Genomic DNA, 89,271 nt, shown 5'->3' on the forward strand with positions numbered 1-89,271 from the left:
TCGCTGGACCGGCCGCCCCACCACGTGCACACCGGTTCCATCGCGGCGGTGATGGAACCGGGGGCGGCCACCGTCCTCGGTGCCGTGGAGTCGCTGCGGGCGTCCGCGACCGTCAGCTACGACCCCAATGTGCGGCCCGAGCTGATGGGGGACCACGAGTCGGCCGTCCGCAGGGTCGAGCGGTGCGTCGCGCTCAGCGATGTGGTCAAGGCCAGCGACGAGGACCTGGAATGGCTGTACCCGGGCCAGGATCCGGAGCGGGTCGCCGAGCGGTGGCTGGCCACCGGCCCGGCACTCGTCCTCGTCACCCGGGGCGGCGACGGCGCGCTGGCCGTACTGCCCGGCGGGCGGGTGACGGTCGACGCGCTGCCCACCGAAGTCGTCGACACGGTGGGGGCGGGCGACGCCTTCATGTCGGGCACCCTGCACGCCCTCGCCGGACACGGGCTGCTCGGCGCGGACGGACGGGAGCGGCTCCGCTCGCTGGACCGGGCCCGGACGGCCGATGTCCTGCGGCACGCGGCGGCCTGTGCCGCGGTGACGGTGGCCCGGGCCGGCGCCAACCCGCCGGACGGGGCGGAGCTGAAGGCGGCACTCGACCGGAGCTGAACACGCCCCGGCCGGGGAACGGGGTGCCCGGAAGCCTTCATCCCCCGGGCACCGCCAGATGCGGGCTGCTGTCGTCGTCGAGGAACTCGACGACGGCGAGGACGAACAGCGCACAGAGCGCGATCCACACCGTGACCAGGCCCGTCGGCCGGTCCCATGCCACCAGGACCGCGGCGGCCACCACGACGACCGTCCAGTTCAGCGGGCGCCTGGCGCGGTGCACCCACCGGCCGACCGGGCCGCCGGTGAACCCGGCCGCGTCCCGTACGGCACCGATGCCGCCGCCCCACATCGCCATGACACGGCCGGCGGCGCGGCCGTCACCGGTGAGCCAGGCGGCGAGGGCCACCACGACGCCGAGCGTGACGACCATGCGGACCAGGGCACGCATCTGACCGACCAGGGCGTCGAAGACCGAACCGGCCGCCGGCTGCGACACCCCGGACGGCAGACTGTCGAGATAGAACGCCCGGCCCACCCACAACACCAGGCCGAGCACCGCGGCACCGGCCGCGACCACGAGCGCCGCCGTGACCAGGGCGCGACGGCGGCGCACCGCGAGGAGCACCCCGCCCGCGGCCAGCACCAGAGTGACCAAGGGCAGCCAGAACCCGATGATCTGGAGGGCCCGGAACCACCTCTGGGCCTTGCCCACCGAATCGGAGGTGAGCACCGTGAAATCGGTGTGGACCTCGGGGATCTCCGCCGCGACGCCCAGCCCCCGGTCGACGAGACGCTGTTTCACCCGGTCGATGACCGGTGCGAGGTCGATGGTGACGGTGTCGTCGGTGAGCTTCACGGCCCCGCCGCCGCTCCCGGACAGCGCCTTCACCGCGGCGGACTGGGCCGCCCGGTTGAGGTCGGTCCAGATCGTCGCGAAGGCGTCACTGGCGACGAACTTCTCCACGGTCCCGTGCACGAAGTTCGAAATGCCCGTGGTGATGGGGCCGTTCAGCTTCGACAGCGCCTTGTCGAGCACCGGCCGGTCCGCGGGGGAGACCTCGGACAGCAGGGCCTTCACATCCAGGTGCTGCATGACGGCACCGGTGACGCGATCGCTCACCGCGGCCTGCACATCGGGGTCGGAGGCGAGCGGCGCCATCATCGCCACATAGTTGTCGGTGTCGCTGATCTGGTTCTTCGCCCAGGACGACACGATGCTGAGCGGAGTGAGAACGGCCGCGACCAGGACGAGCAGCACGGCCAGGAACGAAAGGGCGCGCGGACGGTGCCGGGCCGGGGCACGGTCCTCCAGCACAGCCACCCTGGCACGCAGCTCCTCCAGCTCGGCACCGTCCTGCGGGTGCTTCGGATGATCGTGGTCCGCTTCCATCCCCCCAGGGGACGGCCTGCCACCGCACACGGCACGGCGGGCTGGTCCGGACGGGTGAGGACGGTCACCGTGGCGTGCGGCACCGTTCGGCCCGCCGGAGGCATCGGTGACCCTTTCGGCTCATTGAGCGCATCCTTGCCGGGGCTACGGCCGTTCGACAACCAGTAGGCGTGATCGATTACGGAGGAGGGGGCGGACATGACGAGGGCTGACGTAGGCGTCGCGGTGACCGGGATGGGGCTGGTGACATCGGCGGGCGCGGACGAGCACACCTTCTGGGAGGGGCTGTGCGCCGGTGTGTCCACGGCCCGTGGCTGCGAGGAACTGGCCGGACTGCCGGTCGACTTCGGCTGTCCGGTGGACGGGATCGACCTGGACGCGGCGGTCGGCGGGCGTTCGGTGTGGCGGATGGCACGGTTCGTGAAGATGGCGCTGGTCGCCGCCCGCCAGGCCGTGGCGGACGCCGGTCTGTCGCCCGAGCGGTGGGACGGCGACCGGGTCGCCGTGGTGCTCGGCGTCGGGGTGGGCGGGGTGTCCGTGCTCGTCGACAACGTGCGCAGGCTCGACGACGGCGGAGCGGATGCGGTGTCACCGCTGCTGGTCCCGATGATGATGCCCAACGCGGCCGCCGGGGAGGTGGCCATCGCCCTGCGGGCCCACGGCCCCAGCCTGGCCCCGGCGACCGCCTGCGCGTCAGGGGCGACGGCCGTCGCCGTCGCCCGCGACCTGCTGCTGAACGACCGGTGCGACGTGGTGGTGGCGGGCGGCGCGGAGGCCGTGCTCACCCCGCTGGTGGTGAGCGCCTTCGCGGGAATGGGCGCGCTCTCGCTGCGCACCGGCGATCCGGCGGGGGCGTCGCGGCCGTTCGCCGCGGACCGGGACGGGTTCGTGATCGGCGAGGGCGCCGCCGTGCTCGTACTGGAACGGACGGCCGACGCGTACGCCCGGGGCGGACGGCCGCGGGCACTGCTGACCGGTACGGGCTCCAGCACCGACGCCCACCACCCCACGGCCCCGGACCCGGAGGGCGGCGGCGCGCGCAAGGCCGTCGAGGCCGCGCTGCGCGAGGCGGGCTGGGCGGCCCACGAGGTCGACCACATCAACGCGCACGGCACGTCCACGCAGCTCAACGACGCGATGGAGACCGCTCTGATCTCCGAGCTCTTCCCGCACCGGCCGTCGGTGACCGCACCGAAGGGCGTCCTCGGGCACACCCTCGCGGCGTCCGGGGCGATCGAGGCGGTCGCCACCGTACTGACCCTGGAGCACGGCCTCGTCCCGCCGATCGCCAACCTGGACTCGCTGCCGGACGGGTTCGACCTCGACTGCGTGGTCAAGGAACCCCGGATCCAGCCGGTCGAGCGGGCGCTGAGCCACTCCTTCGGCTTCGGCGGACACAATGTCGTACTCGCCTTCCAGCGCGCCGACGCGGACGGCCCGTCACGGACGGACCCGGGTGTCCTCGCCGTTGCTTGATCGTTTTATTTTCCATGACCGCAACGATCGACAGCCCCTCCGCACAACGATCCACGGAGCTCCTCACCGGTGTGCTCCTCGGCGGCAACTTCCGCCGGGAGCACGGCTTCTGGCAGCGGCTGATCAGCACCGAGCCCTTCCGCCGCCCGGACCGCCGAACCGCCGAGGAGCGCCTGGCTCTCGTGTACGAGCGGCTGCGCGTCCTCAACGACTGCCTGGACAGCGGCGCCCGGCTGGCCGCCGACCCCCGCGCCCTCGCGGCGCTGCACGAATGGCTCGGCCCGGTGGACCCGGCACTCACCACGGTGGCGGGCATCCACTACAACCTCTTTCTCGGCAGCCTCCTCGACCACGGGGGCGACGGCCACCGCGACCTGTCGGACTTCCTGCGGCTTCGGCGCATCGGCACCTTCCTCTGTACGGAGGTGGCACACGGCAACGATGCCGCGGCCGTCGAGACCACGGCCGAGTACGACCGCGAGCGCGACGGCTTCGTGCTGCGCACACCGCACGCCGGTGCGCAGAAATTCATGCCCAACACCAGCCCGGCCGGCGGTCCCAAGACCGGGCTGGTGGCCGCCCGCCTGCTCGTCGACGGCGCCGACCACGGGGTCTTCCTCTTCCTCGTGCATCTCACCGACGCCGAACAGGCCCTGCCCGGGGTACGCGTCCGCACGCTCCCCACCCGCACGGGCAGCCCGGTGGACCACTGCCTGACCTCCTTCGACCGGGTCTTCGTGGGCCGTGCCGCGCTGCTCGACGGGGACCACGGACGGATCGGTGCGGACGGGGAGTTCAGCAGCGCCCTCGACAACCGCAGGCGCCGCTTCCTCGCGTCGATCGGGCGGGTCACCTCCGGCAAGATCTCGATGACGGCCTGCGCTGTCGGCTGTGCGCGCGCGACGCTCGCCGTCGCCGTCCGCTACGGCGGCCACCGGTACATCTCGGGCCCCCGGGGCTCGAACCGGGTGCCGGTGATCGCCCACCGCAGTCACCACGGACCGCTCGCCTCGGCCATGGCCACCGTCTTCGCGATGAGCCTGCTGCACCGCAGGGCCCTGGACCGCTGGGAACGCGGCGAGCGAAGGGAGGAGGCCGAGCGGCTGGTCGCCGTCGCCAAGGGATGGATCACCTGGCAGGCCAGGTCCGTGATCGTGGAATCCCGGGAACGCTGCGGTGCCCAGGCACTCCTGGAGCACAACGGCATGAGTGAACTCCTCACCGGGGTGGAGGGCGCCATCACCGCCGAGGGCGACAATCTGGCCATCCACGCCAAGGCGGCGGCGGAAATGCTCTTCGCCGCCGCACCGGCCGGTCCCGGCTCTTCCTCCGGCGGCGGCCCCGGTGATCTCGACGACCCCGGGTTCCTCGGCGGGCTGCTCGCGGAGCTGGAGCGGATCTGGTTCGGCCGGGCCCGGGAGCGGATCGGCCTCGCACCGCACGGCGACCCGCTGGCGCGGTGGAACGCGGCGTCCGGGCCCGCGCTGCGCGGCGTCGAGGCACACGCCCAGCGGCAGGCGGCCGAGGCGTACGCGGAGGCGGTGGCCGCGCTGCCCGAGGGACCCGCCCGAGACCGGCTCGGCGAGCTGCAGCGGCTCTTCGCGCTGGACCGGATCGCCCGCAACGCCGGTGATCTGCTGGCCACGGGGCTGCTGACCGCCGACCAGGTCAACCGCCTGCCGGACAGGGTGGAGGAGCTCATCACCACGGTCGCCGCCCATCTGCCCGAACTCGTCGAGTCCTTCGCGCTGCCGCCACAACTGCTCGCCGACTGGCCGATCGCCGGAGCCGACTACGTGGACGCCTACGACGATCCGGGAGCTTTCTGGCAGAACGGCGGGGGCCTGGAAGCGGCTCGGGACGAGCGGTGAGGACCATGACGATGAAGGGAACAGCTGTGCGGAGTCGTCGGATCAGAGAGGCGGCCGGGGTCCTCGGGGTACGCGTTGTCCTGCTGGCTTTCTGGGGTACGGCGTCCGTCCTGGCCCGGTGGTGCGGGGAGCGCGGGGAGGTCGGTGGCGAATCGGTTCGGCACAAGGCGTAACTGGAGGCATTCCTCCTAGTTGATTCGGCGTCGGGGCGGTTTCACCGCCGGCCCCGACAGCCGGACCGAATGATGGAGAGAAAGCTGATGAGCGCGATTCACCCCAAGATCACCGAGGTTCTGACACACACCTTCAAAGTCCCCGCAGCGGAGATCCACCCGGGCTCCACGATGGACAGCCTGGAGATGGACTCCCTCGCCGTCGCCGAGTTCGCCGTCCTCATCAGGGAGACGGCCGGCGGCGACCGGGACTTCGACCAGTTCCCCAAGAACGCCACGCTGGCCGACATCACACGGTTCATCGACGCGGCGGACGGCAGCGGCGCGCGGGTGGGCGGCGGGGCAGCGATGAGCAACGCCCGATGAACAGGCCGGCCGTCGCCGTCACCGGCCTGGGCATGATCACCCCGGTCGGCAACGACACGGAATCCACCTGGCAGGGTGTGTGCGCGGGAGTGTCACCGGCCCGTACCGTCGCCGAACTCGAAGGCTGCGCGATCGACTTCGCCTGCATGGTCGACGGCATCGACCTGGACGCCGCGATCGGCGGCCGGGCGTCCTTCCGCATGGGGAAGTACGTGAAACTCGCCGTGCTCGCCGCCCGGGAGGCGGTCGCCGACGCCGGGCTCGACCCGGCCCGGTGGGAGGGCAGCCGGGTCGCGGTGGTCGTCGGCACCAGCAGCGGCGGTTCCGCCTCGCTGACCGAGCAGGCCGTCGTGCTCGACCGGCTCGGCGCCGGGGCCACCTCGCCGTCGGGCATCCTGCTCACCATCCCGAACATGCCCGCCGCCGAGATCGCGATCCAGCTGCGGGCCACCGGCCCCAGCATGGCGCCGTGCACCGCCTGCTCGTCCGGCGCCACCGCGCTGTCCGTCGCCCGCGACCTGCTGGTCACCGGGCAGTGCGACATCGCGATCGCCGGAGCCACCGAGTCGATCGTCTACCCGGCCGCCATGGCCGCGTTCGCCAGGTCCGGAGCCGGGGCCCGGCGGGACGGCGACCCGGCCGGACTGTGCCGGCCCTTCGCCGCCGACCGGGCCGGCCTGGTCATGGGCGAGGGCGCGGCCGTCATGGTGCTGGAACGGACGGACGACGCGCGGGCCCGGGACGCGGCCCCACGGGCGCTGCTCGCAGGCACCGGCGCCACCACCGACGCCCACCACCCCATCAGCCCGCGCCCCTCCGGCAGGGTCGCCCAGGCAGCGGTGGAGGCCGCACTGCGCGACGCGGGCTGGGCGGCCGAGGACGTCGAGCACGTCAACGCGCACGGCACGGCCACCCCGGTCAACGACGCCGTCGAGGCCGCCCTCATCGCCCGGGTCTACCCGCACCGGCCACCCGTCACCGCACCCAAGGGCGTACTGGGGCACTGCATGGGGGCGGCCGGAGCGATCGAGGCCGGACTGACCGTCCTCACGCTCCAGCGCGGAGTCGTACCTCCGATCGCCAACCTGGACGCCCCGGCGCCCGAGTTCGACATCGACTGCGTCACCAAGCAACCTCTGCGGCGGCCCATCAGGCGCGCCGTCAGCCATTCCTTCGGATTCGGCGGCCACAACGCCGTCATCGCCCTTCAGCGTCCCTGAGGACCGTTCCGCAGGCAGCAGGCAGGTGGTGCGACGGGAAGACGGCCCGGCGTACCACCGGCCACCACTGCCCGTGAGCCGCACAACCGCCCGTGACCTGCACAGAGGCACGTGATAGCTTGCCGGGGCCAGTCAAACTCCACGTAGGGGTCAGGGAATCCGGTGCGAATCCGGAACTGACGCGCAGCGGTGAGGGGGACGGGCGGGGCCACGGCCACTGGGACCACCCTCGGGTGCCCGGGAAGGCGCCCCGTCCGAAAGAACCCGAGTCCGAAGACCTGCTGGCATCCGCGGTCCGGTGCCGGACCGCGGGACTCCGTACAACGGGCTCCGCGCATGGGCCCAGAGACGCAGAGGGACTCCGTGACGTCCATAGCCAGCTCCGTCCGCACCATCGCCCTGTTCTCGGCGGGACTCGTCCTGCTGACCGCCTGCGGAGGCGGAGCCGGTGAACCCGGCGCGAAACCGGGCCCCGCGGACGGATATCCGGTGACGCTGAAGAACTGCGGACGCACCGTCACCGTCGAGGCCGCGCCGCGCCGCGCCGTACCGGTGGACCAGGGATCGGCCGAGATTCTGCTCTCCCTCGGTCTCGCCGACAGGATGGCCGCCACCGCCACCTGGACCGACCCGGTGATGAAGGGCCTGGAGAAGGCCAACGCCCAGGTACCCAGGATCTCGGACAACCGGCCGTCCTCGGAGAAGGTCCTCGACCGGGAACCCGACTTCGTCAGCGCCTCGTTCGCATCGACCCTCGCCAAGGGCGGCGTCGCCCCCCGCGAACAGTTCGAATCGCTCGGCGTGCCCACCTATGTCTCGCCCGCCGACTGCACCGGCAAGGACAACAGCGGCGGCGGCGACGGAGCCCGTACCGCGCCGCTCACCATGGAGAGCGTCTACGGCGAAGTGCACGACCTGGCCCGGGTGTTCGGCGTACCGGAGCGCGGCGACGCGCTCGTGGCGCGGCTGCGGGACCGGGTGAAGAAGGCGACCGAGGGCATCGACGCCTCCGGCACCACCCTCCTGTACTGGTTCTCCGACTCCAAGGCCCCGTACCTGGCCGGCTGCTGCGGAGCACCCGGCGTCATCACCGAAGCGCTCGGCGCGAAGAACGTCTTCGACGACACCCACGAGGAATGGCCCCAGATCAGCTGGGAGACCGTCGCCGACCGCAACCCCGACGTCCTGGTCATCGGCGACCTGACCCGCAGGGCCCAGACCGCCGAGAGCGCCGCGAAGAAGATCGAGTTCCTGGAGTCCAACCCCGTCACGAAGAACATGGACGCCGTCAGGCACAAGCGGTACGTCCTGCTCAGCGGCCAGTCCATGAACCCGTCCATCCGCACGGTCGAGGGCGTCGAACGCGTCGCCGCCGGGCTGCGCCGGTTCGGGCTCGCGGGGTGACGCCGACCGAACCCGGCACGGCGGTGGCCGCTCCGGCGGCCCCCACCGCGTCGGCGCGCACCACGAGTCGCGTACGGCGGCTGCGCGGCGGGGCCCTGTGGGCCGGCGGCATCGCGTTGCTCGTCGGCTCCGTCGCGGTCGCCGTCACCATCGGACCCGCCCGCATCTCGGTGGCCGACGTCTGGTCCGCGGTCGCCGCCCACCTCGGCTGGGGGCGGTCACAGCTCTCCCCGATCCGGGACGGCATCATCTGGAACCTGCGCATGCCGCGCACCCTGCTGGCCGCGGTGTGCGGCGCCGGGCTCGCGGTGTGCGGCACCGTCATGCAGTCGCTGCTGCGCAACCCGCTCGCCGACCCGTTCGTCCTCGGTGTCTCCTCCGGCGCGTCCACCGGCGCGGTCGTGGTCGTCGTCCTCGGTGTCGGCGGGGGAGCGGTGTCGATCTCGGCCGGCGCGTTCGTCGGGGCGCTCGGCTCGTTCGCCCTCGTGCTGCTGCTCAGCCACACCCTGGGCGGCACCACCGACCGGGTGGTGCTCTCCGGTGTCGCGGCCATGCAGTTGTTCTCCGCGCTCACCTCCTTCGTCGTGATGACCGCCGCCGACGCCGAGCAGACCCGCGGGGTGCTGTTCTGGCTGCTCGGCTCGCTCAGCGGGGTCGGCTGGACCGATGTGTGGGTCTGCGCCGCCGTTCTCGCCGTGACCCTGCTGATCTGCCTGGGCCATGCCCGTACGCTCGACGCCTTCGCGTTCGGGCAGGACGCCGCCGCCACGCTCGGCGTCCATGTCGCGCGTACCCGGATCGTGCTGCTGTGCACGACCGCGCTGCTGACCGCCGCACTCGTCAGCTCGGCCGGCGCCATCGGTTTCGTCGGTCTGGTACTGCCGCACGCCGCCCGTGCCCTCGCCGGTTCCGGGCACCGGCGGCTGCTGCCGGTCACGGCGCTGGCCGGGGCCGTGTTCCTGGTCTGGGTCGACACCCTCGCCAGGACGGTCCTCGACCCGCAGGAGGTGCCCGTGGGCGTGGTCACCGCGCTGATCGGTGTGCCCGCGTTCGTCCTGGTCCTGTACCGCACCCGGCGGACCACATGACGGACGCGGCGGCCGCCGGGCTGCGTGCCGAACGGGTCAGCCGGGCGGCAGGCGGCCGCCTCATACTCGACGGGGTCGACCTCGCCCCGCAGCCGGGCGCCACGGTGGGGCTGATCGGACCGAACGGTTCCGGCAAGTCGACCCTGCTGCGCGTGCTGGCGGGAGTCCTCGCCCCGGAGACCGGCATGGTCACCCTCGACGGACTGCGGCTCGCCGATATCGGCCGCCGCACCGTCGCCCGGCGGGTCGCGGTGGTCGACCAGCATGCCGTCACCCAGGTCGAGCTGAGCGTGCTCGACGTGGTACGGCTCGGGCGCATCCCGCACCGCAGGGCCTGGTCGGCGCCGGACCGGGCGGACGACGAGGCGGTACGCGAAGCACTCGCGCGGACCGGCCTGGCCAACCGCGCCGACCAGTCCTGGCACACCCTGTCCGGGGGCGAGCGCCAGCGCGTCCAGATCGCGCGTGCGCTGGCCCAGCAGCCGCGCGAGCTGCTGCTCGACGAGCCGACGAACCACCTCGACATCCAGCACCAGCTGGAACTCCTCGCGTTGATCGCCTCGCTGCCGCTGACCGGTGTGATCGCGCTGCACGACCTCAACCTGGCCGCGATGTTCTGCGACCGGATCGCGGTACTGAAGCAGGGGCGGGTGGTGGCCGCCGGTACCCCCACGGAAGTGATCACCGAGGAGCTGATCGCCGACGTGTACCGGGTCGCCGCCCGCGTCACGCCGGAAGGCCCGGACGGACGGCCCTCGGTGCGCTTCCTGCCGGGGCGGCCTGCGGGGACGTAGCGTCCGGCGCGGGCACCACGGGAGCGATCGGGTGCCACGAAAGCCGTTGGGTGCCTGAAGAGCGGTCGGGTGCCACGAGAGCGGGCGGCTGCCTCGAACGCGGTCGGGCGGACCCCGGCACTGCGCGGGTCCGCCCTGAGAGCTGTCCGGGTGCGGCCGTTCACCGCGGTGTGCGGTACGGGGTCAGCGGCGGCGCCCCCGGCCGAATTCGCCGCCCGTGTCCTTGCCGCCGATGTCGGAGCCGTCCGCGTAGTCGATCTGCTCCTTGCGGAGTTCGGCGGAGACCTCCTTCTGCTCGGTCACCTTCTTGGTCTCCATCCGCACCCGCTCGACGGGCACGGTCTCCTTGCGTGTGGTCGGACGTTCCGCGTGCAGGGTTACCTCGACGTCCTGCTCGCGGATCGCGGCCCGTTCCGCCGTCTTCTCGCCGGGCTGGAGGGGTTCACGGATCAGGCGCACCTCTTCGTGCGTCACCGGCACGGTCCTGGTGACGTTCTCGGTGACGACGTACTTGTGCAGCCGGGCCTTTCCGCTCTCGTACTCCTCGGTGCCGACGTGGAGTTGCTCCTCGGAGCGGATCATCTCCTCCTTGCCGCCCAGGTCGGCGGCGGACCGTTCGGAGCCCGCCCCGGCGCCGACGAGGGGACGCGAGGTGCCGGCCGCCCCGGTGCCGCGGTGCCCGCCCTGGCCCGGACCGGAACCGGCGCCGGCCATGCCGGACGAGGTGGTCCGGGCCGTGCCCGTACCGGAGGCGGTGGTGCCGGTCATGGCCGACTTGTCGGACCCGGTGGTGCGTCCGGCGCCGGCCGCGCCCATGGCCCCGGCCGCCCCGGCGGCTCCCGCCGCTCCCATGGCCGTGGTGCCCGTCCCGGACACCGTCGTGTTGCCCGTGCCCGGCCGGTCGCCGAGCTTCGCGGTGGTGTTCCTGGCGAGGCCGTAGTGCTTGTAGAGCTCTTCCTCCTCCGCCACGGACAGATGCGCGTCCGCGTCCACCCGGGGAGCGTCCTTGACGCGGTCCTTCGGGTGCGAGATGTGCAGATCGGATCCGACGCGGCGGGCTCCGGCAAGCGGAACGAAACTCTCCTTCATGCCGAACAGGCCGGTCTTCACCGTTATCCAGTCCGGTCGGCCGGTGTTGTCGTCGACGTACACCCGGCCCACACTGCCGACCTTCTCGCCGTCGGTGTCGTACACCGTCAGGCCGTCGAGCTCTCCGGAATCCGTGAAACCGTCAGCGGCTGCCATGACCGATTCCTCCTCGTCCGGGCGCGTCCTGTGGCTTGAAGCCATCAGAGGAGGCGCGTCCGCCTTCCATCGCGCCTCACCCGGATGGACGCTGCAACCGCCCGGTCCGCAACGGCCGCCTGCCGCATGCTCGGCGGTTGGGCGGTGACCGCCTGCCACGGCGGTGGGCACCCCGTCCACGGATTAGGCCATTCGGGTGAAGCGGGCGGAAGGTGCGGCCGGGCGGTCCCCGACGCGCGGCACGGCCTGCACGGTCGTACCGGGAGCATGATCGGCGACCGGCGAGGAGGGAGTCGTCACCGAGCGGTACCCGCACCAACTCCTCGTCGTGCGGAAGGCGTTGTGAACTCCGGCAACCCGCCCTCCCGCCGGTGCCGCCGACCGTAGGATCGGCACCGTTCGAACAGGCTGCCACCCACCTCGCCCGTCGGCCACGGCCACCGGCCCACCAGCGTCTGGAGACCTCGATGACAGGCACCCCGCACCGCCTGGACCCGGCCGGCGGCTGCCCGCACGAGGACAACGCCATGCTGCTGGCCCGGGGGACCGTGGCATCCGTCGTGCTCCCCGGCGACGTGGCCGGGGCGGTGGTGCTCGGGCACGACGCGCTCCGGGAATTCCTCGCACACCCCGACGTGGCCAAGGGCGCCCACCACTTCACCGAACTCGCCGAGGGGCGCATCCCGGACGGCTGGCCGCTCAGGACCTTCGCCACCGTGCAGGGCATGACCACCGCGGACGGCGACGACCACCGACGGCTGCGCTCACTGGTCACCAACGCGTTCACCGCACGGCGGGTGGAAGAACTGCGGCCCCGCATCGCGACGGTGACCGCGGAACTGCTCGACCGCGTCGACCGTTCCGCCGCCGAGGGCGACGGAACGGTGGATCTGCGCTCCCGGTTCGCCCTGCCGCTGCCGATGGGCGTCATCTGCGAGCTGCTCGGCGTCGAGGCCGAGCACCAGGACCGGCTGCACCACCTGTCCGGCCGGGTGGTCGCGACCGATACCGGCCCGGAGGAAGCGATGGCCGCCAACCGGGAGCTGGTGGCCCTGCTCGGAGCGGTCGCCGCCGCCCGTGCCGAGCGGCCCGGCGCCGACCTGACCAGCGCGCTGATCGCCGCCCGCGACGAGGGCGGCGGCCGGCTCGGACAGCACGAACTCATCGGCACCCTGCTTCTGTTGATCATCGCGGGGCACGAGACCACGCTGAACCTCATCACCAACGCCGTACGGGCGCTGTGCACCCATCCCGAACAGCTCCGGCTCGTCACAACCGGGCGGGCGGGCTGGGCGGACGTGGTGGAGGAGACGCTGCGCTGGGACAGCCCGGTCAGCTACTTCCCGTTCCGCTACCTGACCCGGGACCTCACCCTCGACGGCACCGTCATTCCGCAGGGCACCCCCGTGCTCGCCGGCTACTCCGCGGCCGGACGGGACAAGGCCGCGCACGGACCCGACGCCGACCGCTTCGATGTGACCAGGCCCGCCCGCCGGACCGCCGCCCGGCACCTCTCGCTCGGCCACGGCCCGCACTACTGCCTCGGGGCGCCTCTCGCCCGCATGGAGGCCGCCATCGCGCTGGAGCAGCTGTTCGGCCGCTTCCCGGAACTGGAACTCGCCGTCCCGGAGACCGAGCTGCCCCGCCACCCGGGCTTCGTCGGCAACAGTACGGGACGGCTCCCCGTGCGGCTCCGCCCGTAGAGCCGGAACCCCGGCGCATTCACGTCGGCACATATGATCGACGGGCCAAGAACCGACCGTCTTCCTGCCGCGCCACCGGGGGTGCCCCATCAGTTCCGTACGCATCCGGCTGCCCGAACAGCGCGGCGAACTGCTGGCCCGGCAGGAGGACGGTGAACAACTGCACCACCTGGTGTGGCGGCTCGGGCCGGGGTGGCGGGTGTGCGGCAGCGCCGTGCTCGGCGGCGGCATCGGCCCGCGCGACTGGATACTCAACGCCCAGGTGCCCGGCGGCTACCCGCGTCTGGACCCCGACCGGCACCTCGCCGAGATCGCCGCCGCCGAACACCTCACCGGACCCGGCGCCGGGCTGATGACTGCCGCCGACGTCACCGCGTACACGGTCGCGGCCCAAGAGGGCGTGACCGCGACCGCCACCTGCGGACTCGGCGTACGCGGCTGGGCCGCCGCCCCGGCAGAGGGCACAGAAGGGCCGCCGCGACCGGGCACGATCAACATCGTCGTCACGCTCCCTGTGCCGCTCTCCGACGCCGCACTCGTCAACGCCGTCGCCACCGCCACCGAGGCCAAGGTCCAGGCTCTCCTGGACGCGGGCCTGGACTGCTCGGGCACCCCCACGGACGCCGTCTGCATCGCCGCCCCCACCCCGGGACCCGCCCCCGCCGAACCCTTCGCGGGGCCGCGCTCCCTGTGGGGCGCGCGACTCGCCAGGGCGGTGCACGCTGCCGTCCTCGAAGGCGCACTGCGGCAATCCTGAGAATCCACAGCGCCGCGAGCCGACCCCGGGCCCGGCCGACGAAGGGAGCCCCCTCATGACATCGAGCACTGCGGACGCCACCGGGGGACGGCCGGTCGTCGCCGTCCTCGGCACCGGAATCATGGGTTCGGGAATGGCCCGGAGTCTGCTGCGGGCCGGACTCGACGTCCGCGCCTGGAACCGTACGCAGTTCAGGGCCGCCCCGCTCGCCGCCGACGGCGCCGTGGTCACGGAGACGGCCGAGGAAGCCGTACGCGGCGCGGATGTCGTCGTCACCATGCTCAGCGACGGCCCCTCCGTCGCCGCCGCGCTCGCCGCCGCGTCCGGGGGAGTGCACGAGGGCCAGATCCTGCTCCAGAGCTCGACGGTCGGGCTCGACGCCACCGTCGATCTCGCCCGGCGCGCCGCCGACCTGGGCCTGGTATATCTCGACGCGCCGGTCTCCGGTACCAAACAGCCCGCGGAACAAGGGGCGTTGACGGTCTTCGTCGCCGGCCCGTCCGCCGCCCGTGCCGCGGTCGACCCGGTGCTGGACGCGATCGGGCAGCGTACGGTCTGGGTCGGCGAGGCCCCGGGAGCGGCCTCACGGCTGAAGCTCGTGGTCAACACCTGGGTGCTCACCATGGTCAACAACATCGCGGAATGCCTCAACCTCGCGGAAGGGCTGGGCATCGACCCGCAGACGTTCCTCGACGTCATGAAGGGCGGCCCGCTGGACTCCGCCTATCTGCAGGGCAAGTCCGCCGCCGTGCTCTCCGGCGACCTCACCCCGAGCTTCACCCTGTCCACCGCGCTCAAGGACACCCGCCTCATCCTGGACGCGGCGCAGGCGTCGGGGGTGCGGCTGGACCTCGTCGCGGCGTCGGCCGACCGTTTCGTACGGGCCGAGGAGGCGGGACACGGCGGCGAGGACCTGATCGCCACCTACTACGCGGGCCGGGCCGAGGAGCGGGACAGCGACTGAGCCGCCCCACGACGGGCTGCACGGGCGGCGCCGCTCCCCGGAGCCGTCAGACGACCCGCACCTCGTGCCGGACCACGGCATCGAAGAGGTAGCCCTGTGTGTTGTGGACGGCGGCCTCGGGCTGGGTACGGCCCGTCCGGTCCGTCGCCCGCGCCAGCAGGACGGCCGGCCCCGGGGCCCCCGGCACCCAGTCGGCCGACCAGCGGACCCAGCTCCCGCTCCTCGGCTGGTCACGCAGGCGGGCGCGCCGCCACCGGACACCCCCGTCGGTGCTGACCTCGACCGTGCGCACGGGTGCTCCGCCCGACCACGAGCGCCCCGTCAGCACCTGGCGACGGCCCACCGGGAACGACGCCCCCGGCGCCACCTCGAACGCGCTCTTCAGCGTCTGCCGGGTCAGCGGCGCGCTGCCCTCCGGCGGATACCCGGCGCCGAACAGCCGGTAGAGCCCGGTGTTCCAGGGCGAGACCAGGGGCTCCGCGCTCACCTCGATGTCACCGACCCACTTGATGTTGGCGATGCCCACCCAGGACGGCACGATCAGCCGCACCGGATGGCCGTGGTCGGGCGGCAGCGGCCGGCCGTTCATCTCGTACGCGAGCAGCACGTCGTCCAGAGCCTTCGCCACCGGCAGCGGTCTGCGCACCCGCCCCAGCCGGATCCCGTCGCCGACCACCTCGTCGTCCAGGCCGCGCGGCAGCACATCGACCGCGTCCCGGCCGATGCCGGCCCGCCGCAGCACATCGGAGAGCCGCGCCCCGCGCCAGCGGGCCGTCCCGATCGCGCCCAGGGTCCAGGCGGTGCCGCTCACCTGCTGGTTCTGCTGGGTCGCGTAGAAGCTCCGGGCGTTGCCCGCGCACTCGACGAACGCGGTGCGGGTGACCGCGGGCAGGGCACGCAGCTCGTCGTACGTGAACTCCACGGCGGGGCCCGTCAGCCCACTGCCCCACACGGTCAGCCTCCAGGCCGCCGCGTCGATCCGCGGGGTGACGGTGTGATTGCGTACGAAGAAGCGGTCCGCCGGGGTGAGCAGCCCGGTCCGGCGCAGCGCCGCGAAGTTCGTCTCGGCGTTGGTGCCGCGCACGGTGAACACCTCGGGCGGCAGCGGTTTCACGATCCCGGGCGCGGACGGCGCACCGGCGGCGGGCGCCGCGTACGCGGGAGCGGCGAGCCCGGCCAGGGGCCCGGCCGCCGAAGCGGCCGCCAGCAGCCTCAGCAGATCCCGCCGGTCGATCCCGGCGGACCGCGCGGCACCTCGTGACCACTGACGCAGGCGCAGCCCGTCGTAGGCGGCCTCGGACGGCGGAACGGATCTCATGGGCAACTCCGGGGGAGGAGAGCGAGGACGAGCGGACGGCCGGACGACGACGGGGCGTCAGCGGCCCCGGGCAATCGCCGCTGCGGCTCAGCTGCTGTTCAACGGAGCGGTGCACGGCAGGAGTTGCGACGACACGCGGAGGACGCGAGGCGTCCCGGATCGACGTGGCGCCGCGAGACGAGGGCCGAAGTCGCGGGCATGGCGGTGAGCGTGTCAGCGGCTCCCGCCGGCGTCAACCGCGCTTCCGTACGGGCACCGTGGCCGCCACGGCCGCGCGGAACGGGCGGCATCACCGCACCCCGCCCCTCGATTCCGCCGCCGAACCGCCTCCGACCTGGGCACGGGCGTTTCTCGCCCAGTGGTACGCAGGCCGGTGGGGACGGGGCCGAGCGGCCCTGTGCCGGCAGCGGAATTCATTCGGCCGCAACGTACGGCCAGAGCCGCCGCGACGCACCGGCATGCGCCGACGGCTCCGCCCGGTGATCCCGCACGGCGACGGCCACGGGCAGTGACGTCCGGGGTCACTCCTCGACGAGCATCCCGTTGCGGAGCTTCCGCAGGATTCTGCTGATCAGTCGCGACACATGCATCTGGGAGATGCCGAGTTCCGCGCCGATCCGGGCCTGGGTCATCTCCTGGCCGAAACGCATGTCGATGATGCGACGCTCGCGTTCGTCGAGACAGCCCAGCAGTGGCGCGAGCGCGTGCAGATTCTCGACTGTCTCCAGGGCGGGATCCGGACCGCCCAGGACATCGGCGAAGGTGCGCCCCGGGGCATGGCGCCGCCCCGCTTCCGACGGATCGGCCGGCATGTCCAGCGAACCCGCCGCGTACCCGTTGGCGGCCACGATGCCCTCGGTGACCTCGTCCTCGCTCAGCCCCAGCTGTTCGGCGAGCTCCGGGACGGTGGGGTCGCGGTCGAGCTCCGTGACGAGCGACTCCTTGGTCCTGGCGATGTCGACCCGCAACTCCTGGAGCCGGCGCGGGACATGTACGGCCCAGGTGGTGTCACGGAAGAATCGTTTGATCTCCCCGGTGATGTACGGGACCGCGAAGGAGGTGAACTCGACCTCGCGGGAGAGCTCGAACCGGTCGATGGCCTTGATCAGCCCGATGGTGCCGACCTGGACGATGTCCTCCATGTCGCCACCGCCGCCCCGGTTGCGGAACCGTCCCGCGGCGAACCGCACGAGGGAGAGGTTCATCTCGATGAGGGTGTTGCGCGCGTACTGGTGGGTGGGGGTTCCCTCCTCCAGGGCCTGGAGACGGCCGAAGAACAGCCTGGACAGTTCGCGCGCGTCGCAAGGGGCGACCTTTCCCGCGTCCTCGATCCACGGCAGCCCACCGAGGTCCCCGGCCGGCACGTCCGCCGGTGTCGGGCCAGGGCCCTCCGCCTTCTTGGTACCGGCGGTCCGCGCAGTGTGCGCCGTCATCCCGTCACGCTCCCCAGGTCGTATCCCATGAGGTTGATGCGCCTGCCCCAGGAGGGAATTCCCATGCGCGACTGCGGAAGTCGATCACGTCACACGGCAGCGAATGGCCGGGATTCGCCGTGCTTCCCGTGATTCCCCGTCATGTTCCGGCACCCACACGGACCGGGCCCGCGAGAAAAGCGGAACCGCCCCACCGGTACGGGGGAGCCCGGTGGGGCGGTCGCTGTCCAGACTGCCACAGCCGAGGGGCAATGAGGACCGACCGGCGCATATCCAGCGGTAGTTGAGTCGAAATCGACGGTGTTCCGATGCCGATGTCGGAAGTTCGGGAGAAAGACGGCAACTTCGACCAGGAGACGGCTTCATCGCACCGAACCGGAGCCCGAACCCGCACCTCGGCCCGCACCCGAACCCGTACCTCGACCCGGATTCGAACTCGTACCCCGGCCCGAGCCCGTACCCGCATCCGCGCCCCCGACGACGGCCCCGCCACCGAGGCGTGGGGCCGCGATCGGCCGGCTGCGCGCCGCAGTGACGGCCCCCACCACCGGCATCGCCAGCACGGCCACGATGACGGGCCCGTAACCGCCTTCGGACGACACATCCATCACCACCACCTCACCGGCGGCCGACGCGGTCCCCACCACGAAGCAGACCAGGCCACGCACGAGGGCGGAACCGAGCAGGCGTGAAGGCGCGGCCGCCAGTACGGCGCCCGTCACCAGGCCCAGTGCCGCCCCCACGGCGAGGGAACCCAGCACGGCCACGAGTCCTGCCACGGGCTTCTCGAAGGTGCTGTCCAGCGGCTCCCCGGACAGCCCCGCCAGTGCGATCGCAGCCCACAGCACCGCGCAGATCCCGGCCGGAATCGCCCCGGCCCGGATGCCGAACAGCAGCCCACGACGCATCACGGCGCCCGACGCGCTCATCTGTTTCCCCCCGCCCGCGCATCGCGCGTCCACTGTCACCCGAAGCCCGGCCCCAGGCGACGCGCAGCAGTGGGGCCGCGACATCTTCGCAGGTCCGCGGATGCGGTCGGACGGCGCGTCCGAACAGACGGCGAACCGCTCCCGCAGCCCTCTCGCGTCCCGCTGCGGTCCTGTGGGCCATCATGTGGTGGACGGATGGCTCTGCCGAGGGGGGCACAGGTGATTTCCGAGCCGGAGATGGTGGACGAGTTCGGTGCGGTCGGGACGGGCGAGGTGGTGGGCGAGTTCGACCGGAACCGCGCCCGGGAACCCCGGCCGCGCCGCCCGTGGTGGTGGGCGGTGAGCGGAGCCGCGGTGGCTTCGGCCGTGTGGGCGGGCGCGTTGTACCTGCATCCGGTCGGTGACCGGAAGCCGGACATGCACGGTTACCGGCTGGACGCGAACCCGTGCCCGACCGCGCAGCTGAAGGCACTGGGCGCGGCGCTCGCACCGAAGGAGGACACCTCGGTGCTCGCACCGGAGCTCCTGAACGATCCGGTCCTGGACCGGGTGAAGTGCTTCATCCCCCTTCGTCCACTGGCCGCGAAGAAGCCGATCAGTAGTCGTTGGTACACCGACTACTCCGTCGCGATCACCGTGGCACTGCACAAGAAGTCCGACCCCGCAGCCGAATTCGAGGCGATGCGCGGGGTGAGCGATTCCGGTCCTGATGCCGGCACGAAGGTCGAGAAGGTTCCGAACCTCGGCGACAGCGCGTACGTGCTGACGCAGGACGACGGCTACGCGGAACTGCGGGTGCGAGAGGGCGGCGCGGTCCTCTCGCTGGGTCTCTCCGCCTCCGCGAATTACAACAGCGACGCGGGCGAACCGCCGTCCGATGACGGGCCGGACATCTCCGATCTCTCCCCGTACCGGTCGGCGATGATCAGCGACATGCGCGACCTGATGAAGAGCCTCAGGAGCTGACCTCGGAATCACCGACCCGTGAACGATTCAGGATCGTTGCGGCCCGATGAACGCGCTCCGCCCCGGGGAATACGTTGCCCGGACCAGCGCATTCCTGCTGCTGTGAGACCGGCGGCCACCCGGCCGCCGGTGCCGTGCAGCAGGAGAGAGGGAGCTCATGCCCAAGGCTTACGTGTTCACCCGCCACGGCGGACCGGAGGTGGAGGCCCTCATCGAGCAGGACGTGCCGGTGCCCGGCCCGGGTGAGCTGCTCGTCGCGGTTCGGGCGGCCGGGGTCAACCCGGTCGACTGGAAGCTGCGCACGGGGTACATCAGGCCCGGCAGCGAGCTGCAGCCCTTCCCCACCGTGTTCGGTAGCGAGGCCGCCGGGGTCGTCGAGGGCGTCGGCCCGGACGTCGAAGGGTTCGCGATCGGGGACGAGGTCTTCGGCAACCCGGTGACCGGCGGGTACGCCGAGTACACGCTGCTGCCCGTCGCCGTGACCGCGCACAAGCCGGCCGGGCTGTCGTTCACCGACGCGGCGGTACTGCCGGTCGCGGCGGCCACCGCGTACGACGGTGTGCGCCAGCTCGGCCTCGCCCCCGGCTCGGCCCTGCTGGTCACCGGCGCCGGGGGCGGGGTGGGCGCCGCGGCGGTGCAGATCGCCCGGCACGCGGGCATCCAGGTCGTCGGCGTCGCCGGTGCGGCCAAGAAGAAGTTCGTCGAGTCACTCGGCGCGGTGCACGTCGAATCCGGCCCCGGGCTCGCGGACCGGGTACGGGCGGCGGCCCCCGACGGTGTGAACGCGGTCTTCGACCTGGTCGGCGGCGACACCCTGCGGGCCGCGGCCACACTGCTCGGGGACCCGACGGCGCTGATCAGCGCCGGGGACAAGCCGCTGGCCGCGGAGCTCGGCGGTGCGGCCGTAGAACGGGCCCGCACCGCGGCGGTCCTCGACGAGGTGGCGGACCTCGTCGTCGATGGCGCCCTGCGTCCCCATGTGAACCGGGCCTTCCCGCTCGCCGGGGCGGGAGACGCGCTGCGGGCCGTGGAGAGCGGCCACACCCTCGGCAAGATCGTGATCGAGGTGGTCGCGTGAGCACGCCGGACGCCGTCGGCAGGCCGCACCCGCTGGACAGCCCGGTCCACGCCGCGCTGACCGGCCCGCACGCCCATTTCGCCGAGCGCCGCGGCCGCATCCTGCGGTACCGGCCGGACGTGGCCCCGTGGGCCGCGATCCCGGACACCCCGACGGCCGAGGACTGGGACGACGCGGCGGCGCTCGTCGGGCCCGGTGGCGCCGTCACCATCACGGCCTTCCGCGAGCCCCCGCCGGACGACTGGGAGACCGTCTTCCGGGCCGACGGCGTCCAGCTCGTCGACGCCGGGGTCGAGACGGCGCCCTTCTCCGGGGCCGTACGGCTCGGACCCGCCGATGTGCCCGAGATGCTCGAACTGGTCGAGCGCACCCGGCCGGGACCGTTCCTGCCCCGCACCGTCGAGCTCGGCACGTACCTCGGGGTGCGGCGCGACGGCGTGCTCGTCGCGATGGCCGGGGAACGGCTGCACCTGCCGGGCTGGTCCGAGATCAGCGCCGTCTGCACGGACGAGTCCGTACGCGGCCAGGGACTCGGCACCGGGCTGGTGCGTGCCGTCACCCACGAGATCAGGCAGCGCGGTGAGACGCCGTTCCTGCACGCCGCCTCCTCCAACACCAATGCCGTCCGGCTCTACGAATCCCTGGGATTCGTGCTCCGCCGCCGGACGTCCTTCCTCTCGGCGCTCGCACCGCAGCGGCCGCCGGCCCGCCTGCCGGGTCCGGGCGGCGTCCGCAGCGAGCGTGAGGCCCGCGCGGCAGCCGCGCGCTGAGCCACGGTGCGGGACCTTCGGCCCGGCGGCTCCGGGCCGAAGGGCACTGGCGGCCGCCCAGGTCGGGACCTTCGGCGCTGCCCGAGAGGCCGTAAGCCACGTGCGCCGCGCCTCGGAACCGGGTGCACTGGGAGGGAACGCCGGCACCGTGCCGGCAGGTCCCGGGAGGAGTCGGCCGTGATGATCCGGCCTCAGTGCCAGGCTGCGACATGTGGAGCGGCGCTCCCAGGGACGGACGCGGGGGAGGCGGCCGTTCTCGCGCCACGGGTCGGGAACCCGGCGCTGTTCGCGGGGCTGGCACTGCTGACCGTCCTGGTCGTCCTCCTGGACTTCCGGACCGGCAAGGACCTGCACCTCGTACCACTGCTGGTGGTCGTCCCCGCCCTCGTCTCCGTCTTCGGAACGGTCCGGCAGACCATGGGCGTGGCCACCTGGATCACGGCCGTCGTCGTGTGCTCACGCCTGGTGGCCGGCGGAACGTTCTGGGACACCGTCAGCAGCGTCGCCTTCACCGTGCTGGCCTGTTTCCTGGGGGTCGGTTCGTGCGTGCTGCGGATCCGCCACGCCACCGAGATCGCCAGGCTGCGCTCCGCCGCCGGGGCGCTCCAGCGCCAGATCCTGCGCCCGCTGCCCATCCTGACCGACCAGGTCCTCGCCCACGGCATCTACACACCGATCGAGGAGGACCGGCTGGTCGGCGGCGACATCTACGAGGTCGTCGAGTCGCCCTACGGAACCCGGGCGATCATCGGGGACGTCCAGGGCAAGGGGCTCGCCGCGATCGGGGTGGGCTTCGCCGTGCTCGGAGCGTTCCGGGAAGCGGCCATCCGGGAGCCCGACCTGACCGGGGTGGTCGACGCCCTGGAGGACGCGGTCGCCCGGCACAACGCGTTCACCGCACAGACCGGTGAGACCGAGCGCTTCGTCACGGCACTGGTGCTGGGCTTCGACGGGAGCGACCGGGTCCAGGCCGTCAACTGCGGCCACCTGCCGCCCCGGCTGCTGGACCAGGACGTGGTCCGCGCGCTCCCGCTGGACCACACGTTCGTCCCGCTGGGCATGGCGGAACTCGGCCACGAGGCGCGGGTCGCGGAACCTCTGGACCTCCCGGCCGGTGCCACGCTCCTGCTCTGCACCGACGGAGTGACCGAGGCCCGTGACCCGTCCGGCGCCTTCTACCCGCTGGACGCCCGGCTGAGCCGCTGGACGGAGCTGGAGCCGTTCGAGCTCCTGCGCGCGCTCCACGCGGACCTGGAGGCGTTCTCCGGCGGCGTACGACGTGACGACGTCGCCGTGATCGCGCTGCGCCGGGCACCGGACGGCACCCCGCACCGGACCAGGACGGCGGACCACGGCGCCCGCCGGGAAGCCTTCGCGTCCAGCGGCCGGTAACCGGCCGGGAAGGACAACCCGGTACGATCAAATGTCCCGACGAGACTTGTGTCGCGTCGGGACATTTTTAGGTGTACGGTGCACTTATGAATCCGGAACGGAAGACCCCGGAGCGACGGAGCCGCAAGGCCCGCAGAACCCGGGACGCACTGGCACAGGCCGCGTTCGAGCTCGTGCTCGACCGGGGTCTGAAGAATGTGACGGTCGAGGAGATCGCGGAACGCGCGGACGTCGACCGGCGCACCTTCAGCCGGTACTTCACCAGCAAGGAAGCCGCGGTCCTGGACTCGCTCCGGGGCGACGGCGACCGGATCAACGACGCCCTGCGGGCCCGCCCCGCCGACGAGCCCCCGCTCACCGCCTACCGCCGGGCCGTCCAGGACTGGCTCGAAGCCCCCGGAGCGCAGGCCTGGCACCGGCGCGAGCGGATCTTCGACCTGCTGGTCCTCGCCGAGCAGGAACCGACCCTCTACGCGGCGTTCCACCACATCCGGGTGGACGCCCAGGAGGACTCGGTCGCCATCGTCGCGGACCGGCTCGGGGTCGACCCGCGACGGGACATCCGCCCCGCCGTCACGGTCGCCGCGGGCGCCGGGGCACTCCTCGCGGCCCAGGCCGCCTGGGCACGCGCCGGGCAACCGGACGACCTGCCCCGACTGATCGGGCAGGCCTTCGACGCCCTCGCCGGCGAACTGCTCGCACAGCCCCCCGCCGGGCAGGCGCAGCACAGCACCACGGAAGGAAGCACAGAATCATGAGCACCACCCCCACCCCCGCCGACCAGGAATTCACCGGCAAGACCGCCCTCATCACCGGCGGAGCCTCCGGCATCGGACTGGCCCTGGCCCACCGGCTGGCCACGGGCGGAGCGTCCGTCGTAGTCGCCGACTACGACGAGGCCGGTGCCCGCAAGGCGGTCGCCGAACTGGAGAGCGCCGGCGCCAAGGCCGCCGCGGTCGCCATGGACGTGACCGACCCCGCCTCCGTCGAAGCTGGCGTCCGGTTCGCCGTGGACTCCTTCGGCGCCCTGCACCTCGCGGTCAACAACGCCGGCATCGGCGGCCCCAGCAACCCCACCGGTGAGTACGGGATCGAGGACTGGGACCGGGTCGTCGCCACCAACCTCAGCGGTGTCTTCTACTCGATGCGCTACGAGCTTCCCGCCATCGTCGCGGCCGGCGGCGGCGCCGTCGTGAACATGTCGTCGATCCTCGGCACCAACGGCTTCGCCGGATCGCCCGCCTACGTGGCCGCCAAGCACGGCGTCGTCGGCCTCACCAAGACGGCGGCCCTCGAATACGCGGACCGGAACGTCCGGGTCAACGCCGTCGGCCCCGGCTTCATCGACACGCCGCTGCTGCGCAACACCGACAGCGCGGCCCGCGACCACCTGATCTCGCTGCACCCGGCCGGACGCCTCGGCAAGGCGGAGGAAGTCGCCGAACTCGCCGCCTTCCTGCTCTCCGACCGCGCTTCCTTCATCCACGGCAGCTACCACCTCGTGGACGGCGGCTACTCCGCCTCGTGAGTGGCGGACAGGGGGAACGGGGGCGACTGGCGGACGGGGGCACGGGGGTGACCAATGGAGCAGAGAACGTGAGGAGAATTCCATGAAGGCCGTTCAGTACCGCACCGTGGGTGCAGCACCCGAGGTCGTCACCGTGCCCGACCCCGAGCCCGGCCCCGGCCAGGTGATGCTGAAGGTCACCGCCGCGGGTGTCTGCCACTCCGACATCGCCGTGATGAGCCGGCCCGCGGACCAGATCCCCTTCCCGCTGCCGCTCACCCTCGGCCACGAGGGCGTGGGCACCGTCGCCGCCCTGGGCGACGGCGTGAGCGGGCTCACGGTCGGCGAGTCCGTCGCGGTCTACGGCCCCTGGGGCTGCGGCACCTGCGTCAAGTGCGCCGAGGGCAAGGAGAACTACTGCCTGCGCGCCAAGGAGCTCGGCATCGCCCCGCCCGGACTCGGTGCGCCCGGCGCCATGGCCGAGTACATGATCGTCGACGACCCGCGCCACCTGGCGCCCCTCGGCGACCTCGACCCGGTCCAGGCCGTGCCGCTCACCGACGCGGGCCTGACCCCGTACCACGCGATCAAGCGCTCGCTGCCCAAGCTGGTGCCGGGCGCCACCGCCGTGGTCATCGGCACCGGCGGCCTGGGCCACGTCGCGATCCAGCTGCTGCGAGCCATGACGGCCGTCCGGGTCATCGCCCTCGACGTCACCGAGGACAAGCTCGCTCTCGCCCGCGCCGTCGGTGCGCACGAGACCGTGCTGTCCGACAAGGGCGCCGCGGCGAAGGTCCGGGAACTCACCGGCGGCATCGGCGCACAGGTCATCCTCGACTTCGTGGGCGCGCCGCCCACCGTCGCCACCGCCGGGGCCGCGGCCGCCATCGACTCCGACGTCACGATCGTGGGTCTCGGCGGCGGCGCGCTGCCGGTCGGCTTCGGCTCGCTGCCGTACAACACGACGGTGACCTCCCCGTACTGGGGATCGCGCTCCGAACTCGCCGAGGTGCTCGACCTCGCCCGCGCCGGATCGATCGAGGTCCACGTGGAGACGTACTCCCTGGACGAGGCGCCGCTGGCGTACGAGCGGCTGCACCACGGCAAGATCAACGGCCGCGCGGTCATCCTCCCCAACGGCTGACCGGCCGGGAAGCCCTCCTCGCTCACGGTCGTGCGGGCCGTCGCGGATTGCGGCGGCCCGCATCGTCATACTCGCGACCGATGCGCGGCGCGCCGCCCGAGGGGGAGACTCGGCGGATGGAATTCGTCGCGCTGATGACCCTGCCCGGACTCGTGATCGGGCTGACAGCGGTCGCCTTTCTCGATCAGCTGATGCTGCGCGCGGGCCGGGCGGGCCTGCTGCCGTGGCGCAACAGCGCGCGGCAGGGGCAGGTGTCGGCGACGGGGTTCGAGCAGCTGCACGCGAGCTTCTCGCCCGGCAAGCAGAGCGAGCTCAAGGAGCGCCGGAGCGCCCTGCTGATGCGCGACGACGAGGAGGACGGCGCTCCGCCCCACCGCTCCACCGTCGACCTGGACGGTGGCCGTGCCGTCATCCGCCTGCCCGACGGCGCCTCCCGGTAGCGGGCACCGGCCCCGGAGCGTCCCGGCTCACCGCGTCGCCACCAGGGGGCGCAGCGCGGTGCCGCGCAGCAGGACCACCGCCGGGGCGCAGCGCCGCGCCGCCGTCGTCAGCAGCCAGGCGGCGAGCGCGCCGGTCACCAGCCCGATCAGCACATCGTGCGGGTAGTGCACACCGATCCACACCCGGGACGCGGCCATCAGCACGGCGGCGGGCACCGCGATCGCCGCGAGCCTGCGGTCGGCCAGCCGGATCGCCGTCGCCGCGGCCGCCGCGATGGCGGCGTGGTTGCTGGGGAAGGACCAGTCACCGAGCGCCGGGCACGCCTCCACCGTCACGACATGGAGGGTCTGGCACGGCCGCTGCTCGTGGAAGAGCGACTTCACCAGGTCGTTGGCGAGATACGCGGCCACCACGACGAGCGGGGCGCAGAGCGCCATGGCGGTCCGCGCGGGATCGGTGGAGCGGGAGCGCCACCAGGACGCGAGCATCAGCAGGGCGAACAGGACGAGCCCGTAGTCCGACCAGATCCGGATGGCGGAGTCCACGACGGCGGGGGTGCGCTGGGCCAGCTCGCTGATCCAGGTGTACAGGCCGCCGTCGGTCGAGGTGGCGATGGAGGCGGTGGGCATCAGCTGTTCTCTCCTTCGGGGGTGCGCCGGCCCCGGGAGCGGAGCAGTTCGGCGGCGAGCGGGACGAGGGAGACCACGACCACGAGGGCGACGATCGGCAGCAGATAGCGGTCGACGTTCGGCACCGAGGACCCCAGCGCGTACCCCGCAAGGACGAGCCCGGCGGTCCAGACCACCCCGCCGACGGCCTGCCACAGGGCGAACACCCGGGCCGGGACGCCGAGTGCCCCGGCCAGCGGGTTGAGCACCGTACGCACGACAGGTACGAAGCGGGCCAGCACGATCGCCCGCGCGTGGCCGTATCTGCCGAGCAGTTCCTCGGCGCGGGCGGCGCCCTCGTGCAGCCGTTCGGAGCGGCTGCGGGCGAGCAGGGCCCGGCCGCCCCGGCCACCGATCCAGTAACCCGTCTGGGCGCCCAGCAGCGCGCCGGCCACCGCGGCGATCAGGACCTGCGGCCACGACAGGTGCACCGGCCCATGGGCGCCGGACACACAGAGCAGGCCCGCCGTGAACAGCAGGGAATCGCCGGGGAGGAAGAAACCGACGAGCAGTCTCGTCTCGGCGAAGAGGACGACGGCGACGCCGAGCGCGCCGAACGCCCCGAGCAGTGACCCCGCGTCCAGCAGGTTCACCGCCTGTGGCGCGGACACCAGTGACAATACGGACACGGTGGAGGGTCTCCCATAATGGTGAGCGGGCGACCCGACGGAGCGCCCGGACTGACTACAGTGATGTAGACGGTCTACATCGCTGTAGACGCCCGAAGGGCGAGGAGAGTTCCCATGTCCCAGGTGAAGGGGATATCGAGCGGCGAACCCGGCCCCCACGCACACGGCGAACCGGCATCGGGACCGGCATCGCACCCCGCCACTGCCGAACGGCGCCCCGCCGGCGAGCTGGAGTCCACGATCCTGGCGGCGCTGTGGGCCGCGGGAACACCGCTCACCCCGGGCCAGGTCCAGGGCGCGATCGGCGCGGAACTCGCCCGTACCACCGTCACCACGATCCTGTCGCGCCTGTACGAGAAGGGCGCGGTAGACCGCACCCGGGCCGGCCGCGGATTCGCCTACACGCCCACCGAGGACGAGCCCGGACTGACCGCCCGCCGCATGCACAGCGAACTGCGGAAGCAGGAGGACCGCAGCACCGTCCTGGCCCGCTTCGTCTCACAGCTCACCGACGAGGACGAGCAGCTGCTCCGGGACCTGCTCGACGGGGGGACCTCATGATCCGGGCCTTGACCGGGGAGCCCTCGTGATCCGCGCCGCCACCGCCATGACCGCCGCGAGCGCCTTGTCCGGGGAGGCCCAGTGATCTACGCCGTGTGGGTGCCACTGCTGATGCCGTTCCTGGCGGTGCCCGCCGCCCGCCGTCTGGCGGACGCGCTCTCGCCGGTGCGCGCCGTACGGCTGCTCGCCGCGACGGGCGTCGGCCTCGCCCTGTGCAGCGTCCTCGCCCTGGTCCTGCTCGTGGTGCCCGGCGCGACCCGGTTCTCCGCGGTCTTCGCCCTGGGCGAGCTGGTCAGACCGCTCTCCGACGCCGTCCCGGCGGCCACCGTGCCGCTGGCCGCCGCCGCACTGGCTCTCCTCGTGGGCTGCACCGCCGCCGTCGCCCGCGCCGCCCGCCGTCACTGGGCGGAGCTGCGCCGGGCCGGAGGGCTCGACGGGCGCGCCGACGGCGAGCTGGCCGTCCTGCGGGACAGCCGCCCCGACGCCTACGCACTGCCCGGCCGCCCCGGCACTCCCGGCCGCATCGTCGTCACCACGGGAATGCTGCGCGCCCTCGACCCCGCCGAGCGCGATGCCCTGCTGGCGCACGAACGCGCCCATCTCGCGGGCCGTCACCACCTCTTCGTCGCCGCGGTCGAAGCCGCCGCGCTCTGCCACCCGGCGCTGCGCTCCCTGAGGGCCCCCATGGGCTACGCCCTGGAACGCTGCGCCGACGAGGCGGCCGCCACCGCGGTCGGCGACCGGCGGATCGCCGCCCGCGCCATCGGCCGGGCCGCCCTCGCCGCACGCGCCGCCGAAGACGCCCCGCAGCCCCGCCCACGGGTGGCGCTCGCCGCCGCGGCCGGGCCCGTACCGCGCCGCGTCGCCGCACTCCTCGGCCGGAACACCGCACGCTCCCGCGTCGGCCGTGCCGCGGCCGCGGTGCTGCTGGCCTGCCTGGTCGCCTCCGGAGCCGCCGCGCTCGACGCGGCGAACGATCTGCACAGCAGCATCGAGGTGGCACAGGGCGAGGGCGCGCACCACTGACACGCTGATCCCCGCCGCCCGGTCGTCCGGCGGGCTCGCTCAGGCCCCCTCCTGATCGGGCGTCCCCCGCCCGTCCGCCAGGTGTTCCCGCAGCCGGTCGAGGAAGACCCGCTGTCCCGCGACCAGCCGCTCGGCCGCCTCCCGGGGCGTGCACCAGGCGAACCGGTCGACCTCCGGGAACTCCCGCCGCACGCCCGACCCCCTCGGCCACTCCATGGTGAACGTCCCCGGGACGGCCGTCGCGGCATCGAGATCCGCCTCCAGCGCCCACACCGTCACGGTCTTGCCGCCCGACTGACGCGCCTCGCCCAGCGCCACCCACTCACCGTCCGGCACCGGATGCCCGAACTCCTCCGCGAACTCACGCCGGGCGGCGGCCGCCGGTTCCTCCTCGGATTCGTACTCCCCCTTGGGGACCGACCAGGCCGCACTCTCGCGACCCGCCCAGAACGGGCCGCCCATGTGCCCGATGAGCACCTCGAATCCGGCCTCGCCCGAGCGTCGGAACAGGAGAAGGCCCGCACTGCGCCTGGCGCGCTTCCGGTTCGGCATGCCGTCAAGTCTGCGTCCCGACCTGGGCGGAGTGCCGTCGGCGACACCCCCTTCGTGCTGATCACTGCCGTCATCGAGCCGACGCGTCCTGTTCGCCGCGAGGTTCCCGATGCCCCCTGGTGCGCCGTTGCGCACCCGGCCATGCTGTCCGCCGACAGCGCCCGCGCCCGGACCGGGCCGCGCAACCATCAGGAATCCAGGAGGACTTGTGGGCCTTGGCATAGTCGGCAGGACAACCGGACCGCGCGGGAGGGCGGCGCGAGGGCACAGGACTCTCGCGCGCCCGGCCGTGCTGCTCGCGACGGTGTCCGCCCTGACCGTCGGCGCGATCTCTCCCGCGCTCGCCGATTCGAACCCCGATCCACGACCCCGCACCTCCGCCGAGATCCTCAGACCGGTCGCCCCGCCACCCGCGAGCAACCCGGCGGGGGCGCCCCGCTCGGTCGCGGACGGCGACGGCATCGAGACCGCACGCACCTCCCGCCCGATCGCCCCGGGGGTCCGCCTCAGCTCGTACGACCGGCTCGAGTCCGACAAGTGGCTGCGCGTCGACAACCTCTCGGTCGACCTCGCGGGCAGCGGCGTACGCGCCGACTACCTCTCCTCCGGCAAGGTCTCCGAACGGCACAGCGTCTCCGAACTCGCCTCCGGGCACGACGCGGGCCGCGGCCGCCGCACCGTCGCCGCGATCAACGCCGACTTCTTCGACATCAACCAGACCGGCGCGCCCGAGGGCATCGGCATCAAGGACGGGGCCACCGTCCAGTCGCCCGCCCCCGGCATCAACCGGGCCGTCGGCATCGGCCCCGACAGCGCGGGCCGCATCCTGAACCTGTACTTCGAGGGCACGCTCACCCTGCCCGCCGGACAGCGTCCGCTCGCCGCCTACAACGCGGCCAACGTGCCGGCCGGCCAGGTCGGCGCGTACACCTCCGCCTGGGGAACCGCCGACCGCGCCCTGACCGTGGACAGCGCGACGCCGGTCGCCGAAGCGGTCGTACGGGACGGCAAGGTCGTCTCCGTCTCGCCCGCACCCGGCTCCGGGGCCGTACCCGAAGGCACCACCGTCCTGGTCGGCCGTGAGGCCGGCGCCGTGGCACTCGGCGCACTGAAGCCCGGTGACCCGGTGTCCCTGACCTACCGGGCCCGGACCGACAGCGGGGCCGTGCCCCGTACCGCCGTCGGCGGCCGGGAACTCCTCGTCGTCGACGGAGTCGCGCAGGACCACGACGGCGAGGGCAACAACACTGCCGCACCCCGCACCGCCGTCGGCTTCTCCGAGGACGGCCGGACCATGCAGATCCTCACCGTGGACGGGCGGCAGGCCGACAGCGGCGGCGTCACCCTCACCGAACTCGGCCTGATGATGAAGCGCGCCGGATCGTACAGCGCGCTCAACCTGGACGGCGGCGGATCGTCGACCCTCGTCGCCCGCGAACCCGGCAGCGACGCGCTGCGGGTGGAGAACAGCCCGTCCGACGGCAGCGAGCGCACCGTCCCCAACGGCCTCGCCCTCACCGCCCCCGACGGCAGCGGCCGGCTCAAGGGCTACTGGGTCGAGCCCCGCACCCCCGCCGGTGCCGCGCCGGGCGCCGACCCCGTCAAGGGCGGCCACCCCGACCGGGTCTTCCCCGGCCTCACCCGTCGCCTCACCGCGACCGGGTACGACGAGACCTACGGCCCCGCGAAGGGCGCCCCGCGCTGGCGCACCGCACACGGATCGGTCGGCACGGTAGACGGCGACGGGCTCTTCACCGCACGTCGCAGCGGCACCACCGACGTACGCGCCGAACACGGACCGGCGCGCGGGAGCACCTCCCTGACCGTCCTCGACGAGCTGGCCCGGACCGAACCCACCACCCGGCGGGTGGGCCTCGCCGACGCCGGGGCGACCGGCACGTTCGGCATCGTCGGATTCGACGCCCACGGCACCAGCGCCCCCGTCGAACCGCGCGACATCGAACTCGACTACGACCACGCCCTCTTCGACATCCGCGACGACGGGCAGGGCTCGTTCACCGTCGCCTCACGCACCGGCTCCGGCGCGGGGCAGATCAAGGCGAGCGTCGCGGGGACCACCACCGTCCTCGCCGTCAGCGTCGGCCTCACCGAGCAGGCCGTCTCCTCCTTCGACGACGCCGGGTCCTGGAAGTTCAGCCAGGCGCGCGCGGACGGATCGCTGGCGGCCACCCCGGACGGCCACACCGGCACCGGACTGAAGCTCACCTACGACTTCACCCGCTCCACCGCCACCCGCGCCGCCTACGCCGCCCCGCCCCAGCCGGTCACCGTGCCCGGCCAGCCCCAGTCGTTCAAGCTGTGGATCAAGGGCGACGGCCGGGGCGCCTGGCCGACCCTGCACCTCAAGGACGCCGCCGGCTCCGACCAGCTGCTGCGCGGACCGTACGTCACCTGGAACGGCTGGCGGCAGGTCACCTTCGCCGTGCCGCCGGGAGCCGCCATGCCGCTCTCCGTGTCCCGCTTCTACCTCGCGGAGACCGCGGCGGCCAAGCAGTACACCGGTGAGATCGTGATCGACGAACTCACCGCCCAGGTCCCGCCCACCGTCGACCTGCCCGAACAGGCCGCTCCCGCCGACCCGCTGATCGACCCGGCGGCCGTGACCGGGCGCCGGGACTGGCGGTTCGCGGTGATGTCCGACGCCCAATTCGTCGCCCGCGACCCGGACAGCGCGATCGTCGCCCAGGCCCGGCGCACCCTGCGCGAGATCAAGGCGGCGGCCCCGGACTTCCTGGTCGTCAACGGGGACCTCGTCGACGAGGGATCGCCCGCGGACCTGGCCTTCGCCCGCCGCATCCTCACCGAGGAACTCGGCGACACGCTGCCCTGGTACTACGTACCGGGCAACCATGAGGTGATGGGCGGCAGGATCGACAACTTCATCACCGAGTTCGGGCCCGCCCAGCGGACGTTCGACCACAAGGGCACCCGCGTCGTCACCCTCGACACCTCCAGCCTCAGCCTGCGCGGCGGCGGCTTCGCCCAGATCAAGCAGCTCCGCGCCCAGCTGGACGCGGCGGCCGGGGACCGGACCGTCGATTCGCTGATGGTCATCGAACACGTGCCGCCGCGCGATCCGACCGTGCAGAAGGGCAGCCAGCTCGGGGACCGCAAGGAGGCCGCCCTGGTCGAACAGTGGCTCGCCGACTTCCGCCGTACGACGGGCAAGGGCGCGGCCCTCATCGGCAGCCACGTCGGCGTCTTCCACGCCTCGCACGTCGACGGAGTGCCGTATCTGATCAACGGCAACTCCGGCAAGGCACCGGCCGGACCCGCGGACGACGGCGGTTTCACCGGCTGGTCGCTGGTCGGCGCCGACCGCATCGGCCAGGGAGCCCAGGCCGCGGCACGGCAACGGCCGTGGCAGGGCGGGCCCGACTGGATCTCCGTACAGACCCGCGCACATGTGGACGCGCTGAGGATCGACGCCCCGTCGGTACTCGCCACCGGAAGCCGTACGAAGGTCACCGCGACGGTCACCCAGGGGACCCGGAGCGTCCCGGTCGGCTTCCCGCTGGCCGCCGACTGGACCGGCTCGCCGAACGTGCACATCGGTGACCGCAGTGGCGTCCGCCCCCGCCACACGGCGGTCCTCGATCCGTCCACCGGCACCCTCACCGCGCTCCGGCCGGGCACGATCACCCTCGCCGTGACGGTCAACGGCACGACACAGCAGGTGCGGATCACCGTCGCCGCAGCCGGGTCCGCTCCGGCCGCCTGATCGACCGGGAGCCGGACCGGACGGAAGCCGCCCGCACCCCGACACGGGTGCGGGCGGCCCCGCCCGGCTACAGCTTGCGGTACCCGTACGCCTCCGACGCCGCGGCCTCCACCGCCGCGATGTCGCCACCCGCCGACGCGGTGACCACGGCCGCCACGGCACCCTCCACGAACGGCGCGTCCACCAGCCGCGAGCCGTCCGGCAGTTCGTCCCCCTCGGCCAGCATCGACTTGACCGTGAGCACCGCGCTGCCCAGATCGACCAGCAGCGCGACGCCCGCGCCGGAGTCCACCGACCTGGCGGCAGCGGCGATCAGTTCCGCGCTCGTCCCGAGGCCACCCGCGGGGGTGCCTCCGGCGGCAGCCACCGGCGCCGTGGCGCCGCCCGCCGCGAGCCCCCGGGCCAGCTCGGCCACGGACTCGGCGACCGGGCCGCTGTGCGAGACCAGCACGATCCCGACCTGATTCCCGTCGCTCATGCGCCGCCCCCGTCCGCCGCCGTATCGGCCAGCGCGGCGATCAGCAGCGCCGAGGACGTCGCCCCGGGGTCCTGATGACCGATGCTGCGCTCACCCAGATAACTTGCCCTGCCCTTGCGGGCCTGCATCGGAACCGTCGCCAGCGCCCCGGCCTCGGCCGCCTCCCGGGCCGCCCCGAACGAGGTGCCGAGCGCCTCGGCGGCAGGCAGCAGCGCGTCGAGCATCGTCTTGTCCCCGGCCTGCGCCCCACCGAGCTGCGCCACAGCCGCGACGCCCACTCCGAGCGCCTCCGCCAACTGCTCCGGCGTCACGGCGGGAGCATCGCCCAGGGCCTTGCCCGTGCGCCGCAGCAGCGTCCCGTACAGCGGGCCCGACGCACCGCCGACCGTCGAGATCAGCTGCCTTCCGGCCAGCATCAGTAGGGCCCCCGGAGTCTGCGGCGACTCCTCGCCGAGGACCGCGGTCACCGCCGCGAACCCGCGCTGCATGTTGCGGCCGTGATCGGCGTCCCCGATCGCGGAGTCGAGGTCGGTGAGATGGTCCGCCTCACGGCTCACCTCGGCCGCGGCGGAGGTCATCCAACGGTGGAAGAAGTCGGCGTCGAGCACATGATCTCCTTGTCGCTCCAGCATGACGGGTGCGGTACGGGCGGGTCATCGGCCCCAGCGCAGCGCCGGGGTCTCCACCGGTGCGTCCCAGAGCCGCAGCAGCTCCTCGTCCACCTGGCAGACCGTCACCGAACAGCCCGCCATGTCGAGCGAGGTCACATAGTTCCCCACGAGCGTACGAGCCGCGACGACACTCCGCTCGGACAGCACCCGCTGGACCTCGGCGGCGAATCCGTACAGCTCCAGCAGCGGCGTCGCGCCCATGCCGTTGACCAGCACGATCACCGGCCCGGTCGGCCGCAGGTCGTCGAGCACCGCGTGCACCGCGAAGTCAGCGATCTCGTGCGAGGTCATCATGGGCCGGCGTTCCCGCCCCGGCTCGCCGTGAATGCCGATCCCGAGCTCCAGCTCACCCGCCGGCAGATCGAACGTGGGGGAGCCCTTGGCCGGTGTGGTGACGGCGCCGAGCGCGACCCCGAAACTCCGCGACGCCTCGTTCACCTGCCGGGCGACGGCCTCCACCCTTTCCAGCGGGGCGCCCTCGTCGGCCGCCGCCCCGGCGATCTTCTCGACGAACAGGGTGGCGCCCGTGCCGCGCCGCCCCGCCGTGAAAAGACTGTCGGTCACGGCCACGTCGTCGTTGACCAGTACCTGGGCGACCTGGATGCCCTCGTCCTCGGCGAGCTCCGCGGCCATCTCGAAGTTCAGTACGTCACCCGTGTAGTTCTTGACTACGAACAGCACCCCGGCACCGCTGTCGACCGCGGCGGCGGCCCGCACCATCTGGTCCGGCACGGGAGAGGTGAACACCTCTCCGGGGCAGGCCGCCGAGAGCATCCCGGGCCCGACGAACCCCGCGTGCAACGGTTCGTGCCCGGACCCGCCGCCGGAGACGAGCGCCACCTTCCCGGCCACGGGCGCGTCACTCCGCACGACGACGCGGTTCTCGACGTCCACGGTCAGCTCGGGGTGGGCGGCGGCCATACCGCGCAGTGCGTCCGCGACAACGGTTTCGGGGACGTTGATCAGCATCCTCAACGGTATCTCCTGGGAGTTGGGAGGTGTGGCGCCGAGCGGGGTCCGCAGCCCGGCCGGGGCCGCCACCTCGTCGGACTCCGGGGCTCCGGCCGAGCTGTCGCCGGGTCGCTGCCGACTCTACTGATGGGGTATCACGTTGTGTCGGAGACAGCCGAACCGATGACCGGCCGGGTCCGGGAGTCCGCTTGTTCGGCGGATCGCCCGAGCCGGGGCGCACGCCGTCCCCATTCCGCACGAGGACCGGGCGGCCGGCCGCGGTGAGCCACCGCTCCTCGATCTCGACGAGCGGCGTGTGCTGGTACCAGCTGCAGATGACCGGGATCTCGCGGTCGTCCCGGGTGAAGGTCACCCGGATCCACTGCTCCGTCTTCCACATCTGCATCTGCCAGCCCGATCCGGGAGTCGCCGAGACCAGCTCCGCGTCGGCCCGCTCGATGCCGAAGACGACCCTGCCGCCGTCGACGGTGTAGCCCTTCACCTTCACGGCCTCGCCGGAGGGCTCGCGGCCGGGCTCGGCGTGCCGGCCGGAGCGGAACCTCGCGGGGCGCCGGCCGAGGGCTTCGGGGCCGTGTCGTTCTCGCCGTTCCTGTTCTCGGTGGACGGAGAGGTGCCGGGTTCCGGGGACTTTCCGGAGCGGTACGTGAGGGAGGGCCGCGGCTTCGCCTTCTCGGCCTCGGCGCGTGCCGCGTCCGCGATCGGGAGGGCGCGGGGCGGTTCGTAGGCGCTCCCCGACAGCACCGTGTGGACACCCCACCAGGACAGCGTGACCGCGGCCCCCGTGGAGAGCACCCAGGCCATGCCGTGCATCAGTCCTCGTCGCATCGCGGACCATGGTGCACCATGCGCTTCGCCGCCCCACCCGACCCCCCGCGTCGTACCCGGTCAGACGCCTGCTGCCCGCGCCGCCTCGTACACCTCGCCGGCCACGTCGATCAGCTCCGAGGCGTCGCGCGTCGTGCCCTGGAGGTCCAGCAGGATCTCCGGGACCCCCGTCTCGGCATGGGCCACCAGGTCCTCGACGATCTGGGCCACATTGCCGTGGAAGGGGGTGCGGCCCGCACCGGCGGCCGGTTCGGCGGTGTACCGGGCATTGGCGCGGGCGCAGACGTCGACCGGACGCTCCCGGCCCCGCTCGGCCGCCAGGTCCTGGACCCGCTTCCACTGCTCGGCCAGCTGTGCGGCGCCCATGGCCACCGGCATCCAGCCGTCGGCCCGGTCGACCAGGCGGCGGGTGGCCCGGGGGCTGTTCGCCGGCAGATAGACCGGGATGGGGCGCACCGGCTTCGGACCGACCACCGACGGGGCGATGGTGGTCAGCTCGCCCCGGTACGAGACCGGGTCCGGGCCCCAGACGGCCGCGCACACGTCGAGCAGCTCGTCCAGCACCGCGCCGCGCTTCTCGAAGGGGGCGACCGAGGCGGCGGCGTACTCGTCGAGGGACCAGCCGGTGCCGAGGCCCGCGACCACCCGGCCGCCGCTCGCCACGTCGAGCGAGGCCAGCGAACGGGCCAGCTGGAACGGCACGTGCAGCGGCGCGACCAGGACGCTGGTGCCCAGCCTGGCCCGGTCCGTCGCCCCGGCGGCCAGCGCGAGCGTGATCAGCGGGTCGGCGACGCTGCGGTACTGCTCGGGCCACGGCAGCCCCGGAACGCCGTACAGCCCCTGTGTGGCGGGCTCGGGGAAGATGATCCGCTCGAAGACCCACAGGCTCTCGTAGCCGGTCTCCTCCGCCGCGCGTGCCACGGCGGCCACATCGCGGCCGATGTCGTACTGCTTCATCTGCGGAAGACCGAGACCCAGCGAGACCGGCATGTGCGTACTCCTTCTGGTGAGCAGCGGGACAACCACCGTATGACACTTGCCCGTTGTTCGTGCGGCTCTCTTCGCGGAGGGGTGCCGGGTGCGGCCGCGGCCCGTGGGGCGGGTGCGATCCGTACGCGGTGACCGGGGCGTACGCCGACGGGCGGCCGCCGGACCCGGGCGGGGCGCATGCGCGGTGCGCGGCCGTGGTGACACGGTTCGGCGCCGGTGAACGCGGGGCCCTGTCGAGGCCGGGGCGATCACGAGATATCTTGATGTCAAGCAATGTTGCAGACGTGGAGCGGAGCACAGGGTGACTGACTCGACCATCATCTATACACACACCGACGAGGCCCCGGCCCTGGCGACGTATTCGTTCTTGCCCGTGATCCAGGCGTACGCCTCGACGGCGGGGGTCAATGTCGAGAGCCGTGACATCTCGCTGGCCGGACGCATCATCGCCAGCTTCCCCGAGCGTCTCCAGGAGGGCCAGCGCATCGACGACGCGCTCGCCGAGCTCGGTGAGCTGGCCAAGCGCCCCGAGGCCAACATCATCAAGCTTCCCAACATCTCGGCCTCGATCCCGCAGCTCAAGGCGGCCATCGCCGAGCTGCAGGCGCAGGGCTACGCGCTGCCGGACTACCCGGACGACCCGCAGACCGACGAGGACAAGGACGTCCGCGCGCGCTACGACAAGGTCAAGGGCAGCGCGGTGAACCCCGTGCTGCGCGAGGGCAACTCCGACCGCCGCGCCCCCGCCTCGGTCAAGAACTACGCCAAGGCGCACCCGCACCGCATGGGCAAGTGGACCGCCGACTCGAAGACGAACGTCGCCACCATGGGCGTCGACGACTTCCGCTCCACCGAGAAGTCCACGGTCATCGCCGAGGACGGTGCGCTGCGCATCGAGCTCGCGGGCGACGACGGCAGCACCACCGTGCTGCGCGAGTCGGTGCCGGTGCTCGCGGGCGAGGTCGTCGACGCGGCGGTCATGCGCGTCGCGGCCCTGCGGGAGTTCTTCACCGCGCAGGTCGCCCGCGCCAAGGCCGAGAACGTGCTGTTCTCCGTCCACCTCAAGGCCACCATGATGAAGGTCTCCGACCCGATCATCTTCGGCCACGTGGTCCGCGCCTTCTTCCCGAACACCTTCGCCAAGTACGGCGAGGCGCTCGTGGCCGCCGGCCTGTCCCCGAACGACGGCCTCGGCGCCATCCTCAAGGGCCTGGACTCGGTGCCGCACGTCGGCGCCGAGATCAAGGCGTCCTTCGAGGCCGAGCTCGCCGACGGCCCCGCGCTGGCCATGGTCGACTCGGACAAGGGCATCACCAACCTGCACGTGCCGAGCGACGTCATCGTCGACGCCTCCATGCCGGCCATGATCCGCACCTCCGGCCACATGTGGGGCCCCGACGGCGAGGAGGCCGACACCCTTGCCGTCCTGCCGGACAGCAGCTACGCGGGTGTCTACCAGGTCGTCATCGACGACTGCCGCGCCAACGGCGCCTTCGACCCGTCGACCATGGGATCGGTGCCCAACGTCGGCCTGATGGCGCAGAAGGCCGAGGAGTACGGCAGCCACGACAAGACCTTCGAGATCCCCACCACCGGCACGGTGCGGGTCGTCGACGGCAACGGCGAGGTCGTCCTGGAGCAGGCCGTCGGCGCCGGCGACATCTTCCGCATGTGCCAGGCCAAGGACCTGCCGATCCAGGACTGGGTCAAGCTCGCCGTCACCCGCGCCCGCGCCACCGGCGTCCCGGCCGTGTTCTGGCTGGACGAGGACCGCGCCCACGACGCGCAGCTGATCACCAAGGTCAAGAAGTACCTCGCCGACCACGACACGGACGGCCTGCAGATCGAGATCATGTCGCCGGTCGAGGCGACCGCGTTCTCGCTGGAGCGCATCCGCCGCGGTGAGGACACCATCTCGGTCACCGGCAACGTGCTGCGTGACTACCTGACCGACCTGTTCCCGATCCTGGAGCTGGGCACGAGCGCGAAGATGCTCTCCGTCGTCCCGCTCATGAACGGCGGCGGTCTGTTCGAGACGGGCGCGGGCGGCTCCGCACCCAAGCACGTCCAGCAGCTGGTCAAGGAGAACTACCTGCGCTGGGACAGCCTGGGCGAGTTCTTCGCGCTCGCGGCCAGCTTCGAGCACCTGGCGACGACCACGGGCAACGCACGCGCCCAGATCCTCGCCGACACCCTCGACCGCGCGACCGGCACCTTCCTCAACGAGGACAAGTCGCCGAGCCGCAAGCTGGGCGGCATCGACAACCGCGGCAGCCACTTCTACCTGGCCCTGTACTGGGCCCAGGAGCTGGCGCAGCAGACCGACGACGCGCAGCTCGCGCAGGCGTTCGCCGCGCTCGCGAAGACGCTGGGTGAGCAGGAGCAGACCATCGTCGACGAGCTGATCGCGGTGCAGGGCTCGCCGGCCGACATCGGTGGCTACTACCAGCCCGACCCGGCCAAGGCCTCCGCCGTCATGCGTCCGTCGCAGACCTTCGTCCAGGCCATCGCCTCCATCGGCTGACACGACACCGCGCAGAGGGGGCGCGACCAGGCGCCCCCGCCCCTCCCGCCCCGGCCGGCACCATGCCCGGCCGGGGCGGTTCCATGTCCAGGAGCGGCACCGGAGCCGGGCCGCCGGATCGAGGAGTTTCCGCGCAACCGGCCCCGTGGAGCCCTTCCACCGGTAGGTTCGTACGCCCGGACCAACCGTGCCATGGAAGGGGAGAGGCCGTGCTGACAGGCAGGAACGCCGTGGTCACCGGTGGATCACGGGGCATCGGCCGCGCGATCGTCGAGCGACTGTGCCGCGACGGGGCGCACGTGGTCTTCAACTACGCCACCGACGACGACGCCGCGGCCGAGGTCGTCCGCACCGTGCGGGGCGACGGCGGCACGGTCCGGGCGGTCCGGCTGGACCTCGCGGAGCCCGACGGCCCCGAGCGCCTGATGTCGGTCGCCGAGGAAGAGCTCGACGGGCTGGACATCCTGGTGAACAACGCCGCACTGTGCCCCGCCCCCTCGCTGCTCACGGACACCGATCCCGCGGTCTTCGACCAGGTCCTGGCGGTCAACACCAGAGCGGTCTTCATGACGGTCCGCCACGCGGCGCTGAGGATGCGCGACGGCGGCCGCATCGTGAACATCTCCACGGCCAACACCGTGCGGCCGGGCCCCGGCATCTCCGCCTACGCCGCGAGCAAGGGCGCCGTCGAGCAGCTCACCGCAGTCGCCGCCCATGAACTCGGTACCCGCGGGATCACGGTCAACACCGTCTCGCCCGGCGCCACCGACACCGAGCTGCTGCGCGGCAACAACCAGCCGCAGGCACTGGAGGCAGTCGTCGGCATGACCCCGCTGCGCCGGCTGGGGCAGCCCGCCGACGTGGCCGATGTGGTCGCCTTCCTCGCCGGTCACGACGGCCGGTGGATCACGGGGCAGAACATCCGCGCGACGGGCGGGCTGGCCTGAGCGGCGCCGGGAAAGCCCGCCGCCGGCCCCCGGCCCCGGGCGCGTCCACCGGACCGCCCGGCAACCGCACCGCACAGCAGAGGAGTTCGGCCGGCGGCGGCCCGGTCCACGGCGGACCGGCGGCACGAAACCCGTCCCCGACCTGTGGGCGCCCTGACGGGTGAATGTCGTACGACGGCGGGCGGCGGGCCACGCACAGTGGCCCCGCGGCTGATTTGCTGCTCCTGGAATCTGGCGTGACGCGCGCGGGACCGGTCTGCCGGCCGTCCCGGTGGAAACGGCTCCCCTGCCGGGTGCTCGGTCCACCCGCGAACGACGATCGAAGGAGCGTCCCAGTGACGACGACGGGCACAACAGGGCCAGCCGACGCGGAGGAGGGGTACGCGAACGAGCTCCCGGTCCACGCGAAGGAACCGGGAAACGTCGTCATCAAGTGGCTGACCACCACCGACCACAAGACGATCGGCACGCTCTACCTCGTCACCTCGTTCGCCTTCTTCGTCGTGGGCGGTGTGCTGGCCCTCGTCATGCGCGCCGAACTGGCGCGTCCGGGGATGCAGATCGTCTCGCCCGAGCAGTTCAACCAGGCGTTCACGATCCACGGCACGATCATGCTGCTGATGTTCGCGACGCCGCTGTTCGCCGGATTCACCAACTGGATCATGCCGCTGCAGATCGGCGCGCCCGACGTGGCGTTCCCTCGGCTGAACATGTTCGCGTACTGGCTCTACCTCTTCGGCTCGGTCATCGTCGTGGCCGGCTTCCTCACCCCGAACGGGGCGGCGGACTTCGGCTGGTTCGCCTACTCCCCGCTGACCGACGCGGTCCGCTCACCGGGCATCGGCAGCGACATGTGGATCATGGGGCTGGCCTTCTCCGGCTTCGGCACGATCCTCGGCTCGGTCAACTTCATCACCACGATCATCTGCCTGCGTGGCCCCGGCATGACGATGTTCCGCATGCCGATCTTCGTCTGGAACGTCCTGCTGACCGCTGTGCTGGTCCTGCTGGCCTTCCCGGTCCTCGCGGCGGCCCTCCTGGTGCTGGAGGCGGACCGCAAGTTCGGCGCGCACGTCTTCGACCCGGCCAACGGAGGGGCACTGCTCTGGCAGCACCTCTTCTGGTTCTTCGGCCACCCGGAGGTGTACATCATCGCCCTGCCGTTCTTCGGCATCGTCAGCGAGATCATCCCGGTCTTCAGCCGGAAGCCGATCTTCGGCTACATCGGCCTGATCAGCGCGACGATCGCCATCGCGGGCCTCTCCGCGACCGTGTGGGCGCACCACATGTTCGTGACGGGCGGCGTGCTGTTGCCGTTCTTCTCGTTCATGACCTTCCTCATCGCGGTACCGACCGGTGTGAAGTTCTTCAACTGGATCGGCACGATGTGGCACGGGTCGCTGTCCTTCGAGACACCGATGCTCTGGTCGATCGGCTTCCTGGTCACCTTCCTGTTCGGTGGTCTGACCGGCGTGATCCTGGCGTCGCCCCCGATGGACTTCCACGTCTCGGACTCGTACTTCGTCGTCGCGCACTTCCACTACGTCGTCTTCGGCACCGTGGTCTTCGCGATGTTCGCCGGATTCCACTTCTGGTGGCCGAAGTTCACCGGCAAGATGCTGGACGAGCGGCTCGGCAAGATCACGTTCTGGACGCTGTTCGTGGGCTTCCACGGCACGTTCCTGGTGCAGCACTGGCTGGGCGCGGAAGGCATGCCGCGTCGTTACGCGGACTACCTCGCCGCGGACGGCTTCACCGCGCTGAACACGATCTCGACGATCTCCTCGTTCCTGCTCGGCCTGTCGATGCTGCCGTTCTTCTACAACGTCTGGAAGACCGCCAAGTACGGCCGGAACGTCGGGGCCGACGACCCGTGGGGCTACGGCCGCTCGCTGGAGTGGGCGACCTCCTGCCCGCCGCCGCGGCACAACTTCCTCACCCTGCCCCGGATCCGTTCCGAATCCCCGGCCTTCGACCTGCACCACCCCTCGGTCCGCGCGCTCGACGAGGCCCTCAACCGTCCGGTCACGGAACTGCCCCGGACCCAGGGGGACGAGCGGGACTGAGCACGACGGCCCGGCGGAAGGAGGAACGAGTGGACCCCGACAAGGACAGCGCCCGCGGCCTGGCACAGCTGCAGGGCTACCTGCTGTGGAGCGCCGAGGTCGAGGAGGCCCGCCGCCGCGCGGGCCGCTTCACCGACGAGCTGCCCTGGCTCACCACCGCCCAGCGCGAGGACGTCGAACGCGTCTACACCGCCGACCGGCTCGCCGCGTCACGGGCGACGCTCTGCCGTATCTCGGCCCGCGCCACCGCGCTGCGCGGCGAGTACGAGGCGCGCTACCGCAGGCTCAGGGCACGCTGCGTGGCAGCCGGTGTCGTGGCCGTCGGTGCCGTCGGTGGCACCTGCACCGCGGTCACCCTGCTCACCCGCTGACCGGTTGCGTCGTCCGTTCCGCCGCCCTCAGCAGGCGAACTCGTCCCGGGCTCGTGAAGATGAGGGTGGACGGGCGCGTGCGACGTGGCAGGCGAACGGATGAACGTACAGGCCCGAGAAGGGACGAACACCGTGGCACGACCCAGGATCCTCGTTGTCGGCGCCGGATTCGCCGGAGTGGAGTGCGTGCGGCGTCTGGAGCGCGGTCTCATCCCCGGCGAGGCGGAGATCGCACTCGTCGCCCCGTTCTCGTACCAGCTCTACCTCCCCCTGCTGCCACAGGTCGCGGCGGGCGTGCTCACCCCCCAGTCGATCGCCATCTCGCTGCGCCGCAGCCGCAAGCACCGCACCCGGATCATCCCGGGCGGGGCCATCGGCGTGGATCCCAAGGCGAAGATCTGCGTCATCCGCAAGATCACCGACGAGATCGTCTACGAGCCCTACGACTACATCGTGCTCAGCGCCGGGAGCGTCACCCGCACCTTCGACATCCCCGGCCTGCTGGACAACGCCCGGGGCATGAAGACACTGGCCGAGGCCGCCTACGTACGGGACCATGTGATCGCCCAGCTCGACCTCGCCGACGCCAGCCACGACGAGAACGAACGGGCCTCGCGCCTACAGTTCGTGGTGGTCGGCGGTGGCTACGCGGGCACCGAGACCGCGGCCTGCCTGCAGCGCCTCACCACCAGCGCGCTCCGGCAGTACCCGCGGCTCGACCCGAAGCTGATCAAGTGGCACCTCATCGACATCGCCCCGAAGCTGATGCCCGAACTGGGCGACAAGCTGGGCCGAAGCGCCCTTCAGATGCTGCGGGCACGCGGCATCGAGGTCTCGCTCGGCGTCTCGATCGCCGAGGCCGCCCCGGAGAAGGTCACCTTCACCGACGGCCGGGTGCTGCCCTGCCGGACCCTGATCTGGACGGCGGGCGTCGCCGCCAGCCCGCTGGTCAGCACGTTCGACGCGGAGACGGTACGCGGCCGGCTGGCCGTCACCCCCGAGATGAGCCTGCCGGGCTTCGACGGCGTCTTCGCCCTCGGCGACTGCGCGGCCGTGCCGGACCTGCACAAGGGCGACGGAGCGGTCTGCCCGCCCACCGCACAGCACGCCATGCGCCAGGGCCGCAGGCTCGCCGACAACCTCATCGCGACCCTGCGCAACCAGCCGCTGAAGCCGTACGTCCACAAGGACCTCGGTCTGGTCGTGGACCTCGGCGGCAAGGACGCGGTCTCCAAGCCGCTCGGCATCGAGCTGCACGGGATTCCCGCACAGGCCGTCGCCCGCGGCTACCACTGGTCGGCGCTGCGCACCAATGTCGCCAAGGCCCGGGTCGCGACCAACTGGATCCTCAACGCCGTCGCGGGCGACGACTTCGTACGCACCGGCTTCCTGTCCCGGCAGCCGGCCAGGCTGCGCGACTTCGAGCACACGAACGCCTACCTCACACCGGAACAGGTCCGCGAGCACACCGCCTCGCTGCACACCGGCACCTGATCCCGCAGCGCACGGCCCCGGCCCCGCACAAGGCCGGGCCGGGGCCGTGCGGCCGGATCAGCTGTTGCCCGCGTGCCCGGCCGTCAGCCCGGGATCCCGTTCGACCACCGGGTCCAGGATCTCGTCGATCCGCTTCAGCAGCTCCGCGTCGAGCGTCACGCCGGCCGCCGCGGCGTTCTCCGCCACCTGCTCCGGCCGGGAGGCGCCGATGATCGCGGCCGAGACGTTGGAGTTCTGCAGCACCCACGCGACCGCGAGCTGGGCCAGGCTGAGACCGGCGCCGTCGGCGAGCGGCCGCAGCCGCTGGACGCGCTCCAGCACGTCGTCGCGCAGCCAGTCGGCGATCATGTTCGCGCCGCCCTTGTCGTCGGTCGCGCGCGAACCGGCCGGGAGCGGCGCACCCGGCTTGTACTTGCCGGTGAGCGCGCCCTGGGCGATCGGGGACCAGACGATCTGGCCGATGCCCAGTTCCTCGGAGGCGGGCACCACGTCGCTCTCGACGACCCGCCACAGCGCCGAGTACTGAGGCTGGTTGGAGATCAGCGGCACCCGCAGCTCGCGGGCCAGCCCGTGCGCGGCGCGGAGCTGGGCGGCCGTCCACTCCGAGACGCCGATGTAGAGGGCCTTGCCGGAGCGGACGACGTCGGCGAACGCCTCCATCGTCTCCTCCAGCGGTGTCGAGTGGTCGTAGCGGTGGGCCTGGTACAGGTCCACGTAATCCGTCTGCAGACGGCGCAGCGAGTTGTCGATGGACTCCATGATGTGCTTGCGGCCGAGCCCCCGGTCGTTGTGTCCGGGGCCGGTCGGGAAGTAGACCTTGGTGAACACCTCCAGGCCCTCGCGGCGTTCGCCCTTGAGCGCCCGGCCCAGGACGGCTTCGGCCCGGGTCTCGGCGTAGACGTCCGCGGTGTCGAAGGTGGTGATCCCGGCGTCCAGAGCGGCCCGGATGCAGGCCGCAGCCGCGTCCTCCTCCACCTGGGAACCGTGGGTGAGCCAGTTCCCGTAAGCGATCTCACTGATGGTCAGGCCGCTGCGGCCGAGTCGGCGGAACTCCATGTGGCTGCTCTCCCTGTGCTCGTCAGGCGCGGATCACGCAATCGCCGGGCCATGCTATGCGTCCGCGCCGGTGCCGTCCGGACAGGCTCGGGCCCGTGGGACGGTGCCGTGGACGGCGCGGAGGAACGAGGCGTTGTCCGGGGTGCGGCGGAGCCGGTCCAGCAGGGTTTCCAGCGCGGTCTGCGGGTCTCTGGTGTGCAGCGCGCGCCGCAGCCCGCGCACCACCCGCAATTCGCTCTCCGGTACGAGGAGTTCCTCGCGCCGGGTGCCGGAAGACGGGATGTTCACGGCCGGGTGGACGCGTCGTTGGGCGAGTGTGCGGTCGAGCCGGAGTTCCATGTTGCCGGTGCTCTTCAGCTCCTCGAAGAAGTAGTCGTCGGCACGGGAGCCCGTCTCCACCAGTGCGGTGGCCAGGATGGTGAGGGAGCCGCCCTCCTCGGCGAGCCGTGCGGCGCCGAAGAGCTGCTTGGGGCCGAGCAGGGCGGCCGCGTCGACACCGCCGCTGAGGGTGCGTCCGCCCGCGGCGGAGGCGTTGTTGTGGGCGCGGCACAGGCGGGTGAGGGAGTCGAGCAGGACGACGACGTCCTGGCCTTGTTCGACCAGCCGCTTGGCACGTTCCACCGCGAGTTCGGCGAGCGCGATGTGTTCCTTCGCGGGCCGGTCGAACGTCGAGGCGAGCACCTCGCCCCGGACCGACCGGCGCATGTCGGTGACCTCTTCGGGACGTTCGTCGACCAGCACCACCATGAGGTGGCACTCGGGGTGGTTGGCGGCGACGGCCGCGGCGATCTGCTGGAGCAGCACCGTCTTGCCGGTCCTGGGCGGCGCGACGACGAGCCCGCGCTGTCCCTTGCCGACCGGTGCGAGCAGGTCGACGAGCCGCATCGCGGCACCGCCGGACGGCGTCTCCAGCCGCAGCCGCTGCCGGGGGTGGAGCGGGGTGAGGTCACGGAAGTGGGGCCGGCCCCGGAGCGCCTGCGGGGAACGGCCGTTGACCAGCTCCACGACGGACAGGGTGCGGGGCCGGTCGCAGAGTCCGGTCACGGCGTCGCCCCTGCGCAGGCCGTGGCGGCGGATCAGGGCGGCCGGGACCACCACGTCGCCGGGGGAGGGGAGGCCGTTCCGTACGCGCAGTACGCCGTTCCCCTGGTGTGTGAGGTCGAGTACGCCGGCGGCCTCGGTGATGTTCGTGGCATCGGCGGTCAACTGCCTTTGTTGAAGCGGGTGTTCGAGAGAGATGGTCATGTCGGGTGGGTCCTTTCGCGGACATGGCGAATAAGGGGCCGGACGGCGCGGGGCGGCAGAGAACACGCCCCCGACGACGGGCGGGAAAGTCCGAACGGGCAGAGCCCGGCCCGGACTGGATGAGGTGATGCGGAGAGCTGGATCGCCGGTCGGAGAAGGACGGGCGCGGCAGCTTCGGAGAGATGAATCGGCACCGGCGCCTCGGAGCGAGGCGGACACTGGTACCACAAAAACGATAGCACGGCCCTGCGGGAGCGGGACCGTGCCGGGGACGGGCAGGACTGCCAGGGCCCCGAAATCCGGTTGCCGAGGCTCTCGCGGAGTGATGTGGTTCTCCGGGCCCCCCGCCCGCTCACCCGTTCCGACCGGCGCCCCGGGCGCACAGGAGTCACTTTGTCGATACGCATCACCGCGCTGGCCGACCCCGACCGGCCCGCCGGGAGCCACCGTCTGGCCTGGCTCGCCTCCGGCCCCGACGGCAGTCCCCTCGGCTCGGCGTTCCTGCGCGTCATCACCCGCGAGGGCCAGGACCACCTCGCCGAACTGGAACTCGCCGTCCACCCCGCGGAGCGCCGCAACGGCGTCGGCTCATTGCTGTTCGACGCCGCGGTCGCCGCCGCCCGCGAGGAGGACCGGCGCAGCGTCATCGCGCAGACCGGGACCGGATCGGCGGGAGACCACTTCCTGCGGGCCAAGGGACTGCGCAGGGTCCTGACCCTGACGTACGTACGGCTCCCGCTGGCGAAGGCCGACACCGAGGCCCTGCACCGGGCCGTCGGACGGCCGCACCCGGGCTACCGGCTGATCTCCTGGGACGGCACCGTCCCGGACGAACTCGCGCCGACGTTCGCCGCCTCCCGCCGGGCCATGGACGACATGCCCATGGACGACACCGACTTCGGCACGGTCGTCTGGGACGTGGACCGGGTCCGCTCCGCGGCGGCGGCCGTCGCGGCCCGCGGCGACCTGCTCCACACCGTCGCGGCGGTCGAGGAGTCCACCACCAGGATCGTGGGCTTCACGGAACTCGTCGTCCCGGGCGACGGAAAGGGCGACGCCCAGCACTACGGCACCGGAGTCCTTCCCGAGCACCGGGGACACGGCCTCGGAGCGTGGATGAAGGCAGACTCCATCCTCCACGCCCGCGAGACCCACCCCGGCCTGGAGGGGCTGCTGACGGACACCGCCGACAGCAATACGCACATGCGGCGCATCAACGACGCACTCGGCTACGAGCCGACACACAGCTCGGTCGAGTACCAGCTCGATCTGTAGGTGCCACGAACGTCCGGCGGCCCGGGAGTTCCGGACCGCCGGACGCAGACATCGCGTACCCGGACCGTCAGGCCACCGGGTCACCGGCCTCCGCGACCGCCGCCGAGCCCCGGAACGCGGACAGGATCTGCTCGGCCGCCAGCGTGGCCGTCAACTCCCCGTCCCGCACCCGCTGTTCCAGCCCCGGCGTGAGGGCGCGCACCTCGGGATGGCCGCGCAGACTCTCCAGCAGCTCGTCCCGCACCATCGTCCACGTCCAGTCGACCTGCTGGTCACGCCGCTTCGCGGCGAGCCGCCCGGTCGACTCCAGCAGCGCCCGGTGCTGCTCAAGACGCTCCCACAGGGTGTCGAGACCGGCGGACTCCCGGGCGCTGCAGGTGAGCACCGGAGGTGTCCACGCCGCGTCCACCGGGTGCATCAGCCGCAGCGCGCCCGCCAGTTCACGCGCGGCCGCGCGGGCGTCGCGCTCGTGCGGGCCGTCCGCCTTGTTGACGGCGATCGCGTCCGCCAGCTCCAGTACACCCTTCTTGATGCCCTGGAGCTGATCGCCGGTCCGGGCCAGCGTCAGCAGCAGAAACGTGTCGACCATATTGGCCACCGCCGTCTCCGACTGCCCGACGCCGACCGTCTCCACCAGCACCACGTCGTACCCCGCGGCCTCCATCACCACGATGGACTCCCGGGTCGCCTTGGCCACCCCGCCGAGCGTTCCGGCGGTGGGGGACGGGCGCACGAACGCCGCCGGGTCCACCGCCAGCCGCTCCATCCTGGTCTTGTCGCCCAGGATGGAGCCGCCCGTACGGCTGGAGGAGGGGTCGACGGCCAGCACCGCGACCCGGTGCCCGAGCCCGGTGAGCATCGTGCCGAGCGCGTCGATGAAGGTGGACTTCCCGACCCCGGGCACGCCGCTGATGCCGATCCGCCGGGCGGCTCCGGAGTGCGGCAGCAGCTCGCGCAGCAACCGCTGGGCCAGCGCCCGGTGATCGGGGCGGGTGGACTCGACGAGAGTGATGGCGCGCGCGATGTGCGCCCTCTTCCCGTCGAGCACCCCCTTCACATAGCTGTCGATGTCGATCCTGGGAGCCATCGGGTCAGCGGCTCACAGCTCGTGGCCGAGCGCGGCGCCGAGCCGCGTCACCAGGTCGTACGCGGCATCCGGGATCACCGTGCCGGGCGGGAACACGGCCGTCGCGCCCGCCTCGTGCAGCGCCTCGATGTCCTGCGGCGGAATCACCCCGCCCACCACGATCATGATGTCCTCCCGCCCCTCGGCCGCCAGCTCCTCGCGGAGCGCCGGTACCAGTGTGAGGTGCCCGGCGGCCAGCGAGGAGACGCCCACGATGTGCACGTCCGCCTCCACCGCCTGCCGCGCCACCTCGGCCGGCGTCTGGAACAGCGGGCCGACGTCCACGTCGAAGCCCAGGTCGGCGAAGGCGGTCGAGATCACCTTCTGGCCGCGGTCGTGGCCGTCCTGTCCCATCTTGGCGACCAGGATGCGCGGACGGCGCCCCTCGGCCTCCTCGAACGTGTCCACCAGCGCCCGGGTACGGTCCACGGAAGGGGATTCACCTGCCTCGTTGCGGTACACACCGGAGATCGTACGGATCTGGCCCGCGTGCCTCCCGTACACCTTCTCCAGGGCGTCCGAGATCTCGCCCACGGTCGCCATCGCGCGCGCCGCGTCGACGGCCAGTGCCAGCAGATTGCCTTCGAGGCCGGGGCCGGGATCACGTTCGGCAGCGGCCGTCAGTGACCGCAGCGCCGCCTGGCAGGCGGCCTCGTCGCGTTCCTCGCGCAGCCGGCGCAGCTTCTCGATCTGCTGGGCGCGCACCGAGGAGTTGTCGACCTTCAGCACATCGATCTGCTCGTCGCTCTCCACCCGGTACTTGTTGACCCCGATCACCGGCTGGCGTCCGGAGTCGATCCGCGCCTGGGTGCGGGCCGCGGCCTCCTCCACCCGGAGCTTGGGGATGCCCGCGTCGATGGCCTGCGCCATGCCGCCCGCGGCCTCGACCTCCTCGATGTGCTGCCAGGCCCGGCGCGCCAGGTCGTACGTCAGCTTCTCCACGTACGCGCTGCCGCCCCACGGGTCGATCACCCGGCCGGTGCCCGACTCCTGCTGGAGCAGCAGCTGGGTGTTCCGGGCGATCCGGGCGGAGAAGTCGGTCGGCAGGGCGAGCGCCTCGTCGAGCGCGTTGGTGTGCAGCGACTGGGTGTGCCCCTGGGTGGCGGCCATGGCCTCCACACAGGTCCGGGTGACGTTGTTGAACACGTCCTGCGCGGTCAGCGACCACCCCGAGGTCTGCGAATGGGTGCGCAGCGAGAGCGACTTGGCGTTCTTCGGCTCGAACTCCTTGACCAGCTTGGCCCAGAGCAGCCGGGCCGCCCGCAGCTTCGCGATCTCCATGAAGAAGTTCATGCCGATCGCCCAGAAGAACGACAGCCGCGGCGCGAACGCGTCCACGTCGAGACCGGCGTCCCGGCCGGCCCGCAGATACTCCACCCCGTCCGCGAGGGTGTACGCCAGCTCCAGATCGGCCGTCGCACCCGCCTCCTGGATGTGATAGCCGGAGATGGAGATCGAGTTGTAGCGCGGCATCTTCTGCGAGGTGTACGCGAAGATGTCGGAGATGATCCGCATCGAGGGCTTCGGCGGATAGATGTAGGTGTTGCGGACCATGAACTCCTTCAGAATGTCGTTCTGAATGGTCCCGGCCAGCTTCTCGGGCGGTACGCCCTGTTCCTCCGCGGCGACGATGTACAGGGCGAGGACGGGGAGCACCGCGCCGTTCATCGTCATCGACACGGTCATCCTGTCCAGCGGGATGCCGTCGAAGAGCTGCCGCATGTCATAGATCGAGTCGATCGCCACGCCGGCCATGCCGACGTCACCGGTCACCCGCGGGTGGTCGCTGTCGTAGCCGCGGTGGGTCGGCAGGTCGAAGGCGACGGAGAGACCCTTCTGCCCGGCCGCGAGGTTGCGGCGGTAGAAGGCGTTGGACTCCTCGGCCGTGGAGAACCCGGCGTACTGCCGGATCGTCCAGGGCTGGTTGACGTACATCGTCGGGTACGGGCCCCGCAGATACGGGGCGATGCCCGGGTACGTACCGAGGAAGTCGAGCCCTTCGAGGTCGTGCCCGGTGTACAGCGGCTTGACCGCGATGCCTTCCGGGGTCTCCCACAGCAGATCGCCGTCGGAACTGCCGGAGGACTCCTTCACCGAGGCACGCCACTGGTCCTCGGACACCTCGGCGGCGCCGCCCGGACCGAGCTCGATGCCGGAGAAGTCGGGGATACGCATTACGCCACATCCATACGGTCGAGAAGGGAGGAGAGCACGGCCACCACATCGGAGCCCGCGAAGACGTACTCGTCGACGCCGGCGTACTCGCCGGGCCGCCCGGCCAGGAACACCCGCTCGGCGCCCGCCGACCGCAGTGCCCCGGCGACCGCCTCGGCCTGCTCGGCGTAGAGCGCGTCGCTGGAGCAGAGGCACGCCACGGTGGCCCCGCCGGCCCTGAAGGCGTCGGCGGCCGTGGTCGCGTCGACCGAGACCGGGTCGTGGACCGGTTCGATGCCGCCGGCCTGGAACAGATTGGCGGCGAACGACGCCCGCGCGGTGTGCGCCGCGGCGGGGCCGAGCGCGGCGAGGAAGACCTTCGGCCGCTGCCCGGTCGCCACGAGATGCGCGTCCGACCGGGCGCGCAGCGCCTCGAACGCCTCGTCCCGGCGGACCCTGGGCAGACCGCCCGGCGCGGCCGGTACGGCGGGGGACGGCTCACGCTCCACAGGCCGCTCCGCGAGCTGCGGGAACTCGCTGACCCCGGTGATCGGCTCCTTGCGCCGCGCCAGATCCTTGCTGCGTGCCGCCCAGGTGGCCGCCAGACGCTCGCCGATCATCCCCGAGCGGAGCGCGGCGGCCTGACCGCCGGAGCGTTCGATCTCCTGGAAGAACGACCAGGCGGCATCGGAGAGTTCGGCGGTGAGCCGCTCCACGTACCAGGAACCGCCCGCCGGGTCGATCACCCGGGCCAGGTGCGACTCCTCCAGCAGGATCGTCGAGGTGTTACGGGCGATGCGCCGGGCGAACGCGTCCGGCAGGCCCAGCGCGTGATCGAACGGCAGCACGGTGACGGAGTCGGCGCCGCCGACCCCCGCCCCCAGACACGCCAGCGTCGTGCGCAGCATGTTCACCCACGGATCGCGCCGCGTCATCATCACCGACGACGTCACCGCGTGCTGACGCTGCGCACCGGCACCGGCGGCCCCGCACACCTCGGCCACCCGGGACCACAGCCGGCGCGCGGCCCGCAGCTTGGCGATGGTCAGGAACTGGTCGGCGGTCGCCGCGTACCGGAACTCCAACTGCCCGCAGGCGTCCTCGACCGGCAGTCCGGCGTCGGTCAGCGCCCGCAGCAGGGCGACACCGGTCGCCAGCGAAGCGCCCAGCTCCTCGGCCGCCGAACCGCCGGCCTCGTGGTACGGCAGCGCGTCGACGGTCAGCGCCCGCAGCCCGGGAAACTCCCGTGCGCACCGCTGTGCCCAGTGCACGGCGTCCGGCAGATCGGGCTCGGCGCCGCTGCGGGCGGCCTGCCCGAACGGGTCCGCGCCGAGGTTCCCGCGCAGGCTCCCCAGGTCGATGCCCCGCTCCGCGCAGATCCGCAGCAGCTCCCTCGCCGCGGCGTCGGTCTCGTCGCCGGCGTCGAGCACGACGGGAGCCAGATCCAGGTAGACCCCGTCCAGGGCCCCCGCCAGCGCGGACACCGGCACACCCGCGGCACCGCCCACGGTCAGCCACAACGAGGTGACGCCGTTCTCCAGATCGGCGAGCACCGCCTCGTTGAGACGCGCGGGATCCGGCAGGGTGTGCCGCTGCCGTACGTCCCAGCCGCCCGCCGCGCTGCCCTCGGCCTTGCTGCCGCGGGTGAAGGGGGCGAAGCCCGGATATCCGGCATCGGGCGCGCTGTCGCGCGAGGTGTAGAGGGGACGGGTGATGAGCCCGTCCTCCACCGTGGTGGACAGTGCTTCCTCGGCGGCCGGACCCGCAGCCTCCTTGCCCGACTTGCGCAGCACACCCTCGACGAGGTGTTGCCAGTGCTCATGGGCGGGGGCGGGGAATTCGGCGGCCAACGAAAACCCGTCGGCAGGCAGGACCGTCATGCCCAGATGCTAGGTCAGGGGGCTTGAGGGCAGCATGGGTTCCGCTTGTGACCTTGCCCTCTCCGGAGCGCACTTGATCCTTCACCCACCGTCGCGTAGCCGGCCCCGGCCCGGCCCTGACCCGGTGATCGGTGGTTCCTCCAACACATCTGGCGTCTGCTCCACAGGTCACTCGGATGGATTGCAGCTGCCATGACAGCTCGAATATCTTGTCGCACATGCAGTCCTACACAATCGGCCAGGCGGCACGCCTGCTGGGGGTCAGCCCCGACACGGCCCGCCGCTGGGCGGATGCCGGGAGGGTCGCCACCCACCGCGACGAGAGCGGCCGCAGGCTCATCGACGGCCGCGACCTGGCCGCCTTCTCCATCGAGGTCGGTCAGGGCGCGGGCAGCGAGGACGACGCCCCGTACACCTCGGCCCGCAACGCCTTCCCGGGCATCGTCACCGCCGTGAAGCTCGGCGACGTCGCGGCCCAGGTGGAGATCCAGGCGGGCCCGCACCGGCTGGTGTCACTGCTCACCCGCGAGGCCGTCGAGGAACTGGGGCTGGAGGTCGGCATGCAGGCCACCGCCCGCGTGAAGTCCACCAGCGTGCATATCGACCGCGTCTGACCGCGCGTCACCCACGGCACGCATCGACTTCAAGGAGTCACCGAGCTGCCGACCGCCCCTCACCGGGCGGCGTCGCCCGCGCGGAGGCCCGGCGCGAGGCGCAGCAATGGTTCGACCGGCTGGGCGTCGGCCACCTCGCCCACCCCGGGCCCGCCCAGCTCTCCGGCGGCCGGGCCAGGCCCGGCGCGTGGCCCTGGCCGGGGCGCTCGCCGCCCCCCCCCGAAGCGGCGGCCGAGCCGGGGCCCGTCGAGGGGGCCGCCATATGGGCGAGCGTCAAGGCGAACGAAGTTACTGTCGTCGTGCTCTGAGCGCGAGGATTCCCCGGAGCGGCCGGCGCGGCGCGGCGTGATCCGTTCCGTTCTGTTGCGTTCCCTGGTCGGAATTCAAGGGCCGTCGTGGCGGTCCGTGCGCCGACCGGCGCCGCCCTTCGAGCCGGGATTCACAGAACACACCGCTATTGGTGTGGTGTGCCCCCTGACCTGGGTGGGGGCGGTGTCGATTTCACATTTCCTTTATCTCTGCGAGTGCCACCGATCGATTGTCCTCCGGCGTTTTACTTTGTCGATTTCCCGGCTGCGTGCGACGTTTGATCCGGCAAAACCGAATGAATTCGGATACGCGTCGGGAAAAAAGGGGAAGTTCATCGTGCAGACCGCCAGGGCCGTCCCGGCATCCACCGTCCTCAATCTGCGCGACCTGGGTGGCATCGCCCTGGGCCCGGACCACCGGGTCCGGGCCGGCGTCGTGCTGCGGTCCGGTCAGCTCAGTGGGCTCGACGCGGCGCAGGACTCGCAGGTGGCCGCACTCGGCATCCGTACCGTCGTCGATCTGCGGACCGCCGACGAGCGTGCCGCGGCCCCCGACCGGCTGCCGCCTGGCGCGCGGCTGTTCGTCGCCGATGTGCTCGGGGGCAACCCGGGTGTGGCGCCCGCCCGGCTGCGCGCACTGCTTGCCGACCCCGTCGCGGCCGAGCGGCTGCTGGGCGGCGGAAAGGCGGAGGGGCTCTTCGCGGACACCTACCGGCAGATGGTGCTCTCGCCGGGTGCGTCCGCCGCCTACCGGGCCTTCGTCGAGACGGTCGCCGACGACCGGGCCCGCCCGGTGCTGTTCCACTGCACGGCGGGCAAGGACCGTACCGGCTGGGCCGCCGCCCTGCTCCTGATGATGCTCGGGGCGTCCCGCGAGGTCGTGCGCGCCGAGTTCCTCGCGGTTAATCCGGTGGTACGGGTCGCCTTCGCGCCGTACGTGCAGGACTTCCTGGACGCGAACGGCGACCCGGGGATCGCCTCCGCGATCACCGAGGTCCGCCCCCGTTACCTCGACACGGCGCTGGACGCGATGGATGAGCGCTGGGGCGGACTCGACGGGTATGCGCGCGACGGCCTGCGCATTCCCGAAGCGGCGCTGGAGCGGCTGCGTGCCGGGCTGGTGGTGCCTGCCTGAGTCGGAGTGATCGGTGCGCTCCGGGGTTGACTTGATACCCCTAGGGGGTATGTTGTGAGGCGTCGGGAAGCGCTGCCTCCCGGTCGACCCGATGGAGGGACCTGTCATGAACAACGCACTGAAGATCACCGCCTTCGCCACCGCGCTCGCCGCGACCTTCGGAACCGCGTACGGAGTGGGCAAGGGCGTCGACCCGCTGGTGGCCGCGGAGGACCGCCCCGCGCAGCAGCACGGTGGCCACGCCGGGGGAGAGGAGGGCGGGGCGAAGGCCGCGGTGGCGGACCACGCGCCCGGCGGGCTGCAGATCTCCGAGGGCGGCTACACGCTGGACCTGGAGACGCCGGTGGTCCGGGCCGGCGACCGAAGTGAGATCCGGTTCGCCGTCAAGGACGACAGCGGACGCAAGGTCACCGCCTACCAGCGTGAGCACGGCAAGGAGTTGCATTTCATACTCGCCTCCACCGACCTCACCCAGTACCGGCACCTGCACCCCGTCCGGGCGGCCGACGGCACCTGGTCGACCCCCGTCGACCTTCCCGAAGCGGGTGGCTACCGGGTGTTCGCCGACTTCACCCCGGCGGCCGCGGGCGCCGAGAACCTCACGCTGGGCGCGGATCTGGCCGTCTCCGGGGCCTACCGCCCCGCCGCTCTCCCGGCCCAGGGCGCCACCGCCGAGGTGGACGGCTACCGCGTCGCGCTCGGTGGCGACCTCCGGGCCGGCCGGAGCGGCGAACTGAAGCTGACCGTCAGCAGGAACGGCCGTCCCGTCACCGATCTCCAGCCCTACCTCGGTGCGTACGGGCACCTCGTCGCCCTGCGCTCGGGCGACCTGGCCTATCTGCACGTCCACCCGAACGAGGGCGGCCCCGGTCCGGTGGTGTCCTTCACCGCGACGGCTCCCAGTGCCGGGGCGTACCGGCTCTTCCTCGACTTCAAGCACGAGGGCAAGGTGCGCACCGCGGCCTTCACCGTCCGGGTGGCGGAACCGGGCAACGACGGCGACGGGCACCAGGGGAGCGGGTCCGAGGAGTCTGCCGGACACGCCCACTGAGGCGGGTGTCCGGTCCCCGGAACGGCGTTGTGCCGAAGGGGGTTGCGATGCGGGTCCGTGCGGGCGCCGAGCCTCACGAGGGCCCCTGGGTATCGTGGAGGGACCGGATTACGAATCTCCGAGAGGGGCGTACGTTGACCGAGCGCAAGCCTGCGGGCGTCAGCTTCGAGTCATGGGTCGACAAGCAGATCCGGGAGTCCGAGCAGCGCGGCGACATCTCGCAGTTGCCAGGGTTCGGCAAGCCGCTCGACGCCATCGGGGCTCCCTACGACGAGAACTGGTGGATCAAGCAGAAACTTCAGCGCGAAGGGGTCTCGGTGCTCCCGCCGGCCCTGGCCCTGCGCAAGCAGGCGGAGGACGTGGCCGAATCCGTGTCCAAGGCACGGACGGAGGCCGAGGTGCGGCGCATGCTGTCCGAGGTCAACGAGAAGATCGCGGCGGCCATCAGGCGGCCGCCGCCGGGCCCGCCGCTGAACCTCAAGCCGTTCGACATCGACGCCGTGGTCGACGAATGGCGCACGGCGCGCGATCGGCCGTAGCGCCCGGCGGGCCGGTGGCCGGCTCGCGAGTGGGTGTCCAGCAGCCGGATGCGTAATACTCCATCCATGAAATCGAGCATTACGCGCCGGGGTGGCGAGGCGCTGCGGGAGACCGTAGGCATCAGGCGTGCCACCGTCCGGGACGCGAAGCGGCTCACCCGGCTGGTCAGGACCTCCCGCGCCTACGAGGGCCACTACGCCGCCATGGTCGCCGGATACAGGGTGGGTCCCGACTACATCGAGACCCATCGGGTCTTCGTGGCGGTGGAGGCCGGCTCCGAGCGGGTGCTGGGTTTCTACGCGCTCGTTCTCGAGCCGCCGGAGCTCGACCTCATGTTCGTCGCCGACGACGCGCAGGGGCGAGGCATCGGGCGGCTCCTCGTCGGGCATCTGCGCGCGGAGGCGGAGAGCGCCGGCCTCACCGGGGTCCGTGTCGTCTCGCACCCGCCCGCCGAAGGCTTCTACCGGAGTGTGGGCGCCCGGCGGACCGGCACCCTGGCGGCCACCCCGCCCGCGGTGATGTGGGACCGGCCCGAGCTGCTGCTGCCGGTCACCTGATCCGGGGCGACAGGGGGCCCGGCCGGGACGCGTGCACGAGCCCCGGCCGAACTCCCTTGTCAGGACGCCGTGTTACGAGGGGAAGCCGCCGTACGGGCGCGTGATGATCTCCATGGCGTGACCGGCGGGATCGAGGAAGTACACGCCTCGGCCGCCGTCGTTGTGGTTGATCTCGCCCGGCTGCTTCTGGTGCGGATCCGCGAAGTACGCGACCCCGAGCTCCTTGATGCGGGCGTACGCGGTGTCGAACTCCGCCTCCGAGATGAGGAAGGCGTAGTGCTGCACGGTGATCGAGGCCTCGGGAATGGTCGCGAAGTCCAGCGTGACCCCGTTCGCGGTGGTGACCGGGATGAACGGGCCCCATTCCTCGCCGATTTCGAGCCCCAGTATGTCCGCCAGGAACTCGGCGGACTTCCGGTTGTCCCGGGAGTGGATGATGGTGTGATTCAACTCGACTGACACTGTGGAATGCCTCCAACGGGCATCTCACGGGCACCTCCACGCCTCACCCGGCCGGTGACCGACGCGCGATGCCGTACCAAAAGCCTAGGTGAGGTCGAACTGATCGTCGAGGTCCGGGCGAACAGATCCGGCCACCGCCACGGCCCCGATGACCGGCTACGGTGGGGGAGGGGAGAAGGTGAAGTACTCCGGGTATTCGGACGGAGGCTCCCGGTGACCTCGACAGCACGTCTTCCCGACGCCCAGGGCCGTGGCGGCCGCGACGAGACGCCCGAGGAACGGGCGGACCGGCGGTGGACCGACCTGCTCCAGGAACTGCGCGTGGCCCAGACCGGCGTCCAGATCCTGTTCGGCTTCCTGCTCGCCGTCGTCTTCCAGCCGCGCTTCGGCGAACTCTCGGACACCGACCGCACCATCTACGTGGTCACGGTGATGCTGGGATCGGCCACCGCCGCCGCCCTGATCGGGCCTGTTTCGTACCACCGGCTGCTCACCGGGCGGCGGCTCAAACCGCAGACGGTCGCCTGGGCGTCACGGATGACCGTGCTCGGGCTCGTCCTGCTGTTCTGCACCATGTGCTCCGCCCTGCTGCTCATCCTGCGGGTGGCCCTGCACAACTCCGTCGCGCTGTGGCTGGTCGGTGCGATGGCGCTGTGGTTCCTGATCTGCTGGTTCGTCTTCCCGGCCTGGGCGCTGGCCCGCTCCTCGTCCGTACGCGGGAAATGACCGGCAGCAGACGAGGGGCCGACCGGGTCAGCCGGGACCGTCCGCCGCGAGCCCCCGGACGTCCGTGACCGTGAAGAGGCCGCCGTCCGGATCCAGCAGGGTCGCCTCCGAGCCCTGCGCCAGCGCCCGCTGCTCGACCAGGCTGCCGCCGTGCTCCCGCGCCGTCGCGACCGTGGCCACCACATCGGTGACCGGGAAGTGCACCTGCCAGTGCGGGCGGACCAGGGGATCGGGCGCCGCCTCCACCGCGCCGGAGCTGATCCGGAACAGCCGTCGCCCGTCGCACTCGACGATGACCTCGTCCCCCTCGTACGACACCTCGCAGTCTCCCGGGCGCCCGCTCGCCCAGTCGAGCACCTGCCCGTAGAAGATCGCGGCGTCGAAGGCGTTCCTGGTGTGCAGACGGAGCCAGGCGTGCGAATGGCCGTCCGGCGCGGGCGGCGAGGTCGCGGGCTCGGTCCGCTCCCAGATCCCGAACACCGCACCGTCCCGGTCCGCCGCGATCGCCCCGCGCCCCTTGCCGAGAGCCATCGGTCCCACGGCGACGGTGCCGCTGCGCTCACGGATGCGCGAGGCCGCCGCGTCGGCGTCGGGGACGGAGAAGTAGGGCGTCCAGGCCACGGCCACCCGGTAGGCGGTCGCCACCGCGCCGATGCCGGCGACCGGTACGTCGCCCCGGCGGGCGACCGAGAACTCCTGTCCCAGCTTGCCCGGACGGAAGGTCCAGCCCAGCACCGTGCCGTAGAACTCCTGCGCCGCTCCCAGGTCACGGGTCATGAGGTTGACCCAGCAGGGCGCTGCGGATCCGGTCAGCGGCGCCGGTGTCGGCGCCTTCCCCGGGTGGCTTCCGGTCATGGTCCTAACTGCCTTCATCGGTTCCGAGGTCTGGGTACGCCTGTGGCCGGCGGACCCCCACCAGCCTCACCGCTGGCAGTCACCCCCGCAACACGCGACGCTCCCACCGCGGACCGGCGCCGGGAGGTCCGCGGGGTCAGTCGCGCCGCTCGTCGGTCTCGCGGGGGATGGGCTCGTTCCCGTGGTCGCCGAGTTCGTACGGCGAAAGGCCCCGGCGGTCCGGCGGGAAGTGGTCGTCGCCGTGCACATCGTGTTCCTCGATGTGGCTGCGGTGGTCCGGCCGCGGTGGCTGCTCGTCGGGGCTGGGCGGTGGCAGTTCCTGGTCGCGGCGCCGCTGTCCGAGCCAGAAGGCGCCGATCAGTACGGCCACCAGAGCCACTCCGACAATGCCCATCACCACCCCGGTGGCGCCTCGCCCGTCGGCGAAGGTGACGGCCAGCGAACTCAGGTCTGCGTTCGAAACGTCCATGCTTGCCGGATACCCCGAGGCAGAGCCCTCACTCAATAATTCATATGAATTCATGTTTTAAGTGGATATAGCCTGAAAAGTGTTTCGCCTCGGGCTTCGCGCCGCAGGGCCGTGATCCGTTCGAATTCCGGTGGCCTCGTGTCGCCGTCGCCCTGCCACGGGGTGAGCCTGGAGACATCCCCGAATCGCCCCAGGGGCATGGAGCGGAAGGAACCGCGGTGAACACCATCAAGGAGAAGCAGACGGAGGACAGCGGGTACACCGAGGAGGTGTCGGTCGTCATCAGCGGATGCGAGAAGGCCGACGCGCGGACGGTCTTCGATGTGCTGCGGGCCGCGTTCACCACCGACCGGGCCTCGGTCGACGTACCGCAGGACCTCGCGGGCAAGCGCCCCACCGCATGGGTGGTGACCGTCGACGTCACGGAGGCCCGGGTGGTCTCCGGCCCGGTCGCGCTGGGCGCGCCCGTGAGCGTCGACGTGCAGGGCGGCTACTGGGCGGTGGAGAGGCTGAGGCAGAGCCTGGCGCACGCCTTCGACGTGACCGTCGTCGGGACCGTCTCCGGCGACCAGGAGGAAGAGGTGCGGCTGCGTCTGTCGAGCCGGTAGACCGATGGGACGACCGGCCGACGGGTCAGGGCCCGGTGGCGGAGCAATGAAGCGGGAAGCCGTCGCACGTCTGGTAGAAAACGGTCAAAAGGCCACCCCTGAAAGGTGCGAGTGCGTGGACCCCTCTCGCGGGCGGGACGACGGTGCGCAGCAGCCGGGAGCAACCGGTCACCGTTCCACCCTGACACTGCAGATCAATGGAACCGAGCGGACGCTCACGCTCGATCACCGCACCACCGTCCTGGACGCCCTGCGCGAGCACCTCGGCCTCACCGGCGCGAAGAAGGGCTGCGACCACGGACAGTGCGGGGCGTGCACGGTCATCGTCGACGGCCGGCGGGCCAACAGCTGCCTGCTGCTCGCCGTCGCCCACGACGGCGCCACCGTCACCACAGTCGAGGGCCTCGCCGACGGCGACCGGCTCCACCCCCTCCAGGAAGCCTTCCTGGACCGCGACGCCCTGCAGTGCGGCTACTGCACCCCCGGCCAGATCTGCTCCGCGGTCGGCATGCTCGGCGAGGCGGCCGACGGCTTCCCGTCCCATGCCACCGCCCGCAGGGCACCGGTATCGGCCCCGGCGCCGCTCGACGCCGACGAGATCCGCGAGCGGATGAGCGGCAACCTGTGCCGCTGCGGCGCCTACCCCCGCATCGTCGAGGCGATCGAGGACGTGGCGCTGTGAAACCGTTCGCCTATTTCCGCGCCCGGTCCGCCGAGGAAGCGGTCCGTGAGCGCGCCGCCCACCCCGGCGCCGTGTTCCTCGGCGGTGGCACCAACCTCGTCGACCTGATGAAGCTCGGCGTCGCGGCCCCGGACCGGCTCATCGACATCAGCCGGCTGCCGCTGGACCACGTGGCCGACACCGAGGACGGCGGCCTGCGGATCGGCGCGACCGTGCGCAACAGCGACCTGGCCGCCCATCCCGCGGTACGCACCCGCTACCCCGCCCTGTCCCAGGCGCTGCTGTCCGGCGCCTCCGGGCAGCTCCGCAACACCGCCACGACCGGCGGCAACCTGCTCCAGCGCACCCGCTGCCCGTACTTCCAGGACACCTCCAAGCCGTGCAACAAACGGGAACCCGGCACCGGCTGCCCCGCCCACGACAGCGCCCAGCGCGACCTCGCGGTACTAGGCCACTCCGCGCACTGCGCCGCCACCCACCCGTCCGACATGGCCGTGGCGCTGTCCGCCCTCGACGCCACCGTCCAGCTGTACGGACCGGACGGCGGACGGACCCTGCCCGCCACCGGATTCCACCGCCTGCCGGGCGACACTCCCGAACAGGACACCGAGATCCTGCCGGGCGAACTCATCACCGAGCTGGTCCTGCCACCGCGCCCGGAAAGCGCCGCCTCCCTCTACCGCAAGGCCCGCGACCGCGCCTCCTTCGCCTTCGCCCTCGCGTCCGTCGCCGCCGTACTGAGCGTCCGCGGCGGCCGGATCGAGCATGCCGCGCTGGCCTTCGGCGGGCTCGCCCACCGGCCCTGGCGCGCACACACCGCCGAGGACCTGCTGCGGGGAGCACCGGCCACCGACGAGACGTTCGAGCGCGCGGTCGACGCCGAACTCGCCGCCGCCCGGCCGCTGCGCGAGAACGCGTTCAAGGTGGGCCTCGCCCGCAACCTGGCCGTCGACGCACTCGCCGAACTCGCCGCCGAGACCTGAGCGACCGGCCCCGGCACCGCCCCGCCGGCAGCCGGACAACCGCCTCTCTGCTGCCCCGCCGGCAGCTGAGCAACCGCATCCAACGCAGCCCCCGCCGTGAGGACCCCGTCATGAGCCAGGCCCCGTCACCACTGGGCACCCCCGTCGTCCGCCGTGAGGGCAGGGACAAGGTCACGGGCACCGCCCGCTACGCCGCCGAGCACACCCCGCCGGGGTGTCTGTACGGGTGGCCCGTCCCCGCCACGATCGCCCGCGGCCGCGTCGACGCGATCCACGCGGACGAGGCGCTGGCCCTGCCGGGTGTGCACGCCGTGCTCACCCACCACGACGCGCCCCGGCTGAAGGAGCCCGACGACCCGATCCTCGCCGTCCTCCAGAACGACCGGGTCCCGCACCGGGGCTGGCCCGTCGCGCTCGTGGTGGCCGACACCCCGGAGGGCGCCCGCGCAGGGGCCGAGGCGCTGAGGATCACGTACGAGACCGACGGGCACGATGTCCTGCTGACCGAGGAGCACCCCGGCCTGTACACCCCGCAGATCGTCAATGGCGACTACCCCGCCGTCCGGGAGCGCGGCGACACCGGCCGGGCCTTCGACGCGGCACCCGTACAGGTCGATGCCACCTACACCATCGGCGCCCTGCACAACCACCCCATGGAACCGCACGCCACGACGGCGCAGTGGGACGACGACGGACATCTGACGGTCCACGACTCCAGCCAGGGCTCCACCACGGTCCGCGACAGCCTCGCCACCGCCTTCGGACTGAGGCCGCAGCAGATCACCGCCGTCTCGGAGCACGTCGGCGGCGGCTTCGGATCCAAGGGCACACCGCGCCCGCAGACCGTCCTGGCAGCCATGGCAGCACGCCACACCGGCCGCCCCGTCAAGATCGCGCTGCCCCGCCGCCAGCTGGCCGCATTGGTCGGCCATCGTGCCCCCACCATCCAGCACATCAGGCTCGGCGCCGAACTCGACGGCACCCTCACCGCGGTCGACCACGAGTGCATCACCCACACCTCCACCATCAAGGAGTTCGTGGAGCAGGCGGCCGTGCCGACCCGGATCATGTACGGCTCCGCCACCAGCCGCACCACCCACCGGGTCGTCGCCCTGGACGTGCCGAGCCCCTCCTGGATGCGCGCACCGGGCGAGGCGCCGGGCATGTACGCCCTCGAATCCGCCATGGACGAACTCGCCTCGGCGCTCGGCATGGACCCCGTCGAGCTGCGCATCCTCAACGATCCGGCGAACGAACCGGACTCCGGACGCGCGTTCAGCAGCCGCGGCCTGGCCGCCTGTCTGGAGAAGGGCGCCGCGCGCTTCGGCTGGTACGACCGCGATCCGCGCCCCGCGATCCGCGAGGAGGGGCCGCTGCTGCTCGGCACGGGTGTCGCCGCCGCCACCTACCCCGTGTACATCGCCGCCTCCAGCGCCTCGGCGCACGCGGCCGCCGACGGCTCGTTCCGCATCCGGGTCAACGCCACCGACATCGGCACCGGCGCCCGCACCGTGCTCGCGCAGATCGCCGCCGACGTCCTGGCCACGCCCGTGGAGAACGTCAGGGTCGACATCGGCAGCAGCGAACTGCCCGACGCCCCACTGGCGGGCGGATCGTCGGGCACCGCCTCCTGGGGCTGGTCCGTGCACAAGGCAGCCACCCTGCTGCTGCGCCAGTTGCGCGAGCGCAGCGGACCGGTCCCCGCCGACGGGCTCACCGTCACCGCCGACACCCATGAGGAGACCGCCGGGCAATCCCCGTATGCACGCCACGCGTTCGGCGCCCACTTCGCCGAAGTCGCGGTGCACACACGGACGGGAGAGGCGCGGCTGCGCCGGATGCTCGGCGTATTCGCCGCCGGACGCATCCTCAACTCCCTTACCGCGCGCTCCCAGTTCATCGGCGGGATGACCATGGGGGTCGGCATGGCGCTGACCGAGGCAGCCACCATGGACCCCGTCTTCGGTGACTACACCGAGAGCGATCTCGCCACCTATCACGTGCCGGCCTGCGCCGACGTGCCGGAGATCGAGGCGCACTGGATCGACGAGGAGGATCCGCATCTCAACCCGATGGGCAGCAAGGGCATCGGCGAGATCGGCATCGTCGGCGCCGCGGCGGCCGTCGGCAACGCCGTCCGGCACGCCACCGGCATCAGGCTGCGCAGTCTCCCGCTCACCCCGGACACACTGCTGCCGTATCTGCTGTGACCCGGACGGACGCACCCCGGGGCCTCTCGGCGAGAGCCCACGTGTTGCACGAGCGGTGCCGGCGGGTCACCCTGTGGAGTGACCTAGAAGTGACATCTGCTCACTCTTCGTGTTCGGGGGTGCGTTGGTTCAACGGGGCGAAGCCAGTGGGCCTCGATGTGAGGAGCCTCGACGATGACCGTTCCACTCGACCGGCACTACCTGGTCGAATTCCAGGTTTCGGCAGAGCGTGTGTGCCAGCTGCGACGAATAATCGCGGCGCACCTCCGCCACTGGAGTCTCGAACTCCATATCCGGCCGGTATGCCGGGGTGTGGAGGAGCTGCTGACCAATGTCCACCAGCATGTCGGTGACGACAACAACTGCGTCGTCGAACTCCGCTGGTCCGGGCGGCACCTCACGGTCTCCGTCGCCGACAACGGCTCCGAGATGCCGCGACTGCTCAGCAACGGCGGTGGTGGCCTGAGCCGGGTCATGGCCCTGAGCGACAGCTGGGGCACCTGCCGCACGGCCGAGGGCAAGGTCGTCTGGTTCACCCGGTACGCCAAGGAGCCGGACAGCGTGGACCTGGTGCGGTTCCCGCCGCTGCCCGGGGTGCGCGAGTCCCGGCGCCCGCCCGTGGCGGCCGCCGCCCCCGTCATCGAGCCCGCGACGGCATCCGACCCCGCTCTCGTCTGAGCCGGGCCACCGGGACCGGCACCGCCGCCATTCGTACCCGCTGGACGTTTCCCCCTCCCGGCGCGGACGGCGTGCACACCGCACGCACGGACCGCGCCGGACGGGGTGTCCGCCCGGCGGGGCCCGCGTTGCGGCGCGGCGTACGGCACGGCACGGTCGAAGGAACGAGGCAAGGAGGACACGGCCATGCCCATCGCGACGGTCAATCCCGCGAACGGCGAGACCCTCAGAACATTCGACGCGCTCGACGAGGCGGGCATCGAGCAGCGGCTCGACGCCGCCGCCACCGCGTACCGGCAGTACCGGACCACCGGGTTCGCCGAGCGGGCCCGCCTGCTGAACCAGGCCGCCGTCCTGCTCGACGAGGACCAGCGGGACATCGCGCGCACCATGACCATCGAAATGGGCAAACCCGTCGTGGCGGCCCGCGCCGAGGCCGCCAAATGCGCCAAGGCGATGCGCTGGTACGCGGCCAACGCCGAGGAACTCCTCGCGGACCAGCACCCGTCCCCGGACGATGTGCGGGACTCCGGTGCCTCCCGGGCCTACGTCCATTACCGGCCGCTCGGTCCCGTGCTCGCCGTGATGCCGTGGAACTTCCCGCTCTGGCAGGTCATACGATTCGCCGCCCCGGCCCTCATGGCGGGCAACGTCGGCCTGCTCAAGCACGCCTCCAACGTCCCGCAGACGGCGATGTACCTGGAGGGCCTGTTCCGCCGGGCCGGATTCCCGGCGGGCTGCTTCCAGAGCCTGCTGGTGGGATCGGGGGCGGTCGAGGCGATCCTGCGTGACCGCCGGGTCGTCGCCGCCACCCTCACCGGCAGCGAACCGGCAGGCCGCTCGGTCGCGTCGGTCGCCGGCGACGAGGTGAAGCACACCGTCCTGGAGCTCGGCGGCAGCGACCCGTATCTCGTCATGCCGTCCGCCGACGTGGCCAGGGCCGCCCGCACCGCCGTGACCGCACGGGCGCAGAACAACGGGCAGTCCTGCATCGCCGCCAAACGGTTCATCGTGCACACCGAGGTGTACGAGGAGTTCGCCGAACGATTCACCGTGGGCATGAGCAACCTGACGGTCGGCGACCCGATGCAGGAATCCACCGACGTCGGACCGCTCGCCAGCGAACAGGGCCGCACCGACCTGGAGGAGCTGGTGGACGACGCCGTACAGCAGGGCGCGCGAGCGCTGTGCGGAGGCGGCAGGCCCGAGGGCCTGGCCCCGGAACTGGAGCGGGGCTGGTTCTACGCCCCCACGGTCCTCGCCGGGATCACCCCCGCCATGCGCATCCACCACGAGGAGACCTTCGGCCCCGTCGCCTCCCTCTACCGCGTCGACGAGCTGGACGAGGCCGTGGCGATCGCCAACGACAGCCCCTTCGGCCTCAGCTCCAACGTATGGACCCGCGACGCGGACGAGGCACGCCGCTGTGTGCGCGACCTGGAGGCCGGCGGTGTCTTCTTCAACGGCATGACGGCGTCCCACCCCGCACTGCCCTTCGGCGGTGTGAAGCGCTCCGGCTACGGACGTGAGCTCGCCGGGCAGGGCATCCGCGCGTTCTGCAACGCCACCACGGTCTGGTACGGCCCCGAGCCCGTCGGCCCCTAGGGCCCCGGTTGGAGACACCATGAGCAACGCCCCCGGCCCGGTAGCCACGTCCGGCCAGACCGGCCCGACCGGCCCTTCCGACGAGGAGATCGCGGCACTCGACGCCCACTGGCGGGCCGCCAACTACCTCACCGTCGGCCAGATCTACCTGATGGACAACCCGCTCCTGACCCGGCCGCTCGCCCGGGACGACATCAAGCCGCGGCTGCTCGGCCACTGGGGCACCTCACCCGGGCTGAACCTGGTCCACACCCACCTCAACCGCGTCATCAAGTCCCGTGGGATCCAGGGCCTCTGCGTCTGGGGCCCCGGCCACGGCGGGCCCGCCGTCCTCGCCAACTCCTGGCTGGAGGGCAGCTACTCGCAGACGTACCCCGACGTCACCCGGGACGCCGAAGGCATGGGGAAGCTGTTCAAGCAGTTCTCCTTCCCCGGCGGGGTGCCCAGCCATGTGGCACCGGAGACACCCGGCTCCATCCACGAGGGCGGCGAACTCGGCTACGCCCTCACCCACGCCTACGGGGCCGCCCTGGACCACCCCGGCCTGCTCGTCACCTGCGTCATCGGCGACGGCGAGGCCGAGACCGGACCGCTCGCCGCGTCCTGGCACTCCAACAAGTTCCTCGACCCGGTGCACGACGGCGCCGTCCTCCCGGTCCTCCACCTCAACGGGTACAAGATCGCCAACCCCACCGTGCTCGCCCGCCTCCCCGAGACGGAGCTCGACGCCCTGCTGCGCGGCTACGGGCACGACCCCCTGTACGTCGGCGGCGACGACCCGGTCGGCGTGCACCGGGCGATGGCCGCCGCGATGGACCGGGCCGTCGACCGGATCCGGGAAATCCAGGCCGCCGCCCGCACCGGCGGCGACACCGGACGCCCGCACTGGCCGATGATCGTGCTGCGCACCCCCAAGGGCTGGACCGGGCCGGTGGCGGTCGACGGGGTGCCCGTCGAAGGCACCTGGCGCGCCCATCAGGTCCCGCTGCCCGGGGTCCGGGACAACGAGCAGCACCTGCGGCAGCTGGAGGAGTGGATGCGCTCCTACCGGCCCGAGGAACTCTTCGACGCGTCGGGACGGCCCGGCCCCCAGGTGCTCGCCTGTGTGCCCGAGGGCGACGCCAGGCTCGGCTCGACCCCGTACGCCAACGGCGGTCTGCTCCTGCGCGACCTGCCGATCCCGCCGCTGGACGACCACGCCGTCGAGGTCGACAAGCCCGGCACCGTGCTGCACGAGCCGACCCGGGTGCTCGGCGGTCTGCTGGAGGCCGTCATGGCCGCCACCGCCGAGCGCCGCGACTTCCGCGTCGTGGGCCCCGACGAAACCGCCTCGAACCGGCTGGACGCCCTCTACGGCGCCACCACCAAGGCCTGGCAGGAACGGATACTGCCGACCGACGAGCACCTCGCCCGCGACGGACGCGTCATGGAGGTGCTCTCCGAGCACCTGTGCCAGGGCTGGCTGGAGGGCTACCTCCTCACCGGCCGGCACGGCCTCTTCTCCTGCTACGAGGCGTTCGCCCACATCGTCGACTCGATGGTCAACCAGCACATCAAATGGCTCAGGACCTCCCGCCGGCTCGCCTGGCGCCGCCCCATCGCCTCGCTCAACTACCTGCTCACGTCGCACGTCTGGCGCCAGGACCACAACGGCTTCTCCCACCAGGACCCGGGCTTCGTCGACCACATCCTCGACAAGAGCCCCGAGGTCGTACGGGTCTACCTGCCGCCGGACGCCAACACCCTGCTCTCGGTCGCCGACCACGCGCTGCGCAGCCGCGACTACGTCAATGTGATCGTGGCCGGAAAGCAGCCCTCCTTCGACTGGCTCACCCTCGACCAGGCCCGCGCGCACTGTGCCCGCGGCGCCGGGGTCTGGGAATGGGCGGGCACGGAGGACGGCAGCCGCGCACCCGACGTGGTGCTCGCCTGCGCCGGTGACGTACCCACGCTGGAGACCCTGGCCGCCGCCGACCTGCTGCGCAGGCATCTGCCGGAACTGGCGGTACGGGTGGTCAACGTGGTCGACATGACGCGGCTGCTGCCCCGCGAGGCGCATCCGCACGGGATGCCGGACTCCGAGTACGACGCGGTGTTCACCAGGGACACCCCCGTGATCTTCGCCTACCACGGCTACCCGTGGCTGATCCACCGGCTCGCCTACCGGCGCGCGGGCCACGGGCACTTGCATGTGCGGGGCTACAAGGAGGAGGGCACCACCACGACGCCCTTCGACATGGTGGTCCGCAACGACCTGGACCGCTACCGGCTGGTCATGGACGTCATCGACCGGGTGCCCGGCCTCGGTGTCCGCGCCGTGGCGGTGCGCCAGGCGATGGCGGATGTCCGCACCCGCCACCACGCCTGGATCCGTGAACACGGCACGGACCTGCCGGAGGTCACCGACTGGACCTGGAGCGGATGACACCGTCCCGGTTCACGCGGCACCGGCTCGCTGCCACCGCTCCGGCTCCCACGGCACCGGCGCAGCGGCCGACGGCCCGTGCACCGGCTCAGCGGCCCACGGCCCGCGCCAACTCGGCCTTCGTCATGCTCGACCGCCCGAGGATGTTCTTCTTCTTCGCCTCTTCGTAGAGCTGGTCGCGGGTCGGCCCTTCCGCTCCGCTGTGGGAACGCAGGCCGCCGCGCCGCGAGGACGACATGTCCTCGATGGAGGTACGGCTCGCCGTCCTGGACTCACCGGCGCGGGCGCGCGCTTTGTTGACCGTACGGGCCGCGATCTCCTCGGCCCGTTCCTCGCTGACCCCGCGCTCCTGCGCGCTCTCCTTGATGTGCTCGTACTGCCGTTCCCGCTTGGCGTTGGATCCGCGTGGCATGGTGGGGTCACCCCTTTCTCCGGGACCTGCCCCGGGGCCCGGCGGCCCCTCCTCAGTCTCCCAGCGCGCCCCTGGGCCCGCACGCCTGAGGCATGCGGGCCCAGGGGAGGGGGTCCGGCGTCGCGCCGGTCCTGTTCAGTAGCGCAGGGCCGTTGCGATCCGCCCGTGCTCCGCGAGCGAGCCGTCCGGGAGGAAGACCACGTCGGCGCCGCTGTCCAGGGCCGCCTCGACGAGCTCGTCCACGATGTCCTCGCGGACCGCGACGTCCGTGAGATCCACGGCTGTGCCGCTCACCGGCTCCAGGTGCTCGTCCGTCACCCGTACCGTCTGCTGGAAGTGCTCCTCCACCGCGACCAGCCCGGCACGGCCCTCCCGAACGGCGGCCCACACCTCGTCGAGACCCCCGGCGAAGGCACGACGGCCGCGGGCCTCGTCCAGTCTGCCGTCGATCTCCGCCGCGAACCGCTGCTGCCGCTCGTCGAGCGCCGGCCGCAGTTCCTTGAGCAGCTCGCTCGCCGACATGTCGGCGGGCGCACCCTTGGTGACCCGGCCGACGGCCGACTTGGCGCTCTCTCCGACCTCGTCGAGCAGGGCGAGCGCGGGGGCGAGACCCATGAGGTAGAGCGGGCGCGGCTCCTCGGCGAGCACTGAGCGCAGCTTCTCGTCGACCGTGCGCAGGAAGTTGCGCGTCTCCTCGTCGCTGAAGGTGCTAGGGGTGTCGCCGACCCGCTCCTCGCGCTGCGGATCGGGCGGCTCCTGCGGAGCCGTGAGCGGGAACCCGCCGGTCCGCTCCTCCCGCACGGCGTCCGCCGTGCCGCTCCACAGGACGGCCCGGTCGGCCGACACGGTGAGCACCCAGAACGGCTGGGACTGCGCCTTCGCGGCGACCAGGTTGCGGGTCAGATAGGTGTCACTGAGCACCACCCGTTCGGGCGCGGTGCGCGGAAGCCGCCAGATCCGGTACTCGTCGGGGGTGACGAGGAGGACCAGGGCGTCCAGGGCCCGGCGGGGGTCCACCTCGGTGACCGCCCGGTCGAGCTGCTCCTTGATCGCGGTCCGCACCTCGCGGGTGACCGCGGGGTCCGCCTCCAGCCGATCGGCGGCCTCGGCCACCAGATTGCGCAGCCGAACGGCGTCCTGGGCGTTGTCCGGAGCGCGGCGGTGCGTCGGCATGGTCAGGGACAGGGCCGGATAGGGCTTGACCGTCCGTAGTTCCCGCAGCAGGCCGGCGGTCAGGGCGTCCGTATCCATCGTTCTCTCCCAGGGTTTCGGCCGGTAGTCCGCTCCCGAGTGAAGCGGGTGAATTCGACGAGTCAATTCATATCTTTTGTTCCTAATATGGGCGAGTTCTTCATTGTCTTCCCAGGCGGTGCCGAACAGCGGTTCCCCCGACTTCCACTTACGCCCTTCCGGGCAGACGGAGCTTCCGTGAACCCGATCAGTCCTTCGCGAAACGCCCTTGGCGGCCGCGCAGCGCGCAATCTGGCCCCGGCCGTACTGGCCGCGGCGATCATCACCGGTACCGCCGCCTGCGGCGGCTCGGACACCAACTCGACGGGTACGGCCAGGAGCACCCGAACGGTCTCGCCCGAACCGGCCCTGACCCGGTCCGCGAGTCCCTCCGGGCGTACCCAGCAGGAGTTCGCCGCCTCCGTCTCCGCCGCCGCCGAGCGCAACCGGCAGCAGGCGACGAAGCTGCTCGCAGGTGTGCAGGGCCGGGGCAACGCGGTCGAGGACGTGTCGGTGACCGGGCTGCCCCTCGCCAAGACCGAGCAGTTCCGCAGCGCCGTCGTCCGCGTCACCAACCGCACGGACAAGGCCGCCTTCTACGCCGTCAAGGTGGAATTCGTCGATGCCTCGGGGCAGGTGCTCGACTCCGTGGTGCTCGGCTTCCCGGACGCTCCGCCCGGACGGACCGTCACCCAGAACGCCAACAGCCGGAAGGCGGCCGGTGTCAAGACGTTCCCCCGGATCGCCCAGGCCGAGCGCGGCTGACGGCCGGGCCGGGTGAGCGCCGCCGACGCCGTCACCGAAGCCCTGAGCGAACTGCACACGCGGTTCACCGGACTGCGGGACGGCCGACCGGCCGACTACATCCCGCAGTTGGCGCGGACCGACCCGGACGCGTTCGGGCTGGCACTGATCAGCATGGACGGTCACCGCTACAGCGCGGGCGACGCCGGCGCCCCGTTCACCATGCAGTCCGTGTCGAAACCGTTCGTCTACGCGCTCGCGCTGTCCGTCCTCGGGCTCGACGAGGTGTGCCGCTGGGTCAACGCCGAGCCCAGCGGGGAGGCGTACAACGCCATCAGCCTGGAACCGGACACCGGGCGGCCCGACAACGCCATGGTCAACGCGGGGGCCATCATCACCACCGCGCTGATCCCGGACGTCCCCGACGCCCCGAGGTTCGACCGCATCCTCGACTGCCTGAGCCGGTTCGCCGGCCGACGGCTGGACGTGGACGAGCAGGTGTACGCCTCGGAGGCCGCCACCGGCGACCGCAACCGCGCCCTGGCCTATCTGATCCGGAGCGCCGGCCCGCTGCCCGTCGACCCGGTCGCGGCGGTCGAGACGTACTTCAGACAGTGCGCGGTACGGGTCACCGCGCTGGACCTGGCCGCGATGGCCGCCACCCTCGCGCACGGCGGCGTGAACCCGCTCACCGGCGAGGCGGTGGTCCCCGAGCCGGTCGCCGCGCAGGTGCTGGCGGTGATGGCGACCTGCGGCATGTACGACGCCTCCGGCGACTGGCTGCTGCGCGTGGGACTGCCGGCGAAGAGCGGTGTGTCCGGCGGGCTGATCGCCGCGGGCCCCGCACGGTTCGGGCTGGCGACGTACAGCCCCCGGCTGGACCCGAGCGGCACCTCGGTACGCGGACGCGCCGCGCTCGTTGCCCTGTCGGAGCGGCTCGGCCTGCACCTGATGCACAATCCGGCACTGGCCGCCTCCACCGTCACGCTCGTCACCACCGCGGGCGATCTGCCCGCCGCCGGGGCCGCCCCTCGGGACAGCGCCCCGCGCGAACGGGTCGCGGTCGTGGCGGCCCAAGGCGCCATCGACTTCACCGCGGCCGAGCGGGTGCTGTACGCGCTGGACGAGTCGCGCCCCCGGGGGACGGGGCCGGTCGTGCTGGACCTGCTGCAGGTCACCGGTGTGGACCGGGTGGCCCGCGCGATGCTGCGCGGCGGGCTCGGCCGGATCGCGGCGGACGGCACGCGCACCGCCGTCGCCGACCCGGCCGGGCAGCTCGCCCCGCCCGGCACCGGACAGCGGGGCGCGCCGATGGCCCTCAGGTGCTTCGCGACCCGAGAACAGGCCGTGGCCTGGTGCACCGGCGGCACCGCCGGCTGAGCACCCCGGCCGGTCCGGCGGATGCCCGCCGGACCTCCGGATCGGTCGGGCCTACCAGATGGATTCGACCCACTCGGGGTGATCGATGAACGGGTTCCGGTTGTGCTGGTACTTGTCGAATATGACGTCGTTGCGCCGCTTCTCGAAGCTGTCCGGCGGGTCCTCCTGGCTCCACGCCTTCAGTACCGACAGCCGGCCGATGTTCGGTGCGGAACCGTTGGACACCTTCTCGTTGGGCTCCAGGTCGGCGAAGGCGTCGTCGCCCTCGTAGCGCACCGCCATGTAGAGGATCATGCGGGCCACGTCACCCTTGACGGCGTCGCGCGGCTCGAAGGAGTCGCTGTCGGTGTAGTTGCCCGGTGCGCCGCTGACCGCGCTGCCCCCGTTGTCGAAGTCCTTGTTGCCGCGGATCGAGTTGACGGTGACGTCCTCCGGGCGCAGGTGGTGGATGTCGGTGCCGGGGCCGGTGGCGGTGCCGAAGTCGCCGTGCGACTTGGCCCAGACGTGCTCGCGGTTCCAGTCCCCGACCGAGCCGCCGTTGGAGTTCTTGGACTGGGAACGCCCGGTGTAGAGGAGGATCACGTTCGAGCTGTTGGCGGGGTCCTGGTCGGTGTCCTTGAGGGCTTCCCAGACCTGGCTGTAGGAGATCTTGGTCTGGTTCTTGATGATCCCGTGCAGAGCGCTCTTGAGCTGGGTGCCGGTCTTGCCGAGCGCGTCCTGGTAGTAGGTGTCGTCTAGTACCCGGAGCGGTGCCGCGGTGGTGGGCGCGGCCTCGGGTACGGCGGCCGGTGCGGCGGCGGCGGTACCGCCGAGCACCGCGAAGGCGGCAAGGGTCGCCAGCAGCGGGCGCCGGTAACGAAGGTGACGACGGGACATGTGGGGTGTCCTCTCCGAAAATGCGTGCGCCACGACACCGTCAAAAGGTGGGGACGGCGCCGCGGCGGTCGTGTGGTATGTGGTACGCGGGAGCCTTCCACACGCACCGTGACCATGGTGTGAACAGCGTGTACCTATCATGTGCAGGTCAAGTGATGGCTTGATCTTGCCCCCGGGAGAGGTCCGGGAGGCCTCGGATGCGGCGGGCCGGGCGCGGGGCGAGAATGACCGAAAGGACGAGGAGGCGGCATGAGCGACGAGCCCGAATCCGTATCCGTATCCGTGACCCGGGGAGTGACTCCCGACAGCCTCTTGCACACCGGCGGCAGCGACAATCCGTCGGCGGAGGACCTGGTGCTCGCCTCCGGGCGGGACCTGACCCCGAAGAATCTCCAGTGGGCGGAGCGCAGGCTGGCCCGGGAGGGCCGGTCGGCTATCGACAAGGCGCTGCCGTAGCGGCACGCGGCGGCCCGGCGGCCGGCGCGCGGGGAGTGTGCGGGCGCTCCCCGCGGCTCGGCTAGCCTGGGTGGACAATGAACCGTTTGACGACGTCAGGGGCCGGGTTCGATCTCGCCCGCTACCCCGAGGATCCGCGCGACCCGTTCCGAGCGTGGGACGCTGCCGACGAGTACCTGCTGCGGCGGTTGGAAGGGGCCGACGGTACGGACCCGGTCGATCTGTCGGGCGCCGTGGTCGTGGTGGGCGACCGCTGGGGCGCGCTGAGCACCGTACTGGCCGCGCACCGGCCCGTACAGATCACCGACTCCTATCTGGCGCAGCGCGCGACCCTGGCGAACCTGGACCGCAACGGCGTGGACGCGGACGCGGTGCGTCTGCTGTCGGCGAGGGACACTCCGCCGGACCGCATCGATGTCCTGCTGGTACGTGTCCCGAAGAGCCTCGCGCTCCTGGAGGACCAGCTGCACCGGCTCGCGCCGGCCGTCCACCCCGGCACGGTCGTCATCGGCACCGGGATGGTCAAGGAGATCCACACCTCCACCCTCAAGCTCTTCGAGCGGATCATCGGCCCCACCCGCACCTCCCTCGCGGTCAAGAAGGCCCGGCTGATCTTCTCCACCCCGGCCCCGGGAACGGCCCGCACACCCAGCCCCTGGCCGTACCGGTACGAGCTGCCCCAGGGGGTCGGACCGGTCTCCGGCCGGACCGTCACCAACCACGCCGGGATCTTCTGCGCCGAGCGCCTCGACATCGGCACCCGGTTCTTCCTCGGCCACCTCCCCGCGCGCAGCGGCCCCGACCGGGTCGTCGACCTCGGCTGCGGGAACGGCGTCGTCGGGCTGTCCGCGGCGCTCGCCAACCCCGAGGCGACGGTCACCTTCATCGACGAGTCGTACCAGGCGGTCGCCTCCGCCGAGGAAACGTTCCGAGCCAACACCGGACCGGACGCCAAGGCCGAGTTCGTCGTCGGCGACGGGCCGGCGGAACTGCCGCCCGCCGGCGTCGACCTGGTGCTCAACAACCCGCCGTTCCACTCCCACCAGGCCACCACCGACGCGACGGCCCGCACCATGTTCCTCGGGGCGCGCGACGCACTGCGGCCAGGCGGCGAACTGTGGGTCGTCGGCAACCGGCACCTCGGCTACCACACCAGGCTCCGCCGCATCTTCGGCAACTGCGTCACCGTCGCGGGCGACCCGAAGTTCGTCGTCCTGCGAGCAGTCAAGCGCTGACCCGGCCGGAGCCGTCCCGGCCCTTCCGGATTCTTGCAACACGTTCTACTGTGTGCGCCGCCGCACAAGGACGACGCGACCGCGAGACTCCCGGAGGGGCCGTGCACCTCGAATACACGCCTGAACAACAGCAGTTGCGCGCCGAGCTGCGCACCTACTTCGCCGCACTGGTCCCCGACGACGCGTACGCGCGCTACGCCGCCCCCGCGGCCCAGAAGGCCTTCTACCGGGAGACGATCCGCCGTCTCGGCACCGACGGCTGGCTCGGCGTCGGCTGGCCGGTGGAGTACGGCGGACGCGGACTGTCGCCGATGGAGCAGTTCATCTTCTTCGACGAGGCCGCGCAGGCGGGCGTACCGCTGCCGCTGATGGCCCTCAACACAGTTGGCCCGACGATCATGCGGTACGGCACCGACGAGCAGAAGGCGTACTTCCTGCCGAAGATCCTGTCCGGCGAGATCGACTTCGCGATCGGCTACAGCGAGCCCGACGCGGGCACCGACCTCGCCGCCCTCAGGACCAGGGCCGTGCGTGAGGGCGACGAGTATGTCGTCAACGGGCAGAAGATCTGGACGACCAACGGCGACACCGCGGACTGGGTCTGGCTCGCCGTCCGCACCGACCCGGACGCGGCACCGCACAAGGGCATCACCATGCTGCTCGTCCCGACCACGGACCCCGGCTACTCCTGCACCCTGATCAACACCCTCGCCTCGCACGACACCACCGCCAGCTACTACGAGAACATCCGCGTCCCCGTCTCCCGCCGCGTCGGCGAGGAGAACCAGGGCTGGCGGCTCATCACCAACCAGCTCAACCACGAACGCGTCACCCTCGCCGCCCACGGCACCATGGCCGTCCGCGCCCTCCACAACGTCCAGCGCTGGGCCGCGGACACCCGGCTCACCGACGGCCGCCGCGTGATCGACCTCGGCTGGGTCCGCGCCCTGCTGGCACGCACCCACACCAGGCTCGACGCCATGAAGCTCCTCAACTGGCAGATGGTCTCCGCCGTGCAGAACGCCACCCTCACCCCGCAGGACGCCTCCGCCGTCAAGGTCTACGGCTCCGAGGCGCGCCGCGACGCCTACGCCTGGCTGATGGAGATCGTCGGCTCGGCGGGACCGCTCAAGGAGGGCTCGGCGGGTGCCGTGCTGCACGGCGAACTCGAACGCGGATACCGCTCCGCCGTCATCTTCACCTTCGGCGGCGGCAACAACGAGATCCAGCGGGAGATCATCTCGTGGATCGGCCTGGGTATGCCGCGCGTACGGCGGTGAGTCACCGTGTGACGAGGATTCATGGTTGGCACAGGAGAGGCATGGCCGGCACTGGCTGCAGCCCGCGGTCATCGGGCGGGCCACTGCCCTCACCTGCTGGGAGAAGCCCGTAGCACTCGCCCCAGCTGATCAGCACGGAACTGCCCGCGCGTCAGCTCTTGAGGCTTCCGGCGGACAGCCCCGAGCGCCAGAACCGCTGGAGGGCGAGGAAGGCGATACAGAGGGGGACCACCGACACCAGGGAGCCCGTGACGACGATGTCGTACCAGGGCTGGTCCCGAAGCTGGCTGTTCCAGAAGTAGAGACCCAGGGTGAGCGGCCAGCGTGAGTCGTCGGCGAGCATCATCAGTGGCAGGAAGAAGTTGTTCCAGATCCCCACGAACTGGAACAGGCAGATGGTGACCAGCGCGGGCGACATCAGCCGCAGGGCGATGGTGAAGAAGATCCGGAGTTCTCCCGCGCCGTCGACCCGGGCGGCGTCGGTGAGTTCGTCGGGCACGGAGGCTTCGGCGTAGACGCGGGCGAGGTAGACCCCGAAGGGGGTGACGGCGCTCGGGATCAGCACCGACCAGTACGTGTTGACGAGGCCGGTCGACGAGGCGAGCAGATACAGCGGGAGGGCGAGGAGCGGCGGGGGGATGAGCACCGCGCCGAGGATCACGGCGAAGACACCCTCCCGGCCTTTGAAGGGATATTTGGCCAGGGCGTATCCGGCCATCGCGGCGAACAGCGTGGCCACCAGGGCCCCGGCCACGCAGTACAGAAGGCTGTTGAGGAGCCAGCGGCCGAAGATGCCGTCGCTGTGCCGGAAGACCTTCGTGAGGTTGTCGGCGAGGTGGAAGTGCGAGCCGAACCAGAAGCCGTTGCTGCCGAACAGGTCGCCGTTGGATTTCGTCGCCGAGACGATCAGCCACCAGATCGGCAGCAGGAAGTAGCCCGCGATCGCGAACAGCAGCACGGTGGTGCTCAGTCGGGCGGCCGGGGTGCCGCGACGGCGGGCGGGCGGTGCCGCCCGCCCGGGGTCGGAACTGCGGTGTCGGGCTGTGGGCTGCGTGCTCATCGCGATCCTCGTGTGCTCAGGCGCAGGAAGCCGTAGGACAGGGCGAATGTGGCAAGGGCAAGGACCACCGCGACAGCCGCGGCGAAGTTGTAGTCGTTGAGGCCGAAGGCGGCCTGGTAGGAGAGCATCACCGGGGTGTAGTTGCTGCTGATCGCGGCGGTCATGGGGCGCAGCACCATCGGTTCGCCGAACAGCTGCAGCGTGCCGATGATGGAGAAGACGCCGGTCAGGGTGAGGGCCGGGCGCACCAGCGGCACCTTGATGTGCCAGGCGATCCGGAATCCGGAGCATCCGTCCAGCTCGGCGGCCTCGTACAGCTCCTTGGGGACGGACTGCAGCGAGGTGTAGATGATCAGCATGTTGTAGCCGGTCCAGGACCAGGTGACGATGTTGCCGATCGAGAAGAGGATCACGTCGTGGGAGAGGAACTCGACGTCTGCGCCGATGCTCCTGCCGACGTCGTTCAACGGACTGATGCCGGGCATGTAGAGGAAGGCCCACAGCACCGCCGCGATCACACCGGGGATCGCGAACGGCAGGAAGTACGCCACGCGGAAGAAGCGCTTGAACCGTGCCACTTGGGAGTCGAGGAGCAGGGCGAGGAGCAGGGCGAGACCCAGCATCACCGGCACCTGGACGAGGCCGAAGACCAGGACCCGGCCCACGCCCTTCAGGAACGTGCTGTCGGTGAGCACCCGCGTGTAGTTGTCCAGGCCGGCGAAGACGGTGCGCGGTGCCCCGAAGCCGAGCCCGGAGCGCTCCACCCGGAACAGGCTCTGATGGACGGCGTAGCCGATCGGGATGACGAACACGGCCAGGAACAGGACGCCGAACGGGGCGAGCAGCACGGCGGCGGAGCGGTTGCGCCGGGCGGTGAGACTGCTGCCGGAGCGGCGGCGCGACGGCCGCCGCTTCCGGCCCGGGGCACCGGCGAGCCGGTCCGGACCGTGATCGCCCGACGGTGCCGGCCGGTTCGCGACCGGCACCGGAGGGGATTCCGCATCGCGGGTCATCTGACCTTCACGCCCTTTGACTTGATCGCCGCGAGCGTCTTCTTCTGTACGTTGTCGAACGCGTCGAACAGCGTGCCGGAACCGGCGTAGGCGTTGGCGGTCGCCTCGTCCAGATCTACACCGAACTGCGACTGCGTGGGACCCCACTGCCAGCCTGTGTCCGTGTGCCGGGCGGCTTCGCCGAACACCTTGTAGATGTTCTGGCCGCCGTAGTAGTCCACGCCCTTGTTCACTTCGGGCAGTTCGAGTCCGGCGGTGGCGGCCGGGTAGATGCCGGTCTTCGTGATCAGGTTCTTCAGGCTCTCGGGGTCGGTGCTCATCCAGGTGGCGAACTCGACTGCCTCGTCCTTGTGCTGACAGCCCTTGAGCACGGCCGTGCTGCCGCCGCCGTCATTGCCGAACTTCTTCTCCCCGGCGGTCCACTGCGGCATCGGGGCGACGGCGAACTTGCCCTTGGCCTTGGGGGCGTTCTGGGCGATCAGCGGGTTCAGCCAGACCGCGCCGATCGCCGTGGCTACCTTGCCGGACTGCAGGCCGCTCCACCACGCGGGGCTGTAGCCCTGGTCCGTTGCCACCAGCTTCTTGTCCACCAACTGCTGCCAGTAGTCGGCGATTTGCCGGGACCGGTCGTCGTTGACGCCGACGTGCCACGCGTCGCCCTCGGTGCCGAACCACTTGGCGCCCTTCTGCCAGGCCAGGCCGGACAGGGTGATCGCCCGCAGGTTCACGATGTGGGCCTCGGGGTCGGCCTTGTGCAGCTTCTCGGCCGCCTTGGCGTACTCGTCCCAGGTTGTCGGCACCGCGATGCCGTACTTCTTGAAGATGTCCTTGCGGTAGTACATGGCCATCGGGCCCGTGTCGACCGGGACGCCGTAGGTCCTGCCCGCGACGGTGACCTGGTTCCACGTCCACGGAACGAACTTGTCCTTCGAGGCCCCGGCCTCCTGGGAGACGTCCTCCAGGGCGCCCTCGAGCAGGAACGTGGGTATCGACTCGAAGCCGATCTGCGCCAGGCAGGGGGCATTGCCCGCCTTCACCGCCGAGAGCATCTTGTCGTAGCCGCCCTGGCCACCGGACGGCAGCTTCTTGAAGGTGACCTCGATGTTCTTGTGGGTGGCGTTGAACAGCTCGGCCGACTTGTCGTAGCCGGGGGCCCAGCCCCAGAACTCCAGGCGAACGGGGCCGTCGGCGGCCTTGTCGTCGCCGCTCCCTCCGCACGCCGCCGCTGTCAGGACCAGGGCGGCCGCGGACAAACTCCCTAGTACGGCCCGCCTTCTGGAGCGCGCGGCCAACTTAGCAAGCATTTATGTGCACCTTCCCGTTGCGAAGAACTGGCAATTACTCAGATTCTTGGGCACGTTGAACGTGAGGAGCCTGGTGCTGCCCCCGAAGGTCGAGGGATGGGGCTGTAGTTTCCCGAGGCGCTGAGGTCCGGTACTTGTATCCACCGCGAGGCGAAGCTCAGTATTTGTGGGGCGCTCCGTGACGTCAAGACCATAGATCGGATACATTCCATCCGTAGAGATTCGTAGCTCAGAAATATCGGATGGGCATTGAACCGGCTGCGAGGCTGCCTTCATCGCTGCGTCGGCCTTGATCCCGCCGTCGGACACCAGGCCGGCACCGGACCAGCGGCTGGAGCGTCATGGGGAGCCTGAGCAGACCGCAGGGCGACGGCGCCCCGGTCCCCGTCGCCCCCGACCGTCCCGACCATGGCGCGGCCGGCGCCTGCGCCGCCTGGCCCGGCGTCACGCCGAGGGCGGTGCTCCCGGCCCTCGTGGCAGGAACGGCCTGAGCCGCACGATCAGCAAGCCCTACCGAAAGACAGAAAGGCTGACACCGTCATGTCGGAAGTTCGCGGCTATGAAGCCGAACCGTGTTACAGCATCTCCGCAGAGGTGGGCGCCGGGTACCGGGAGGCGGTCGCCGGACTCGCCCCGGGTCTTGTCCTCGCCGTCGACGGCCCGGTGGCCGTGGACTGGGAGGCGGTTGCCGCCGGGATCCGCGAGGCGCTGGCCGCCCGCGCCGTCGCGACCAAACAGACGGACCTGCGCGAGCACTTCGCGCCCTGGCCGGACGTCCTCGCCCTGACCGCCTCCGCGGTACTGGAGGACGACCCGGACTTCGCCCCGCTGTCCCGGGCCGGGCTCGCCGACTTCTTCACCGGGCTGCCGGAGCCCGAGGCCGCCGACGACACCGTGACGGTCGTCCTCGGACCGGGCGCGGCCCTGGTGCCGCACGACCGGCTCTGGTACGCGGACCTGCCCAAGCGGTACGCCGAGGCCCAGATCACCGGCAAGACCGGCCGCAACCTGGGGCAGCCCGCCGGTACCGGGGCGGGCACGACCCGTCGGCTCTTCTACATCGACTGGCCCGTCCTCGACCGGCACCGCGACACCCTCGTCTCCGGCGTCGACCTGTGGCTGGATACCCAGGACGCGCAGGCTCCGTCCTGGCTGGAGGGCGCCGCCCTGCGCGCTGCCCTCGCAGATCTGGCCGGGCGGCCCTTCCGTCCCCGCCCCACCTTCAACACCACGTCCTGGGGCGGACATTGGGCCCAGGAGCAGCTCGGATTCAACCAGGAGGCGGCCAACACCGCGCTGGGCTACGAGCTCATCGCTCCCGAGAGCGGGATTCTGGTGGGTACGCCGGACGGTCCGCGGGTCGAGGTGCCCCTGCAGGCACTGGTCGCCTCGCACCCCGAGGCGATCCTCGGCGACGACGTGCACGCGAGGTTCGGCACCTCGTTCCCGATCCGCTTCGACTACCTCGACACCGTCGGCGGCGGCAATCTCTCCGTCCACTGCCACCCGCAGTCGGACTACATGCGCCGCGTATTCGGATGGCCGTACACCCAGCACGAGACCTACTACATGATGCTCGGCGGGCCCGGCCGGCAGGTGTTCCTGGGGCTGCGCCAGGACGCCGACCTCGCGGCCTTCCGGCACGAGGCGGACCGGGCGTTCCACGACGGCGTGCCGTTCGACATCGAGCAGTACGTCCAGACCTTCCCGGCCGATCCGCACCAGATCTTCCTCATCCCGGGCGGCACCCCGCACGGCAGCGGCGAGGGCAATGTCGTACTCGAGATCAGCGCGACGCCGTACCTGTACAGCCTTCGCCTCTACGACTGGCTGCGCAAGGACAGCGAAGGCAGGCAGCGGCCGGTCCACGTCGGCCACGCGTTCGAGAACCTGGACCCGGACCGGTCGGGGGAAGCCGTGGCCAAGGACCTGGTCCCCACCCCGCGCACCCTGCGCTCGGGCGACGGCTGGCACGAGGACGTCATCGGCCGCCTCCCGGAGATGTTCTTCGAGGTCCGGCGGATCGCACTGGCGCCGGACACCGTCGCGGACGACGACACGGACCACCGCTTCCACGTCCTCAACGTCGTGGAGGGCGACGGAATCCTCCTGGAGACCAGTGGCGGCCACCGTCATGTGCTGGCGTACGCCGAGACACTGACCGTGCCCGCCGCGGTCGGCGCCTACCGGGTGCGGGCCCTCGGCGGGGGACCGGTGCGCTATGTGAAGGCGCTGGTGCGGTGAGCCCCACCGACGAGGCCACCGTCTCGGTCCTCGAGGTCGGCGGCACCCATGTCACCGCGGCCGGGGTGGACATCCGCGCCCGCAGCCTCCGGTCCGGCCGCTCGTACCGTGAGGCGGTGGACAGCGACGGCAGTGCCGAGGAGATCCTGTCGGCCCTCGTCCGCTGCGCCGACCGGCTGTCCGGCCTCGGCTCGTGCCCATGGGCCGTGGCACTGCCCGGTCCGTTCGACTACGAGCGCGGGATCGGGCGGTTCGAAGGGATCGGCAAGTTCGAAGCCCTGCGGGGGGTCGATTTACGGGCCGCCCTGACGTCGTCACTGCCCGGCGCCACCGCGCTCAGCTTCTGCAACGACGCGGAGGCGTTCGTGCTCGGCGAGTGGTGGGCCGGGGCGGCGCGCGGACACCGCACCGTCGCCGGTATCACCCTCGGGACCGGTGTGGGCTCCTGCTTCCTGCGCGACGGCCGGATACTGCGGCACGGCCCCGGGGTCCCTCCCGAAGGCTGGGTCCACAACCTGCGGTACGCGGACGGGCCCCTGGAGGAGACGGTGTCCCGGCGTGCCCTGCGGCGGGCCTACGCACGGGCGACCGGCGCGGCGCCGCCCGACGTCCGGGAGATCGCCCGGCGGGCACGGCAGGGGGACCGGACCGCGGCGGAGGTGTTCACCGAGACGTTCCGTGCCCTGGGATGGGTGCTCGGGCCACTGCTCGCCGCCTTCGAACCGACGGTTCTGGTGGTCGGGGGCGCCATCGCGGGGGCCTGGGACCTCCTGGCCGAACCGCTGCGCTCAGGGCTCACCGAGGCCGATCCGGTCCGCAACCGACGCTTCGTCATCACCCCGGCGCACCGGCCGGACGAGGCCCCGCTGCTCGGCGCGGCCTACCTGGCCGGGGTGTGCGGCCGGCCGGGCGACCGTACCGCGCCGCTCGGAGACTCCCGCTGACACCGGCCCGGCACGTGCGACGAGGCCTCCTCCATCCACACCCCCGACCCCCTGGGAGCAGCTGTGACCCCTCCCCGTCCCACCGCCGAACTGACCGTGACCGAGCGCGGCTTCCTGCGCGCCGGACGCCCCCACCAGATCGTCTCCGCCGCCATCCACTACTTCCGTGTCCACCCCGAACTGTGGGAGGACCGGCTGCTGCGGCTGCGCGCCATGGGCGTCAACACCGTCGAGACCTACATCGCCTGGAATCTGCACCAGCCGGCTCCCGGGCAGACCGACTTCTCCGGACAGGCCGATGTCGCCCGCTTCCTGCGCACCGCTGCCCGGCTCGACCTGGACGTGATCGTGCGACCCGGCCCCTACATCTGCGCCGAGTGGGAGTTCGGCGGCCTCCCCGCATGGCTGCTGGCCGACCCCGGTATGCGGCTGCGCCGCACCGACGACCGCTATCTGGCCGCCGTGGACGCGTGGTTCGACCAGCTGATCCCAGTCCTGCGCCCCCTGCTCGCCGGCCGGGGCGGGCCGGTGATCGCCGTCCAGGTCGAGAACGAGTACGGCAGTTACGGCCATGACACCCCCTACCTCGACCATCTGCGGCAGGGCCTGATCCGACGCGGCGTGGACTGCCCGCTGTTCACCGCCGACGGAGCCACTGACGGCGTACTGCGCGGAGGCATGCTGCCCGGCACCCTGGCGACCGCGACCTTCGGCTCACAGCCCGAGGAGTCACTGGCGACCTTGCGCCGCCATCAGCCGACCGGCCCGCTGATGTGCTCCGAGTACTGGCACGGCTGGTTCGACCACTGGGGCGAGCACCACCACGTACGGAACGCCGACGAGGCCGCCGGGGAGCTGGACCGGATGCTGGCTCAGGGCGCCTCGGTCAACCTCTACATGGGCCACGGCGGCACGAACTTCGGATGGTGGAACGGAGCCAACCACAACGAGACCGACTACCAGCCCACCTGCACCAGCTACGACTACGACGCTCCGGTCGGTGAGGCCGGAGAGCTGACCGAGAAGTTCCACGCGTTCCGCGCGGTGATCGAGCGGCACCGAGGCCCGATCCCTTACGCGATACCCGCGACACCGGACCGGCTCGTCCCGCAGACGGTACGGCCGAACGGTGCGGTGGCGCTGGCGGACTGCCTCGACGTGCTCTCCACTCCTCGGCAGCGGCTCTCGCCGGAACCGATGGAGGTGCTGGGCCAGTCACTGGGGCTGATCCACTACCGCACGTGGCTCCGTGGTTCCTTCCCCGACTCGACCCTGCGCGTGCACGGCCTCGCTGACCGGGCCCAGGTGTTCCTCGACGGAGTGCCGCTGGGAGTCCTGGAGCGGACAGGGTCGCTCGACGCGCTGCCGATCAACGTCCCCGACAGCGGTGCCGAACTCGACCTGCTGGTGGAGAACATGGGACGGATCAACTACGGCCCCTTGCTGGAGGATCGCAAGGGCATCAGCGGCGGCGTCCGGATCGACGGCCAGTACCAGTTCGACTGGGAGATCCGCCCCCTCCCGCTGACCGATCTGGCAGGTCTGCGGTTCGGTGCCGCCGAACAGATCCAGGGCCCGGCCTTTCACCGTGCGACGCTGGAGGTACCGGAGCCGGCCGACGGTTTCCTGGCTCTGCCGGGCTGGACCAAGGGCCAGGTGTGGCTGAACGGCTTCGCCCTCGGCCGTTACTGGGACCGCGGACCCCAGCGCACCCTGTACGCCCCCGCCCCGGTGTGGCGGGCCGGCCGAAATGAACTCGTGATCCTGGAACTGCACCGGCCGGGCGAGCGGATCGAGCTCTGCGACGTCCCGGATCTGGGCCCGACCGACTGACCTGGCGGACTGCCGAGTGGCTCCGGTCCGTATTCCTTCCGGACCGGAGCCACCTGAAGCGAGTCCCGGAGCGCCGACGGAATTCCCCCGGATTCCGCCTGCCTGAATCAGCTCTGGCCGTGCCCGAAGTACGCGGCCAACTCCCGGTCCGGGGCCGCGACCTCGACGGCGCGGCCGCCGTCCCGCAACGACATGGTGGCCGCGTAGCCGGCGGCCACCGCTTCGCGGGCCGCGACGGGCGAGGTGACGGTGGCTCCGCCGTCCCGTGCGAACCGCAGGAACTCCGCCATCAGCACGGGATCGGCGCCACCGTGCGTGCCGGTCGGAGTGTGCACGGGCACCACCAGATCGGCCTCGGCGCGGCCGTCGGAGCGGCGGTTCCACACGTGGACCTCCGCTCCCTCCGAGTCGCCGATGTTCTCCAGCCGCCCCTCGGTGCCGATCACCGTGTAGTTGCGCCAGTAGTCGGGGGTGTAGTGACACTGCTGGTAGCTCGCGAAGACTCCGTTGTCCAGCTGCATCTGCATCATGCTCAGGTCCTCCACGTCCACCACCGGGTGGAGGCCGGTCTGGCTGAGCGGCGGCCAGTTCTCCGTCGACAGCCACTCGGTCATCCGCTCCCCGCTGCGGTCGCGGTGCGAGTCGATGTCCCCGTAGACCGTCAGCCCGCCCATGGCGTTCACCCGCCGGGTGTAGCCGCCGGCCAGCCAATGGATGACATCAATGTCGTGCGCGCCCTTCTGCAGCAGCAGGCCGGTGGTGAGGCGTCGGTCCGCGTGCCAGTCCTTGAAGTAGAAGTCCCCGCCGTGGCCGACGAAATGGCGGCACCAGATGGCCTTGACCTCGCCGATCGCCCCCTTGACGATCAGTTCACGCATGGCCACCACGACCGGCATGTGGCGCATGTTGTGGCCCACGTACAGCGGGGTCCGATGCCGGTGAGCCGCCGCGAGCAGCCGGTCGCACCCCTCGGTGGTGATCGCCATCGGTTTGTCCAGGAACACCGGCACACCGGCCTGAAGGAAGTCCAGGCCGATCTCCTCGTGCGTGTGGTCCGGAGTCAGCACCAGCACGCCGTCGAGTCCCGCGTCGAGCAGCTCGTGGTGATCCGAGGCGGTCCGCACCCGGGTGCCGAATCGCTGTTCGGCGCGCGTCAGCAACCGTCGGTCGCGGTCGCAGGCGGCAGCCACCAATGACCCCGAACCGGGCCGGTGGGCCAGGTCGGCCAGGTCGCTGCGATTACCCAGGCCGATGACGCCGAGCCTGATGTCGTCCAAGGTGCTTGCCCTTTCAGAAGGTTTCGACCCCGGCAGGGCGAGGATGACCGGATGATAGATCTGGAACATATCCGGTTGCATGATGGGATTGTGCTTGATTCTGAGGGGGTCGGGATGGTGTCGACCGCCAGGGCGGCCGCGCTCTCGGAGGGGCTGCGGCCGGGCGGAGAAGGATGTTGCCCCGGTGAGAGGTGGGGTGAGGCGGTCGGTGCGGGATGGAACGAGTCTGAGTTCACTGGATCCTGGCGTCAAGAGTTTGGATGTGATTCACTGACCCCGGATTGGCTGATGTATCAGAAACATATCGCAGATGGTGCGTCTCTGCGTCGCTCGGCGACCTCACGCCCGACGTGGACCGCCGTACCGTCCGGACCGCCGTGACATGGATCGACGGAGAAATGGACCGACGTGAAAGGGGAGCGCCGTTGACCCGCGCAGCCCGCAGCACCGCACCCGCGCCGCAACCCCCGGGCGACGGGGCCGGTTACCGTCCAGGCTACGAGGTCGCGGCCGAACGCATCCTCGAGTACCTCGTCCTGGCCGGCCTGGGGCCCGGCGCCCGGCTGCCCACCGAGCAGGAGCTGGCCGACCGGGTGGGGATGAGCCGGACCGTGGTCCGCGAGGCGGTGAAGATCCTCTCCGCGCTGGGCCGGCTGTCCGTGCACAAGGGCCGCGGCATCTACGTCGCCCAGCCCGACCAGTCCTCCTGGCAGCACTCCCTGACCCACTTCCTGCCCGCCGATCTGCGTCAGGTCGACGAACTCTTCGAATTCCGGCGCCACTTGGAAACCACCACCGCCCGCCTGGCCGCCGAACGCGCCACCCCCGCCCAGGTCAAAGCCGTCCGCGCGGCCGCCCACCAGTCCACCCGCGCCGCCCGGCAGGACGACATCGACGCCTTCAGCCACGCCGACGACACCTTCCACACAGCCATCGCCACCGCCACCAACAACGCCTTCTTCGCCGCCACCATCGACACCCTGCGTCGCCTGCAACACCAGGTCACCGCCATAGGACTGGCCGGCCTCGCGGGCGGCTCCCTGCGCGACGCCGCCGCCCAGCACGAAGCCATCGCCCACGCCGTCGCCACCGGCGAACCCACGCACGCGCACACCCTCATGGCCCACCACATCGACCGGACCACCCACCAGTTCCAACGGGAGATCCGGCACCGCATCGCCCCGGGCCACCCAACGCCTGAACCCCACACCACCACCCATGAAGGACACCCATGCGAATCACCGACGTGACTGTGGAACTGGTCGATCTGCCCGCTCAGCCGCCCTTCCGGTGGCGGGCAGGGCTGCCCGGATCGGAGCCGGCGGTCGTGGGCGGGATCCTGCGGGTCCACACGGACGAAGGCCTGGTGGGCGAGGCGCACACGAGACGTGGGCTGATCGTCGCCGATCTGGTGAACCGCCGTATACGTGAGGACCTGCTCGGCCGCGACCCGTTGATGCGCGAGCTGCTGTGGCACCGGCTGTGGGAGCTGGACCGCATAGAGGAGCTCCCCATCTACGCGCTCGGCCTGGTCGACGTAGCGCTGTGGGACCTGGCCGGCCTCGCGGCCGGACAGCCGGTCCACCGGCTGCTCGGCCCCTACCGTGAGGCCATCCCCGCCTACGCGAGCACGGTCACCTTCGGCAGCGTCGAGGAGTACCTCGATGTGGCCGACCAGTGCCTGGAACTCGGCTACTCCGCCATCAAGCTGCACGCGTGGGGAGACCCGCGAGCCGACGCGGACCTGTGCCAGAAGCTGCGCGCCCACGTCGGTGACGATGTCCCGCTCATGTACGACGGATCGGCCGGGTTCGACCTCGCGGACTCGGTGTACCTCGGCCGCGCACTGTCCGAGGCGGGCTACCTGTGGTACGAGGAGCCGATGCGCGAGTTCAGCGTGACCGCCCACCGGTGGCTGGCCGAACAGGTCGACATTCCGCTGCTGGTCGCGGAGACCTCCGACGGCGCGCATTTCAACGTCGGTGACTTCATCATGGCGGGCGCGGCGAGCCGGGTCCGCACCAGTGCGCAGCTCAAAGGCGGGATCACCGGAGCCCTGCGCATCGCGCACCTGGCCGAGAGCTACAACCTGCGGGCCGAGGTGCACGGCAGCGGAGTGGTCAACGCCCACCTGTGCATGGCGATCCCCAACACCACCTACTACGAGTCCCTCGTGTACACCAACCCCGTACAGCGCGAGCCGGCCGTCGGTGCCGACGGGCTGGTGCGGGCGCCGACGGCCCCCGGCATCGGCTTCGATCAACCGGGCTGGTGACGACTTCCGAGCGAATCAACAGGGCGGCGGCTCCGGTCACGCCCTTGATGATGACTCAGGTTCCAACTTCTCAACGCCTCAGCACCTCAGTGCCTCGTGGAAAGGAGCCACACCATGCCCGTGCAACGCTACGCCTCGGTCATACGCCTGCGTGGGGAACTCGAGGCGGAATACCGCGCCTTGCACGCGGCGGCCTGGCCCGAAGTCCTCGCGACCCTCAAGCGCGCCCACATCGGCAACTACTCGATCTTCCTGCGTGACGGGCTGCTCTTCAGCTACCTCGAGTACACCGGCGAGGACTACGCGGCCGACACCGCGCTCATCGCCGAATGCCCGGTCACCCGGGACTGGTGGGCCCGTACCGACCCCTGCCAGCAGCCACTGGACAGCGTCGGCGACGGCGAGCGGTGGGCACCTGCCGAAGAGGTCTTCCATCTCGAGTGACATCAGGGGCAAGCGGCGGAGGGGGGGGACGCAGCTTGGTCCCCCCCCACCCCCGCAGGCCAGCCGCGGTTGACACACCGGGGGAGGGGGCAGGGGCCATCGGGTCAGGGCGGTCGTGGGTCC

The 89,271-nt window shown here is 71.7% G+C and carries 82 protein-coding genes and 1 riboswitch (1 of these 83 only partly in view); of the genes, 54 read left to right on the plus strand and 28 right to left on the minus strand.

The features are described 5' to 3' along the window. On the plus strand, positions 1-609 hold the 3' portion of the coding sequence (locus tag ACFYY7_RS28940) for a carbohydrate kinase (RefSeq protein ID WP_388665887.1). The gene continues 324 nt to the left of window position 1, outside the view; only the last 609 of its 933 coding nucleotides appear in the window; its start codon lies off the left edge, out of view; it ends in the stop codon at positions 607-609. 37 nt (positions 610-646) lie between these two features. Here ACFYY7_RS28940 and ACFYY7_RS28945 read toward each other — a convergent pair whose 3' ends face one another. Beyond that, positions 647-1,942, minus strand: coding sequence for a hypothetical protein (locus ACFYY7_RS28945; protein WP_388665889.1), 1,296 nt, complete (start codon positions 1,940-1,942; stop codon positions 647-649). 198 nt (positions 1,943-2,140) lie between these two features. Here ACFYY7_RS28945 and ACFYY7_RS28950 point away from each other — a divergent pair, with 198 nt between their 5' ends. From ACFYY7_RS28950 to ACFYY7_RS28980, 7 genes are all read left to right on the plus strand, one after another. Continuing rightward, the gene (locus ACFYY7_RS28950) at positions 2,141-3,418 is read left to right on the plus strand and encodes a beta-ketoacyl-[acyl-carrier-protein] synthase family protein (RefSeq protein WP_388665892.1); all 1,278 of its coding nucleotides are present in this window, start codon (positions 2,141-2,143) and stop codon (positions 3,416-3,418) included. Positions 3,419-3,432: 14 nt separating this feature from the next. Continuing rightward, complete coding sequence (locus tag ACFYY7_RS28955; protein ID WP_388665895.1) at positions 3,433-5,289, plus strand: acyl-CoA dehydrogenase; 1,857 nt, start codon at positions 3,433-3,435, stop codon at positions 5,287-5,289. Between the two features lie 260 nt (positions 5,290-5,549). Beyond that, on the plus strand, positions 5,550-5,828 hold the full coding sequence (locus ACFYY7_RS28960; RefSeq protein ID WP_351256238.1) for an acyl carrier protein: 279 nt from the start codon (positions 5,550-5,552) through the stop codon (positions 5,826-5,828). Continuing rightward, positions 5,825-7,048, plus strand: a complete 1,224-nt coding sequence (locus tag ACFYY7_RS28965) for a beta-ketoacyl-[acyl-carrier-protein] synthase family protein (RefSeq protein WP_388665898.1) — start codon at positions 5,825-5,827, stop codon at positions 7,046-7,048. The genes ACFYY7_RS28960 and ACFYY7_RS28965 overlap by 4 nt, the downstream gene beginning before the upstream one ends. Before the next feature lie 112 nt (positions 7,049-7,160). After that, positions 7,161-7,349: riboswitch (cobalamin riboswitch) on the plus strand. A gap of 35 nt (positions 7,350-7,384) precedes the next feature. Beyond that, the gene (locus ACFYY7_RS28970; RefSeq protein ID WP_388665901.1) at positions 7,385-8,452 is read left to right on the plus strand and encodes an ABC transporter substrate-binding protein; all 1,068 of its coding nucleotides are present in this window, start codon (positions 7,385-7,387) and stop codon (positions 8,450-8,452) included. Continuing rightward, on the plus strand, positions 8,449-9,540 hold the full coding sequence (locus ACFYY7_RS28975; RefSeq protein ID WP_388665903.1) for a FecCD family ABC transporter permease: 1,092 nt from the start codon (positions 8,449-8,451) through the stop codon (positions 9,538-9,540). Before ACFYY7_RS28970 ends, ACFYY7_RS28975 begins: the two co-directional genes overlap by 4 nt. Beyond that, positions 9,537-10,334: an ABC transporter ATP-binding protein gene (locus ACFYY7_RS28980; protein ID WP_388665906.1), complete on the plus strand. Its 798-nt coding sequence runs from the start codon at positions 9,537-9,539 to the stop codon at positions 10,332-10,334. Before ACFYY7_RS28975 ends, ACFYY7_RS28980 begins: the two co-directional genes overlap by 4 nt. A gap of 183 nt (positions 10,335-10,517) precedes the next feature. Here the strand turns inward: ACFYY7_RS28980 and ACFYY7_RS28985 are convergent, their stop codons facing one another. Continuing rightward, entirely contained in the window at positions 10,518-11,579 is a 1,062-nt protein-coding gene (locus tag ACFYY7_RS28985) for a PRC and DUF2382 domain-containing protein (RefSeq protein WP_388665909.1), read from the minus strand. Positions 11,580-12,046: 467 nt separating this feature from the next. Between ACFYY7_RS28985 and ACFYY7_RS28990 the strand changes: the two genes are divergently transcribed. The 3 genes from ACFYY7_RS28990 to ACFYY7_RS29000 all read left to right on the plus strand — a co-directional run bounded on the left by ACFYY7_RS28990 (position 12,047) and on the right by ACFYY7_RS29000 (position 15,003). Continuing rightward, a complete protein-coding gene (locus ACFYY7_RS28990) occupies positions 12,047-13,282 on the plus strand; it encodes a cytochrome P450 (protein WP_388665912.1) in 1,236 nt (411 codons plus the stop codon). A 172-nt stretch (positions 13,283-13,454) separates the two neighbouring features. Then, on the plus strand, positions 13,455-14,039 hold the full coding sequence (locus ACFYY7_RS28995) for an adenosylcobinamide amidohydrolase (RefSeq protein ID WP_388665915.1): 585 nt from the start codon (positions 13,455-13,457) through the stop codon (positions 14,037-14,039). Positions 14,040-14,094: 55 nt separating this feature from the next. Further along, on the plus strand, positions 14,095-15,003 hold the full coding sequence (locus ACFYY7_RS29000) for an NAD(P)-dependent oxidoreductase (RefSeq protein ID WP_388665918.1): 909 nt from the start codon (positions 14,095-14,097) through the stop codon (positions 15,001-15,003). A gap of 46 nt (positions 15,004-15,049) precedes the next feature. Here ACFYY7_RS29000 and ACFYY7_RS29005 read toward each other — a convergent pair whose 3' ends face one another. The 3 genes from ACFYY7_RS29005 to ACFYY7_RS29015 form a co-directional block, all read right to left on the minus strand. Further along, positions 15,050-16,321: a sulfite oxidase gene (locus tag ACFYY7_RS29005; protein ID WP_388665921.1), complete on the minus strand. Its 1,272-nt coding sequence runs from the start codon at positions 16,319-16,321 to the stop codon at positions 15,050-15,052. 521 nt (positions 16,322-16,842) lie between these two features. Then, complete coding sequence (locus tag ACFYY7_RS29010; RefSeq protein WP_388665923.1) at positions 16,843-17,754, minus strand: SigB/SigF/SigG family RNA polymerase sigma factor; 912 nt, start codon at positions 17,752-17,754, stop codon at positions 16,843-16,845. 362 nt (positions 17,755-18,116) lie between these two features. After that, positions 18,117-18,683, minus strand: coding sequence for a hypothetical protein (locus ACFYY7_RS29015; RefSeq protein WP_388665926.1), 567 nt, complete (start codon positions 18,681-18,683; stop codon positions 18,117-18,119). Positions 18,684-18,902: 219 nt separating this feature from the next. Here ACFYY7_RS29015 and ACFYY7_RS29020 point away from each other — a divergent pair, with 219 nt between their 5' ends. The 8 genes from ACFYY7_RS29020 (at position 18,903) to ACFYY7_RS29055 (ending at position 25,980) form a co-directional block, all read left to right on the plus strand. Beyond that, complete coding sequence (locus tag ACFYY7_RS29020) at positions 18,903-19,649, plus strand: hypothetical protein (protein ID WP_388665929.1); 747 nt, start codon at positions 18,903-18,905, stop codon at positions 19,647-19,649. A 157-nt stretch (positions 19,650-19,806) separates the two neighbouring features. Further along, complete coding sequence (locus tag ACFYY7_RS29025; protein WP_388665932.1) at positions 19,807-20,727, plus strand: NADP-dependent oxidoreductase; 921 nt, start codon at positions 19,807-19,809, stop codon at positions 20,725-20,727. Further along, a complete protein-coding gene (locus ACFYY7_RS29030) occupies positions 20,724-21,497 on the plus strand; it encodes a GNAT family N-acetyltransferase (RefSeq protein WP_388665935.1) in 774 nt (257 codons plus the stop codon). The genes ACFYY7_RS29025 and ACFYY7_RS29030 overlap by 4 nt, the downstream gene beginning before the upstream one ends. A gap of 180 nt (positions 21,498-21,677) precedes the next feature. Beyond that, a complete protein-coding gene (locus ACFYY7_RS29035; RefSeq protein WP_388665938.1) occupies positions 21,678-22,889 on the plus strand; it encodes a PP2C family protein-serine/threonine phosphatase in 1,212 nt (403 codons plus the stop codon). Between the two features lie 86 nt (positions 22,890-22,975). After that, positions 22,976-23,647 (plus strand): TetR family transcriptional regulator, encoded by a 672-nt coding sequence (locus tag ACFYY7_RS29040; protein WP_351256278.1) that lies wholly within the window; start codon positions 22,976-22,978, stop codon positions 23,645-23,647. Further along, positions 23,644-24,417 (plus strand): SDR family NAD(P)-dependent oxidoreductase, encoded by a 774-nt coding sequence (locus ACFYY7_RS29045; protein ID WP_388665942.1) that lies wholly within the window; start codon positions 23,644-23,646, stop codon positions 24,415-24,417. The genes ACFYY7_RS29040 and ACFYY7_RS29045 overlap by 4 nt, the downstream gene beginning before the upstream one ends. A gap of 82 nt (positions 24,418-24,499) precedes the next feature. Then, positions 24,500-25,540 (plus strand): NAD(P)-dependent alcohol dehydrogenase, encoded by a 1,041-nt coding sequence (locus tag ACFYY7_RS29050; protein ID WP_388665945.1) that lies wholly within the window; start codon positions 24,500-24,502, stop codon positions 25,538-25,540. Positions 25,541-25,656: 116 nt separating this feature from the next. Beyond that, a complete protein-coding gene (locus ACFYY7_RS29055) occupies positions 25,657-25,980 on the plus strand; it encodes a DUF6191 domain-containing protein (RefSeq protein ID WP_388665948.1) in 324 nt (107 codons plus the stop codon). Positions 25,981-26,007: 27 nt separating this feature from the next. Here the strand turns inward: ACFYY7_RS29055 and ACFYY7_RS29060 are convergent, their stop codons facing one another. Further along, the gene (locus ACFYY7_RS29060) at positions 26,008-26,610 is read right to left on the minus strand and encodes a phosphatase PAP2 family protein (protein WP_388665951.1); all 603 of its coding nucleotides are present in this window, start codon (positions 26,608-26,610) and stop codon (positions 26,008-26,010) included. Next, entirely contained in the window at positions 26,610-27,269 is a 660-nt protein-coding gene (locus ACFYY7_RS29065; protein ID WP_388666118.1) for a DedA family protein, read from the minus strand. The genes ACFYY7_RS29060 and ACFYY7_RS29065 overlap by 1 nt, the downstream gene beginning before the upstream one ends. Positions 27,270-27,392: 123 nt before the next feature. On the opposite strand from ACFYY7_RS29065, the gene ACFYY7_RS29070 reads away from it, so the two are divergent. Next, entirely contained in the window at positions 27,393-27,839 is a 447-nt protein-coding gene (locus tag ACFYY7_RS29070; protein ID WP_388665954.1) for a BlaI/MecI/CopY family transcriptional regulator, read from the plus strand. A gap of 81 nt (positions 27,840-27,920) precedes the next feature. Further along, entirely contained in the window at positions 27,921-28,865 is a 945-nt protein-coding gene (locus ACFYY7_RS29075; RefSeq protein WP_388665957.1) for a M56 family metallopeptidase, read from the plus strand. 39 nt (positions 28,866-28,904) lie between these two features. On the opposite strand, the gene ACFYY7_RS29080 is transcribed toward ACFYY7_RS29075, so the two are convergent. After that, entirely contained in the window at positions 28,905-29,417 is a 513-nt protein-coding gene (locus tag ACFYY7_RS29080) for an NUDIX domain-containing protein (RefSeq protein WP_388665960.1), read from the minus strand. Positions 29,418-29,709: 292 nt separating this feature from the next. Here ACFYY7_RS29080 and ACFYY7_RS29085 point away from each other — a divergent pair, with 292 nt between their 5' ends. Further along, positions 29,710-33,159 (plus strand): phosphodiester glycosidase family protein, encoded by a 3,450-nt coding sequence (locus tag ACFYY7_RS29085; RefSeq protein ID WP_388666121.1) that lies wholly within the window; start codon positions 29,710-29,712, stop codon positions 33,157-33,159. A gap of 67 nt (positions 33,160-33,226) precedes the next feature. On the opposite strand, the gene ACFYY7_RS29090 is transcribed toward ACFYY7_RS29085, so the two are convergent. The 3 genes from ACFYY7_RS29090 to dhaK are packed head-to-tail and all read right to left on the minus strand — an operon-like array spanning position 33,227 to position 35,283. Further along, positions 33,227-33,637 carry a PTS fructose transporter subunit IIA gene (locus ACFYY7_RS29090; protein WP_351256298.1) on the minus strand — a complete coding sequence of 137 codons (411 nt, stop codon included), beginning with the start codon at positions 33,635-33,637 and terminating at the stop codon, positions 33,227-33,229. After that, positions 33,634-34,245, minus strand: a complete 612-nt coding sequence (dhaL, locus tag ACFYY7_RS29095; protein ID WP_388666124.1) for a dihydroxyacetone kinase subunit DhaL — start codon at positions 34,243-34,245, stop codon at positions 33,634-33,636. Before dhaL ends, ACFYY7_RS29090 begins: the two co-directional genes overlap by 4 nt. 45 nt (positions 34,246-34,290) lie before the next feature. Further along, the gene (dhaK, locus tag ACFYY7_RS29100; RefSeq protein WP_388665963.1) at positions 34,291-35,283 is read right to left on the minus strand and encodes a dihydroxyacetone kinase subunit DhaK; all 993 of its coding nucleotides are present in this window, start codon (positions 35,281-35,283) and stop codon (positions 34,291-34,293) included. Positions 35,284-35,594: 311 nt separating this feature from the next. Here dhaK and ACFYY7_RS29105 point away from each other — a divergent pair, with 311 nt between their 5' ends. Further along, on the plus strand, positions 35,595-35,753 hold the full coding sequence (locus ACFYY7_RS29105; RefSeq protein ID WP_388665966.1) for a hypothetical protein: 159 nt from the start codon (positions 35,595-35,597) through the stop codon (positions 35,751-35,753). A 10-nt stretch (positions 35,754-35,763) separates the two neighbouring features. Here the strand turns inward: ACFYY7_RS29105 and ACFYY7_RS29110 are convergent, their stop codons facing one another. Together ACFYY7_RS29110 and ACFYY7_RS29115 are read right to left on the minus strand one after the other, a co-directional pair. Further along, positions 35,764-36,105: a hypothetical protein gene (locus tag ACFYY7_RS29110; protein WP_388665968.1), complete on the minus strand. Its 342-nt coding sequence runs from the start codon at positions 36,103-36,105 to the stop codon at positions 35,764-35,766. A 60-nt stretch (positions 36,106-36,165) separates the two neighbouring features. Next, entirely contained in the window at positions 36,166-37,095 is a 930-nt protein-coding gene (locus ACFYY7_RS29115; protein WP_388665971.1) for an LLM class F420-dependent oxidoreductase, read from the minus strand. Between the two features lie 301 nt (positions 37,096-37,396). Between ACFYY7_RS29115 and ACFYY7_RS29120 the strand changes: the two genes are divergently transcribed. From ACFYY7_RS29120 to ACFYY7_RS29140, 5 genes are all read left to right on the plus strand, one after another. Then, entirely contained in the window at positions 37,397-39,619 is a 2,223-nt protein-coding gene (locus tag ACFYY7_RS29120) for an NADP-dependent isocitrate dehydrogenase (RefSeq protein WP_388665974.1), read from the plus strand. A gap of 209 nt (positions 39,620-39,828) precedes the next feature. After that, positions 39,829-40,566 carry an SDR family oxidoreductase gene (locus ACFYY7_RS29125; RefSeq protein ID WP_388665977.1) on the plus strand — a complete coding sequence of 246 codons (738 nt, stop codon included), beginning with the start codon at positions 39,829-39,831 and terminating at the stop codon, positions 40,564-40,566. Positions 40,567-40,901: 335 nt separating this feature from the next. Continuing rightward, the gene (gene ctaD / locus ACFYY7_RS29130; protein ID WP_388665980.1) at positions 40,902-42,632 is read left to right on the plus strand and encodes a cytochrome c oxidase subunit I; all 1,731 of its coding nucleotides are present in this window, start codon (positions 40,902-40,904) and stop codon (positions 42,630-42,632) included. A 29-nt stretch (positions 42,633-42,661) separates the two neighbouring features. Then, positions 42,662-43,003 (plus strand): hypothetical protein, encoded by a 342-nt coding sequence (locus ACFYY7_RS29135; RefSeq protein ID WP_388665983.1) that lies wholly within the window; start codon positions 42,662-42,664, stop codon positions 43,001-43,003. A gap of 132 nt (positions 43,004-43,135) precedes the next feature. Continuing rightward, complete coding sequence (locus tag ACFYY7_RS29140) at positions 43,136-44,497, plus strand: NAD(P)/FAD-dependent oxidoreductase (RefSeq protein WP_388665986.1); 1,362 nt, start codon at positions 43,136-43,138, stop codon at positions 44,495-44,497. A gap of 57 nt (positions 44,498-44,554) precedes the next feature. Here the strand turns inward: ACFYY7_RS29140 and ACFYY7_RS29145 are convergent, their stop codons facing one another. Together ACFYY7_RS29145 and rho are read right to left on the minus strand one after the other, a co-directional pair. Further along, a complete protein-coding gene (locus ACFYY7_RS29145) occupies positions 44,555-45,553 on the minus strand; it encodes an aldo/keto reductase family protein (protein ID WP_388665989.1) in 999 nt (332 codons plus the stop codon). A 54-nt stretch (positions 45,554-45,607) separates the two neighbouring features. Beyond that, positions 45,608-46,798 (minus strand): transcription termination factor Rho, encoded by a 1,191-nt coding sequence (gene rho / locus ACFYY7_RS29150; RefSeq protein WP_388665992.1) that lies wholly within the window; start codon positions 46,796-46,798, stop codon positions 45,608-45,610. A 393-nt stretch (positions 46,799-47,191) separates the two neighbouring features. Here rho and ACFYY7_RS29155 point away from each other — a divergent pair, with 393 nt between their 5' ends. Then, entirely contained in the window at positions 47,192-48,073 is an 882-nt protein-coding gene (locus tag ACFYY7_RS29155; RefSeq protein WP_388665995.1) for a GNAT family N-acetyltransferase, read from the plus strand. A 67-nt stretch (positions 48,074-48,140) separates the two neighbouring features. On the opposite strand, the gene meaB is transcribed toward ACFYY7_RS29155, so the two are convergent. From meaB to mutA, 3 genes are read right to left on the minus strand one after another with little or no spacing between them, the layout of a single operon-like run. Further along, positions 48,141-49,160 (minus strand): methylmalonyl Co-A mutase-associated GTPase MeaB, encoded by a 1,020-nt coding sequence (meaB, locus tag ACFYY7_RS29160; protein ID WP_351258578.1) that lies wholly within the window; start codon positions 49,158-49,160, stop codon positions 48,141-48,143. A 12-nt stretch (positions 49,161-49,172) separates the two neighbouring features. Beyond that, entirely contained in the window at positions 49,173-51,374 is a 2,202-nt protein-coding gene (gene scpA, locus ACFYY7_RS29165) for a methylmalonyl-CoA mutase (protein ID WP_388665999.1), read from the minus strand. Continuing rightward, positions 51,374-53,233, minus strand: coding sequence for a methylmalonyl-CoA mutase small subunit (mutA, locus tag ACFYY7_RS29170; RefSeq protein ID WP_388666002.1), 1,860 nt, complete (start codon positions 53,231-53,233; stop codon positions 51,374-51,376). Before mutA ends, scpA begins: the two co-directional genes overlap by 1 nt. 218 nt (positions 53,234-53,451) lie before the next feature. Here mutA and ACFYY7_RS29175 point away from each other — a divergent pair, with 218 nt between their 5' ends. The 5 genes from ACFYY7_RS29175 to ACFYY7_RS29195 all read left to right on the plus strand — a co-directional run bounded on the left by ACFYY7_RS29175 (position 53,452) and on the right by ACFYY7_RS29195 (position 57,438). Continuing rightward, entirely contained in the window at positions 53,452-53,847 is a 396-nt protein-coding gene (locus ACFYY7_RS29175; protein WP_388666006.1) for a molybdopterin-binding protein, read from the plus strand. 645 nt (positions 53,848-54,492) lie between these two features. Continuing rightward, positions 54,493-55,290 (plus strand): tyrosine-protein phosphatase, encoded by a 798-nt coding sequence (locus ACFYY7_RS29180; protein ID WP_388666009.1) that lies wholly within the window; start codon positions 54,493-54,495, stop codon positions 55,288-55,290. A 106-nt stretch (positions 55,291-55,396) separates the two neighbouring features. Further along, positions 55,397-56,341, plus strand: a complete 945-nt coding sequence (locus ACFYY7_RS29185; protein ID WP_388666012.1) for a hypothetical protein — start codon at positions 55,397-55,399, stop codon at positions 56,339-56,341. Positions 56,342-56,475: 134 nt separating this feature from the next. Continuing rightward, a complete protein-coding gene (locus ACFYY7_RS29190; RefSeq protein WP_351258588.1) occupies positions 56,476-56,880 on the plus strand; it encodes a DUF1992 domain-containing protein in 405 nt (134 codons plus the stop codon). 66 nt (positions 56,881-56,946) lie between these two features. Next, positions 56,947-57,438 carry a GNAT family N-acetyltransferase gene (locus tag ACFYY7_RS29195; protein ID WP_388666015.1) on the plus strand — a complete coding sequence of 164 codons (492 nt, stop codon included), beginning with the start codon at positions 56,947-56,949 and terminating at the stop codon, positions 57,436-57,438. 72 nt (positions 57,439-57,510) lie between these two features. Here ACFYY7_RS29195 and ACFYY7_RS29200 read toward each other — a convergent pair whose 3' ends face one another. Beyond that, the gene (locus ACFYY7_RS29200) at positions 57,511-57,900 is read right to left on the minus strand and encodes a VOC family protein (RefSeq protein WP_388666018.1); all 390 of its coding nucleotides are present in this window, start codon (positions 57,898-57,900) and stop codon (positions 57,511-57,513) included. Between the two features lie 213 nt (positions 57,901-58,113). On the opposite strand from ACFYY7_RS29200, the gene ACFYY7_RS29205 reads away from it, so the two are divergent. Then, positions 58,114-58,626 carry a DUF6328 family protein gene (locus ACFYY7_RS29205; protein WP_388666021.1) on the plus strand — a complete coding sequence of 171 codons (513 nt, stop codon included), beginning with the start codon at positions 58,114-58,116 and terminating at the stop codon, positions 58,624-58,626. A 27-nt stretch (positions 58,627-58,653) separates the two neighbouring features. Here the strand turns inward: ACFYY7_RS29205 and ACFYY7_RS29210 are convergent, their stop codons facing one another. Both ACFYY7_RS29210 and ACFYY7_RS29215 read right to left on the minus strand, forming a co-directional pair. After that, on the minus strand, positions 58,654-59,481 hold the full coding sequence (locus ACFYY7_RS29210; protein ID WP_388666024.1) for a VOC family protein: 828 nt from the start codon (positions 59,479-59,481) through the stop codon (positions 58,654-58,656). 136 nt (positions 59,482-59,617) lie between these two features. Further along, a complete protein-coding gene (locus ACFYY7_RS29215; RefSeq protein ID WP_388666027.1) occupies positions 59,618-59,950 on the minus strand; it encodes a DUF6479 family protein in 333 nt (110 codons plus the stop codon). 218 nt (positions 59,951-60,168) lie between these two features. Between ACFYY7_RS29215 and ACFYY7_RS29220 the strand changes: the two genes are divergently transcribed. The 7 genes from ACFYY7_RS29220 (at position 60,169) to ACFYY7_RS29250 (ending at position 69,141) form a co-directional block, all read left to right on the plus strand. Next, entirely contained in the window at positions 60,169-60,558 is a 390-nt protein-coding gene (locus ACFYY7_RS29220; protein WP_388666030.1) for a hypothetical protein, read from the plus strand. Positions 60,559-60,673: 115 nt separating this feature from the next. Further along, entirely contained in the window at positions 60,674-61,240 is a 567-nt protein-coding gene (locus ACFYY7_RS29225; RefSeq protein WP_351258598.1) for a 2Fe-2S iron-sulfur cluster-binding protein, read from the plus strand. Continuing rightward, on the plus strand, positions 61,237-62,223 hold the full coding sequence (locus tag ACFYY7_RS29230; RefSeq protein WP_388666033.1) for an FAD binding domain-containing protein: 987 nt from the start codon (positions 61,237-61,239) through the stop codon (positions 62,221-62,223). Before ACFYY7_RS29225 ends, ACFYY7_RS29230 begins: the two co-directional genes overlap by 4 nt. Before the next feature lie 110 nt (positions 62,224-62,333). Beyond that, the gene (locus tag ACFYY7_RS29235) at positions 62,334-64,433 is read left to right on the plus strand and encodes a xanthine dehydrogenase family protein molybdopterin-binding subunit (protein ID WP_388666035.1); all 2,100 of its coding nucleotides are present in this window, start codon (positions 62,334-62,336) and stop codon (positions 64,431-64,433) included. A 174-nt stretch (positions 64,434-64,607) separates the two neighbouring features. After that, positions 64,608-65,111, plus strand: coding sequence for an ATP-binding protein (locus ACFYY7_RS29240; RefSeq protein WP_388666037.1), 504 nt, complete (start codon positions 64,608-64,610; stop codon positions 65,109-65,111). 186 nt (positions 65,112-65,297) lie between these two features. After that, a complete protein-coding gene (locus ACFYY7_RS29245; protein WP_388666039.1) occupies positions 65,298-66,716 on the plus strand; it encodes an NADP-dependent succinic semialdehyde dehydrogenase in 1,419 nt (472 codons plus the stop codon). 19 nt (positions 66,717-66,735) lie between these two features. After that, complete coding sequence (locus ACFYY7_RS29250; RefSeq protein ID WP_388666040.1) at positions 66,736-69,141, plus strand: phosphoketolase; 2,406 nt, start codon at positions 66,736-66,738, stop codon at positions 69,139-69,141. 88 nt (positions 69,142-69,229) lie between these two features. Here ACFYY7_RS29250 and ACFYY7_RS29255 read toward each other — a convergent pair whose 3' ends face one another. After that, positions 69,230-69,553: a plasmid stabilization protein gene (locus ACFYY7_RS29255; protein ID WP_388666042.1), complete on the minus strand. Its 324-nt coding sequence runs from the start codon at positions 69,551-69,553 to the stop codon at positions 69,230-69,232. A gap of 135 nt (positions 69,554-69,688) precedes the next feature. Further along, positions 69,689-70,804, minus strand: coding sequence for a chemotaxis protein (locus ACFYY7_RS29260; RefSeq protein WP_388666044.1), 1,116 nt, complete (start codon positions 70,802-70,804; stop codon positions 69,689-69,691). Between the two features lie 177 nt (positions 70,805-70,981). Here ACFYY7_RS29260 and ACFYY7_RS29265 point away from each other — a divergent pair, with 177 nt between their 5' ends. Together ACFYY7_RS29265 and glsA are read left to right on the plus strand one after the other, a co-directional pair. Continuing rightward, entirely contained in the window at positions 70,982-71,548 is a 567-nt protein-coding gene (locus tag ACFYY7_RS29265) for a hypothetical protein (protein ID WP_388666046.1), read from the plus strand. Positions 71,549-71,560: 12 nt separating this feature from the next. Further along, positions 71,561-72,907 (plus strand): glutaminase A, encoded by a 1,347-nt coding sequence (gene glsA / locus ACFYY7_RS29270; protein ID WP_388666048.1) that lies wholly within the window; start codon positions 71,561-71,563, stop codon positions 72,905-72,907. A 51-nt stretch (positions 72,908-72,958) separates the two neighbouring features. On the opposite strand, the gene ACFYY7_RS29275 is transcribed toward glsA, so the two are convergent. After that, on the minus strand, positions 72,959-73,783 hold the full coding sequence (locus tag ACFYY7_RS29275) for an endonuclease I family protein (RefSeq protein ID WP_388666051.1): 825 nt from the start codon (positions 73,781-73,783) through the stop codon (positions 72,959-72,961). 249 nt (positions 73,784-74,032) lie between these two features. Here ACFYY7_RS29275 and ACFYY7_RS29280 point away from each other — a divergent pair, with 249 nt between their 5' ends. The 3 genes from ACFYY7_RS29280 (at position 74,033) to ACFYY7_RS29290 (ending at position 76,754) form a co-directional block, all read left to right on the plus strand. Continuing rightward, positions 74,033-74,239, plus strand: coding sequence for a hypothetical protein (locus ACFYY7_RS29280; protein ID WP_376316848.1), 207 nt, complete (start codon positions 74,033-74,035; stop codon positions 74,237-74,239). A gap of 77 nt (positions 74,240-74,316) precedes the next feature. Beyond that, positions 74,317-75,474: a methyltransferase gene (locus ACFYY7_RS29285; RefSeq protein ID WP_360927999.1), complete on the plus strand. Its 1,158-nt coding sequence runs from the start codon at positions 74,317-74,319 to the stop codon at positions 75,472-75,474. Positions 75,475-75,575: 101 nt separating this feature from the next. Further along, positions 75,576-76,754 (plus strand): acyl-CoA dehydrogenase family protein, encoded by a 1,179-nt coding sequence (locus ACFYY7_RS29290; RefSeq protein WP_388666055.1) that lies wholly within the window; start codon positions 75,576-75,578, stop codon positions 76,752-76,754. Positions 76,755-76,905: 151 nt separating this feature from the next. Here ACFYY7_RS29290 and ACFYY7_RS29295 read toward each other — a convergent pair whose 3' ends face one another. Genes ACFYY7_RS29295 through ACFYY7_RS29305 form a run of 3 tightly spaced genes read right to left on the minus strand, consistent with a single transcriptional unit; the run spans position 76,906 to position 80,080 of the window. Continuing rightward, on the minus strand, positions 76,906-77,814 hold the full coding sequence (locus ACFYY7_RS29295) for a carbohydrate ABC transporter permease (protein ID WP_388666057.1): 909 nt from the start codon (positions 77,812-77,814) through the stop codon (positions 76,906-76,908). Next, positions 77,811-78,827, minus strand: a complete 1,017-nt coding sequence (locus ACFYY7_RS29300; protein WP_388666060.1) for a carbohydrate ABC transporter permease — start codon at positions 78,825-78,827, stop codon at positions 77,811-77,813. Before ACFYY7_RS29300 ends, ACFYY7_RS29295 begins: the two co-directional genes overlap by 4 nt. Beyond that, positions 78,824-80,080, minus strand: coding sequence for an ABC transporter substrate-binding protein (locus ACFYY7_RS29305; protein WP_388666062.1), 1,257 nt, complete (start codon positions 80,078-80,080; stop codon positions 78,824-78,826). The genes ACFYY7_RS29300 and ACFYY7_RS29305 overlap by 4 nt, the downstream gene beginning before the upstream one ends. Before the next feature lie 392 nt (positions 80,081-80,472). Between ACFYY7_RS29305 and ACFYY7_RS29310 the strand changes: the two genes are divergently transcribed. The 4 genes from ACFYY7_RS29310 to ACFYY7_RS29325 all read left to right on the plus strand — a co-directional run bounded on the left by ACFYY7_RS29310 (position 80,473) and on the right by ACFYY7_RS29325 (position 85,152). Continuing rightward, positions 80,473-80,622 (plus strand): hypothetical protein, encoded by a 150-nt coding sequence (locus ACFYY7_RS29310; protein ID WP_388666065.1) that lies wholly within the window; start codon positions 80,473-80,475, stop codon positions 80,620-80,622. 49 nt (positions 80,623-80,671) lie between these two features. Continuing rightward, the gene (locus tag ACFYY7_RS29315; protein ID WP_388666068.1) at positions 80,672-82,375 is read left to right on the plus strand and encodes a class I mannose-6-phosphate isomerase; all 1,704 of its coding nucleotides are present in this window, start codon (positions 80,672-80,674) and stop codon (positions 82,373-82,375) included. Further along, positions 82,372-83,319 carry an ROK family protein gene (locus ACFYY7_RS29320; protein WP_388666071.1) on the plus strand — a complete coding sequence of 316 codons (948 nt, stop codon included), beginning with the start codon at positions 82,372-82,374 and terminating at the stop codon, positions 83,317-83,319. The genes ACFYY7_RS29315 and ACFYY7_RS29320 overlap by 4 nt, the downstream gene beginning before the upstream one ends. A 63-nt stretch (positions 83,320-83,382) precedes the next feature. Then, complete coding sequence (locus ACFYY7_RS29325; protein WP_388666074.1) at positions 83,383-85,152, plus strand: beta-galactosidase family protein; 1,770 nt, start codon at positions 83,383-83,385, stop codon at positions 85,150-85,152. 107 nt (positions 85,153-85,259) lie between these two features. On the opposite strand, the gene ACFYY7_RS29330 is transcribed toward ACFYY7_RS29325, so the two are convergent. Next, entirely contained in the window at positions 85,260-86,429 is a 1,170-nt protein-coding gene (locus ACFYY7_RS29330; protein WP_388666077.1) for a Gfo/Idh/MocA family protein, read from the minus strand. Positions 86,430-86,854: 425 nt separating this feature from the next. Here ACFYY7_RS29330 and ACFYY7_RS29335 point away from each other — a divergent pair, with 425 nt between their 5' ends. The 3 genes from ACFYY7_RS29335 (at position 86,855) to ACFYY7_RS29345 (ending at position 89,148) form a co-directional block, all read left to right on the plus strand. Then, a complete protein-coding gene (locus tag ACFYY7_RS29335) occupies positions 86,855-87,679 on the plus strand; it encodes a FadR/GntR family transcriptional regulator (RefSeq protein WP_388666080.1) in 825 nt (274 codons plus the stop codon). Beyond that, entirely contained in the window at positions 87,661-88,704 is a 1,044-nt protein-coding gene (locus ACFYY7_RS29340; RefSeq protein WP_388666082.1) for an enolase C-terminal domain-like protein, read from the plus strand. Before ACFYY7_RS29335 ends, ACFYY7_RS29340 begins: the two co-directional genes overlap by 19 nt. A gap of 114 nt (positions 88,705-88,818) precedes the next feature. Further along, positions 88,819-89,148 (plus strand): L-rhamnose mutarotase, encoded by a 330-nt coding sequence (locus ACFYY7_RS29345; RefSeq protein WP_351258641.1) that lies wholly within the window; start codon positions 88,819-88,821, stop codon positions 89,146-89,148. The last annotated feature ends 123 nt before the right edge of the window (positions 89,149-89,271 follow it).

This window comes from Streptomyces sp. NPDC001933 (assembly GCF_042890955.1).
GTDB lineage: Bacteria > Actinomycetota > Actinomycetes > Streptomycetales > Streptomycetaceae > Streptomyces.

What these genes read in the sequence shown, in the direction of transcription:
- ACFYY7_RS28945 (WP_388665889.1), bottom strand. Translation starts at nt 1,942, where the DNA reads ATGGAAGCGGACCACGATCATCCGAAGCACCCGCAGGACGGTGCCGAG.
- ACFYY7_RS28950 (WP_388665892.1), top strand. Translation starts at nt 2,141, where the DNA reads ATGACGAGGGCTGACGTAGGCGTCGCGGTGACCGGGATGGGGCTGGTG.
- ACFYY7_RS28955 (WP_388665895.1), top strand. Translation starts at nt 3,433, where the DNA reads ATGACCGCAACGATCGACAGCCCCTCCGCACAACGATCCACGGAGCTC.
- ACFYY7_RS28960 (WP_351256238.1), top strand. Translation starts at nt 5,550, where the DNA reads ATGAGCGCGATTCACCCCAAGATCACCGAGGTTCTGACACACACCTTC.
- ACFYY7_RS28965 (WP_388665898.1), top strand. Translation starts at nt 5,825, where the DNA reads ATGAACAGGCCGGCCGTCGCCGTCACCGGCCTGGGCATGATCACCCCG.
- ACFYY7_RS28970 (WP_388665901.1), top strand. Translation starts at nt 7,385, where the DNA reads ATGGGCCCAGAGACGCAGAGGGACTCCGTGACGTCCATAGCCAGCTCC.
- ACFYY7_RS28980 (WP_388665906.1), top strand. Translation starts at nt 9,537, where the DNA reads ATGACGGACGCGGCGGCCGCCGGGCTGCGTGCCGAACGGGTCAGCCGG.
- ACFYY7_RS28985 (WP_388665909.1), bottom strand. Translation starts at nt 11,579, where the DNA reads ATGGCAGCCGCTGACGGTTTCACGGATTCCGGAGAGCTCGACGGCCTG.
- ACFYY7_RS28990 (WP_388665912.1), top strand. Translation starts at nt 12,047, where the DNA reads ATGACAGGCACCCCGCACCGCCTGGACCCGGCCGGCGGCTGCCCGCAC.
- ACFYY7_RS29000 (WP_388665918.1), top strand. Translation starts at nt 14,095, where the DNA reads ATGACATCGAGCACTGCGGACGCCACCGGGGGACGGCCGGTCGTCGCC.
- ACFYY7_RS29005 (WP_388665921.1), bottom strand. Translation starts at nt 16,321, where the DNA reads ATGAGATCCGTTCCGCCGTCCGAGGCCGCCTACGACGGGCTGCGCCTG.
- ACFYY7_RS29010 (WP_388665923.1), bottom strand. Translation starts at nt 17,754, where the DNA reads ATGACGGCGCACACTGCGCGGACCGCCGGTACCAAGAAGGCGGAGGGC.
- ACFYY7_RS29015 (WP_388665926.1), bottom strand. Translation starts at nt 18,683, where the DNA reads ATGAGCGCGTCGGGCGCCGTGATGCGTCGTGGGCTGCTGTTCGGCATC.
- ACFYY7_RS29025 (WP_388665932.1), top strand. Translation starts at nt 19,807, where the DNA reads ATGCCCAAGGCTTACGTGTTCACCCGCCACGGCGGACCGGAGGTGGAG.
- ACFYY7_RS29035 (WP_388665938.1), top strand. Translation starts at nt 21,678, where the DNA reads ATGATCCGGCCTCAGTGCCAGGCTGCGACATGTGGAGCGGCGCTCCCA.
- ACFYY7_RS29040 (WP_351256278.1), top strand. Translation starts at nt 22,976, where the DNA reads ATGAATCCGGAACGGAAGACCCCGGAGCGACGGAGCCGCAAGGCCCGC.
- ACFYY7_RS29045 (WP_388665942.1), top strand. Translation starts at nt 23,644, where the DNA reads ATGAGCACCACCCCCACCCCCGCCGACCAGGAATTCACCGGCAAGACC.
- ACFYY7_RS29050 (WP_388665945.1), top strand. Translation starts at nt 24,500, where the DNA reads ATGAAGGCCGTTCAGTACCGCACCGTGGGTGCAGCACCCGAGGTCGTC.
- ACFYY7_RS29055 (WP_388665948.1), top strand. Translation starts at nt 25,657, where the DNA reads ATGGAATTCGTCGCGCTGATGACCCTGCCCGGACTCGTGATCGGGCTG.
- ACFYY7_RS29060 (WP_388665951.1), bottom strand. Translation starts at nt 26,610, where the DNA reads ATGCCCACCGCCTCCATCGCCACCTCGACCGACGGCGGCCTGTACACC.
- ACFYY7_RS29070 (WP_388665954.1), top strand. Translation starts at nt 27,393, where the DNA reads ATGTCCCAGGTGAAGGGGATATCGAGCGGCGAACCCGGCCCCCACGCA.
- ACFYY7_RS29080 (WP_388665960.1), bottom strand. Translation starts at nt 29,417, where the DNA reads ATGCCGAACCGGAAGCGCGCCAGGCGCAGTGCGGGCCTTCTCCTGTTC.
- ACFYY7_RS29090 (WP_351256298.1), bottom strand. Translation starts at nt 33,637, where the DNA reads ATGAGCGACGGGAATCAGGTCGGGATCGTGCTGGTCTCGCACAGCGGC.
- ACFYY7_RS29105 (WP_388665966.1), top strand. Translation starts at nt 35,595, where the DNA reads ATGACCGGGATCTCGCGGTCGTCCCGGGTGAAGGTCACCCGGATCCAC.
- ACFYY7_RS29110 (WP_388665968.1), bottom strand. Translation starts at nt 36,105, where the DNA reads ATGCGACGAGGACTGATGCACGGCATGGCCTGGGTGCTCTCCACGGGG.
- ACFYY7_RS29115 (WP_388665971.1), bottom strand. Translation starts at nt 37,095, where the DNA reads ATGCCGGTCTCGCTGGGTCTCGGTCTTCCGCAGATGAAGCAGTACGAC.
- ACFYY7_RS29145 (WP_388665989.1), bottom strand. Translation starts at nt 45,553, where the DNA reads ATGGAGTTCCGCCGACTCGGCCGCAGCGGCCTGACCATCAGTGAGATC.
- rho (WP_388665992.1), bottom strand. Translation starts at nt 46,798, where the DNA reads ATGACCATCTCTCTCGAACACCCGCTTCAACAAAGGCAGTTGACCGCC.
- meaB (WP_351258578.1), bottom strand. Translation starts at nt 49,160, where the DNA reads ATGGCTCCCAGGATCGACATCGACAGCTATGTGAAGGGGGTGCTCGAC.
- scpA (WP_388665999.1), bottom strand. Translation starts at nt 51,374, where the DNA reads ATGCGTATCCCCGACTTCTCCGGCATCGAGCTCGGTCCGGGCGGCGCC.
- mutA (WP_388666002.1), bottom strand. Translation starts at nt 53,233, where the DNA reads ATGACGGTCCTGCCTGCCGACGGGTTTTCGTTGGCCGCCGAATTCCCC.
- ACFYY7_RS29175 (WP_388666006.1), top strand. Translation starts at nt 53,452, where the DNA reads ATGCAGTCCTACACAATCGGCCAGGCGGCACGCCTGCTGGGGGTCAGC.
- ACFYY7_RS29185 (WP_388666012.1), top strand. Translation starts at nt 55,397, where the DNA reads ATGAACAACGCACTGAAGATCACCGCCTTCGCCACCGCGCTCGCCGCG.
- ACFYY7_RS29195 (WP_388666015.1), top strand. Translation starts at nt 56,947, where the DNA reads ATGAAATCGAGCATTACGCGCCGGGGTGGCGAGGCGCTGCGGGAGACC.
- ACFYY7_RS29210 (WP_388666024.1), bottom strand. Translation starts at nt 59,481, where the DNA reads ATGACCGGAAGCCACCCGGGGAAGGCGCCGACACCGGCGCCGCTGACC.
- ACFYY7_RS29215 (WP_388666027.1), bottom strand. Translation starts at nt 59,950, where the DNA reads ATGGACGTTTCGAACGCAGACCTGAGTTCGCTGGCCGTCACCTTCGCC.
- ACFYY7_RS29235 (WP_388666035.1), top strand. Translation starts at nt 62,334, where the DNA reads ATGAGCCAGGCCCCGTCACCACTGGGCACCCCCGTCGTCCGCCGTGAG.
- ACFYY7_RS29240 (WP_388666037.1), top strand. Translation starts at nt 64,608, where the DNA reads ATGACCGTTCCACTCGACCGGCACTACCTGGTCGAATTCCAGGTTTCG.
- ACFYY7_RS29245 (WP_388666039.1), top strand. Translation starts at nt 65,298, where the DNA reads ATGCCCATCGCGACGGTCAATCCCGCGAACGGCGAGACCCTCAGAACA.
- ACFYY7_RS29250 (WP_388666040.1), top strand. Translation starts at nt 66,736, where the DNA reads ATGAGCAACGCCCCCGGCCCGGTAGCCACGTCCGGCCAGACCGGCCCG.
- ACFYY7_RS29255 (WP_388666042.1), bottom strand. Translation starts at nt 69,553, where the DNA reads ATGCCACGCGGATCCAACGCCAAGCGGGAACGGCAGTACGAGCACATC.
- ACFYY7_RS29260 (WP_388666044.1), bottom strand. Translation starts at nt 70,804, where the DNA reads ATGGATACGGACGCCCTGACCGCCGGCCTGCTGCGGGAACTACGGACG.
- ACFYY7_RS29275 (WP_388666051.1), bottom strand. Translation starts at nt 73,783, where the DNA reads ATGTCCCGTCGTCACCTTCGTTACCGGCGCCCGCTGCTGGCGACCCTT.
- ACFYY7_RS29280 (WP_376316848.1), top strand. Translation starts at nt 74,033, where the DNA reads ATGAGCGACGAGCCCGAATCCGTATCCGTATCCGTGACCCGGGGAGTG.
- ACFYY7_RS29285 (WP_360927999.1), top strand. Translation starts at nt 74,317, where the DNA reads ATGAACCGTTTGACGACGTCAGGGGCCGGGTTCGATCTCGCCCGCTAC.
- ACFYY7_RS29295 (WP_388666057.1), bottom strand. Translation starts at nt 77,814, where the DNA reads ATGAGCACGCAGCCCACAGCCCGACACCGCAGTTCCGACCCCGGGCGG.
- ACFYY7_RS29300 (WP_388666060.1), bottom strand. Translation starts at nt 78,827, where the DNA reads ATGACCCGCGATGCGGAATCCCCTCCGGTGCCGGTCGCGAACCGGCCG.
- ACFYY7_RS29310 (WP_388666065.1), top strand. Translation starts at nt 80,473, where the DNA reads ATGGGGAGCCTGAGCAGACCGCAGGGCGACGGCGCCCCGGTCCCCGTC.
- ACFYY7_RS29315 (WP_388666068.1), top strand. Translation starts at nt 80,672, where the DNA reads ATGTCGGAAGTTCGCGGCTATGAAGCCGAACCGTGTTACAGCATCTCC.
- ACFYY7_RS29340 (WP_388666082.1), top strand. Translation starts at nt 87,661, where the DNA reads ATGCGAATCACCGACGTGACTGTGGAACTGGTCGATCTGCCCGCTCAG.
- ACFYY7_RS29345 (WP_351258641.1), top strand. Translation starts at nt 88,819, where the DNA reads ATGCCCGTGCAACGCTACGCCTCGGTCATACGCCTGCGTGGGGAACTC.